The 114577-nt window shown below is 72.6% G+C and carries 101 protein-coding genes, 1 CRISPR repeat array and 1 riboswitch (1 of these 103 running past the window's edge); of the genes, 43 read left to right on the top strand and 58 right to left on the bottom strand.

What is annotated here, in order from left to right; translation table 11 throughout:
* Positions 1–64 precede the first annotated feature (64 nt).
* Positions 65–165, bottom strand: a riboswitch (glycine riboswitch).
* A 21-nt stretch (positions 166–186) separates the two neighbouring features.
* The 14 genes from LO763_RS03970 to LO763_RS04035 form a co-directional block, all read right to left on the bottom strand.
* Positions 187–732 (bottom strand): MerR family transcriptional regulator, encoded by a 546-nt coding sequence (locus LO763_RS03970; RefSeq protein ID WP_304608773.1) that lies wholly within the window; start codon positions 730–732, stop codon positions 187–189.
* A gap of 122 nt (positions 733–854) precedes the next feature.
* Complete coding sequence (locus tag LO763_RS03975; protein ID WP_369431907.1) at positions 855–1325, bottom strand: bifunctional nuclease family protein; 471 nt, start codon at positions 1323–1325, stop codon at positions 855–857.
* 129 nt (positions 1326–1454) lie between these two features.
* Entirely contained in the window at positions 1455–1892 is a 438-nt protein-coding gene (locus LO763_RS03980) for an FHA domain-containing protein (protein WP_230600648.1), read from the bottom strand.
* A 34-nt stretch (positions 1893–1926) separates the two neighbouring features.
* Positions 1927–2304, bottom strand: a complete 378-nt coding sequence (gene gcvH, locus LO763_RS03985) for a glycine cleavage system protein GcvH (protein WP_230600649.1) — start codon at positions 2302–2304, stop codon at positions 1927–1929.
* Between the two features lie 121 nt (positions 2305–2425).
* Complete coding sequence (locus tag LO763_RS03990) at positions 2426–3037, bottom strand: CDP-alcohol phosphatidyltransferase family protein (RefSeq protein WP_230600650.1); 612 nt, start codon at positions 3035–3037, stop codon at positions 2426–2428.
* Between the two features lie 331 nt (positions 3038–3368).
* Positions 3369–3998 carry a hypothetical protein gene (locus LO763_RS03995; protein WP_230600651.1) on the bottom strand — a complete coding sequence of 210 codons (630 nt, stop codon included), beginning with the start codon at positions 3996–3998 and terminating at the stop codon, positions 3369–3371.
* 157 nt (positions 3999–4155) lie between these two features.
* A complete protein-coding gene (locus tag LO763_RS04000; RefSeq protein ID WP_230600652.1) occupies positions 4156–4737 on the bottom strand; it encodes a DUF624 domain-containing protein in 582 nt (193 codons plus the stop codon).
* A gap of 10 nt (positions 4738–4747) precedes the next feature.
* Positions 4748–5632: a carbohydrate ABC transporter permease gene (locus LO763_RS04005; protein WP_230600653.1), complete on the bottom strand. Its 885-nt coding sequence runs from the start codon at positions 5630–5632 to the stop codon at positions 4748–4750.
* Positions 5629–6627, bottom strand: a complete 999-nt coding sequence (locus LO763_RS04010; protein ID WP_439650264.1) for a carbohydrate ABC transporter permease — start codon at positions 6625–6627, stop codon at positions 5629–5631. Before LO763_RS04010 ends, LO763_RS04005 begins: the two co-directional genes overlap by 4 nt.
* 14 nt (positions 6628–6641) lie before the next feature.
* The gene (locus tag LO763_RS04015; RefSeq protein WP_230600655.1) at positions 6642–7937 is read right to left on the bottom strand and encodes an ABC transporter substrate-binding protein; all 1296 of its coding nucleotides are present in this window, start codon (positions 7935–7937) and stop codon (positions 6642–6644) included.
* Positions 7938–7990: 53 nt separating this feature from the next.
* On the bottom strand, positions 7991–9457 hold the full coding sequence (locus tag LO763_RS04020; protein WP_230600656.1) for a rhamnulokinase: 1467 nt from the start codon (positions 9455–9457) through the stop codon (positions 7991–7993).
* Entirely contained in the window at positions 9454–11487 is a 2034-nt protein-coding gene (locus tag LO763_RS04025; RefSeq protein WP_230600657.1) for a bifunctional aldolase/short-chain dehydrogenase, read from the bottom strand. Before LO763_RS04025 ends, LO763_RS04020 begins: the two co-directional genes overlap by 4 nt.
* Entirely contained in the window at positions 11488–12657 is a 1170-nt protein-coding gene (gene rhaI / locus LO763_RS04030) for an L-rhamnose isomerase (RefSeq protein ID WP_230600658.1), read from the bottom strand.
* A complete protein-coding gene (locus LO763_RS04035) occupies positions 12654–13022 on the bottom strand; it encodes an L-rhamnose mutarotase (protein WP_230600659.1) in 369 nt (122 codons plus the stop codon). The genes rhaI and LO763_RS04035 overlap by 4 nt, the downstream gene beginning before the upstream one ends.
* A gap of 299 nt (positions 13023–13321) precedes the next feature.
* Between LO763_RS04035 and LO763_RS04040 the strand changes: the two genes are divergently transcribed.
* The 4 genes from LO763_RS04040 (at position 13322) to LO763_RS04055 (ending at position 17380) form a co-directional block, all read left to right on the top strand.
* Positions 13322–14341 (top strand): LacI family DNA-binding transcriptional regulator, encoded by a 1020-nt coding sequence (locus LO763_RS04040; RefSeq protein WP_230600911.1) that lies wholly within the window; start codon positions 13322–13324, stop codon positions 14339–14341.
* A gap of 86 nt (positions 14342–14427) precedes the next feature.
* On the top strand, positions 14428–15933 hold the full coding sequence (gene arfA, locus LO763_RS04045) for an arabinosylfuranosidase ArfA (RefSeq protein WP_230600660.1): 1506 nt from the start codon (positions 14428–14430) through the stop codon (positions 15931–15933).
* 164 nt (positions 15934–16097) lie between these two features.
* Positions 16098–16898 (top strand): CdiA C-terminal domain-containing protein, encoded by an 801-nt coding sequence (locus LO763_RS29565; RefSeq protein WP_230600661.1) that lies wholly within the window; start codon positions 16098–16100, stop codon positions 16896–16898.
* A gap of 5 nt (positions 16899–16903) precedes the next feature.
* Positions 16904–17380, top strand: coding sequence for a hypothetical protein (locus tag LO763_RS04055; protein WP_230600662.1), 477 nt, complete (start codon positions 16904–16906; stop codon positions 17378–17380).
* Positions 17381–17424: 44 nt separating this feature from the next.
* Here the strand turns inward: LO763_RS04055 and LO763_RS04060 are convergent, their stop codons facing one another.
* From LO763_RS04060 to LO763_RS04070, 3 genes are all read right to left on the bottom strand, one after another.
* Positions 17425–18498 (bottom strand): 3-deoxy-7-phosphoheptulonate synthase, encoded by a 1074-nt coding sequence (locus LO763_RS04060; protein WP_230600663.1) that lies wholly within the window; start codon positions 18496–18498, stop codon positions 17425–17427.
* A 245-nt stretch (positions 18499–18743) separates the two neighbouring features.
* Positions 18744–19433, bottom strand: a complete 690-nt coding sequence (locus tag LO763_RS04065; protein WP_230600664.1) for a response regulator transcription factor — start codon at positions 19431–19433, stop codon at positions 18744–18746.
* Positions 19426–20895, bottom strand: a complete 1470-nt coding sequence (locus tag LO763_RS04070; protein ID WP_230600665.1) for a sensor histidine kinase — start codon at positions 20893–20895, stop codon at positions 19426–19428. The genes LO763_RS04065 and LO763_RS04070 overlap by 8 nt, the downstream gene beginning before the upstream one ends.
* Before the next feature lie 108 nt (positions 20896–21003).
* Here LO763_RS04070 and LO763_RS04075 point away from each other — a divergent pair, with 108 nt between their 5' ends.
* From LO763_RS04075 to LO763_RS04085, 3 genes are read left to right on the top strand one after another with little or no spacing between them, the layout of a single operon-like run.
* A complete protein-coding gene (locus tag LO763_RS04075) occupies positions 21004–21621 on the top strand; it encodes a DedA family protein (RefSeq protein WP_230600666.1) in 618 nt (205 codons plus the stop codon).
* The gene (locus LO763_RS04080; RefSeq protein WP_230600667.1) at positions 21618–22187 is read left to right on the top strand and encodes a hypothetical protein; all 570 of its coding nucleotides are present in this window, start codon (positions 21618–21620) and stop codon (positions 22185–22187) included. The genes LO763_RS04075 and LO763_RS04080 overlap by 4 nt, the downstream gene beginning before the upstream one ends.
* Positions 22184–22711, top strand: coding sequence for a CDP-alcohol phosphatidyltransferase family protein (locus LO763_RS04085; RefSeq protein ID WP_230600668.1), 528 nt, complete (start codon positions 22184–22186; stop codon positions 22709–22711). The genes LO763_RS04080 and LO763_RS04085 overlap by 4 nt, the downstream gene beginning before the upstream one ends.
* A 21-nt stretch (positions 22712–22732) precedes the next feature.
* Here LO763_RS04085 and LO763_RS04090 read toward each other — a convergent pair whose 3' ends face one another.
* From LO763_RS04090 to LO763_RS04135, 10 genes are all read right to left on the bottom strand, one after another.
* Positions 22733–23485 (bottom strand): maleylpyruvate isomerase family mycothiol-dependent enzyme, encoded by a 753-nt coding sequence (locus tag LO763_RS04090; RefSeq protein WP_230600669.1) that lies wholly within the window; start codon positions 23483–23485, stop codon positions 22733–22735.
* Between the two features lie 171 nt (positions 23486–23656).
* Positions 23657–25390 (bottom strand): allophanate hydrolase, encoded by a 1734-nt coding sequence (atzF, locus tag LO763_RS04095; protein WP_255671770.1) that lies wholly within the window; start codon positions 25388–25390, stop codon positions 23657–23659.
* 65 nt (positions 25391–25455) lie between these two features.
* Positions 25456–29061, bottom strand: coding sequence for an urea carboxylase (uca, locus tag LO763_RS04100; protein WP_230600671.1), 3606 nt, complete (start codon positions 29059–29061; stop codon positions 25456–25458).
* Between the two features lie 26 nt (positions 29062–29087).
* Positions 29088–29801, bottom strand: coding sequence for a GntR family transcriptional regulator (locus LO763_RS04105; RefSeq protein WP_230600672.1), 714 nt, complete (start codon positions 29799–29801; stop codon positions 29088–29090).
* Positions 29802–29858: 57 nt separating this feature from the next.
* Entirely contained in the window at positions 29859–30551 is a 693-nt protein-coding gene (gene urtE / locus LO763_RS04110; RefSeq protein ID WP_230600673.1) for an urea ABC transporter ATP-binding subunit UrtE, read from the bottom strand.
* The gene (gene urtD / locus LO763_RS04115) at positions 30535–31290 is read right to left on the bottom strand and encodes an urea ABC transporter ATP-binding protein UrtD (RefSeq protein WP_230600674.1); all 756 of its coding nucleotides are present in this window, start codon (positions 31288–31290) and stop codon (positions 30535–30537) included. Before urtD ends, urtE begins: the two co-directional genes overlap by 17 nt.
* On the bottom strand, positions 31287–32363 hold the full coding sequence (gene urtC / locus LO763_RS04120; protein WP_369431916.1) for an urea ABC transporter permease subunit UrtC: 1077 nt from the start codon (positions 32361–32363) through the stop codon (positions 31287–31289). Before urtC ends, urtD begins: the two co-directional genes overlap by 4 nt.
* A 32-nt stretch (positions 32364–32395) precedes the next feature.
* On the bottom strand, positions 32396–33280 hold the full coding sequence (gene urtB, locus LO763_RS04125) for an urea ABC transporter permease subunit UrtB (protein ID WP_230600676.1): 885 nt from the start codon (positions 33278–33280) through the stop codon (positions 32396–32398).
* Positions 33281–33307: 27 nt separating this feature from the next.
* Positions 33308–34576, bottom strand: coding sequence for an urea ABC transporter substrate-binding protein (gene urtA, locus LO763_RS04130; protein WP_230600677.1), 1269 nt, complete (start codon positions 34574–34576; stop codon positions 33308–33310).
* 340 nt (positions 34577–34916) lie between these two features.
* Positions 34917–39146 carry an nSTAND1 domain-containing NTPase gene (locus LO763_RS04135; protein WP_230600678.1) on the bottom strand — a complete coding sequence of 1410 codons (4230 nt, stop codon included), beginning with the start codon at positions 39144–39146 and terminating at the stop codon, positions 34917–34919.
* Positions 39147–39464: 318 nt separating this feature from the next.
* Between LO763_RS04135 and LO763_RS04140 the strand changes: the two genes are divergently transcribed.
* Entirely contained in the window at positions 39465–39848 is a 384-nt protein-coding gene (locus LO763_RS04140) for a nuclear transport factor 2 family protein (protein WP_230600679.1), read from the top strand.
* A 106-nt stretch (positions 39849–39954) separates the two neighbouring features.
* On the opposite strand, the gene LO763_RS04145 is transcribed toward LO763_RS04140, so the two are convergent.
* Both LO763_RS04145 and LO763_RS04150 read right to left on the bottom strand, forming a co-directional pair.
* On the bottom strand, positions 39955–40122 hold the full coding sequence (locus LO763_RS04145) for a hypothetical protein (protein ID WP_230600680.1): 168 nt from the start codon (positions 40120–40122) through the stop codon (positions 39955–39957).
* Positions 40123–40387: 265 nt separating this feature from the next.
* Positions 40388–41848, bottom strand: coding sequence for a serine hydrolase domain-containing protein (locus tag LO763_RS04150; RefSeq protein ID WP_230600681.1), 1461 nt, complete (start codon positions 41846–41848; stop codon positions 40388–40390).
* Between the two features lie 85 nt (positions 41849–41933).
* Here LO763_RS04150 and LO763_RS04155 point away from each other — a divergent pair, with 85 nt between their 5' ends.
* Entirely contained in the window at positions 41934–42575 is a 642-nt protein-coding gene (locus LO763_RS04155; protein WP_230600682.1) for a TetR/AcrR family transcriptional regulator, read from the top strand.
* 348 nt (positions 42576–42923) lie between these two features.
* A complete protein-coding gene (locus LO763_RS04160) occupies positions 42924–44714 on the top strand; it encodes a rhamnogalacturonan lyase family protein (RefSeq protein WP_230600683.1) in 1791 nt (596 codons plus the stop codon).
* A 152-nt stretch (positions 44715–44866) separates the two neighbouring features.
* Here the strand turns inward: LO763_RS04160 and LO763_RS04165 are convergent, their stop codons facing one another.
* From LO763_RS04165 to LO763_RS04175, 3 genes are all read right to left on the bottom strand, one after another.
* The gene (locus LO763_RS04165) at positions 44867–45409 is read right to left on the bottom strand and encodes a DinB family protein (RefSeq protein WP_230600684.1); all 543 of its coding nucleotides are present in this window, start codon (positions 45407–45409) and stop codon (positions 44867–44869) included.
* Between the two features lie 224 nt (positions 45410–45633).
* A complete protein-coding gene (locus LO763_RS04170) occupies positions 45634–45939 on the bottom strand; it encodes a hypothetical protein (protein WP_230600685.1) in 306 nt (101 codons plus the stop codon).
* On the bottom strand, positions 45932–46303 hold the full coding sequence (locus tag LO763_RS04175) for a hypothetical protein (protein ID WP_230600686.1): 372 nt from the start codon (positions 46301–46303) through the stop codon (positions 45932–45934). Before LO763_RS04175 ends, LO763_RS04170 begins: the two co-directional genes overlap by 8 nt.
* 222 nt (positions 46304–46525) lie before the next feature.
* Here LO763_RS04175 and LO763_RS04180 point away from each other — a divergent pair, with 222 nt between their 5' ends.
* The 5 genes from LO763_RS04180 (at position 46526) to LO763_RS04200 (ending at position 51114) form a co-directional block, all read left to right on the top strand.
* A complete protein-coding gene (locus LO763_RS04180) occupies positions 46526–47356 on the top strand; it encodes a DUF5753 domain-containing protein (protein ID WP_230600687.1) in 831 nt (276 codons plus the stop codon).
* A complete protein-coding gene (locus LO763_RS04185; RefSeq protein WP_230600688.1) occupies positions 47343–47672 on the top strand; it encodes a DUF397 domain-containing protein in 330 nt (109 codons plus the stop codon). The genes LO763_RS04180 and LO763_RS04185 overlap by 14 nt, the downstream gene beginning before the upstream one ends.
* Positions 47673–47881: 209 nt before the next feature.
* Positions 47882–49750 (top strand): Hsp70 family protein, encoded by a 1869-nt coding sequence (locus LO763_RS04190; protein WP_230600689.1) that lies wholly within the window; start codon positions 47882–47884, stop codon positions 49748–49750.
* Between the two features lie 83 nt (positions 49751–49833).
* The gene (locus LO763_RS04195; protein ID WP_230600690.1) at positions 49834–50127 is read left to right on the top strand and encodes a hypothetical protein; all 294 of its coding nucleotides are present in this window, start codon (positions 49834–49836) and stop codon (positions 50125–50127) included.
* Positions 50128–50295: 168 nt separating this feature from the next.
* Positions 50296–51114, top strand: coding sequence for an SAM-dependent methyltransferase (locus LO763_RS04200; RefSeq protein ID WP_230600691.1), 819 nt, complete (start codon positions 50296–50298; stop codon positions 51112–51114).
* A 179-nt stretch (positions 51115–51293) separates the two neighbouring features.
* On the opposite strand, the gene LO763_RS04205 is transcribed toward LO763_RS04200, so the two are convergent.
* Entirely contained in the window at positions 51294–52118 is an 825-nt protein-coding gene (locus LO763_RS04205; protein WP_230600692.1) for an SAM-dependent methyltransferase, read from the bottom strand.
* A gap of 234 nt (positions 52119–52352) precedes the next feature.
* Between LO763_RS04205 and LO763_RS04210 the strand changes: the two genes are divergently transcribed.
* From LO763_RS04210 to LO763_RS04220, 3 genes are all read left to right on the top strand, one after another.
* Entirely contained in the window at positions 52353–53588 is a 1236-nt protein-coding gene (locus LO763_RS04210) for a DUF6236 family protein (protein WP_230600693.1), read from the top strand.
* Between the two features lie 85 nt (positions 53589–53673).
* On the top strand, positions 53674–54102 hold the full coding sequence (locus LO763_RS04215; protein WP_230600694.1) for a hypothetical protein: 429 nt from the start codon (positions 53674–53676) through the stop codon (positions 54100–54102).
* A gap of 162 nt (positions 54103–54264) precedes the next feature.
* Positions 54265–55119, top strand: a complete 855-nt coding sequence (locus tag LO763_RS04220; RefSeq protein ID WP_230600695.1) for an arylamine N-acetyltransferase family protein — start codon at positions 54265–54267, stop codon at positions 55117–55119.
* Here the strand turns inward: LO763_RS04220 and LO763_RS04225 are convergent.
* Positions 55055–55921, bottom strand: coding sequence for a hypothetical protein (locus LO763_RS04225; protein WP_230600696.1), 867 nt, complete (start codon positions 55919–55921; stop codon positions 55055–55057). The genes LO763_RS04220 and LO763_RS04225 overlap by 65 nt on opposite strands.
* Before the next feature lie 130 nt (positions 55922–56051).
* Here LO763_RS04225 and LO763_RS04230 point away from each other — a divergent pair, with 130 nt between their 5' ends.
* Entirely contained in the window at positions 56052–57227 is a 1176-nt protein-coding gene (locus tag LO763_RS04230; protein WP_230600697.1) for a sensor histidine kinase, read from the top strand.
* Positions 57224–57871, top strand: coding sequence for a response regulator (locus LO763_RS04235; protein ID WP_230600698.1), 648 nt, complete (start codon positions 57224–57226; stop codon positions 57869–57871). The genes LO763_RS04230 and LO763_RS04235 overlap by 4 nt, the downstream gene beginning before the upstream one ends.
* Positions 57872–57918: 47 nt before the next feature.
* Here LO763_RS04235 and LO763_RS04240 read toward each other — a convergent pair whose 3' ends face one another.
* Positions 57919–58671, bottom strand: a complete 753-nt coding sequence (locus LO763_RS04240) for an NADPH-dependent F420 reductase (protein WP_230600699.1) — start codon at positions 58669–58671, stop codon at positions 57919–57921.
* Between the two features lie 140 nt (positions 58672–58811).
* Here LO763_RS04240 and LO763_RS04245 point away from each other — a divergent pair, with 140 nt between their 5' ends.
* Positions 58812–59645, top strand: coding sequence for a helix-turn-helix domain-containing protein (locus LO763_RS04245; protein WP_230600700.1), 834 nt, complete (start codon positions 58812–58814; stop codon positions 59643–59645).
* Between the two features lie 114 nt (positions 59646–59759).
* On the opposite strand, the gene LO763_RS04250 is transcribed toward LO763_RS04245, so the two are convergent.
* The 7 genes from LO763_RS04250 to LO763_RS04280 form a co-directional block, all read right to left on the bottom strand.
* A complete protein-coding gene (locus LO763_RS04250; protein WP_230600701.1) occupies positions 59760–61454 on the bottom strand; it encodes a DUF2264 domain-containing protein in 1695 nt (564 codons plus the stop codon).
* 93 nt (positions 61455–61547) lie between these two features.
* Positions 61548–62917: direct repeats of the CRISPR family, unit length 28 nt; unit sequence GGTTCATCCCCGCGGGTGCGGGGCTTTC.
* Between the two features lie 21 nt (positions 62918–62938).
* Complete coding sequence (locus tag LO763_RS04255) at positions 62939–63715, bottom strand: type I-E CRISPR-associated protein Cas6/Cse3/CasE (protein WP_230600702.1); 777 nt, start codon at positions 63713–63715, stop codon at positions 62939–62941.
* Between the two features lie 4 nt (positions 63716–63719).
* Positions 63720–64529: a type I-E CRISPR-associated protein Cas5/CasD gene (gene cas5e, locus LO763_RS04260; RefSeq protein WP_230600703.1), complete on the bottom strand. Its 810-nt coding sequence runs from the start codon at positions 64527–64529 to the stop codon at positions 63720–63722.
* Positions 64526–65860, bottom strand: a complete 1335-nt coding sequence (locus LO763_RS04265; protein WP_230600704.1) for a type I-E CRISPR-associated protein Cas7/Cse4/CasC — start codon at positions 65858–65860, stop codon at positions 64526–64528. Before LO763_RS04265 ends, cas5e begins: the two co-directional genes overlap by 4 nt.
* An 11-nt stretch (positions 65861–65871) precedes the next feature.
* The gene (gene casB, locus LO763_RS04270; protein ID WP_230600705.1) at positions 65872–66414 is read right to left on the bottom strand and encodes a type I-E CRISPR-associated protein Cse2/CasB; all 543 of its coding nucleotides are present in this window, start codon (positions 66412–66414) and stop codon (positions 65872–65874) included.
* Positions 66411–68057, bottom strand: coding sequence for a type I-E CRISPR-associated protein Cse1/CasA (casA, locus tag LO763_RS04275; protein ID WP_230600706.1), 1647 nt, complete (start codon positions 68055–68057; stop codon positions 66411–66413). The genes casB and casA overlap by 4 nt, the downstream gene beginning before the upstream one ends.
* A gap of 81 nt (positions 68058–68138) precedes the next feature.
* Positions 68139–69950, bottom strand: coding sequence for an HD domain-containing protein (locus LO763_RS04280; RefSeq protein ID WP_230600707.1), 1812 nt, complete (start codon positions 69948–69950; stop codon positions 68139–68141).
* Between the two features lie 183 nt (positions 69951–70133).
* On the opposite strand from LO763_RS04280, the gene lanKC reads away from it, so the two are divergent.
* The 4 genes from lanKC (at position 70134) to LO763_RS04300 (ending at position 77268) form a co-directional block, all read left to right on the top strand.
* Entirely contained in the window at positions 70134–72719 is a 2586-nt protein-coding gene (gene lanKC / locus LO763_RS04285) for a class III lanthionine synthetase LanKC (protein ID WP_230600708.1), read from the top strand.
* A 22-nt stretch (positions 72720–72741) separates the two neighbouring features.
* Positions 72742–72888 (top strand): SapB/AmfS family lanthipeptide, encoded by a 147-nt coding sequence (locus LO763_RS04290; protein ID WP_230600709.1) that lies wholly within the window; start codon positions 72742–72744, stop codon positions 72886–72888.
* A 320-nt stretch (positions 72889–73208) separates the two neighbouring features.
* Positions 73209–74885 carry an ATP-binding cassette domain-containing protein gene (locus LO763_RS04295; protein ID WP_230600710.1) on the top strand — a complete coding sequence of 559 codons (1677 nt, stop codon included), beginning with the start codon at positions 73209–73211 and terminating at the stop codon, positions 74883–74885.
* Positions 74886–75228: 343 nt separating this feature from the next.
* Complete coding sequence (locus LO763_RS04300; RefSeq protein ID WP_230600711.1) at positions 75229–77268, top strand: ABC transporter ATP-binding protein; 2040 nt, start codon at positions 75229–75231, stop codon at positions 77266–77268.
* On the opposite strand, the gene LO763_RS04305 is transcribed toward LO763_RS04300, so the two are convergent.
* The 5 genes from LO763_RS04305 to LO763_RS04325 all read right to left on the bottom strand — a co-directional run bounded on the left by LO763_RS04305 (position 77247) and on the right by LO763_RS04325 (position 82985).
* On the bottom strand, positions 77247–77849 hold the full coding sequence (locus tag LO763_RS04305) for a response regulator transcription factor (RefSeq protein ID WP_230600712.1): 603 nt from the start codon (positions 77847–77849) through the stop codon (positions 77247–77249). The two genes, LO763_RS04300 and LO763_RS04305, sit on opposite strands and share 22 nt — an antisense overlap.
* Positions 77850–78083: 234 nt before the next feature.
* Positions 78084–78812, bottom strand: coding sequence for a DedA family protein (locus LO763_RS04310; protein WP_230600713.1), 729 nt, complete (start codon positions 78810–78812; stop codon positions 78084–78086).
* A 69-nt stretch (positions 78813–78881) separates the two neighbouring features.
* Positions 78882–81122, bottom strand: a complete 2241-nt coding sequence (locus LO763_RS04315) for an MMPL family transporter (RefSeq protein WP_230600714.1) — start codon at positions 81120–81122, stop codon at positions 78882–78884.
* A gap of 150 nt (positions 81123–81272) precedes the next feature.
* A complete protein-coding gene (locus LO763_RS04320; RefSeq protein WP_230600715.1) occupies positions 81273–81884 on the bottom strand; it encodes an acyl-CoA-like ligand-binding transcription factor in 612 nt (203 codons plus the stop codon).
* Positions 81885–81956: 72 nt separating this feature from the next.
* Entirely contained in the window at positions 81957–82985 is a 1029-nt protein-coding gene (locus LO763_RS04325) for a lactonase family protein (protein WP_230600716.1), read from the bottom strand.
* Between the two features lie 216 nt (positions 82986–83201).
* Here LO763_RS04325 and msrB point away from each other — a divergent pair, with 216 nt between their 5' ends.
* From msrB to hrpB, 3 genes are all read left to right on the top strand, one after another.
* Positions 83202–83615, top strand: a complete 414-nt coding sequence (gene msrB, locus LO763_RS04330; RefSeq protein ID WP_230600717.1) for a peptide-methionine (R)-S-oxide reductase MsrB — start codon at positions 83202–83204, stop codon at positions 83613–83615.
* A 138-nt stretch (positions 83616–83753) separates the two neighbouring features.
* Positions 83754–85379 carry a serine/threonine-protein kinase gene (locus LO763_RS04335; protein ID WP_230600718.1) on the top strand — a complete coding sequence of 542 codons (1626 nt, stop codon included), beginning with the start codon at positions 83754–83756 and terminating at the stop codon, positions 85377–85379.
* A 609-nt stretch (positions 85380–85988) separates the two neighbouring features.
* The gene (gene hrpB, locus LO763_RS04340; RefSeq protein WP_255671684.1) at positions 85989–88478 is read left to right on the top strand and encodes an ATP-dependent helicase HrpB; all 2490 of its coding nucleotides are present in this window, start codon (positions 85989–85991) and stop codon (positions 88476–88478) included.
* On the opposite strand, the gene LO763_RS04345 is transcribed toward hrpB, so the two are convergent.
* On the bottom strand, positions 88475–89206 hold the full coding sequence (locus tag LO763_RS04345) for a M50 family metallopeptidase (protein ID WP_369431908.1): 732 nt from the start codon (positions 89204–89206) through the stop codon (positions 88475–88477). The two genes, hrpB and LO763_RS04345, sit on opposite strands and share 4 nt — an antisense overlap.
* Positions 89207–89309: 103 nt before the next feature.
* Between LO763_RS04345 and LO763_RS04350 the strand changes: the two genes are divergently transcribed.
* The 6 genes from LO763_RS04350 to LO763_RS04375 all read left to right on the top strand — a co-directional run bounded on the left by LO763_RS04350 (position 89310) and on the right by LO763_RS04375 (position 95948).
* The gene (locus LO763_RS04350; RefSeq protein ID WP_230600720.1) at positions 89310–89765 is read left to right on the top strand and encodes a hypothetical protein; all 456 of its coding nucleotides are present in this window, start codon (positions 89310–89312) and stop codon (positions 89763–89765) included.
* 229 nt (positions 89766–89994) lie between these two features.
* Positions 89995–91443: a glycoside hydrolase family 16 protein gene (locus LO763_RS04355; RefSeq protein ID WP_230600721.1), complete on the top strand. Its 1449-nt coding sequence runs from the start codon at positions 89995–89997 to the stop codon at positions 91441–91443.
* A 184-nt stretch (positions 91444–91627) separates the two neighbouring features.
* Positions 91628–92896 (top strand): ABC transporter substrate-binding protein, encoded by a 1269-nt coding sequence (locus LO763_RS04360; protein ID WP_230600722.1) that lies wholly within the window; start codon positions 91628–91630, stop codon positions 92894–92896.
* A gap of 88 nt (positions 92897–92984) precedes the next feature.
* Positions 92985–93935 (top strand): carbohydrate ABC transporter permease, encoded by a 951-nt coding sequence (locus LO763_RS04365; protein ID WP_255671790.1) that lies wholly within the window; start codon positions 92985–92987, stop codon positions 93933–93935.
* Complete coding sequence (locus LO763_RS04370; protein WP_230600724.1) at positions 93932–94888, top strand: carbohydrate ABC transporter permease; 957 nt, start codon at positions 93932–93934, stop codon at positions 94886–94888. The genes LO763_RS04365 and LO763_RS04370 overlap by 4 nt, the downstream gene beginning before the upstream one ends.
* A gap of 19 nt (positions 94889–94907) precedes the next feature.
* Positions 94908–95948 carry a LacI family DNA-binding transcriptional regulator gene (locus tag LO763_RS04375; protein WP_230600725.1) on the top strand — a complete coding sequence of 347 codons (1041 nt, stop codon included), beginning with the start codon at positions 94908–94910 and terminating at the stop codon, positions 95946–95948.
* Positions 95949–96069: 121 nt separating this feature from the next.
* Here LO763_RS04375 and LO763_RS04380 read toward each other — a convergent pair whose 3' ends face one another.
* Positions 96070–96213, bottom strand: coding sequence for a GPGG-motif small membrane protein (locus LO763_RS04380; RefSeq protein WP_230600726.1), 144 nt, complete (start codon positions 96211–96213; stop codon positions 96070–96072).
* A gap of 254 nt (positions 96214–96467) precedes the next feature.
* Here LO763_RS04380 and LO763_RS04385 point away from each other — a divergent pair, with 254 nt between their 5' ends.
* Positions 96468–98045 carry a bifunctional 3'-5' exonuclease/DNA polymerase gene (locus LO763_RS04385; RefSeq protein WP_230600727.1) on the top strand — a complete coding sequence of 526 codons (1578 nt, stop codon included), beginning with the start codon at positions 96468–96470 and terminating at the stop codon, positions 98043–98045.
* Between the two features lie 31 nt (positions 98046–98076).
* On the opposite strand, the gene LO763_RS04390 is transcribed toward LO763_RS04385, so the two are convergent.
* Positions 98077–99999 carry an N-acetylmuramoyl-L-alanine amidase gene (locus LO763_RS04390; protein WP_230600728.1) on the bottom strand — a complete coding sequence of 641 codons (1923 nt, stop codon included), beginning with the start codon at positions 99997–99999 and terminating at the stop codon, positions 98077–98079.
* Between the two features lie 240 nt (positions 100000–100239).
* On the opposite strand from LO763_RS04390, the gene LO763_RS04395 reads away from it, so the two are divergent.
* Genes LO763_RS04395 through LO763_RS04410 form a run of 4 tightly spaced genes read left to right on the top strand, consistent with a single transcriptional unit; the run spans position 100240 to position 103871 of the window.
* The gene (locus LO763_RS04395) at positions 100240–101160 is read left to right on the top strand and encodes an ABC transporter ATP-binding protein (RefSeq protein ID WP_230600729.1); all 921 of its coding nucleotides are present in this window, start codon (positions 100240–100242) and stop codon (positions 101158–101160) included.
* Positions 101157–101978 (top strand): ABC transporter permease, encoded by an 822-nt coding sequence (locus LO763_RS04400; protein WP_230600730.1) that lies wholly within the window; start codon positions 101157–101159, stop codon positions 101976–101978. The genes LO763_RS04395 and LO763_RS04400 overlap by 4 nt, the downstream gene beginning before the upstream one ends.
* A 10-nt stretch (positions 101979–101988) precedes the next feature.
* Positions 101989–103200: a sensor histidine kinase gene (locus LO763_RS29570; protein ID WP_230600731.1), complete on the top strand. Its 1212-nt coding sequence runs from the start codon at positions 101989–101991 to the stop codon at positions 103198–103200.
* Complete coding sequence (locus LO763_RS04410; protein WP_230600732.1) at positions 103197–103871, top strand: response regulator; 675 nt, start codon at positions 103197–103199, stop codon at positions 103869–103871. Before LO763_RS29570 ends, LO763_RS04410 begins: the two co-directional genes overlap by 4 nt.
* 74 nt (positions 103872–103945) lie before the next feature.
* Here the strand turns inward: LO763_RS04410 and LO763_RS04415 are convergent, their stop codons facing one another.
* Positions 103946–104485 carry a GNAT family N-acetyltransferase gene (locus LO763_RS04415; RefSeq protein WP_230600733.1) on the bottom strand — a complete coding sequence of 180 codons (540 nt, stop codon included), beginning with the start codon at positions 104483–104485 and terminating at the stop codon, positions 103946–103948.
* Between the two features lie 149 nt (positions 104486–104634).
* Between LO763_RS04415 and LO763_RS04420 the strand changes: the two genes are divergently transcribed.
* Together LO763_RS04420 and LO763_RS04425 are read left to right on the top strand one after the other, a co-directional pair.
* Complete coding sequence (locus tag LO763_RS04420; protein WP_230600734.1) at positions 104635–105285, top strand: HAD-IA family hydrolase; 651 nt, start codon at positions 104635–104637, stop codon at positions 105283–105285.
* Positions 105286–105782: 497 nt separating this feature from the next.
* Positions 105783–106475 carry a glycoside hydrolase family 11 protein gene (locus tag LO763_RS04425; protein ID WP_230600735.1) on the top strand — a complete coding sequence of 231 codons (693 nt, stop codon included), beginning with the start codon at positions 105783–105785 and terminating at the stop codon, positions 106473–106475.
* Between the two features lie 79 nt (positions 106476–106554).
* On the opposite strand, the gene LO763_RS04430 is transcribed toward LO763_RS04425, so the two are convergent.
* The 3 genes from LO763_RS04430 to LO763_RS04440 form a co-directional block, all read right to left on the bottom strand.
* Positions 106555–107127, bottom strand: a complete 573-nt coding sequence (locus tag LO763_RS04430) for an SWIM zinc finger family protein (RefSeq protein ID WP_230600736.1) — start codon at positions 107125–107127, stop codon at positions 106555–106557.
* Positions 107124–109070, bottom strand: coding sequence for a DEAD/DEAH box helicase (locus LO763_RS04435; protein ID WP_230600737.1), 1947 nt, complete (start codon positions 109068–109070; stop codon positions 107124–107126). Before LO763_RS04435 ends, LO763_RS04430 begins: the two co-directional genes overlap by 4 nt.
* A 384-nt stretch (positions 109071–109454) precedes the next feature.
* Positions 109455–109856 (bottom strand): hypothetical protein, encoded by a 402-nt coding sequence (locus tag LO763_RS04440; RefSeq protein ID WP_230600738.1) that lies wholly within the window; start codon positions 109854–109856, stop codon positions 109455–109457.
* A gap of 191 nt (positions 109857–110047) precedes the next feature.
* Between LO763_RS04440 and LO763_RS04445 the strand changes: the two genes are divergently transcribed.
* A complete protein-coding gene (locus tag LO763_RS04445; protein ID WP_230600739.1) occupies positions 110048–110962 on the top strand; it encodes a sugar kinase in 915 nt (304 codons plus the stop codon).
* Entirely contained in the window at positions 110959–111558 is a 600-nt protein-coding gene (locus LO763_RS04450) for a bifunctional 4-hydroxy-2-oxoglutarate aldolase/2-dehydro-3-deoxy-phosphogluconate aldolase (RefSeq protein ID WP_230600740.1), read from the top strand. The genes LO763_RS04445 and LO763_RS04450 overlap by 4 nt, the downstream gene beginning before the upstream one ends.
* A gap of 186 nt (positions 111559–111744) precedes the next feature.
* Here LO763_RS04450 and LO763_RS04455 read toward each other — a convergent pair whose 3' ends face one another.
* The 4 genes from LO763_RS04455 to LO763_RS04470 form a co-directional block, all read right to left on the bottom strand.
* The gene (locus LO763_RS04455) at positions 111745–112260 is read right to left on the bottom strand and encodes an adenine phosphoribosyltransferase (protein WP_230600741.1); all 516 of its coding nucleotides are present in this window, start codon (positions 112258–112260) and stop codon (positions 111745–111747) included.
* A 92-nt stretch (positions 112261–112352) separates the two neighbouring features.
* Entirely contained in the window at positions 112353–113228 is an 876-nt protein-coding gene (locus tag LO763_RS04460; RefSeq protein ID WP_230600912.1) for a carbohydrate ABC transporter permease, read from the bottom strand.
* Positions 113229–113233: 5 nt separating this feature from the next.
* The gene (locus LO763_RS28710; protein WP_230600742.1) at positions 113234–114205 is read right to left on the bottom strand and encodes a carbohydrate ABC transporter permease; all 972 of its coding nucleotides are present in this window, start codon (positions 114203–114205) and stop codon (positions 113234–113236) included.
* 10 nt (positions 114206–114215) lie between these two features.
* Positions 114216–114577 carry the final stretch of an ABC transporter substrate-binding protein gene (locus LO763_RS04470; RefSeq protein WP_230600743.1) on the bottom strand. The gene runs 931 nt beyond the window's last position, so only the last 362 of its 1293 coding nucleotides appear in the window; the start codon falls outside the window, past its right edge; it ends in the stop codon at positions 114216–114218.

The raw sequence follows: 114577 nt of genomic DNA on the forward strand, positions 1-114577 counted from the left end.
GTGACAGTCGACGGCGGTTGCGGTCCCCTCGTCTGTCACCGGCTCGGGCCGGCTTCAGAGCGGCCAATTCCGGGCGGTCCTGGTACCTGAGAGTTTGAAGCGAGGGACTTGCCCCTTCGGTGCCGTGGAGCGCATGTGGCCCACGATCTCTCCCGCCCGGTTTTCCGGCTCTGCGGCCATGGTAGGTCAGGAGGGGGCCGGTCGGCGACCGGGCAGGTCCCCGGTGTGGCGCGCGCGGGGCTGCTCGGGCGCGTGCGCGCGCGCGGGGGCCTCGCCGGGGAGGGTCGCCAGGCGCCCCATGACCTCGGTGACGGTGGTGCGGACGGCGATGCCGAAGACGCCCTGGCCGCCGCGCAGGAGCTCGATGACCTCGCCGGCGGAGCGGCACTCGTAGACGGTGGTGCCGTCGGACATGAGGGTGATCTCGGCGAGGTCCTTGACGGCGCGGCAGCGGAGGGCCTCGACGGCGGTGCGGATGTTCTGGAGGGAGACCCCGGCGTCGAGGAGGCGTTTGATGACCTTGAGGACGATGATGTCGCGGAAGGAGTAGAGGCGGTTGGAGCCCGAGCCGGAGGCGGGGCGGACGCTCGGCTCGACCAGGCCGGTGCGGGCCCAGTAGTCGAGCTGGCGGTAGGTGATGCCGACGACGTGGCAGGCGGCGGTGCCCCTCCAGCCGCGGATCTGGCTGGGCGGGACGACCGGCCGTCCCGCGGCTTCACTGTGGGCGTCCATCGCGACCTCCGCGCACCGTCGGTTACGGAGGTGAGCGTAACCGCCCGACCCTCCACCATGGGCTGAACGAGAGAAATGCTCTATGGGGACGCGGATGCTCCCCCGGCAGGTCGCGAGGGGTGTTATCGGCCTTCTTCGAAGTCCTCGGGGGTGACCTCTTCGAGGAACTCGCGGAACTTCTCCACTTCGTCCTCCTGCGTGTCGGGCAGGACCACGCCGGCCTCGTCGAGGACGGCGTCGTCGCACCAGATGGGCGCCTCGGCGCGCAGGGCGAGGGCGATGGCGTCGGAGGAGCGCGAGGAGACGCGGGTGCGCCCGTCGAGGACGAGCTCGGCGAAGTAGACCGTGTCGCGCAGCTCCGTGATCTCCACGGCGGTGAGGGTGACGTCGAGGGCGTCGAGGACGTCCCGCATGAGGTCGTGGGTGAGCGGGCGGGACAGCTGCACGTCCTGCTGCTGGTAGGCGATCGCCGCGGCCTCGACGGTGCCGATCCAGATCGGGAGGTAGCGGTGGCCGTCGGCCTCTTTGAGCAGGACCACCGGTTGGTTGCTCGGAAGTTCCACGCGGACCCCGACTACGGTCATCATCCGCACCGGTTCGCCTCCAACGGGTTGCCGTCCTTGATGCCGGACCCGCCGCGGGTCGCCCCGGGGCGGGTCCGAGACTGTCAGCCTACTCGCCGGCGGCGCGCACCGGGCGCGCCAGGCGCTTCGGGCGCCCGCCTACGCGGCGGCCGGCTTGGGGCCGGAGACGAACACCAGGCGGAACTTGCCGATCTGGACCTCGTCGCCGTTGCCGAGGCCCGCGGTCTCCACCCGCTCGCGGTTGACGTACGTGCCGTTGAGGCTGCCCACGTCGCGGACGGTGAACCCGGCCGCGTCCCGGTGGAACTCGGCGTGGCGCCGCGAGACCGTCACATCGTCCAGGAAGATATCGGAGTCGGGATGCCGCCCCGAAGTGGTCACCTCGGTGTTGAGCAGGAAACGCGCGCCGGCGTTCGGGCCACGGCGGACGACCAGCAGCGCGGTGCCCGCCGGCAGCGAGTCGGCCAGGCGGGCGGAGTTGAGCTCCGCGTCGACCTCGCCGCCCTCCTGCAGGGCGGACAGGTTCATCGTGGCCGTCACATCCGGCGGAGGGAACTCGTCATTCGAACGCGTCATGGATTGCCACCTTCTACAAGTCTGGACCCTCTGGTCACTCCGTAAGCTTCGCATACGCACCGGCGTCGAGCAAAGCGGTGAGCGAGCCGGCATCCTCGACCTCGATGTCGAACATCCAGCCCGCCGCATAGGGGTCGCTGTTCACCAATTCCGGGGATGCAGACAATTCGTCATTGCGTGCAAGAATCTTACCGGTCAACGGAGCGTACACGTCGGAGACGCTCTTGGTCGACTCGACTTCGCCGACCACGTCACCTGCCCGAACCTCGGTGCCCGCCTCCGGAAGCTGGACGTATACGACGTCGCCGAGCGCGCTCTGCGCGAAGTCGGTGATGCCGATGCGCACGACGCTCCCGTCGCGCTCTTCGACCCACTCGTGCTCCGCGGTGTAACGCAGTTGCTCCGGAATCACCTGGCGCTCCCCTCTGAGAAACCCCGCCGGGCGGCGGGTCGGACGCCCATGAACCTATCGCCCGGCCCGGCGCGGTTCGCGCCGGGGCCGCGGCGGCGTGATCACCGCGCCCGGAGCGGGCTCAGGCCGTGACGGTCGGCCGGGCCCGCCCGGCCCGCATGAGCCCGGCCGCCTGGCGCAGGTAGACGGCCGCGGCCAGCCAGTACAGGCCCAGGCCCCACCAGGCCAGGGCCCAGCCCAGCGGCTGCGCCCACGCCTCGGCCGCCTCCACCGTGCCCAGGACGAGCGCCGGGAACGAGGTGAACACCACCGTGGTGGCGCATTTGCCGAGGAAGTGCACTTGGGGCGGGGCGTACCCGTGCCAGCGCAGCACGATCACGAGGGAGACCATCACCGCCTCGCGCAGCAGCACCGCGGCGGTGAACAGCCACGGCAGGAGGCCGATGAAGGTGAGCAGCAGCAGCGAGCTGAGGATGTAGAGCCGGTCGACGAACGGGTCGAGGAGGCGCCCGAGCTTGGAGACCTGGTTGAGGTGGCGGGCCAGCTGCCCGTCGACCCAGTCGGTGCCGCCGCCGACGGCCAGCACCACAGCGGCCTGCCAGTAGTACTGGGTGGCCAGCAGGAGGTAGCAGAACAGCGGGATGCCGAGCAGCCTGACGGCGGTGACCAGGTTGGGCCACGTCCATACGCCCCAGCCGGGAGGTGCGGGCGGCGCTGCTGCTGACTTGCTCAAGGCGGTCCTCTCGGCGGACCCGGTCTCGTGGGGAGGCCGGGCCCTGGGTAGGTCTCCTCTCGCCCGCCGGTGCGGCGAGCGGTCTCCGAGGTCAAGAAGATGGTCGATGCGGTGGGTGTACCCGCATTCTAACCGCAGACTCCGACATCCGTATCCCGGAAATTCGCGCGGCCGATCGGGCGGGCGGCGGGACCGCGCGCGGGAACGGCGAGCTGGGGCCCAAGGCGGTCGGTCCTCTCAGGAGGCCGCCCGGCGCGGGGGCCGCGGCGAAAAGTGACAGGAAACAACCCGGGCCGGTCCTGGACCGGCCCGGGCCGCTGCCGTGCCCTAGCTAGGCGGGCGGTGCGCCGGGGATGAACGTCTGCGGCTCCTCCTTGCGGAAGTACGCGTTCGCGGAGGGGACCGCGAGCAGGACGATGACCGCGACGGCGCCGAGCGTGCCCAGCACCAGGACGCCGTAGCTGGCGACGGCCGTCCAGGCCGGGTAGGCGCCGTTCACGGCGTCCATGAGCGCCTGCGCGTCGAGGCCCTCGGCGCCGCCGGCGGCCTCGATCCCGGCCTCCATGAACTGGGCGGCGAACAGCTGCGTGACGGTGATGAAGCCCCCGCAGACGAGCACCAGGGGCTGCACGACCCAGGTGACGACCCGGGAGGGCCGGTTCCCGGCGCCGTTGAGCAGCGCCAGGACGATGATGAGCGCGGCGGCGGCGATCGGCGCGTACGCCGCGATCCCGTTGCTCTCGAAGGTGGTGCCCTGGGGCAGGTCGGACATGGCGTGGCCCTGGGCGGCGAGCTCGTCCTCGGCCGCGGCCTGGGCGTCGGCGCCGTAGAGGAGGCCCGCGACGGACTGGGCGATCAGGAACACGGCGAGCAGGATCTGGATCCACACCGCGGTCGTGACCGTTCCGGGGCGGGTCCTGGCGGCGGCGGGGGGTTCGGATGCGGGGGGCGGCATGGACATGGGTTCCTCCGTGTGGGTTCACGTTCGGCGTCCGCGGCGGCCGGGCCGCCCGCGCACCGCGAGCGGCCGGACCGTCACCCACACGCTAGCAAGCATCGATGACCGTCGCTCGAAGGAACACCGGTCCTTCTCAAGGGCTACACGGGGAGTCCCCGCACTACTCCTCTCGGGCGAGGCGGCGCCGGTGCACGGCCACGGCCGCGCCCACCAGGCAGCCGCTCATCGGCACGACCAGGAGCCACAGCGCCCACGAGCCGACCGCCCAGATCGCGACGCCGCCCAGGAGGATGCCGGTCCCCGAGAGGTCGTCGCGGGTCCGCCCGAGCGCGGCGGCGAACAGGGCCCGCCACCGCTCCCCCGGCGCCCACGCGGCCGCGGCCCGCAGCAGGACGGTGGCGGCCAGGGCGGCGACCAGGAACGTGGCCGCCGCCAGGCCCGAGCGGCCCGGCACGCCCTCCTGGGCGAGCACGACGAGGTTCAGGAGCAGGACGAGCGCGGCGCCGATCATCGCCAGGCCGACCCGCCACGATTCGCGCAAGGCGGTGCGGAGGTCGGCCCAGAACGAGGCCAGCGTCGTCGACTCGCCGGAGGCGTACGCCGCGACGTGCCGCGAGGCCGCCGCGAGGGCGGCCGGGACCGTCACGACCGGCAGTGCGGCGAGGCAGACCCAGACGCCGGTCAGCAGGCATTCGGCGAAGAGCGCGAACCCCTCGCCGAACGCCTGCCGCCGTCTGGCCACGACCGCCACGCTAGCCCTTGACACCGGAGGTCGCGATGCCCTTGATGAGGAACTTCTGGAAGACCAGGAAGAACAGCACCACCGGGATCAGCGAGAGCAGCGTCATCGCCATCATGCCGCCGTAGTTCGAGACGCCCTCGGTGTTGTTGTACGACTGGAGGAGCCGCGGCAGCGGGAACTTCTCGATCTCGTGCAGGTAGATCAGCGGGCCCATGAAGTCGTTCCAGGACCAGATGAACGTGAAGATCGAGGAGGTCACGATCGCCGGTCGCAGCAGCGGCAGCATGATCGAGAAGAAGATCCGGAAGTGCCCGGCCCCGTCGATCGTCGCCGCCTGGTCCAGTTCGCGCGGGATGCCGCGCAGGAACTGCACGTACATGAACACGAAGAACGCGTCCAGGCCGAGGAACTTCCCGATGACGAGCGGGAAGATCGTGTTGACCACGTCCATCTCGGAGAAGATCAGGTACTGCGGGATGAGCATGACCTGGCCGGGCAGCAGCAGCGTCGCGATGACCACCGCGAACATCGCCTTGCGGCCGGGGAACTCCAGGCGGCCCAGGGCGTAGGCGGTGATCGAGCACGAGACCACGATGCCGACCACGGACAGGGCCGCGATCACGAACGAGTTCCAGAAGAACCGCCACAGCGGAACCCCGGCCATGCCGTCGAAGGCGGCGGTGAAGTTGTCCCAGGTGATCGAGGTGGGGATGGGCGAGATGTTGGTGAGGATGTCGGAGTTCTCTTTGACCGAGGCGGTCAGGACCCAGAAGGCCGGGTAGAGGACGACGACGAGGACGGCCAGGAGCGCCACGTGCCAGACGAGGGACTTGACGCGTTCGGCCGGGGTGCGCTTGCGCCGCGGGATGACGCGGGGGGCTGCAGTGGCGCTCATCGGTTGTCCTCCCCTGCGTAGTAGACGAGGTTCTTGGCGGCGCGGAACATGATCAGCGTGACCACGCCGACGGCGAGCACGAGCATCCAGGCCCAGGCCGAGGCGTAGCCCATGCGCAGGTCCACGAACGCCAGGGCGTAGATGCGCACGGTGTAGAACAGGGTCGACCAGGCCGGTCCGCCGGCGGTGCCGCCGATGATGAACGCGGGCCCGAACAGCTGGAAGGCGTGCACGGTCTCCATGAGCACGTTGAAGAAGATGACCGGCGAGAGCATCGGGATCGTGATGTGCACGAACCGGTGCCACTTGCTGGCGCCGTCGACCTCGGCCGCCTCGTGGAGCTCGTCGGGGACCTGGAGGAGCCCGGCCATGAAGATGACCATCGGCGCGCCGAAGGTCCAGATGCTCAGCAGGACGAGCATGAGGATGGAGACGTCGGGGTTGCCGATGAACCCGCCGCCGTCCCAGCCGAACCAGGACATGATCTGGTCCTGGGGCCCTCCTTGGGCGAACAGGACCTTCCAGACGATGGCGATGCCGACGCTCATGGCGATGAGCGAGGGCATGTAGAACGCGGCCCGGTAGAACCCGATGCCGCGCCGCGACTGGGTCAGCAGCATGGCCACCGCCAGGGAGGCGATGAGCTTGAGCGGCACGGCCAGCAGGACGTACAGCAGCGTGACCTTGACGGCGCGCCCGAACATGGGGTCGTCGAACATCGCCGTGTAGTTCGCCAGGCCGATCCACTCGCCGCCGAGGACGAGGTGGTAGTCGGTGAACGACAGGTACAGCGACCAGAGCATCGGACCCACGGTGAACACCAGCGAGCCGATGATCCAGGGCGTCATGAAGGTATAGCCGACAAGGCGCTCGCCGCGGCGAGCGGGCGGGGTGCGGCGCTTGGCCGCCCCCCGCTTCTCGCGTGCGGTCGGCGCTCCGGCCTCACCCGCCGCGGGCGGCGCGGTGGTGGAGGGAGAAGCTGACACGGTGACGATTCCTCGGTAGTCGGTTACTGCTCGGCGGCCAGGAGCGTCTCGGCCTCGGTGAAGAACAGGTCCGCGGCCTCCTGCGCGGACATCTCGCCGTACTGGACCTGCTGGTAGATCTCGCCGAACTTGACCTCGATGGCGCCGGTCGCCGACGGCGGGGCCGGCGGCGGCGTGGTCAGGTACTGGGCGACGGACTCCTCGTAGTCGAGCACGCCCTGGGTGTTGGCGTCGATCTCGACGTTCTCCAGGCCGGTGTTGGTGGCCGGCACGCCCCGGTTGGTGCCGAGGATCGCGATGGCCTCCGGGTCGCCCAGGAGGAAGTCGACGAGCTTGGCGGCGGCCTCGGCCTGCTCGGTGGCGCCCGAGATGACCAGCTGCATCGAGGGCTTGAGGTACAGGCCCAGGTTGCTCGGGTCCAGGCTCGGCGGCGCGGCGAGCGCGAGCGTCCCGCCGAGCTCCTCGACCGGCGGCGCGAAGCTGGGCATGAAGTTGTCCCAGCCGATCTCGGAGGCGAGCTTGTCCTGGACGAGCCCGCCCTCGACCCATTCGATGGTGGTCTCGACCGGCGGGACCATCCCGGCCTCGTACAGGCCGGCCGAGGTGCCCCACCACTCGACGAGCTGCGCGGCCTCGAAGTTGAGGGCCTTGCCGTCCTCGGTGTAGAAGCTGCCGCCCTGCTGGCGCAGCCACAGCTCCATGAAGTGGTACTGGCCGCACCAGTCGCCGCCGCCCCACTTGCCCTCGCCCATCTGGGGCGTGAGGGTGGTGATGTCGGCGCCGTACTCGTCCCAGCTGTAGCCGGGTGCGGGCGCGGCGACGCCGTGGGCGTCGAAGAGGTCGGCGCGGTAGATCAGGCCGAGCGTGTTGCCGGCGATCGGCACGGCGACGAGCTGGCCGTCGAGCTTGGCGGTGTCGAGGAAGCCCTCGCGGAAGTCGTCGGTCTTGACGACGCCCTCGAGGGGCAGCAGCATCCCGCTGGAGCCGAACTGGCGCAGCCGGGAGTAGTCCATCTGGAACACGTCCGGCAGGTCGCGCGAGGCCATGCGGCCGGTGAGGCCTTCCCAGTAGGTCGGGAAGTCCGCGAAGTTCGTCTGGACCTTGATGCCTTCGTTCTTCGACATGAAGAGGTCGACGGCCTCCTTGGTGATGCCGGCGCGGTTCTCGTCGCCCCACCACTCGAAGCTGATCTCGATCGGGTCGTCGGCGGTGCCGGCCGGTCCGTCGTCGCCGCACGCGGCCGCGGCCGCGAGGGTCGCCGCCGCGGCGGCGCCGGTGAGGAGGGAACGGCGCCGGAGGCGGTAAGGGTCGCGGATCATCGTTGATTGCTCCTTCTGATGTGAGGGGTCCCGCCGGAGCGGGCCTTCGGGATCTATTCAGTTGCTCCCACTGGGAGGGTCTGGAGCCGCCGGGCGGCGTGCTCCCAAGGGCCCGTGGACCCTCGGGGCGTGTGGCGGCGGGGCCGGGCCGAGGCGGCCGCGGCGGCGCGGCGGGCCTCGGGTCCGGGCGCGACGAGGCCGAGCGACTGGGCCTGGACGAGCGCGTTGCCCAGGGCGGTGGCCTCGTCGGGTCCGGCGAGCACGGTGCGGCCGGTCGCGTCGGCGGTCCACTGGCACAGCAGCGTGTTGTTGGCGCCGCCGCCGACGATGTGGATCACGGCGACGGCCTCGCCGGTGAGGTCCTCGAGGGCGTCGATCGCGCGGCGGTGGGCCAGGGCGAGCGAGTCGAGGACGCAGGCGGCGACCTCGGCGGGGCCGTCGGGCACCGGCTGGCCGGTCTGGGCGCAGTAGGCGCGGATGCGGGCGGGCATGTCGCCGGGTTCGGCGAAGCGCGGGTCGTCGGGGTCGACGACGGAGCGGAGGCGCTCGACGCGGGCGGCGTCGCCGAGCAGTGCGGCGAGGTCGACCTCCAGGCCTTCGCGCCGCCAGGCGGCGATCGACTCGTTGAGCAGCCAGAGTCCGGCGACGTTGCGCAGGAAGCGGATGGACCCGTCGGCGCCGCGTTCGTTGGTGAACCCGGCTTCGAGGGCGGCGGCGCTCGTGACGGGCGTGTCGCGTTCGACGCCGACGAGCGACCAGGTGCCGCAGGAGATGTAGGCGGCGCCCTCGCCCTCGTAGGGGACGGCGGCGACGGCGGCGGCGGTGTCGTGGCCGGCCGTGGCGACGACCCGGGTGTCGGTGGACAGGCCGGTCTCGGCGGCGATCTCGGGGAGGAGGGGGCCGAGGACCGTGCCGGTGGGCGTGATGGGCCCGAGCAGGTCGGGGTCGGCGCCCGCGGCCCGGCACAGGGCGGGGTCCCAGGTGCCGGTGGCGAGGTCGACCAGGCCGGTGGTGGAGGCGTTCGTGACCTCCCAGGCGGGCGTCCCGGAGAGCCAGTACCCGAGGAGGTCGGGAACGAGCAGGAGCCGCCGGGCGGCGGCGAGGCGGGTGGGGTCCTCGGCGGCCAGCTGGAACACGGTGTTGAACGGCTGGGGCTGGATGCCGGTGCGCGCGAACAGGTCCACGGTGTCGAGCTGCGACAGGAGCCGGTCGCGGGCGGGGGCGTTCCGGGCGTCGCGGTAGGAGACGGGGTTGGCGATGAGGTGGCCGGCGGCGTCGATGAGGCCGTAGTCGACCGCCCAGGAGTCGACGCCGATCGCGGCCGCGTCGCCGAGGGCGCGGAGCCCGTCGAGGACGCCGGACCAGAGGCCGAGCACGTCCCAGTACAGGCGCCCGTGCACGGCGACCGACCGGTTGGGGAACCGGGCGGCCTCGGTCAGGTCGATCCGGCCCTCGCGCACGCGGGCGGCGATGACGCGTCCGGAGGACGCGCCCAAGTCGACCGCTGCAAGGACCGTCACCTGAGGAATCCCTGCGGGTTGCCCGAGTCGACGGGGACGTGGACGCCGGTGGTCAGGCCGAGGTCGGGGCCGACCAGGGCGTACACCGCGTCGGCGACCGAGGAGGGCAGGACCTCCTTCTTGAGCAGGGTCCGGCCCGCGTAGTACTTGCCGAGCTCGGATTCGTCGACGCCGTAGACGGCGGCGCGTTCGGCGCCCCAGCCGGAGGCGAAGATCCCCGAGCCGCGCACGACCCCGTCGGGGTTGACGCCGTTGACGCGGATGCCGTGCTCGCCGAGTTCGGCGGCGAGGAGGCGCACCTGGTGGGCCTGGTCGGCCTTGGTCGCGGAGTAGGCGATGTTGTTGGGCCCGGCGAACACGGAGTTCTTCGAGGCGATGTAGACGATGTCCCCGCCCATGCCCTGGGCGATCATCGTCCGGGCCGCTTCGCGGGCGACGAGGAAGGAGCCCTTGGCCATGACGTCGTGCTGGAGGTCCCAGTCGGCGGCGGTGGTCTCCAGGAGCGGCTTCGACAGCGACAGCCCGGCGTTGTTGACGACCAGGTCGACGCCGCCGAAGGCGAGTGCGGCGGCCTGGAGCGCGGCGGTGACGGCGTTCTCGTCGGTGACGTCGCAGGCCACGCCCACGGCGGTGTCGGCGTTCCCGATCTCGGCGGCCGCGGCGGCGGCCTTGGCCTGGTCGAGGTCGGCGATGACGACGCAGGCGCCCTCGGCCGCGAGGCGTTCGGCGGTGGCCTTGCCGATGCCGCCCGCGGCGCCGGTCACGAGCGCGACGCGCCCGGCGAGGGGCTTGGGCTTCGGCATCCGCTGGAGCTTGGCCTCTTCGAGCGACCAGTACTCGATGCGGAACTTCTCCGACTCGGGGATCGGCTGGTACGTGGAGACGGCCTCGGCGCCGCGCATGACGTTGATCGCGTTGACGTAGAACTCCCCCGCGACGCGGGCGGTCTGCTTGTTCGCGCCGAAGGAGAACATGCCGACGCCGGGGACCAGGACGATCGCGGGGTCGGCCCCGCGCATGGCCGGGGAGTCCTCGGTCGCGTAGCGCTCGTAGTAGGCGGCGTAGTCCTCGCGGTAGGCGGCGTGGCGCTCCCGGAGGTGATCGATAACGTCCGGGAGGGGCGCGTCCGGCGCGGTCTGGAGGACCAGGGGCCGGACCTTGGTGCGCAGGAAGTGGTCCGGGCAGGAGGTGCCGAGCGCGGCGAGGTCGTACAGCCGCTCGGAGGCGAGGAAGTCGAGGACTTCGGGGTCGTCGTTGAAGTGGCCGACCTGGCGGCGGTCGGTGGAGGCCAGGCCGCGGACGACCGGGGCGAGGGCGGCGGCACGTGCCGCGCGCTCCTCCGCTCCCAGCGGCGCCCGCTCGGGCGCCGGAGCGCCGAACGGGTCGCTCTTCCCCCGCTCGGCGAGGTAGGCCTCGCAGCCGCGGATGATCTCCAGGGAGTTCGCCTCGCACTCCTCGGAGGTGTCGCCCCAGGCGGTGATGCCGTGGCCGCCGAGGATGCACCCGATGGCCCGCGGGTTCGCCTCTTTGATGCGGGCGATGTCGAGGCCGAGCTGGAAGCCGGGGCGGCGCCAGTCGACCCACGCGACGCGGTCGCCGAAGCACGCCTTCGTCAGCGCGGGGCCGTCGGCGGCCGTGGCGAAGGCGATGCCGGAGTCGGGGTGCAGGTGGTCGACGTGCGCGGCGTCGACCAGGCCGTGCATGGCGGTGTCGATCGAGGGGGCGGCGCCGCCGCGCCCGTGGAGGCAGTAGTCGAAGCGCCCGACCATCTCGTCCTCGGCGTCGACGCCGGGGTAGGCGCCGGCCATGGCGCGCAGCCGGTCCAGGCGCAGGACGGCGAGGCCGGCCTCCTTGAGGGTGCCGAGGTCCCCGCCGGAGCCCTTGACCCACAGCAGGTCGACGTCGCCGCCCGTGACCGGGTCGGTGCCGGCGCCCTTGGCGGAGGTGTTCCCCCCGGCGAAGTTCGTGTTGCGCTTGTCGGCCCCGAGCCGGTTCGACCGGGCGATGAGCGCGGCGACGGTGTCCCCCATTTACGCCCCCCATCCCGCGGCCTGGCCGCCCTTGCGGGCGGCGATGATCTCCGCGGCGTATCCCGAGGCAGCATAGGCGGCCATCGGGTCCTCGTCCAATCCTTGCTCATTCCGGAGCTCGGCGAGGAGGGGGCGGACGTCGGTGTTGTAGGCGTCCATGAGGACGGCGTTGGCGCCGAGGACGTCGCCGGCGGCCTGCGCGGCGGCGAGCGCCTCGCGGTCGATCAGGAGCGCCTTGGCGGTGGCCTCCTGGACGTTCATGACGCTGCGGATCTGGCCGGGGATCTTCGGCTCGATGTTGTGGCACTGGTCGAGCATGTAGGCGATGCCCGAGTCGGGGCCCACGACCTCGCGCAGGGCCAGCTCGTGCATGATGCGGAACAGCTGGAAGGGGTCGGCCGAGCCGACCATGAGGTCGTCGTCGGCGTAGAACCGGGAGTTGAAGTCGAAGCCGCCGAGCTTGCCCTCGCGCAGCAGCAGCGCGACGATGAACTCGATGTTGGTGCCGGGGGCGTGGTGGCCGGTGTCGATGACGACCTGGGCCCGGGGGCCGAGCTTGAGGCAGTGCGCGTACGCGGTGCCCCAGTCGGGGACGTCGGTGGTGTAGAACGAGGGCTCGAAGAGCTTGTACTCCAGGAGGAGGCGCTGGTGCTCGCCGAGGCGCTCGTAGACCTCGGCGAGGACGGCGGCGAGGCGGTCCTGGCGGTCGGCGATGGAGTCCTGGCCGGGGTAGTTGGTGCCGTCGGCGAACCAGAGCTTCAGCGAGTCCGAGCCGGTGGCGTCCATGATGTCGACGCATTCGAGCAGGTGGTCGGTGGCCTTGCGGCGCACGCCGGGGTCGGGGTGGCAGACCGAGCCGAGCATGTAGTCGTCGTCTTGGAAGGTGTTGGAGTTGATGGTACCGATCTTGACGCCGAGGTCGGCGGCGTGGGCGGCGAGGTGGGCGTAGTCCTCGACCTTGTCCCAGGGGATGTGGAGGGCGACGGACCCGGCGGCGCCGGTGTACTTGTGGACCTGGGCGGCGTCGGCGAGCTTCTCGTAGGGGTCGCGCGGGACGCCCTGCTGGGCGAAGACCTTGAACCGGGTGCCGGAGTTGCCGAACGCCCAGGAGGGCAGCTCGATGCTCTGGCTGGTCAGCACCTGCTTGGCGTGGGTGGTGCGGTCGCTCATTTGCCGGCTCCTTCGCCCTCGGCCGGGAGGGCGGCCAGCTGGGTCTCCAGGTTGAACACTTCGGGAATGACGTTGAACGAGTCGTCGGCCGCGGCGCCGCCGGTGTCCTCGAAGAAGGGGGCCATCTCGGCCTGCCAGCGCGCGTTGACCTCGGTGTCGGCCATGGCCGCGCGGGCGGCGTCGAAGTCCTCGGTCTCCAGGTAGCCCACGAGGAGGCCGTCGGGGGCGAGGAACAGCGAGTAGTTCGTCCAGCCGGTCCGGGCGAGGGCGCGGACCATGTCGGGCCAGACCGCCGCGTGGCGTTCGCGGTACTCGGCCATGCGCTCGGGCTTGACGCGGAGGGTGAAGCACACTCGTTGTGTCACAGGGGTTTCCTCCTGGGGACGGCGGTGTCGATGAACGCGGTCTTTTTGAATCGTTTCATCAAGGGATGCCGCTAAGCTAAAACGCGGAGACCCTTGATGTCAAGCGTTTGCCGGAGAAAAGTTTGAACACGGTTCGGTATATGCTCCTCACGCTCCCCCGTTCGTCGTTGAACCGTTTCAAAGCGACGCGGCGGTACGGTGGGCGGCGACGACCGCCGAGGCGGCCGGCGGGCGCGGCGCGCCCGCGGCGCCGCTCCGGCGCGCTCCCCTGACCTCCGATTAGACTCCTTGAGGTGACCATGGCCACTACCAGCATGAAGGACGTCGCGCGCGCCGCGGGCGTGTCGGTCGGGACGGTCTCCAATGTGCTCAACCGGCCCGAGGCCGTGGCCGAGGAGACCCGCGCGCGCGTGCTGGCCGCGATCGGCGAGCTGGGGTACGTCCGCAACGACTCGGCCCGTCAGCTGCGGGCCGGGCGCAGCCGCACGGTCGCGGTGGTGGTCCTGGACGTGGCGAACCCGTTCTTCACCGACGTGGTCCGCGGCGCCGAGCCGCTCATCGAGACCGCGGGGGGCGTGGTGACGGTGTGCGACTCCGGCGAGGACGTGCGCCGCGAGCGCCGCCACCTGGAGATCCTGGAGGAGCAGCGGGTCCTGGGCCTGCTCATCACGCCCGTGGACGACTCCTCGGCGTCGTGGATCGAGCGGCTGTCGGGCCACGACATCCCGGTGGTGCTGGTCGACCGGGGCGCGGGCCGTCACCCGCACTGCTCCGTGGCGGTCGACGACGTCCACGGCGGCCGCCTGGCCGCGCGGCACCTGGTGGACGCCGGGCACGAGCGGATCGCGTTCATCGGCGGCCCCGGCTCCATCCCGCAGGTGGCCGACCGCCTGGCCGGGTGCCGGGAGGTGTGCGAGGAGGCCGGGACGGCCTTGGACGTGTTCACCACGGCGGGGCTGAACTTCGCGGCCGGGCGCGAGGCGGTCGAGCAGATGCTGGGCCGCGCCGACCGGCCCACGGCGGTGTTCTGCGCCAACGACCTGGTCGCGCTGGGGGCGCTCCAGTCCCTGACGATGCACGGGGTGAAGGTCCCCCAGGAGTGCGCGATCATCGGCTACGACGACATCGACTTCGCCGCGGCGGCGGCCGTGCCGCTCTCCTCGGTGCGCCAGCCGCGCGCGCAGCTGGGCCGCACCGCCGCGCAGCTCTTGTTCGACGAGATCGCCGAAGAGGGCGGCCACACCCACCGCAACGTGGTCTTCCAGCCCGAACTCATCGCGCGGGCCTCGACGGCGATGGACCTCGAGCCGCCGCTGTAACGGTAAAGTTCGGTTCTGGTAGCGTCTCCGCCACCGACCCGCGAGGGTCTGGTGAGCGATAACAGCGAGCCCTTCCGGAGGCGATCATGGCCGATCAGCAACGCGCGCGCATCGAGTTCGATCCGCGCTTCACCGTCGCCGCAGTGCCCGAGCGGCTGTTCGGGTCGTTCGTGGAGCACCTGGGCCGGTGCGTCTACACGGGGATCTACGAGCCCGAGCACCCCGCCGCGAACGAGGACGGCCTGCGCCAGGACGTGCTGGACCTCGTCCGCGAGCTGGGCCCGACCATGATCCGCTACCCCGGCGGGAACTTCGTCTCCGGCTACCGCTGGGAGGACGGGGTGGGCCCCAAGGAGGACCGGCCGCGCCGCCTCGACCTGGCCTGGGGCGTCACCGAGACCAACCAGTTCGGGCTCGGCGAGTTCATGACGTTCTGCCGCACCGTCGGCGTGGAGCCGAACATGGCCGTCAACCTCGGCACCCGCGGCCTCCAGGAGGCCCTGGACCTGCTCGAGTACGCCAACCACCCCGGCGGCACCCACTGGTCGGACCTGCGCCGCTCCCACGGCCACGAGGAGCCGTACGGCATCAAGCTGTGGTGCCTGGGCAACGAGATGGACGGCCCCTGGCAGATCGGCCAGCGCACCGCCACCGAGTACGGCCGCGTCGCCGACCAGACCGCGCGCTCCATGCGCATGATCGACCCCGGGCTCGACCTGGTCGCCTGCGGGTCCTCCTCGCGCGGCATGGCGACCTTCGGCGCCTGGGAGGCCGAGGTGCTGGCCCAGTCGTACGAGTCGGTCGACTACATCTCGGCGCACGCCTACTACCACCCCGGTGACGGCGACGTCGTCAGCTTCATGGCCAGCGCCCAGGACATGGAGCTGTTCATCGACGGCGTCATCGCCACCGCCGACGCGGTCGGCGCGAAGCTCAAGTCCGACAAGAAGATCGACATCTCGTTCGACGAGTGGAACGTCTGGTACCAGACGGCGCCCGCGGGCGAGCGGCCCGAGCCGTGGTCGGTGGCCCCGCGCCAGCTCGAGGACGTCTACTCGGCGATGGACGCGGTCGTGTTCGGCTCGCTGCTGATCACGCTGCTGCGCCGCTGCGACCGGGTCACCGCCGCGTGCCTGGCGCAGCTGGTGAACGTGATCGCGCCGATCATGACCGAGCCGGGCGGGCCCGCCTGGCGCCAGACGACGTTCTTCCCGTTCGCGGAGGCCTCGAAGTTCGGGCGCGGCACGGTCTTGGAGGTCAACGCCGCCGCGCCGGTCATCGACACCGCGAAGTACGGCGAGGTGCCGGCGCTGCACTCGGTGGCGGTGGCGAACGAGGACGGCACGGTGACCGTGTTCGCGGTCAACCGCGACCTCGAGGCGCCCCTGACGGTGGAGATCGACGCGTCCTCGCTGCCGGCCCTGGGCGAGGTCACCTGCTCGACGCTCACCGACGAGGACCCGCACGCGAAGAACACCCTCCAGGACCAGACGCGGGTCGCCCCGGCGGCAAACGAGACCGTCGCGGTCAAGGACGGCGTCATCACGGTCGAACTGCCCGCGATGAGCTGGAACACCATCCGCATCGCGTAACGACGACAGGAAGGGCGGCACCGCGCGGTGCCGCCCTGTCGCGTCACGGCCGGTCCCGCGGGCTGCCGGACGAAAACCCTCGAAGTTCGCGGTCCTGACGATCTCGAGGAGATCGCATAGACTCAGCGTCACGCGCTCACTTCGATTTCGGCTGGTGAACCATCGTGTCGACGCTCAGCGAACTGATCTCCCGCCTTCGTGCGCTCGTCGAGCAGGTCCACGAGACGCGGACGCGGGTCCACCACGCCCAGGACCGGACCCGAAGCGCGCTGCACCTCGCTTCGGACGCCACCCAGGGCTCGAGCAGCGCGCTCGCCGAAAAAGGTCAGAGCCAATGGCGCCAGGCCCTCGAGAAGCTCGCGGAGACCGACGCGCTCCTGGCCGCCGGGAACCGCGCCTGGGAGCAGTACATCGCCGGGACGCTCCTCGGCGGCGCCGCCGGGGGCGGCTTACCCCGCCCCGGGAGCGGCTCCGGCGCGAACGCCCGCCCGTTCACACGCCCCTCGCTGCCGCCCGACCCGGCCCGCAGGCCGGGAGGCGTGCCGACCGCGGTGGACCGCCGATCGTCGGCGACGACCCAGACGGGCGTCGAGGGCGAGAACAGCGCTGCGATCGTCCTGTCCCGCAGTGGCTACCGCGTCAGGCAGAACCCGCCGCCCAAGCCCAACGGCAAGCGGCCGGACTACCTGATCGAGGGCGACTACTGGGACTGCTACACCGTGCTGCCCGGCACCGCCAACGTCGAGCGGGTCCGCAAGTCGATCAAGAGCAAGGTCAACCCCAAGGACGGGAGACCGCAGGCCCGCCGCATCGTCTTGAACCTCGACGCGGAGGGCGCCGGCGGACGGACCCCGATCGGTCCGGACGCGGTCGGACGGCTCATGCGCAGAAAACCCGTTTCGGGGCTCGAAGAACTTAAGATCATCAGAGACGGTCGCGTCCACGACGTCGATCTGGGAGGTTGAGCAGGATGTCGACCCCGTACACCTATTACCGTCCCGCCGCCGACGAGCAGGAGCTGTCCGCCTACTTCGCCGAGCGGCTGGGGCTGGTCCGGTCCTTCGCAGCGCAGCCGTTCCCCCTGCGAGGCGACCGATGGTGGGTCGACACGTTCGCGCCGGATGAGGACTGGGACGGGGAGGCCGCCCGGATCGGCACCGACGACCTGCTGATCATCACCTTCGAAATCGGGAGGCACCTGGTCGGCGACGCGTACTTCCAGGCGCACCTCGACCTCTTCGGCGCCGTCGTGGACCAGCTCAACGACACCCCGGGCCTCACCGGGATGCTGGTGCACGGCGACGAGAAGGTCCTGATCGAGCGCTCGCCGGGCGGGCCGACGCTGCTGGACCCCAGCCTCGCCGACCCCGGCGACTACAACTTCGGCGACCACCTCGCCCCGGTCCTGTCCCGTGCCGCCGTCGCGCCGCTCCGTGAGCTCGACTGAGACGGGGCCGAGGGCGGCACCGCGCGGTGCCGCCCTGTCGTGGTTCAGTGGCGTCCGGCGCGGACGGCCTCGGCGAGTTCGGTGAGGAGGCGCTCGGTCTCGTCCCAGCCGACGCACGCGTCGGTCACCGACTGCCCGTACGCGAGCGTCTCGAGCGGGCCCGGCTCCTGGCGGCCCGGTTCGATGAAGCTCTCGATCATGAGCCCGGCGATGCCCCGCTCCCCCGCCGCGATCCGCTCGGCGATCTCGCGCACGACCTCGGCCTGGCGCAGGTGGTCCTTCCCGGAGTTGGCGTGGCTGGCGTCGACCACGAGCCGCTCGGGCCGCCCGTGCTTGGCCAGCAGCGCGAGGCCGTCGCGCACGTCCTCGGCGCCGTAGTTGGGGCCGGAGCGGCCGCCGCGCAGGATGATGTGGCAGTCGGGGTTGCCGCTGGTCGAGACGATAGAGGCGCGCCCGTCGTCGTCGATGCCGAAGAAGACGTGGTCGCCGGCCGCGGCCCGGCACCCGTCGACCGCGGAGGCCAGGTCGCCGTCGGTGGTGTTCTTGAACCCGATGGGCATCGACAGGCCCGAGGCGAGCTGGCGGTGCACCTGGCTCTCGGTGGTGCGGGCGCCGATCGCGCCCCACGAGACGGCGTCGGCGATGTGGTGGGGGCTCAGGGGCTCCAGGAACTCGCAGCCGACCGGCAGGCCCTCGTCGAGCACGTCGAGGAGCACGCCGCGCGCGAGGCGCAGGCCCAGTTCGACGTCGTGGGTGCCGTTCAGGTGCGGGTCGTTGATCAGGCCCTTCCAGCCCAGGGTGGTGCGGGGCTTCTCGAAGTAGACGCGCATGACCACGCACAGGTCCTCGCGCAGGGGCGCGACGGCCGCGGCGAGGCGCTGCGCGTAGTCCTTCGCGGCGGCCGGGTCGTGCACGGAGCAGGGCCCGACGACGACCAGGAGCCGGTCGTCGTCGCCGGCGAGCACGTTCGTGACCTCCCGGCGGCTGCGCTCGACGAGCGCGGCCCGTTCGGGGCCCAGCGGGAGCTCGGCGCGCAGCACCGCGGGGGCGATGAGCGGTTGGAAGCCCGAGACGCGCAGGTCGGCGGTCTGCGGGGGGTGGTCGGCGGACATGGTCATCTCTCGGGATCCCATCTGGTGGAGAGGCGGGTCCGGGCCACTGGTGCCTCACCGGTGCCGGCCCGCCGCAATGACGAAAGCCAGAGACGATCGTCTCTGGCTTGCAGGCTCCGGGTGCTCGTTCAGTCAGCGCAGGCGACTACCGGCTCCACCCGGAGCCAGCGTAAAGCGCTGATAGGAACGAACGGCCATGGCTCGAACCGTAGCACAGGGCCGCGCCCGCGCCGGGGCGCGGGAGGCCCGGATCACCGGTCGGGGCCGAGCCCGGCCTCGTAGGCGATGAGGGCGGCCTGGACCCGGTTCTCGGTGCCCAGGGCGGTGAAGAGCGAACGGAGGTACTGCTTGACGGTGCCTTCGGCGAGGTGGAGCGAGGCGGCGATCTGGGCGTTCGAGAGGCCTTGGCCGACGCCGGCGAGGACGTCGCGCTGGCGGTCGGTGAGGCCCTGGACGAGCGCCTGGGCGCGCAGGGACCGGTCGACGCGGGCGGGGGCCTGGCGGCGGATGAGCCAGCGGGCCACGCGCGGGGAGAACGCGGCGCCGCCCCCGGCCAGGGCCCGCACGCCCGCGATGAGGTGGTGCGGGTCGTCGGACTTGAGGAAGAACCCGAGGGCGCCGAGGCGGACGGCCTCGGCGATGTAGTGCTCGTCGGAGAAGGTCGTCAGCATCGCGACCGGGACGGCCATCTCGGCCTGCTGGAGCCTCTCGAGGGTGCGGATGCCGTCGAGGCGGGGCATCTGGATGTCGAGGAGGACGACGTCGAGCAGGCGGGCGCGGGCGAGTTCGAGCGCGGCGGCGCCGTCGTCGGCCTGGGCGGTGACCTCGATGCCGTCGGCGGTGGCGAGGATCCCGGCGATGCCGGCGCGCACGAGCCGGTCGTCGTCGGCCAGGAGCACCCGGATCGGGCCCTCGGGGCGGGGTTCGGTCGGCTCACTCATCGGGCGGGATCGTATCAGCGGCGACGACCCGGTCGCCCTCGAAGCAGATGCGGTAGACGTCGACGCGTTCGAAGAAGCTGACGGACGCCTCGTAGTAGCGGCAGGTCGAGCCGGGCGGTTCGGGCAGCGCCGCGGTCGGGGCGTCGAGCATGTCCGTCGGGGGCAGCAGGCGCTCGGTCGAGCTCTGGGCGTCGCCGACCTCGATGGCCGCGAAGCGTTCGGGCGGCAGCACCGAGGCGATGGTGCTGTACACGAAGTACCCGGTCACGGCCAGGGCGAGCGAGGCGAGCACGGCGATCGGCGCCAGCCAGGCCTGCCGGGTGGTCCGGCGGCGCCCGCGTTCGGCGTCGGCGGCCTCCGCGGTGAGCACGCGCAGCCGCGAGGACCCGGGGTCGGCGGCGGTCGTCGAGGGCATCGCCTCGCGGGGGAGCCTGACGGCGAGGGTGAAGTCCTCGTCCGAGGTCGTCCGCAGCGTGCCGCCGAGGATCTCGATGCGGTGCCGCAGCGCGACGATGCCGTGCCCTCCCCGCTCGGACGGCGGGGCCGGGGACGTCGCGTTGCGCATCTCCAGCACCGCCTCGTCGCCGTCGAGGTCGATCGCGAGGTGCACGGCGGCGCCCGGCGCGTGCTTGGCGGCGTTGGTCAGTCCTTCCTGGAGCACCCGCATCAGCGCCGCGTGCGTGTAGTCGTTGGTGCGTTCCGCCACCTCCGGGGCGATGGCGCCGTGCACGGTGACGCCGGAGGCGCGCGCGCGTTCGATGACGTCGCCGATGCCGAGGCCGCTGAGCGAGGCGGTGTCACCGGGCCGCCGTTCGGCCAAGAGCGCGACGGTCTCGCCGAGCTCCTCGGAGGCGGCGGCGGCGTTCTCGCGGATGCGCTGCAGTTCGGCCCTGGCGTGGTCCGGCAGCGCCTCGTCGAGGGAGAGCCTGGAGGCCTGGACCGCGATGAGCGTCAGGCGGTGCCCCAGTCCGTCGTGGATCTCCCCGGCCATCGCCTCCCGTTCGCGCGTCACCGCCTGCTCGACGCGGGCCTCGTGCTCCCGGGCCTCGGCGAAGGCCAGGTCCCAGCCGCGGCGCACGTAGCGGCGCTGGGCGCGCGGCACGGCGACGGCCAGCATGGCCAGGAGCAGGCAGGAGGTGTAGGCGACGCCGATCAGGAAACCGAGGAGGGGGTCCGACCGCGTCCACTGCCCGAGCAGCGCCGAGGTGGGCAGCGCGGTCCCCACGCCCGCGGCGACGAGCGCCAGCGGCACCTTCGCCCAGCCGATCAGGAGGCCCGTCGCCGTCGCGGCCGCGATCACCGCGACCTCGCCCGCGTCGAACAGCACCCTCACCAAGTGGGTCATCTCCACGGTCCCCAGTTGCTCGAGCCAGTGCATGGCGAGCGCGAAGACCACGCCCGCGAGCGCGGCCGCCGCGGTGAGGGCCCGTCTGGTCGAGGGGGGCGAGTCGTTGTCGAACACCTCTCCAACATAGGGAGGGCGGGCGGGCGCGCCTACTCGCTTTCGTTAGTCGGGGTCCTCGCTTTCGGCACTGCACGGGGCGCCTTCGCGGTTCGTAGCGTCGTTGCCATGCTCGACCAGTTCACCCAGTTCCTCGACGCCGCCGCCGGATACGGCGCGGCGGTCCTGGCGTTCGTGTTCGTCGTCGCGGCGGTGGAGGCGGTCTTCGGCCTGGGCGCGCTCGTGCCCGCCGAGACGGCCCTCGTCCTCGCCGCGCTCGTGCTCGCCGGGAGCCCGCTGCTGTTCGCGGCCGTCCCGGCCGCCGCCGCGGGCGCCTTCATCGGCGACCACCTCGGGTTCGCGCTCGGCAGGCGGCTGGGGCCGCGGATCGCCCGGACCCGCGCGGTGCGCCGGATCGGGGTGCGGCGGTGGGAGGAGGCGACCGGTTTCGTCGAGCGCCGCGGGGTCGGCGTCATCGTCGTGGCGCGGCTCCTGCCGGGGGTGCGGACGCTGGTCGCCGCGGCGGCGGGGGCCTCGCGGATGCGCTACCGGCGCTTCGCGGCCGCCACCGGCACGGCGGCCCTGGTGTGGTCGCTGCTGTGGGTGCTCGGCGGGGCCGCGCTCGGCACGGCGTTCCTCGAGTTTGCCGACCGCGCGGCGCTCCCGGCCCTGGCCGCCGTAGCGGCGGTCGCGGCCGTGCTCGTCGCCCTGCGGCTGCGGCGGCGCGCGGACGGGTCGGCGCGATGAGCCTCGGACTGCCGGTCGCGGCCCTGCTCCTGGCCGCCATGGTCGTCGCCGACTTCTTCGTGCCGGTGCTGCCCAGCGCCACGCTGATCGCGGCGCTCGCGGGGTTCCTCGCCGGGGACGCGGTCCTGATCGCGGCGCTGATCGCCTGGGCGGCCCTGGCGTCGTGGCTCGGAGACCTGCTGGGCTACCGGGTCCTGCGCCGCACCCGTGCGAGGATGCGGCGGCCGATCGGACCGGGCGAGGCCGTCCGCCTCGAATTGAAGCTGCGGGCCGCGCTGCGGCGCCGCCCGCTCGGGACGACCGTGGCGGCCCGGTTCCTGCCGGCGGGCAGGACCGCGCTGGCCTGGACGGCCGTCGTCACCCCCGATTACCCGCACGCGCGGATGTCGGCGGTCGCGGCCGTGGCGTGGGCCTGCGGCATGGTCGGCGCGGGTCTGCTGGTCGGCGGGGTGCTCGGGTCGGGGCTGGTGTCGGCGGCGGTGACCGCGTGCGCGGTGGCCGCGGCGGGTGCGGTGCTCGGCCGCCGGTACAAGGGCGCGTGGCCCGGCGCTCGCGGACGCGCGTGAGCGGGTCGCAGTGGCGGACGGTCCCCAACCTCGTCACCGCGCTGCGGTTCGCGCTGGTCGTCCCGATCGCGGTGCTCCTGCTGACGGGGACGCATCCGCTGCTGGCAGCCGGGCTCGCGGTGGTCTTCGGCGCGTCGGACTGGGTCGACGGGTACCTGGCGCGCAGGCTCGGCCAGGCAGGCCGGGTCGGGGCGGTCCTGGACGCGGTCGCCGACCGCGTGGGCGTCGGGTGCCTCGCGATCGCGTTGGGGGCCGCGGGGGCGGTGCCGTGGTGGGCGATCGCGGTGTTCCCCGCGGTCGACCTGGCGGTCGGGGGCGTGTACCTGGCCCGGAGGCGGCCGCTGGCGGTGACCGCGCTGGGGAAGGTCCGGACCGGCGCGGCGATGGCCGGCGTCTTCCTCGTCTTCGCCGGTCTGGTGCCGGGGCTCGGCGGCCTCCTGCCGGTCGGGCAGGTCGTCCTGGGGATCGGTGCGGTGCTCCACATCGGCGCCGGGGCCCTCTACATGAGGCGGCTACTGCGGTGAGTCCGGTGCGGAGCACCGGGGCTACTGGGCGAAGGCTCCGAGCAGCTCGTAGAGCTCGGCGGCCTTGGCGGCGTCGCCCTTCACGGTGAGGGCCTCCGGGGGCAGGCGCCGCCACAGCCACATCAGCAGCTCCCCGGGGGTGCCGTGGACTTCGGCCTGCGCGTCGGCCTCGGTCCCGGCGGTGACGGCCGCCCCGGCGGGGCCCACCTGCACCGTCCACGACGCGTCCCCGGCGGCGAGGGCGACGGTGAGCCCGGCATGGGCCTCCAGCTCCGCGGCCAGGTGGCGGCGGTGCGCCCGGCTGCCCCAGTCGACCATGACCTGGAGCATCTCGTCGGCGCCGTCAAGGGCGAACGCCGGTTCGACGGGGCCGATCGCGCGCCCGGCCGCGAGTTCGGCGTCGGCGCGGTGGACGACGGTCTCGTGCGCCAGGCGGCGGATCCAGAACCCGACGGTCTGGTCGGGCCCGTACCAGGTGTAGGCGAGGCTGTCGGGTCCGCGGTCGTCGAACTCGGCGAGCAGGTCGGCGAGCGCGGCGTCGAACCGCTCCCCGGGTGCCCCGGCGCGCCGGGGCATGTCGGCGTCCTCGGGCGCGCGCATCAGGCGCATCGACTGGATCTTGTGGTCGTAGGTCTCGGTGACGTGGTCGAGCAGGTCGGTGGCCGTCCACTCAGGGCAGGTGGGGACTGGGGCGTCGGGGGCGGCGGCGAGCGCGGCGGCCTTGAAGCGGGCGGCCTCGTCGACCAGGCGGGTTCGCAGGGCGGGAAAGTCCATGCGCCGCATCCTGCCAGGACCCTCCGACACGCCGCGGGCGGCTCACGTTCTTCACCGGTCGCGTTCGCGTTGAGCCGCAACGTAAGCGCTCCCGGGCGGGACCGTTCCCCCGTCGGTGGCGGCCGTGTCGCGGCGCCCTTCGGTCGCGATGCGGTCCCGCCCGGCGACAGGTCAGGCGGTGCGGGCCCGCCAGCCGCCTGCGGCGGTGATGTCCTCGCCTGCGGGGCGGTTGGCGACGAAGCCGGTCGTCCAGGTGCCGTCGTCGAGTTCGACCTTGCCGAGGGTCATGGGGGCGGGCAGGGCGTCGAGGAAGCGGCCCAGTGCGGCCGGGGACAGCAGCCACCGCTCCCCCGGCAGGCTCGCGCCGTTCTCGGTGCGGACGACGAGGGGTTTCGGCGGTTCGGTGTCCAGTTCGTACATCCGGTAGGCCGGTGCGGTGCGGACCTCCCCCGCGAAGCGGGCGCCCAGGTCGGTGAGCTGGTGGTTGAGGGGCATCCCGGTGAGGTGGGCGCCGAAGACGACCAGTCCGGCCCCATTGGGCGCGAACAGGGGCGCCGGGACGCCCTGGGCGCGGGCGGCGAGGTCGACGGCGACCTGGTCGCGGAAGGCCGGGGCGATGACGCTGACGCCGAAGCCCTTCGTGCCGGCGCGTCCGGCGGGGATCGCGACGGCGGCCATGTCGAGCAGGTTCACGAAGTTCGTGTAGGTGCCCATGGCGGCGTTGACGCCGATCGGGTCGGCCTGGACGGCCGCGATCGTCGGGTGCAGCGGCGCGGTGGGCAGTATGAGCGCGTCGAAGCCGTCCAGGAGCGCTTCGGCGTCGCGGCAGGCGGCGCGCAGGCGCTGCTGGTCGGCCACGAAGTCGGCGGCGGTGAACTTGCCCGACCGCTCGACGATCTCGGCGACGGTGGGGTCGGCGTCGTCCGCCCGCAGGTGCCGTCCGAACGCGGCGTACCGCTCGGCCAGGAGCGCGCCCTCGTAGAGCAGGAGTGCGGCGTCCAGGAGCGGCTGCACGTCGATGGGCGTGCGTTCGGCGTCGAACGCGGCGAGCGCTTCCTTCCACAGGGGACGGAACTCGGGGTCGAGGGCGGTGAGGTTCGCGTCGGTCGGGACGGCGATCCGCGGCCTCGGCGGGGCGGCGAGGACGGTGTCGGCGGGCCAGTCGCGCCCGGCCGGGTCGGTCGGTGATGGCCCGGACATGACGCGGATCGCGGTCGTGGCGGTGGCGAGGTCGGGGGCGAAGACGGTCACGCAGTCGTAGGAGGGGCTGGCGGGGACGACGCCGTCGGCGGGGACGAGGCCGAGGCTCGCCTTGACGCCGACGATGCCGTTGAGGGCGGCCGGGACCCGGCCGGACCCGGCGGTGTCGGTGCCGAGGGCGAAGTCGGCGATGCCGAGGGCGACGGCGACGGCCGACCCAGAGGAGGAGCCGCCGGCGATCAGGTCGGGGTCGGCCGCGGCGCGGACGGGCCCGTAGGGGCTGCGGGTGCCGACCAGGCCGGTGGCGAACTGGTCGAGGTTGGTCTTGCCGAGGCAGACCGCCCCGGCCGCGCGCAGCCGCGCGACGGCGGTCGCGTCCCGTTCGGCCGTGTAGGCGAAGGAGGGGCGGGCGGCGGTGGTGGGCAGCCCTCGGACGTCGATGTTGTCCTTGACGGCGTAGAGCATCCCGGCCAGGGGGAGGTCCTCTCCGGCGGCGAGGCGGGTCTGCGCGCCGAGGGCCTCGGCCAGCACGCTGTCCTCGTCCCGCAGCGTGATCCAGACTTCGGGCCGGTCGGCCTCGGCGATGCGGCGGTAGGCGGCCTCGATCCGCGCCGCGGTGGCCGACCGGTGCGCGCCGCCTTCGGCGGGCGCGGGCGGGCGGGCGTCGCGGCGCCCCTCGGGTTCGCGGCCCGCCGCGGCGGGCATGGCCGCGGGCCGGTGCTCGTCGCGGCCCGGCTCAGGACCGCGGCCGGCGTCGATGGAGTCGTGGTTCACGGCTTCCCCTGTCTTGTCGTCCGCGGTGCCTGGTGCGAGTCGATCACGAGCAGCGGCGCGCCCGGGGCGACCTGGTCGCCGGGCCTGACCAGGACGCGCGCCACGGTGCCCGCGGTGGCGGCGGTGACGGGCATTTCGAGTTTCATCGCCTCCAGGACCACGACGGTGTCCCCGGCGGCGACGGCGTCGCCTTCGGCGGCGGTGACGCGCCAGACGCTCGCGGCCATGGGCGCCTCCACCAGGGTCTCGCCGGGGGCGAGGGCGACGTCGTCGGACCCGCCGGGGGCGGGTTCGGTGTGGTCGCGGTCGAACTCGCCCGCTGCGGCCCACCGGCGGCGTTCGGCTTCGAACGCGGCCGTCTGGCGGGTGCGGAACGCGTCGATGTCGGCGGCGTTGTCGGCCAGGAGGCGCCGGTAGTCGGCGTAGGCGAACGTGCCGGGGCGGATGTCGATCGCGGTGCGCCCGGCGGCGAGTTCGCGGCGGGTCAGGGCCAGTTCGTCCTCGGAGACGCGCTCGAAGACGACGCGGTCGAAGAAGCGCAGCAGCCACGGCAGGCCGTCGTGGAAGGAGGGGAGGTCCCGCAGGCCCGCCCAGATGGGGGCGGTGCGGCCGACGAGCTGGTAGCCGCCGGGCGAGTCCATGCCGTAGACGCACATGTAGGAGCCGCCGATGCCGACGGTGCCTTCGGCGGTCCAGGTGCGGGCGGGGTTGTACTTGGTGGTGACCAGGCGGTGCCTCGGGTCGACGGGGACGGCGGCGGGCGCGCCGAGGTAGACGTCCCCGAGGCCCAGGACGAGCCATTCGGCGGCGGTGGCGATCCGGGCGACGTCCTCGACCGAGGCGAGGCCGTTGACGCGGCGGATGAACTCGATGTTGGAGGGGTTGAACAGGGCGTCGTCGCGGACGTTGGTGGTGTAGCGGTCGATGGCCTCGTCGACGACGGCGTCGTTCCAGGAGATCGGGAGGCGCACTTCGCGGGAGGGCACGGTCATGTCGGCGATGTCGGGCAGGTCGGCCTCGAGTTCGACCAGGAGCCCGGTGAGGGTCCGGACGGGGAGGACGTCGGGGTCGACGTGCAGGTGGAGGGAGCGCACGCCGGGGGTGGTGTCGATGATGCCGGGCGGGGCGGCCGCGGCGAGGGCGTCCATGAGGGCGCCGACCCTCATGCGCAGGCCGAGGTCGAGGTGCATGGGCCCGTATTCGAGGAGGAGCGCGTCGTCGCCGGCCCTGCGGTAGGCCACGGCGGGGCGGTCCTCGGCGGCGTCGATCGCGGCGAGCGTGGCGGTGTCCTCGTTCGCGCCGATCAGCGGGACGGGCGCGGTCAGGGGTGCGGCGCGCAGGCGGTCGGCCTCGGCTTCGGCCACGGGCGTGAAGGCGACGGTGTCGCCGGGGCGCAGCTGCCCGAGCTTCCACCGGTCGGCGGTGGCGACGGTGAAGGGGCAGGCGAACCCGCCCAGGCTGGGCCCGTCGGGGCCCAGGAGCGCGGGGGTGTCGCCGGTGAAGTTGACGGTGCCGACCGAGTACGGGTTGTCGTGCAGGTTGGAGGGGTGGAGTCCGGCTTCGCCGCCGTCGGTGCGCGCCCATTGCGGGCGGGGCCCGTCCAGGCGCACGCCGGAGCGTCCGGCGTGGACCTGCACGGTCCAGGTCGCGTCGTAGAGGCGGGCCATGTCGGCGGTGGTGAAGTAGTGCGGCGCCGGCTGGGGTCCGGGTGTGACGGCGAGGTTCCAGTCGTGGCCGAAGGCGGGGCGCTCGGCGGGCGGGACCGGCGCGGTCGGGCCTTCGGCTCGGACGGGGACGAGGCGGTCGCCCACGCGCAGCCGGTCGCCGGTGTAGCCGCCGATGCGCCCGGGCGGGAACGTGGCGGCCGAGCCGAGGAACAGCGGGACGTCCAGGCCGCCTTGGAAGAGGAGGTAGGTGCGGGCGCCGGCGTCGGCGACCGGTCCGATGGCGAGTTCGCCCCCGGCCGGGACGGTGAGCGGGACCCACTGCTCGACCGGCGATCCGTCCAGTGTGACCGGTGCGGGGGCGCCGGTGACGCACACGGTCACCGGGACGCCGAACCGCAGCGTGGGCCCGGCGATCGTGCATTCGAGGCCGGGCGCGCCTTCGGGGTTGCCGAGGGCGCGGTTGCCGAGGCGGAAGGAGTAGTCGTCCATCGGCCCCGAGGGCGGCACGCCGACCTGCCAGTGCCCGGTCCGGCCGGGGTAGTCCTGCACCGTGGTCAGGACGCCGGGCGCGATGACGTCGATGCGCGGCGAGGCGTCCTCGATGGTGGCGACGGTGCCCGTGTCGTGGCGGACGGCGGCGACCCGCTCGTCGGCGCTCGCGGCCCGCAGCTGCCCCAGGTTGGTGTGGACGCCTTCGATCCTGGTCTCGCCCAGGGCGCTTGCGAGGGCGGCCCAGGCGGCGGCGCGGTCGGGCCCGGTGGTGACGATCTTGGCGAGCATCGGGTCGTAGACGGCCGGGACCTCGGCGCCCCGCTCGATCCACGTGTCGACCCGGGCCTCAGAGGGGAAGTCCACGCAGGTCAGCAGGCCCGCCGAGGGCAGGTGGCCGCGGGCGGGGTCCTCGGCGTAGACGCGGGCCTCCACGGCCGCGCCGGTCACCGGCGGGCCGGTCTCGGGCACGGCGTCGAGGAACGCGGTGTCGCCCGCGGCGGCCCGGATCATCCACTCGACGAGGTCGATCCCGAGGACCGCCTCGGTGACGGGGTGCTCGACTTGGAGCCGCGTGTTGAACTCCAGGAACGAGGCCTCTTCGCGTTCGGGGTCGTAGATGAACTCGACGGTCCCCGCCGACCGGTACTTCGCCGAGGCGGCGAGGTCGCGGGCCGCCGCGTGCATCCGCTCCCGGACGCGGTCGGGGAGCCCGGGCGCGGGGGCCTCCTCGATCACCTTCTGGTGGCGGCGCTGGAGCGTGCAGTCGCGGTCGGCCAGGCTGACGACGCGGCCGAGCCCGTCGCCGAAGACCTGCACTTCCACGTGCCGGGCCCGGCGCACGTACCGCTCCAGGTAGACCGCGTCGTCGCCGAAGTTGTCGGCGGCCAGACGCCGCACGGTGGTGAACGCCTCGGCGAGTTCGGCGGCCGAGTCGGCGACGCGCATGCCGATCCCGCCGCCGCCCGCGGAGGCCTTCACGATGACGGGGAACCCGACGGCCTCGGCCGCGGCGACCGCTTCGGCGGGCGAGGCGAGCGCGGCCGTCCCGGCGGCCAGCGGGACCCCGGCGAGGGTGGCGGCCTCGCGGGCGGTGACCTTGTCGCCGAACTGCTCCAGCTGGTCGGGGGTGGGGCCGATGAACACCAGGCCCGCTTCGGCGACGCGCCGCGCGAACGCGGCGTTCTCGGCCAGGAACCCGTACCCGGGGTGCACGGCCTGCGCGCCGGTGTCCTTGGCGGCGGACAGGATCGCGTCCGTGTTCAGGTAGGACTCGGCGGGCGCGGCCGGGCCCACGCACACCGCCTCGTCGGCGTCGCGCACGTGCAGGGAGGCCGCGTCGGCCTCGGAGTAGACGGCGACCGCGGCGATGCCGAGCCGGTGCGCGGTGCGGGTGATCCGGCGGGCGATCTCGCCGCGGTTGGCGATCAGGATGCGGTCGAACACGACAGGACTCGCTCTCACGGCAGAGGTCAGGGGCGGACGGCGTTGGCCAGGTGGGCCCAGGTCAGCGCCGCTTCGGCGCGGCCGACCACGATGGTGCGGGAGGTCTCGATGTGGCGGTCGAGGATCGCGGTGGCGTCCGCGTAGCGGCCTTCGAGGGCGCCTTCGGCGATGGCGATGTGCTCGCCGATGGTGGCGGCCATGCGCTCTTCGGTGAAGTAGTCGAACATCCGGGCGGGCCGGATCTTGTTGTTGACGACCTTCAGCGCCTCGGCGAGCTGCGGGTTCCCCGAGGAGGCGAGGAGGGTGAGGTGGTAGCGCTCGTCGGACTCCACGAACCCGGCGCTGGGGTCGGGCGGCGCGGCCCGCAGCCGGTACCAGCGGTCGAGTTCGGGCCCGAGGAGGTCGCGGTCGTGGCGGACGCCGGGGTCGGCCGCGGCGCGGGCCAGGCCGCGCAGCTCGAGGGTCAGGCGGACCTCGTAGAGGTCGTTGAGCTGGTCGATGCGCGGCCGGTAGGGGTAGAGGCCGTCGACGTCGCGCGAGACGAGGCCGTCGGCGGACAGGCGGCTGAGGGCCTCGCGCACGGGGGTGCGGGAGACGCCGTAGTTCCCGGCGAGGCGCTCTTCGCCCAGGCGCTTGCCCGGTTCGTACCGCCCGGTCATGAGGTCGGCGCGCAGCGCCACGTAGACGCGGGCGGCCAGCGGCTCATCGGTGTCGGGCAGCGGCGAGAATCCGAGGGTCATGCGTTTACTCCGGTCCGGGGAAGGCGAGCGCGGCGTGGGCGGGGCGACGGGCGCGGGTCATATGGACATCGCCTCCCGCACCCGCGCCTCGGCTGCTCCCCCGGTGTCGCCCGCGGAGGCGATCCGGCCCGAGCGCAGGACGCAGTACCGGCTCGCCGCCTGGAGCGCGAACCCGAGGTGCTGCTCGACCAGCAGGACCGACAGGCCCCCGCGCCGGGCGAGGTCGACCACGGTGGCCTCGATCTCGGCGACCACGTTCGGCTGGATGCCCTCGGTCGGCTCGTCGAGGATCAGCAGGCGCGGCTCGGTGATGAGCGCCCGCGCGATCGCCAGCTGCTGGCGCTGCCCGCCCGAGAGCAGCCCGGCCTGGCGGCCGAGCAGGCCCCGCAGGGCCGGGAACAGGTCGAGCTGCGCGTCGATGAGGGCCTTGCCGCGCTTGCGCCCGTCGGCGACCAGCCGCAGGTTCTCCCCCGCCGTCAAATGAGCGAAGCACTGCTGCCCCTGCGGCACGTAGGCCATGCCGGCCTTGACACGCTTGTTCGCGGGCCTGCCGGTGACGTCGGCGCCGTCGAAGGCGACGGTGCCGCCCATGGCGGGCAGGAGGCCGACGATCGCCCGCAGCAGGGTGGTCTTCCCGGCCCCGTTGTGGCCCATGACGGCGACGACCTCGTCGGCGCCGACGTCGAGGTCGATCCCGTGGACGACCGCCGAGCGGCCGTAGCCGCAGGTGAGGTCACGCACGCGCAGCATCGGCCGCCTCCTTCGCGGTGCCGAGGTAGACCTCCTGGACGCGGGGGTCGGCGGCGACCTCGTCGACCGAGCCGGAGGCGAGCACGGCCCCGGCGTGGAGGACGGTGACGCGGTCGGCGAAGGCGCGCATGAAGTCCATGTCGTGCTCGACCACGGCGACGGCGCGGTCGGCGGCGATGTCGTGGAGGAGGCGCCCGGTGGTGTCGCGCTCGTCGTGGCCCATGCCGGCGATGGGCTCGTCCAGCAGGAGGACGTCGGCGTCGCCGACCAGGAGCATGCCGATCTCCAGCCACTGCTTCTGGCCGTGGGCGAGGGTGCCTGCGGGGGTGTCGGCGGCGTCGCGGAGGCCGATGCGGTCCATGGTGTCGACCACGACGGCGGGCAGGCGCCTGCGGCGACGCAGGAGGGAGAGCGCCGATCGCCCGGCCCCGGCGGCGATGTCGAGGTTCTGGGCGACGGTGAGGTGCTCGAAGACCGCGGCGGTCTGGAAGGTGCGGCCGATGCCCTTGCGGGCGATGTGGTGGACCTTCTTGCCGCGCAGTTCCTCGCCGTCCTTGACGACCGAGCCGGCGTAGGGGGCGAGGCCGGTGACGGCGTCGACCAGGGTGGTCTTGCCGGCGCCGTTGGGGCCGATGAGGAAGTGGACCTCGCCGCGGGCGAGTTCGAGGTCGACGCCGTCGACGGCTTTGAACCCGTCGAACGAGACTTCGATGTTCTTGCAGGTCAATACGGCGCTCATGCGGCGGCCTCCACGGGTGTCGGCTTGGTTCGGAACCGTTTCGTCAGGGCGGCGGCCGAGGCGAGGCCGCCGGGGAGCAGGGCGATGACGAGGATGAACAGGAGCCCTTGGGCGTAGGTCCACGCCGAGGGGAACTGCTCGGAGAGGGCGGTCTGGGCCCAGGCGACGACGAGGGCGCCGACGACGGGGCCGACCAGGCTCGCGCGGCCGCCGATGGCGACGCCGAGGAGGAACATGATCGAGGGGACGATGCCGATGCTGGCCGGGGAGATGATGCCCACGATGGGCACGAAGACGGCTCCGGCGACGGCGGCGAACAGGGCGGCGGCGGCGTAGGCGACGACCTTGACGTTGGCGGCGTCGTAGCCGAGGAACCGGACGCGCTCCTCGGCGTCGCGGACGGCCACGAGGAGTTCGCCGTAGCGCGAGCGGCGCAGTTGGAGGCTGACGGCGACGACGGCCAGGAGCACGGCGGCGGCGATGAAGTAGAGCATCCGCTGGTTGGCGGGGTCGGCGAGAGTGAACCCGAAGAAGTATCGGAAGCGCGAGAGGCCGTTGAAGCCGCCGAGGGACTGCTGTCCGATGAGGAGGATCGCGAAGGCGCCGGCGAGGGCCTGGGACAGGATCGCGAAGTAGGCGCCCTTGACGCGGCGCTTGAAGACCGCGAGGCCGAGCAGGACCGCGAACGCGGTGGGCAGGACGAGGATCGCGGCGACGGTGAAGACCGGGGAGGCGAAGGGCGCCCAGTAGGCGGGCAGTTCGCGGATGCCGGCCAGTTCCATGAAGTCGGGGACGGCGCCGGGGCCGCCCTCGAACCGGGCGTCGGCCATCTTCAGGTGCATGGCCATGAGGTAGGCGCCCATGCCGAAGAAGACGCCCTGGCCGAGGGTGAGCATCCCGCCGCGGCCCCACGCGAGGCCGATGCCGACCGCGACGATCGCGTAGCACAGGAACTGGGCGAGCAGGCCGAGCCGGAAGCCCGAGAGGACCAGGGGGGCGAGTCCGAACAGGACGAGTGCGGCGGCGGCGAACCCGGTCCAGGTGCCGAGCCGGGTGTCGAGGAATCGGGTCATCGGCGTTCGCTCCGATCCGGGGAGGCGGGTGCTCATGCGAGGCTCCTGGTGCGCAGGGTGAACAGGCCTTGGGGGCGCAGTTGCAGGAAGACGACGATGACGACGAAGACGCCGACCTTGGCGAGCGAGGCGGTCGAGTAGGTCTCGAATACCGCTTGGAGCGCGCCGAGGGCGACGGCGGCGACCACCGCGCCCTTGATCCGGCCCAGGCCTCCGGCGACGACGACGAGGAACGCGTCGACCAGGTAGGACTGCCCGGTGGTGGGGCTGGTGGAGCCGATGAGGGTCAACGCGACCCCGGCGACGCCGGCCAGGCCCGATCCGATGAAGAACGTCCCCGCGTCGACCGCCCGCGAGGAGATCCCGGCGGTCTCGGCGAGGTCGCGGTTGCCGACCACGGCGCGGATGCGCCGCCCGGCGGGCGTGAACCGCAGGACCAGGGCCACGGCGGCGACCGACAGGACCGCCAGCGCCATGATGAACAGGCGGGTCCTGGGGACGGTCACGCCGAGCAGGTCGACGCCGCCGCGCAGGGCCTCGGGCACCGAGACGTTCACCGCGGGCGCCCCGAAGACGTCGCGGGCGGCCTGCTGGAGGATCAGGCCGACGCCGAAGGTGACCAGGAGCGTGTCGAGCGGCCGGTGGTAGAGGCGGCGGATGAGCAGGGCCTCCAGGACCAGGCCCATCGCGCCGCCCACCAGGAACCCGGCGGGGAGGGCGATCAGGAGGGACGCGCCGGCGTCCCCGACGACCTGCTGGACGACGTACGCGGTGTAGCAGCCGGCCATGATGAACTCGCCGTGCGCCATGTTGACCACGCCCATCTGCCCGAAGGTGAGCGAGAGTCCCAGGGCGGCCAGCAGCAGGATCGATCCGGTGCTCAGGCCGGTGAACAGCTGTCCTACGAGGAGGTCCACGGTGTCTCCTTCCCGATCGCCGGCCGGTTACTCGGTCACCGAGAGGTCGGCGGCCCAGTCGTAGCCTTCGAGGAACGGGTCGGGCTCGATGGGCGCCGGGGACTCCCAGACGGTGTAGAGCAGGCCGTCGGCGCTGATCTCGCCGATGCGGGCGGTCTTGGTGACGTGGTGGTTGTCCCCGTCGATGACGACGGTCCCTTCAGGGCCGTCGAACGAGACGCCGTCGGCGGCGGCCTGGACGTCGGCCACGGCGAAGGACCCGGCCTTCTCGACGGTGGCGGCCCACAGGTGGACCGAGGTGTAGGCGGCCTCCATGGGGTCGGAGGTGACCCGGTCGGCGCCGTAGGCGGCCTTGAACGCCTCCACGAACGCGCTGTTCGCCGGGGAGTCGAGGGTCTGGTAGTAGTTCCAGGCGGCGAGCTGGCCTTCGATGTTCTCGACGCCGATGCCGCCCACCTCCTCTTCGGCGATGGAGACGCTCATGACGGGCATGTCGGCGGCGGTGAGGCCGACGTTGGCGTACTCGCGGAAGAACGCGACGTTCGAGTCGCCGTTGAGGGTGTTGAAGACCGCGTCGGCCCCGGCGGACTTGACCTGGTTGACGATCGTGGAGAACTCGGTGGAGCCGAGGGTCACGTAGTCCTCGCCGAGGACCTCGATGCCGTGGGCCTCGGCGTAGGCGTTGATGATCGCGTTGGCGGTGCGCGGGAAGACGTAGTCGGAGCCGACGAGGTAGAGCGACTCGGCGCCGGTCTCGGCGAGGTAGTCGAGGGCGGGGATGATCTGCTGGTTGGTGGTCGCCCCGGTGTAGAAGATGTTCTCGCTCGCTTCGAGGCCCTCGTACTGGACGGGGTAGTACAGCAGGGAGTCGTTGTCCTCGAAGACCGGGAGCATGGCCTTGCGGGAGGCGGAGGTCCAGCCGCCGAAGACGGCGGCGACGCAGTCCTCGCGGATAAGCTTCTCGGCCTTCTCGGCGAAGACGGTGGGTTCGGAGGCGCCGTCCTCGGCGACGATCTCGATCTGCTTGCCCTGGACGCCGCCGGCGGCGTTGAGCTCGTCCACGGCGAGTCGGATGGCGTCGCGGACGGTGGTCTCGGAGATGGCCATGGTGCCCGAGAGGGAGTTGAGGGCGCCGACCTTGACCGTGTCGCCGGAGGTGTCGAGGCAGGATTCGGCGGCGACGGTCTCCTCTCCGGCGCGGGCGCCGCACGCGGCGGTGGCGAGGAGTCCGGTCAGGGCGGCGGAGGCGGCGAGGGCGCGGGCGAGCCGGGCGGGGAGGGGGAAGCGGTGTGGCATGTGCAGCGTCAGACCTTTCGCAGAGGAGCGTCCCGGCGACCGGAAGGCATCGACGGATGTCGAAGCCGACGCGGTGGGGGCGCCGGGTCTGCATGGGGGCACCGCCGCAGTTCACGGCGGTGTACGGGCGCGTATACAGCGGCGTATCCGCACTGGATTCAACCTAAGGTCGCGATGTTTCACCGCCGTGCGCGTCGAGCACGGCCGTGTGAAATACGGTTGCCGGGCCGTAAACAAGCGCGCACAACCGAAACGGCGCGATGGGAGCCCGGCCGGGCTCCCATCGCGCCGTGCTCCTCATCGGGATCGGCGGCGCGTCCTCAGCCGGTGGCGGCTCGGCTCACGAGCACGCCGGCGGCGCGTCGTCGAGGCCGGGCGCATGGGCCGCCCACTCCTCCTCGGTGATCTCGCGGTCGATCCGGTCGCACACCGCGGTGTACGGATCGTCGAGGAAGGAGAGGTCCCAGGTGTGCAGTTGGGCGCCGAAGCCGGTGAGGCTCCTGCCGTCCGCCGCGAAATGGAGGTGGTCGCCGGCGTTGAAGCCGGCCATCGAGTGCAGCAGCTGTCCCCGCTTCGCGTCCCAGACCGTCACCACCTCGCCGAAGTCACCGCCGTGACCGGTGTCGGCGAAGTAGCGTCCGTCCGGGCTCAGCGCGAAGCCTTGGGGAGTGTAGGCGCCGTGGTGTTCCACGAGCACCGCCAGCTCGTCGGAGCCGAGGTCCCACCGCCATATGCGCGCATAGGTCTGCACGAGCGCGAACGCCCCCGAGGCGTCCATCCGGATCGCCGGAACATATCCCAGGTCGTGGAAGCTCGTGCTGCTCCACGTGTCGGTGCTGAAGGCCTGCAGCCCGCCGTCACCGCCGAGGAGCATTTCGGATCCGTCGGGCGAGAAGGCGATGCTCGACACGGACCGCAGTTCGGTGCGGACGGTCCTCACCGGCTCCCCTGTCCAGTCGGCCGTGCTCCACAGCTCGACCTCGGCGTACTCGGTGGAGCCGCCCTGCTCGGACAGGGCGACCGCGAGCCGGGTGCCGCTCCCGTCGAAGGCGAGCGCGTCGACCGGACGGGGAGCCTCCAACGCGGCGATCTCCGTCATGGTCTCCACATCGATGACGCTGACCCCGGTTTCCCACTCGGCTGCCGAGGCCAGCGTCGAGCCGTCCCCCGAGAGCGCCATGAGTCCGCTCGGGGTCTGCGTGATCGTCTTCGCCCGAGGGTCGTCCAACAGCACGTCCCGCTCCTCGCCCATCGGCCAGTACTGGACTCCCGCAGGGTTTCCCGTGATGAACCCCCCGTCTTCGGGCAGCACGACGCCGGCGGTGAAGCCGTCCTGGCCGGTGGCCTGCCAGGCGTTGAACACCGGAGCGACGTCGGTCATCTCGTCGGGGTCGACGAGGAGGACTTGGGAGCCGAGCGCCATCGCGATGGCGCTCCCGTCCGGGGCGATGTCGACCGGGCAGTGCAGATCAGGGCACGGGGGCAGGGTCAGTGCGCCGGTCTGCATCCGCGAGTCCATGTCCCACAGGCCGATCGCCCGCGCACCGGCCGAGCCCATGAGGGTGTTTCCGTCGGGCATGAAGGTCAGCAGGCCGTCGAGCCCGACGAACACCTTCGTGTCGGGTCGCTCGACGCCGACCGGGTACACCACGGCCCCTTGCGGATGTGTCGCTCCCGCGAAGACCCCGTCGGGGCTGTACCCGAACGCGTTCGGCGACGGCAGGCCTCCGCCGAACATCTCGTGGCCGTCCTCGATGCCGACACTGTGCACCGACGCCTCCGCGTCCAGGCCGTCGAACCCGACAATCACCGCCGAGCCCGACAGGTTGAAGCCGACCGCGGTGATCGACTTGTCCTCGGTGAACGAGCGGACCTCCTCACCGGTGTCGGCGGCGAACACCGACACGGTGTCATGGGTGGCGACCGCGACCAGGCCGCCGTCGGCGCTCAGGGCCAGATGCTCAGGGGGCAGACCGTCGAACGCTATCTCCGTGGGGGCCTGCTCCGGCGTCTCGAGGCCCCAGAGGCGCACCGCGTCGTCGAACAGCACCGCAAGCGTCCGCGAATCCCGATCGAAGTCCATGATCGCGCCCTCACCGGACATGTCCATTGTCCAGAAGGAGCTGGGCCGTATCGTCCCGGACACGGTCCAGTCGGCGGTGTCCCACAACGTGATGACGCCGTCCCGGTCCACAGCGGCCAGCAGGTGCCCGTCGGGACTGAACGCGAGCGCGCCGGCGTCCGCACCGGTGAAATCGAGCGTGCCCGCGAGCGGGTTGCCGACCGATGCCCGGAGCGCCGTCTCGGCCTCGGCGGTGGGGCTCAGCTCCCAGGCTGTAGCGGCCAGCAGCCGCGCGAGGTCGCCGTCCGTCGCTCCCGCTTCGAGGCTCGCGTCGGCGAGCTCCCGCGAGACCGCCAGGTCGCGCTGGTCTGCCGCGCTCTGCTGGGCCAGGTAGGCGGCCGCGGCGGCGACCACGGCCACCACGAGCAGGCCGACCAGGCCGCCTGCGACGATCCGCCGACCCCGCCGGCGTCCCCGTTCGGCGGTTCGGGACTGCTCCAGGAACGCCGGTGCGGGCGGGCCCGGCGGCGGGAACCGGTCGGGGTCGGGTCGCCACACCTCCGCATGGGCCTGTTCGACCGCCTGCAATCGGGTGCCCCGGTAGAGGAACGAGGGGTCGCGGCCTTCGCGGTCCCATTCGGCGGCGTCGTCGGCGAGCTGTCCGAGCAGGGCCAGGCTCGCGAAGTCGTCCTCCAGCCAGCGCCGGAGGCGCTCCCAGTGGCCGAGCAGCGCGTCGTGGGCGATCTCGACCCGGGGCGTCTCGCCGTCGGCGGTGACGACCAGCAGCCGCTCGGCGGTGAACGCCTCGAGTACCGCCGCCCCGTCGTCGAGCCGCTCGCAGCGATCCCGGTCGGCCGGGACGCGGGCGAGCTCACCGGGCCCGGTGACCTTGACCAGCATCCGGAACATCGCCTGGGCGGTCTGCCGCCGGCGTTCGCCGAGGTCTGCGAAGACCTTCTCCGCGCTGGTCTGCACCGATTTCGCGACGCCGCCGACCTGCTCGGTGTAGGCGCGGCGGGTCAGCCGGTCGCCGTCGCGGAACCGCCACAGCTGCAGCATCGTCTGGGACAGCAGCGGCAGCGCGGCGACGCCGAACCCGGAGCCGGTCGCGGGGTCCCGGAGGTCGGCGAGGAGGTCGTCGGCGAGTCCGGGGTCGAGGCTGAGCCCGGCCGCGGCGGCCGGAGCGGTCAGCGCCTGCCGGAGCTCGGTCGCAGTCATCGGTCCGACGATGAACTGCTGCTCCTGGAGGACCGGGACCAGTTCGGGGTGGGCCGCGCAGCGGTCGGTGAAGTCGCTGCGCATCCCGATGACCACGAGCGCGCCCGCTCGGCTCGCGCCGTCCGCCATGGACAGCAGCGCCGTGATGAAGGACTGCCGTTCGGCGGCGTCGGTGAGGGTGAACAGCTCCTCGAACTGATCGACGACCAGCAGCAGCCGCGCGTCGTCGTCCATGGTCAATGCGCACTGCCGGGCCAGGAGCCCTGCCTGCTCGGGGTGGTCCAGGAGCGTTCGCCGCAGGCCCGCCGGGTCGCCGCCGGTCAGGTTGGCGAGGTGCGCGGCGAGTTCGTCCAACGGGGTCGATCCCGGTGTCATCAGGATGCGCGGCCACTGCTCGGAGTCCGCGGCGGGCAGGGCGCCTCCGGTCACGGCGGGCAGGAGTCCCGCCTGGATCAGCGAGGACTTGCCCGAGCCCGACGCGCCGGTGACCATCACGATCCCCGGGCCGGCGAGGCTCGCCGCCGCCCGGTCGACCAGCTCGGCTGTGAGGCGCTCGCGTCCGTGGAAGACCGCGGCCTCGTGTTCGCGGAACGGCCACAGTCCGCGGTACGGCGGTTCGTCGCCCCAGTCCGCCGGCGGGGTCCCCGGCGCTGCGCCGTCGGCCCGCAGTGCCGAGCGGATCGCCCTGAGTTGGCCTTGGATGAGCTGCAACTGGGTGCTCTGCCGTCGGCTGAGCGCCTGGCCGCTCCGCTGCCGGGTCTCCTGGCGGTAGGCGCTGCGCAGCAGGTCGACGACGGCGGCCCCGATGTCGGTGAGGAGTGCATCGAACTCGGCGAAGCGCCCGGAGAGCGCGCCGAACTCGGCCAGGAGCCGCTCTTGCAGTTCTGCGTCACCGGTCTCGACGGCCGCTGCAATGGACACTTGGGCCGCTTTGAGCTCGTCGAACAGGGTGGCCAATGCGGTTCGGATCTCGGCGGCGTCGTCGGAGTCGGCGTCGAGGAGTTCGTCGAGGTGTTCGGCCAGCGCCGACTCGATCTCGCTCCGGTCGGGGTCAGCCCCGTCGGATCGGTTCGATCGGAGGCGGTCCGTGACGCCGACGACCACACCGGTCAGGGCGCCGCTGCCCACACCGCCGAGGACCCCTGTCAGCGCCGCGGCCAGCGGGCCGGCGCCGATCGCGGCGAGCGGTGCGAGCGCACCGGCGCAGATCAGCGCCAGGACGGTCGGATGGGAGGCTTCGCGCAGGGTGCGGGCGGTGTTGGCGACGGCGGTCCGGATACCGTCGCGCATGAGGCGACGGGCGTGCTGAGGGGTGTTGTCTGGTGCCACGTTCCAACGCTGTCACGATGTCTCGCGTTCAGCTCGCTCTGAATCAGTCTTTTGACGGGAATCCGACACTTCGAGGGACACCGTCGCGCGTTGCCCGCCAAGGGATCGCGGGAGGTTTCGGGACTGGAACGCGGGTCCGGGCTCGTCGCGGTCGGCGAGCCGTTCGCTTGCAGCGCGGGTCGCTCGCGGCTCGATGTGAAACACGGTTGCCGGTCCCTGTTCGCACCGCGCGAGGAGCGTCCCGGCGGGATGTCATAGGGGACGGATACGGTCGGACCGATGAGCGATGAAGGGCCGATGGCCGTTGAAGACGAGGTCCGCGCTTTCGCCGCGGTGCGGGACGCGGCGCTGACCGGCAATGACGCGGCGCTGATCGCCGGTCATATGGCCGAGGAGTGGGTCTACGTCGACGCGCAGGGCGTCACGACGAAGGCCGAGTTGATCGACTGGATCGCCTCGGGCCGGTTGGTGCATCACACGATGGCGGTGGTCGGGGGCGAGCGCTTGGCGCGCATCGGCGACACCGTCGTCTTCACGGCCCGCGTGACGAGCACGGGGGCGTGGGACGGCGTGCCGTACGCGACCGATGAGTGGATCAGCGAGGTCTACGTCCGCGTGGAGGGGCAGTGGCGGGTGGCGTTCACGCAGAAGACCGACGCGTGACCGCCTGGTCGCCTCGTTGCCGGAAGGCGCGCGAAGCATATCGGTGAGGCCCCTTCGGGCCGGGCGCGAAGGCGCCCGGCCCGAAGGGGCCTCTTCAGTGGCAGGGTCAGCAGCAGCCCAGGTCGCTGTTGGTGCCGGCGCCGTCGATGTCGATGACGCCGTGCAGGTCCGCGCCGGGCCAGGTGTTCCCGGCGGCGGCTGGCGCGGCTGACGCCAACGTGAGTGCCGCCGCGGCGGCGAGTCCGACGAGGACGGTGGCGATTCGCTTGCGCATCGGGGGTCTCCTTCTTCATGAGGGCGCTGGGGTCAGCGCCGCTACAGCGAGCATGCCGCATCGCACGGGCGGCGATGCCCGAACGCGTGTCCCGGTTCGTCCGGGACGCAGGCCCGTCGAGACTCGGGCGTGAGGCGCCCGGAGCGGCGCCGGGGCACCAGGGCGCGTCGGCGAACCCCCGGTCGAGCCCGTCGATTCGCGCGGCGGGCGCTCGCCGGCCGCCGCGCGGGCCGGACGGCGCCCGGTGGCGGTCCGCCGACGCGCCTTAAGCGTCCGCGGCGCGGCGCAGGCGCACCACAGCGGACCAGATCCGCACCGCCGCCAGGAGCAGCCCGGCTACGCCGAGGGCGACCAGCAGCCAGGCCACGTCGGGCGCGATGCCGACGTACGCGGCCCAGCTCGGCGCCATGCCGGGCACGAAGAAGAAGGACACGTAAGCGACCGCGAGCGCCGCGACCGTCCAGCACGCGGCGCCGGTGATCGCCTTGGCCGGCGTCGCTTTGCGGGCCCTGCCCAGGCGTCGGAGCGTCCGCACGATCATGAACACCGCCGCCGCGGTCAAAAGGCACAGTCCGGTCAGGAGCGAGGGGTAGAGCGGGTCCGGCCCGTGCTCGGCCGGCTCGCCCCCGGCGAGCATCCGCGCCGCGCCGAGCATCGTGCCGATGAGCTCGCCGTCCTGGAGGTACCCGTACCGGTTCTGCGCGACCACGACGGCCCGGTCGAGCTCGGGCAGGAGGATCACCCCGGCCGAGAACCCGGGGGTGCCGCCGGTGTGCCAGACCGTGTTCGTCCCGAGGTCGTCGTTGCGCTCGTCGACGCGCCAGCCGAGCCCGTAGTCGACCGTGTCGCCGACCTCGGCCGCACCGGTGTGCATGAGCGCCACCGACTCCGGGGTCAGCACGCCGTTCAGGCGGTCCTCGTCCAGCATGGCCTCGGCGAAGCGCTGGAGGTCGGTGACCGTCCCGCCGAGGTAGCCGTAGCTGGGGCCGGTCGGGTCGAACCCGGTCGTGATCGGCCACGACCGCCCGAAGACGACCGCGTGGCCCCGGGGCACCTCGGCGGCCGCGTCCTCGGTCGCGACGACGCCGTCCATGCCGAGCGGGTCGAGCACGGCGGCGCGCAGGTACTCCTCGTAGGGCACGCCCGCGACGGCCTCGATCACGGCGCCCGCGACGACGTAGTTCGCGCTCGCGTACTCGAACGCCTCGCCCGGTTCGGCGAGCGGCTCGACGTCGGCGAGATCGGCCACGGCCTCGCCGTAGGGGTCCTCGCGGTGGCCGTAGTCGTCGGTGACGCCGGTGCCCTCGGGGATGCCGCTGGTCTGCTCGAGCAGGTGGCGCACGGTGATCCGGTCCGAGCGGTCCTCGTCGGCGAGCGTGAAGTCGGGGAGGTAGGTCGTCACGGGCTCGTCGAGGTCGAGCAGGCCGTCCTCGACGAGGGTCATCGCGGCGGTCGCGGTGACGGGCTTGGCGACCGAGCCCCACAGGAACGGGGTGTCGAGGCCGACCGGGTCGCCGTCGCCGGTCTCGCCCCACGCGGCGGCGTGGGTGTCGCCGTCGAGGTCGATGATCGCGTAGGCGGCGCCGGGCACGCCCGTGGCCTCGAAGCGCTCTTCGAGGTAGCGCTCGATGCGGTGGTGGGACCCGTCGTCCGGCGGTGCCTGCGGCAGCGGTCCGGCGAGGGGGGTGAGCGCGGCCAGTGCGGCCGCGATGGCGGTGGTGTTCATGGCTTCCAATGGGTGTTGAGGAAGAGGCGGAATAACCATACGGCGGTATGGCTACGAGATAACCATACATCGGTATGATTATCGGGTGCCGAGGACCGCAGACCACGAACTCCGCCGCGCCCAGATGGCCGAGGCGGTGCACCGACTCATCGCCCACGACGGTCTCGACGCCGCCACCATGGCCGCGGTCGCCCGCGAGGCCGGCTTCTCGGTGGGACTGGTGCAGCACTACTTCAAGTCGAAGGACGAGCTGCTGCTGTTCGCCTACCAGCGGATCACCGCGAGCCTGCTCGAACGCGTCGCGACCATCACCGCCCGGGGCGAGGCGGCGGGGCAGCCCATCCGCGACATCCTGCTGACGGGCCTGAAGGAGCTCCTCCCCCTCGACGCCGCCAGGCGCGGCGAGCACCGCGTCTCGCGGGCGTTCCAGGCCCGCGCCATGGACGTGCCCGCCGCGGCGGCCGTCGCCGAGGCGACCGCCGCGATGATCACCGGCAAGATCGCGCAGGGCGTCGAGAACGGCAAGGAGTGCGGCGAGGTCGAGCCGGGCACCGACGCGGCACTGGGCGCGGTCGAGCTGACGGCCCTGACGGACGGCCTGGCCGACCGCCTCTACCGCGAACCGGACCGGAGCGTCGCGGGACGGTCGGGAGCCGAAGCGGCCGAAGCGATCCTGGCCGACCGGCTCGCGGCGCTGTTCCCCGGCGAGTGCCGCCACTACGCCTGAGGCCGCCTCCGCTCACCGCCCTCGCGCCGCCGCGGGGCGGCAGAGGGCTGTCAGGCGCGGCCCGTCGCGGCCCTCGCGCCACCCGCAAGGCCGCGCGCCGACGGCGACCGCCGGGCGTCTCCCGGTCCGGCGGCGCCGGAGCCCGCAGCGCTCCACATCGGGGCCCGGCGGTCGCCGACAGGAGAAGCAAGCGCTTGACAAGCGCTGCGGCGGGGGCATAGCATCGCACTGACGCGCCGTATTGAAACGTTTCATTCCCTCGATGTCCAGGGTCCACCGAGACCCTTGTCCCCGAACGCATCCCGGACACCCTCTCCTCCCCCGACTACGCCGACGGAGATGATCCGCATGACACGACCGACGACCGCGACCCTGCGCCGCTGCCTGGCCGCCGCGGCAGCGGGCGCGACCGCCCTCGCACTCGCCTCACCCGCGCAAGCGCAAGACGAACCGCCGCCCGTGATCGAACCCGAAGTGGTCACCACCTTCGACACCAGCGCCGCCGGCGGCGGCGCCCGGCCCCTCATCGGCGACGTCTCCGGCGACGGCCGGCTCGACCTCGTCATGATGCAGCCCCACTACACCTCCGACGACCGCTACGAAGGCGCCCTCGTCGCCGCGCTCACCGCCTACGACATCGAGGGGAACCAGCTGTGGCAGGCGGGCCGGGTCGACCCGGCCGGGCGCAACCAGGGCTCGGACATCCCCGCCCAGATCTACGACATCGACGCCGACGGCCGCAACGAGGTCGTCGCGGTCATGCACCCCGACGGCGACACGACCGCCGAAGGCCGCTTCCACGTCTTCGACGGGCAGACCGGCGAACTCGAGTACGACTTCGCCCTCCCCGACCCGCAGGCCCACGACGCGATCATGTTCGTCAACCTCACCGGGAACGACACCGCGCAGGAGATCCTGCTCAAGGACCGCTACAACCGCGCCTGGGCGATCGACGCCCGCGGCGAGGTCCTGTGGACCCACGAGGGCAACACCGGCCACTACCCCTGGCCCTACGACTTCGACGCCGACGGCAGCCAGGAGATCATGCTCGGCTACGACATGGTCGACTCCGACGGCGAGGTCCTGTGGACCTACGACGCCGGCGGCCACGCCGACTCCATGTGGATGGCCGACATGACCGGCGACGGCCGCCCCGAGATCATGCTCGGCGGCGACGCCGCCATCGCCTTCGACGCCCTCACCGGCGAGCAGATCTGGCGCCAGGAGGACATCGTCGAGACCCAGAACATCATGACCGGCGACTTCATCCCCGAGGTCGAGGGCCTCGAATCCCTCGGCCTCGACCGCGTCGACCGCACCGCCCAGGGTTACGACGGCCTGTTCCTGCTCGACTCCGGCGGTGAGTTCGTCTGGAAGGAGGAGCGCGAGACGCGCGGCTGCTGGGGCTCGATCCCCGAGCCGATCCACAACTGGACCGGCGACTACAGCGACCTGATCATGGTCTGGAACCGCGGCTGCGACGAGCCCACCACCATCATGAACGGCAGCGGCGACACGATCACCACGCTGGACTCGGGCGCGCGGCTGTGGCACGCCGACTTCTGCGGCGACGACAAGGACGAGGTCCTGGAGTACCGCCAGGGCGTCTCGGCCACGATCAAGAGCAACGGCGAGTGCGACATCGACGCCAAGGTCACCGGCGTCCCGCTCCCGCAGGCCAAGCGCCTGCACAACAACACGCGGTACACCGCGGGCGACAGCCCCGTGGACCTCGCCGGCGACGGGCGGGTCACCACCTCCGGGGCCCTGCCCTGGCACCGCGGCGACCGCGCGATCGACGGCGACGACCGGACCGCGTGGAAGACCCTGTCGCGCAGCGAGGCGACCTGGCAGGTCGACCTGGGACGCTGGTACACCCTCTCGGGGGTCGAGCTGACCTTCCCGAGTTGGATGTGCGGGCGCGGCGCGAAGGAGATCGGCTACACCGTCGAGGTCTCCAAGGACGGCGAGCACTGGCTGACGGTCGTCGACCGCTCCGAGGGCGACCATGACGAGCAGACGCAGCAGGCCCGCTTCACCGGCCTGGGCCAGCACGTGCGCATCACGTTCACCGACCCGCAGCGCGTGGGCCTGCACCTGACGGGCCTGGCCGAAGTGGAGGTGCTCGGCCACCGGTAGGCGCCCTCAGCGGATGCGGCGGCCGCCGAGGACGCGGGCCCTGCTCGTCGGGTCCGGCACAGGCGCGACCGCGGCGCGGGCCGGTCGATCCTCTACTCGGGATCGACCGGCCCGCCCGCGTGAGGTGCGGCGGCCGCCGAGGCGGGGCTCCTTCACTGGCCGACCCGGCCGTCGAGGCGTTCGCGCAGGAGGTCGGCGTGGCCGTTGTGCCGGGCGTACTCCTCGATCATGTGGAAGGCGACCCAGCGCAGTGTCAGGCGGCCGGGCCGGTGCCGGTTGGGCATCGACACCGCCTCGAGACTCGGCGCCTCGGCGATGAGGCGGTCGGCGAACTCGGCCTCGGCCTCCCAGGACCGCCACGCTTCGGCGACGCAGTCCGGTTCGGCGACCGCCCCGTCGAAGTCGGCGTCGGGCGCGGCCTCGGTGCAGTACAGGCGGGGGGCGTCGCTGCCGGACAGCCCCCGCCGGAACCAGCCGCGCTCGACCTCGGCCAGGTGCCGCACCAGCCCGAGCAGTGACATCGTCGACGGTGGCACCGCGCGGGAGGCGAGCTGCTCGGGGTCGAGCCCCGCGCACTTGAGCCGCAGGGTCTCCCGGTGCCAGCGCAGGAATCCCAGGAGGGTGTCCCGCTCGTCGCCCTCGCCGGGCGCCACGGTGCGCGGGTCGAGTTCGGGTTTGACGAACTTGTCAGTCATACCGTGATCCTCCCGGCGCGGGTGCGCGCGGGCAAGGCCGTTTCGGTGCCGCAGGCCGACGCCCTCTGCGAGCTCTGGTGCGTTCCGACGCGGGGCCGTCCCACGGGACGGCCCCGCCGGGAGGGCGCGGCGGCCGGGAACGGGTCGCCGCCGACGCACGGCCTGGGGATCCGTTGCGGCGACCCGCCGCCGCGCCCGGTCTCTTCACGCGGGAGTCACGACGCTCAGGTGTTCTCGGGCTTCGCGATCAGGCGCTGGGCGTTCTCGAGGATCCACGGGCACCACTCGTCGCCGCGCCAGGCGCCGAACCATTCGAAGACGGCCTCGGGTTCGTCGCTGAAGCGGCAGATCACGCGCGGGGCCGCGCCGTCGCAGCATTCGATGCGGTACTCGGGCGGGATCAGCGGATGGCCGCCGTTGTTGGGGCCGGTCCGGTAGACGCTGAAGACCGCAGGGCCCCTGGTGAAGTCGCCGAGCCAGCCGTCATCGCGGGGGTCTGGGTCGGCCTCCGCGGCGGTGGGTTCACCCATTGCAGAACTTCACCGGGCCCAGGCCGCCGTCGCGGCGGTCATCGTTGCTGTTGCCGGTGCGGGCGGTCCGGTCGGCGGCGAGGTCGCCATTGTAGAAGACCTTGAAGGCGGCGTCTTCGACCCAGAGCTTCCAGTCGGGCGCGAAGCTGCGCCAGCCGTCGCCCCAGGTGGCGTGCAGGTGGCCGGAGTTCAGGCCCGAGACGATGAGGACGATGTCGGCCCAGTTGCCGTTCGCGATGACGTGGAACGAGTCCGGAGCGTTCGCGCTTGAGGCGCGGACGGTGAATCTGGTGTGGCCGTCGCTGAAGTCGCCGCGCACCAATGAGTCTCGCGGTTCGGGCTCCTGTCGGAGTGTGTCGGTCATGCTGTGCCTCCTGTTGGTCGGATCGGTCTCCGCCAGCTGAACACAACATAAGTGCAGGTCAGGCAAGGACACAATGTCCTCTATCGCGCTCCTGATCGCCTGCGCTCGAATTCCCGCATCAGGAAATCGGGGGTCGGGAATCGACATCAGGATTCCTGAGGCAGGAATGACGACGCCCCATTGAGGTTCCGTTCTGTCACACCCTCGTGTCACCATGTGACGATGGCAGGCGAAAACTTCCTCCAAAGAGAACTTGGCCGAATCATCATCAAGCATCGCAAGCTCAAAGGCTGGACCAAAGAGCAAGCGGTGTGGTTCCTCGGCACCTCGAAGACCATCTACGACAGCTACGAGAGCGGTAAGCTCCAATACCCCGAGCCCGCCGTGATCGGGGACTGGCTGCGCGACCTCGGCGCTACGCAGGCGGTCATTGACGACGCCAAGGCGAAGGCGAAGTGGATCCGGCAGGGCAACCCGGCCAACTGGCTCGAGCAGGCGCCCGAGGGGTTCGGCCAGTTCATCCAGATCGAACTCATCGCCCAAACCATCTACATGCACGAGGATGCTTACGTCCCTGGCCCGCTCCAAACGCTTGCCTACGCTGAAGCAGTGCTCGCGACCAATCCGAACCTGACCGCAGAGCGCCGCCGAGATGCGGTCGGTTTCCGAATACAGCGCGGCGAATCGTTGTTCTCCCGCCCGGGCGGGCCGCCGCGCGTCCAAGCCGTTATCGCCGAGCGCGCCCTGACCGTGTTCAGGAACACCGACATCTACGAGGAGCAGATCGAGCATCTTCAGGAGCGGAGCCGCATCGAGGGCGTCGAAATCTTCATCGTGCCTAGCGGCACCATCCACGCCTCTCACGGCAGGTCCTACACGATCATGTCGTTCACCGACAGAAAGGACCCTGACGTGGTTTACCAGGAGAACATCTTCGGTGGGCACTACGAGGCCGACAAGGCGAAAGTCGAGTTGTGTAATACGCTCTTCTCTGCCACACTCCCGGTGGTCTTGCGGCTAGAAGAGTGGAGAGAAATCGATGCTGACAGGTGAGTGGAAGAAGTCCTCCCGTAGCGGCAACGAGGGCGGCAACTGTGTCGAAGCCCGCTGGAAGAAGTCCTCCCGCAGCGGCAACACCGGCGGCAACTGCGTCGAGGTCCGTGGCCGTGCCGGTGTCGTCCAGGTTCGTGACACCAAGCTCGGCGAGACCTCGCCGATCCTCGACGCCTCCCCCGCCGACTGGCGCGGCTTCCTCACCGCCGTCGCCAAGTTAGAAGCAACCTCCCGACCCGCGGCGCCCCCGCGCTGCAACCCGGACTGCGTCCAATCGAACGCCCGGTGCCGACAGGCACCGGGCGTTCGCACTTGAGGCCCCCGCGCCACCCGGCGGAGCGGCCGGGCCGCTGTCCTATTTCGCGGAGACCGCCCCGGCCCCACCCGGCCGGGCGGCCGGACCACTCGGGACTGCCCGGTCGTCCCTGGGGCCTCCTCCATGGCCGATCGGGAGGTGCGCGTCCGTACCCGCCTTGCTTGCGATCGGTCGTCCCAGGGCGGGAAACGGGCACCTAAGATGATGCGATGCCTCCCACCACCCCACCCGGAGACGGCGTGTCCCTGGGCATCGACTTCGGGACGTCGAACACCGTCGTCGCCATCCGCTACGGGGACGGCCGGGTCCAGCACCAGCTCTTCGACGGCTCTCCGCAACTGCCCTCGGCGGTCTACCTCGAGGACCGGGGCGAGCTGGTCACCGGTCGGGAAGCCGTCCGGCTCGGCCACCGCGATCCGGCCCGGTACGAACCGAACCCGAAGCGGCGCATCGATGACGGCGCTGTCCTTCTCGGCACCGAGGAGGTCGCCGTCGCCGACCTCGTGGCCGCCGTGTTCGCCCGCGTCGCCGAGGAGTGCCGGCGCACGCTCGACGGGAGCCCGGACTCGTTCGCCGTCACCGTCCCCGCGGGGTGGGGGCCGACCCGCAGGCTCGTGATCACCGATGCCGCGGCCGCCGCGGGCCTGGGCGACGCCGTGCTCCTCCCTGAGCCGGTCGCCGCCGCGCAGCACTTCCTCGCCAAGACCGATCTGCCCGCCAACGCCGCGATTCTGGTCTACGACCTCGGCGGCGGCACCTTCGACGCCACCGTGGTCCGCCGCACCTCCGCCGGATTCACCGTGCTGTCCCAGGACTCGGCCGATATCGGCGGCGTCGACATCGACCAGGCGCTCTGCGAGCACCTCGCCGCCACCTGCGAACCCGGCGACCCGCGATGGCAGCGGATCCTGGCCCCCGCCACCGAGGCCGACCGGCGCCATCGCGTCGCGTTCCGTACCGCCGTCCGCGAGGTGAAGGAGACGCTCGCGCGCCGATCGGCGGTCGCCCTGACCGTCCCGTTGCTCGAATGCGACACCCACCTCACCCGCGACGAACTGGACGCGGTCGCCGGCCCGCTGCTCCAGCGCACCGTCACCACGGCGCGGAGCGTCCTGCGCGATTCGGGCCTGGGCGCCGCGCAGCTCGACGGGGTCTTCCTGGTCGGCGCCGCCAGCCGCATGCCGTTGGTCGCCACGCTGCTCCACCGGGAGCTCGGCGTCGCCCCGACCGCGGTCGAGCAGCCTGAGCTCGCCGTCGCCGAAGGCGCACTCGCCTCCTTTACCGCCGTACACGGTGCACACGCCGGTGCCCCCGGCCCCGGCGCGCCGCGGGAAGCGTCGCCCGGCGCGGACGGCCGTGCGACAGAACCGCTTGCGCCTCCCGCTCAGTCCCCGGATGCCGACCGGGCACGGTCCGGGGCGGCGCCCGGCGGCGCCCCGGCGGGCGCCGTGCTCCCCGCGCATGCACCGGGCCCGCGGCCGGGCCCGGACCGTCCGCCGCTACCGGTGTGGGCCGTCCTCGCCACTGTCCTTGTCCCGGCCTGGTTCTGGGGGCACTGGGCCTTCGACGGCCGGGAATCGCTCTACTTCCTCCTCGTGACGCTCGTGGCATTGCCGGCGGTGGGTGGTCTCGCGCTGGTCTTGCAGCGCTTCAGCGTGATCGGTGTCTACTTCGTCCTCGCGGCCGCGTCTTTCACGTACTGGGCGACGATCGTCGAGGAGGGGCCCAAGTTCCTGCTCGCCGTGCCGTTCGCGCTGGCGGCGGCCGGGCTCCTCGGGCTGCGGCGACCGGCGGTCGCGTGGATCTGCGCCGTTCTGGAGACGTTGTTCGTCATCGCCGTGGTCGTGCAGGTCGTCCCGATCGCCGAGACCGGGTTCAACAACGATGACAGGCCGGTCTTCGTCACCCTCATCATGGCCGCGGCGCTCCTCGTGTGGGCCCTGGCGATGTACTTGCTGTTCACGCCGCGCAGCCGCCGGTGGTTCGGCAGGGCCGCTCCAGGCCTGGAACCCGCCCCTTCGCGCGCGTTGTTACGACGCGGCCGGTCGAATCGCATGTGGACCAGCGGCGCTCCGTGACCTGTGTGGCTTCGGTGTGCGTACGGTGATCTGCGATGATGGGGGCCGCCTTGTCATCCCCTGCACGGAAGGGCCGGTTCGGTATGACTCCCGACGCGCCCCCCGAGGGGTATCCCGATGTCGCCGCCTCCGGCCTGGTCCGTGTCGCGGACATCGAGTTCCTGGAGTTCAAGCTCCAGATGACGACCGTCCTCGGTGAGCGGTTCGTGAAGGTGTGGGAGCTGGAGGAGGGCGTCCCCGCCCGCTGGTTCGGGAATGTCTTCCGCGTCGACGCCGAGCCTCCGGGCCTGTACCTCAACTACCGGTACGAACGGATGCTCGACCGGTTCCAGCGCGACCAGCTCGCCCGCCTCGGCGCGGAGTTCTGGTCCGGCTGACCGGCGCGATCCGGTGTGACCGGTGTCAACGAAGATGCTTCTGGCACTTCGTGTTTCATCTGCTGACGTATGCGCCTGCCGTGTCTGGAGTGATTGATCCCAAAGCGCGGCAGTGTGATCGAAGTCGTAGGATGTGCGCATCGTTCCTTCGGAGAAGAGGCAGGCCCGATGGCAGAGCACACGGCATTCGAACCCGACTTCGACATCTCCCGGCCCACCATCGCCCGCGTCTACGACGCGCTGCTGGGCGGGAAGGACAACTTCGCCCCCGACCGCGAGGGCGCCGCGGCGTACCTCAAGCACGTCCCCAACGCCGGCGACTGCGCCAAGGACAACCGCGCCGCCCTGGTCAAGGGCGTGCAGTACATGGCGAACAAGGGGATCGACCAGTTCCTCGACATCGGCGCGGGCCTGCCCACGATGGAGAACACCCACCAGGTCGCCCAGGCGGTCAACCCCGGCGCGAAGGTCGTCTACGTGGACAACGACCCGATCGTGCTCGCGCACGGCCGGGCCCTGCTGGCCACCAACGACTCCACGACCGTGGTGACGGCCGACCTGCGCGACCCGCAGGGCATCCTCGACCACCCCGAGGTCAAGGAGATGCTCGACTTCACCCGCCCCATCGGGCTGATGTTCGTGGGCCTGCACATGCACTTCCACGACAACGAGGGTGCCGACGAGTGGGTGCGCCTGATCATGGACGCCTGCCCCTCGGGCTCCTACCTGTTCATCACCGACTTCGTCGACACCGGCGAACCGCTCCAGAAGTCCATCGAGCAGGCCGGGCTGGAGAGCCTGGGCAACGGCTGGATCCGCACCCCCGAGCGGATCACCGAGCACTTCCTGGGCCTGCCCCTGGTGCCCCCGGGCCTGGACTTCCTGGCCCGCTGGTTCCCCGAGGAGCCCGACAAGGAGGTCCCCGCCCCCGAGGAGCTGGAGCCGCACCAGCGGATCCTCATGGGCGGCATCGGCTACAAGGCCTGACCTCGACCCGGCGATACGGACGGCGCGCAGGAGGCCCTGCGCGCCGTTCCCGTTCCCGGGGAAGCCGCCCCGCCTCACTCGATCGGGTGAAATCCGTCTGCGGCGGTGATCGGCGTCCGGTCACGGCGGCCGTCTCGGACACCGGCCCGCCCGCGCCTGCCGGTGCGGGCGGGCCGCGGTCACGCCTTCCTGGCGATCCCGGCCATCTGGGTGCGCTCGTACGGCTCCAGCGCCGCTGTGTCCGCGACGGGCCGGTCGGGGTCCTCGGGGAACCACCGCGGGATGTACTCCAGTCCCGGCGGGACCATCGCCATGCCCTGGAAGTGGCGTTCCAGGGCCGCGATCGGGCGGATCCAGCCGTTGCCGAGCGTCGCGAGGCACGCCGCCGACAGGGCCGCCTGCTCCGACTCGCCCGTGTCCGGCCAGGACGTCAGCAGCAGGTGGCTGCCCGAGGGCAGGGCGTCCATGAGGGTCGCGATGACGTCGTCGGGGCGCTGCTCGTCGCTGATCTGCATGATCATGCCGACGATCAGCAGCGCGATCGGCCGCTCGAAGTCCAGGAAGGACCGCAGTTCGGCGCGGGAGAGCAGGTCGACGGGATCGAGCAGGTCCGCCTCGATCACGATGGCGCGGTCGTCGTCCGCGAGCAGGGTCCGGGCGTGGGCGACCACCACCGGGTCGTGGTCGACGTACACGACCTTCGCCTCCGGGTTGAGCCCCGCGGCGACCTGGTGGGTGTTCTGCTCGGTCGGCAGGCCGCAGCCGATGTCGATGATCTGGTCGATCCCCGCGGCGCGCACCAGGTACTCCACGCCGCGGATGAGCGCCGAGCGGTTGAGCCGGGCGCACTCGCGCGCCTGCGGGATGTGCTGGGCGAACACGTCGGCGGCGGCCCGGTCGACCGCGAGGTTGGCGGTGCCGCCCAGCAGCGCGTCGTACACGCGCGCGGTGGCCGGGACGGTCGGGTCGGTGTCCGGCGGCAGCTCGATGTCGTGGTGGTGCATGGCCTGCCTTCCCGCCGCGAGCGGCGAACGTCGGATCGGAGGCGCGGGGCCCGGCCCCGCAGGGGTGTGGCCACCACGCTACCGACTTCCGGCCCCGCGCGCCGGACAGCGAGTACGACTCAGGACTCCGCCGCGCCGGACCCGCCGCGAACCCGCCCGAGCCGCGAACGCAACCCAGGCCACCGCCAGGCCCTCACCGCCGCAGGCGAAGGCACATCGGGAGACAATGGACGGGTGCTCCATCCCATCGCGCTCTACTACCCCTACACGCACTTCCACGACCGCAACTGGCTCAAGACCGCCGCCCTCTACTGGCCCCGCATGGCGCGCATCGCACCGCGCGGCTACACCGACCAGGGCAACCACGAGGCCCGGACGCTCCGAGACGAACTCGACTTCATACTCGACCTCGGACCCGGCGAGTCGGCGCTCCAGCGCGTGGGAACGAAGGCGCTCGAAGCGCTCGGCATGCACGGCGACCGCATCCGCGACCGGTACCGCATACCCGAACGAGTGGTCCGCACCATCGGCGGCGCCTCCAGCGCAGGCGAGGAGCGGATCGAGTACCGCTTCCCCGACCTCGGCGACGCCGTGCGGATCGAGGACCCCACCCGCCGCTGGCCGCAGCCCGTCGACGCCCCCGCCCCCGAGTCGTTCCACCGCCTCATCGGCCTGCACAGCACCAAGGTCCACCACATGCTGCGCCGGAGCCTCGTGGACAACCGGCTGGCCGCGCTCGACGACAGCGGCGCCTACGCGGCGGTCCACCCGAACTTCGCCTGGGCCTACATGTGCATGCTCGCCGACGAGATGGCCCACGACGACGGGCTCACCCCCGTCTCCGACGACGCCTCGGCCTACACCGCCTGCGGCGCATGGACCCCCACCCGCTTCGCCGCGGCACTGCTCGGCGAGGACCTCCACGATCCCCGGCAGGACGGCGATCCCCAGGCGCAGCTGGCCATGCTCGCCCTGAACGTCGCGATCCCCCGCGACCCGGAGGGCATCCCGATCGAGCGGATCATCGCGGTCCGCAAGCGCTACGGCGCCGAACTCGACGCGTTCCGCACCCTGATCACCGCGACCGGGCAGGAGCTCGCCGCCGAGCTGGAGAGCGTCCGCCGACCCGCGCTCATCGAGGCGTACCTCAAGGAGACCGTCGCGCAACGAATCGAGCGGCCGCTCGGAGAACTGCGCCGGGCGATGCGCGGCCTGGGCGTCGAGACGGCCCTGGGCGCGGCCTCGATCAAATTCGAAGTGCCCGCCGCCGCGACGCTGGCGGCCGGGTGGGCGGCCGGACAGCCCGTCGTCGCCGGAGCGGGAGCCGCGGTCGGCATCGCGACCTGGTACCGGAACTGGCGCGTGAACCGGGCCGAGCACCTCCGCAACGCCCCCGTCAGCTACCTGTGGAGGGTCGAGCGCGGACTCTCCGGCCCGGACCTGCTGCGCCGCCTCCTCGGCCCCCGCTGAACCGGCCCGGACCGATGAGTTCCGCCGCCCCGCCTCGTCTACCCGTGCACAAGGACCCGCACGAACGATGAGAGGACGCGGCGCCATGAGGAATGAGAAGCTCGAACTGCTCGACGGGCTCGTCGGCTCCTGGAAGCTGACCCTGTCGGACGCCTGGTTCCTCGAACCCGAGGGCGCCGAGGGCTACGGATCGGCCGAGATCGAATGGCTCGGCGACGCCTTCGTGGTGATGAAGTGCGACCTCGACGGCGACCTGACCGTCGTCTTCGGCCGCAGCGACGCCAACGACGCCTACACCGCCCTCTACCAGGACGACCGCGGCGTCTGCCGCGTCTTCGCGATGACCTTCGAGGACTCGCGCTGGACGCTGGTGCGCGAGGACCCCGACTTCCACCAGCGGTGGATCGCCGAAGTCGGACCCGACCTGATCCGCGGACGCTGGGAGGCCTCCGACGACCAGGGCGAGACCTGGCGGAAGGACTTCGACCTCACCTACGAGCGCGTCGAGTCCTGAACGGCACCGGCGGCGCGGCGCCGTCTCGCCCCCGCCCGGGCCGACGACGGCCCTACGACCTGCCGACGAGGGCCCCTACGCCGCCGGACCGATGGCGATCGCGCGCCCGCCCCATAGCCTTGGCCCCGTCAACCGGTCTGCGGACCCAGCGGAAGGAACGACATGGCCACGAACACCACCGGCACCGGATGGGACACCGGCGCGCTCGACCTGGACGCCTACGCCGAACGCATCGGCTACCGCGGCCCGCTCCGCCCCGACCTCGAGACCTTCACCGCCCTGCACCGCCACCACATCGCCAACGTGCCCTTCGAGAACCTCGACATCATGCTCGGCACGGGCCCCGGCGTCGCGCTCGCCGACATCGCGGCGAAGATCGTCCACCACCGGCGCGGCGGCTACTGCTACGAGATGAACCTGCTGTTCGCCGCCGCCCTCGACCGCATCGGCGTCCCCGTGCGCCGACAGCTCATCCGCATCGGCGACCCGCTCGAGCACGCCCGCCCGCGCTCGCACCTCGTCGCCCTCGTCGAACTCGACGGCCGGACCTGGCTGGGCGACGTCGGCTTCGGCTCCGGCGCCGCCGAGCCGCTCCCGGTCGACCGCGCCGCCGTCTCCGAACAGGGCGGATGGACCTACCGCGTCACCGAGCCGCTCGCCGACGGCGACCGGCGGGTCCAGGAGCTGCGGGCCGGGCAGTGGGAGACGATGTACACCCTCATCCCCGACGCCACGTACCCGGTGGACGTGGCACTGGCCAACGAGAGCACCTCGACCAGCCCGAGCTCGCCGTTCACCCGCCGGCCCGTCGTCGTCAAGCGCGGCCCGGAGACCGAGCTCAGGCTCCTCGGCCGCACCCTCGCCGAGACCGACCGGGACCGCCGCGACACCTCGCGGGAGATCGCTGACGACCAGTACGCGGCGACACTGGCCGAGCGGTTCGGCCTCGAACTCACCGAGCAGGAGGCGAAGCGGGTGACCGCCGCGATCCCGCCCGAACCGGAGACGACCGGCTGAGGCCGGGAGCGCCCGGCGGTAACCACCAGCGGACGGCACTGCGCCCGGCGTCCCCCACACCGTCGAGAGCGCGGCCGCGGAGCAGCCGGAGCCCGAGCGGGACGAGGACGGCGCAGGCCGCGGCCGCGGCGAGGACGTCGAGGAGGTGGCTCTCCTTGAGCGCGCCGACCCACATCGAGCCGGCCCACAGCAGGACCGCGCAGCGGGCGAGGCCGAAGACCCGGGCCCGGTAGGCCCCCACGACCAGGAGGAGGGTGCCGAGGTAGGACAGGGCCGCGCACCAGACCACGATCCTCCAGGGCCCGTAGGACAGCGTCGCGTAGGAGCCGAGGGCGAAGTCCGCGGCGGCCTCGGCGCCCGCCTGCTCGGCCATGACGAACGCGGCCTGCTCCACCCCGCCCCAGTACAGGCGCGAGAACAGGCCGAGGACCACCAGCGAAGCGCCCCACCAGCCCAGACGCGGCGAAGCGGCGGCGACCACCCGCGCCAGCGCCGGATAGGCCAAGGCGAGGACGAGCGCGCCGAGCATGAACACGGCGAACCCGGTCAGCACCCAGCCGGGGCTCGCCGCATACGTCGCCAGCGTCATCGGGGCGGCGAACGGGCGGTCGCGCAGGTCCGCCCAGCGTTCGGGCGTCAGCAGGTCGGAATGGGCCGGGAGGTAGCGCAAGAGCAGGCCCAGGAACCAGAGCGCGGGCCCGGCGACCAGCGCGGCGCCGCCGATGAGCGGCCCGGGGAACCAGGTGTCGGCGTCGTGGCGGGCGGGGGTCGACCAGGCTTGAAGGCGTTGCAGTCTCGTCATGCCTCCAGCATCGGGAGAACGGGCCGCCGCGGCATCTGCCGAACGATCCGGCCGGAGGTCGCTTTAGTAGGGGGTCGGGCTCATGCCCCGGAAGGAGGCCGACCGGTTCGGGCGCGGCTAGGCTCGGCGGATGATCACGGTCCCGGCCCGGATGCGACGGCCCGCGCTCGCGGCGGCCGCGGCGGCGCTGGTATGCGGCGCGGCGCTCCTGCCCGGCGACACCGGCCCCGCCGGGCATCTCGCCGACTCGACCGGCGCGGCCCCGAGCCCGTGGGCGGCGCTGCTCCTCGCGCTCGCCACGGCGGCGGCCCTGTGGCGGGCGCCCGCCGTCTGGCCGCTGGCGGCGGTCGTGGCCGCGGCGCCCTTCATCGACGCCACCGGCGCGAACGCGTGCCTGGCGATCGCCTCCTTCGCGGCGGCCGGGCGGCTGCGCCGCCCCGGAAGCCGAGCCGGGTACCTCCTCGCAGGCACCCTGTGGGCGGTGCTGCCGACGATCGCCGGTCTCGCACTGCGAGCCGCCGGACCCGGCGCCGCACTACAGGGCGCCCTCGGCACGGCGCTGCTCTTCGTCTGGCTGCCGTTCGCACTCGGGCTGTGGCTGCACGCCCGCCGGCAGGTCCTCGCCGAGGCCCGGGAGCGCGCCGAACGGCTCGAACGCGAACAGCAGGCCACGGCCGAGCGGGCCCGGGCCCAGGAGCGGGCGCGGGTCGCCCACGACATGCACGACGTCGTCGCCCACCGGGTCTCCTTGATGGTCCTGCACGCGGGCGGGCTCGAGGTCAACGCGACCGACAGGGAGACCGCCGAGACCGCCGAACTCATCCGCGCGACCGGAGTCGAGGCCCTGGAGCAGCTGCGCGACGTCCTCGGCGTCCTCCGCGCCGCCGAACCGGCGCTGACACCTTCGGCCGACCTGGAGCGGCTCGTGGCGGACTCGGCCCGAGCGGGCGTACCGGTCTCGCTGCACTGCACCGGCTCACTCGACGAGGTGCCGACGCCGCTGGCCCGGACCGTGTACCGGACGGCGCGCGAGGCGCTGACGAACGTGCACAAGCACGCGGGCGCCGCACCCACGGTGGTCGAGGTGGACTGCGCGCCCCATCTCGTCGCGCTGCGCGTCCGCAACGCACCGCCCCCGCGGCCGGTCGAGGCCCTGCCCGGCACCGGCACCGGCCTCGTGGCGGCCCGCGAGGCGGCGACGCTGCTCGGCGGGACCATGACGGCCGGGCCCCGACCCGGCGGCGGCTACGAACTGGCCGTCGAACTCCCGCGCGCGACAGCGGCGGCCGACCGGAGGGCGCCATGACGATCCGCATCGCCATCGCCGACGACGAGCCGCTGGTCCGCGCCGGCCTGCGCATGGTGCTGCGGCCCGCCGCCGACATCGAGGTGGTGGCGGAGGCCGGCGACGGGCGCGAAGCCCTCGCGGCGATCACCGCCACCCGCCCCGACGTCGCGCTGGTCGACATCCGCATGCCCGGCATGGACGGCCTCAGCGTGCTCGGCGAACTCGCGCACCGCAACGTCGCCACCGCCGTGATCGTGCTGACGACGTTCGACCTCGACGACTACGTCCACACCGCGCTCACCCTCGGCGCGGCCGGGTTCCTGCTCAAGGACACGCCGCCGCACGCCCTCGCCGAGGCCGTCCGCACGGTCGCCTCCGGCGACGCGATGCTCAGCCCCTCGGTCACCCGCCGCCTCATCGACGCCTACGCGCAGCGCGCTCCCGCGGCCGCCCGCGCCGCGAGGGACCGGCTGTCGGCCCTGACGCCGCGCGAGCGGGCCGTGGTCGCCCAAGTCGCCCGAGGCCGCTCCAACACGCAGGCGGCCCGCGAGCTCGGCATGACCGAGACCACCGTGAAAGCCCACGTCAGCCGCGTCCTGACCAAACTGGGCCTCGAGAACCGGGTCCAGATCGCACTCCTGGCCCGAGACGCCGAGCACTGACACGGCCGGCGGACAGGAGCCCCTTGCCGACTGGGCCCGAGCGCCCGTCAGGGGCGGCTCGGGAGCCTGGTCTCGCCCGCGGGCAGGCGCACCGCCTTCTCGACCAGCCCGGCGACCTCCCCCGCCGGGACCGGCGAACCGGAGGTCCGCGCCACCCACGCCAGGAAGTCGGCGACCCCCTCGGCGGGCAGCTCCTCCAGATAGGGCCGGACGTACACCGGCGTCTCCGGCGCGCTGCGCCAGCTCTCGGCGAGCGCGCCCGCGTCCACCGCGTCCCAGCCGAGGGCGTCGAGGAACCGCACCGCCTCGGCCTTCGCCGCGGCGTCGTCGCCGAAGACCGGCAGGGCGCTCCGGTCGCCCGCCCCCGCGGGCCGGGCCAGGCCCACGATGTGGCTGAACGCGATGTTGTTGAAGGCCTTGACGACCCGCGCCCCCGGCAGGCGGCGCTGCAACAGCTCGCTGGAGGTCAGCCCGCCATCGTCCAGCACCGGGAGGTGGCCGTCGCGCTGCGGGTAGTAGTTCGCCGTGTCCAGCACGGTCCTGCCCGCCAGCGCCTCGGCGGGGAGCCGGTCGAAGGCCGTCAAGGGAACAGCAGCCACGACCAGGTCCGCCGCCGCGGCCTCGGCGGCAGTGGCCGCCCGGGCCCGGGGGCCCAGGTCGGCGGCCAGGCCCGCCAGCGTCTCGGGGCCGCGGGAGTTGCTGAGGACGACCGTGAAGCCCGCCGCGACGGCGAGGCGCGCGACGGCGCCGCCGATCATGCCGCTGCCGATGAGTCCGACGGTTCCGGTGGTTCCGGGCATTGCCTTGCTCCATTCGCTCGAAGATCGGTTTCCCCGACGAAGCCTGGCGCGGCCCGCCCGCCCCCGCCAGAGCCGAGCGCTGCCTACTCACGGCGTGATCACCCACGGCCCGCGGGAATCCGCCGGAGTACGGTTGCCGCATGGACCACCGGACCGAGCTGCGCGAGTTCCTCAAATCGCGGCGGGCCCGCCTGCGGCCCGGGGACGTCGGACTCCGCGACTACGGCCGGACGCGCCGGGTCGCGGGACTGCGCCGCGAGGAGCTGGCCCGGCTGGCAAGCGTCAGCATCGCCCACTACACGCGGCTGGAGCAGGGCCGGGGCGAGCAGGTCTCGGACGAGGTCCTCGACGCGATCGGCGCCGCGCTGCGGCTGGACCCCGACGAACTGGCCTACCTCCACTCGATCGCGCGCCGCCCGAGGCCGTGCGCGGTCGCCGAGAAGCACGCCGAGGACGTCCCGGCGGGGCTGCGGTTCCTGATGGAGTCCCTCCCGCTCACCCCTGCGCTGCTCCTCGGACCGCAGACCCAGATCGTGGGCTGGAACGACCTCGCCCTCGCCGTCTTCGGGGACTTCACCGCCCTGCCGCCCCAGCGGCGCACGTTCTCGCACCTGCTGTTCACCCGAGCGCACTCGCGCGACCTGCACGGCGAGGGCTGGGAGGACGCCGCCCGCGACCACGTGGCGCACCTGCGGTTCCTGTACGGGCGGTACACCGGGAGCCTCGCGATCGCGGCGCACATCGAGGACATGCGCGCGCTCAGCGCCGACTTCGCGCGGATGTGGGCGGAGCACCCGGTCGCGCGGCTGCGGACCCGGTCCTATGTGCTCCGCCATCCGGTCGTCGGGGAGCTGACCCTCCACGGCGAGCGCATCTCCCTGCCCGACAGGCCCTCCTGCTACGGCATGGACCTGTTCGCCGCCGAACCGGGCTCGGCCTCGGACGAGGCGCTGCGCCGGCTCGGCGGCCGGTAGAACCGCACGGCGCCGGGCCCTGCCGCGTGCGGATCGCCGTTCGCCTCGGTGAGGGCGCGGCGCCGCCGCGCTCCTTCTTCGACATGTGAGCGGACCCGGGCCGAGAACGAGGTGCTAAACCTCGGACCCGATATATATCAGAGACTTCAGGACGTATCGGCCCGGTTCGAGGACGCCCCTGAGCACCGGCAGCATCGTGGCCGGCCAGTACAGGTGCGTGCCCTGGATCGGCTCGATGACCGCGGCCTCCCGCTCCCCCGTGCCGTCGATGATCTCCGAGCGCAGGCCCCCGCCGGTCGCGACGGCCTTCGACCCGTCGGCGTCGGCGGTGCTCCCCGGTTTCGGCACGCACCAGCCGCCCTCGCCGGTGTAGAGGGTCCGGCCGGTCTCGATGACGTGGATGCGGGCGTGCCAGCCGTCCACGGCCGCCTCCAGGGAGGTCGTGATCGTGACGTCCTCCCACGGCTGCCAGTTGACCGTCAGGACGCCGCTCTCGTCGATCTCGCCCTCGTCGGAGTCCTCGCGGCCCCTCCAGTGGCGGCCGTCCTCGGAGAGCATGAGCGCCCCGTCCGGGACCGCGAACTCCAGGCCGGGACCGGGGGCGGCGTGCGAGAACGCGGCGGCCGAGGAGTAGGCGAGCTTGCCGTAGGAGGCCTGCCCGCCGCGGGCCCACGGGTGCCAGGCCTGGCCGTTGAGGCGGGTCACGTGGCCCGCGCGGTCGCGGACGTGCACCGCCCGGGCGGCCTTGTGCGGCTGGACGACCGGGCCGGGCGCGGCGGCCTCGGCGGTCCAGAAGGGATGTGCAGCGGAGGCGAGGAGGCCGGTGAAGATCTTCATGGCCCACCAAGGGGAGCCGGCGGTGAGGTACTGCTCGACAACGGCGTCGTTGGGGTAGCGGTAGCCGACGGTGAGGCGCCCGGCCGGGTCGAGGATGGGCTGGTCCCACCACCAGGCGAGGTGGCGGCGGGCGTGCCCGGCGGCCTCGGCCCACGGTACCGCCTCGACGTCGGCGGCGGCGAGGGCGGCCCACAGGGAGCCCTGGGCGAAGCGGTAGCCGAGGCTGCGGCCGTAGGGGACGGCGGCGCCGTCGGCGCCGAACCAGGACCCGAACCGGCGCGCGAACGCGGCGGCGTGCTCGACGTACCGGTCGTCGCCCGAGAACTTGAAATTGAGCAGCGCATAGGTGTGGAACGCGAAGGGGTTGTAGTAGTCGACGCGGCCGCCGGGGCCGTCCTCGTAGACCGAGCCGCCCAGGAGCATCTCCCCCATGCGCTCCAGGTGCGAGGCCGCCACCGCGGGGTCGTGCGCGACGCCGAGCCGCTTGAGGCCGTGCCCGGCGAAGACCGGGAAGTAGTGCCAGTTGGTGTCGGCGACCGGGCCGAGGTAGGCCGCCGAGAGCCAGGCGGCGGTCTTGTCCTTCGCCTTGGGGCCCAAGGGCTCCCAGAGCTTCTCCGGGGCGAGGGCGAGGGCCTGGCCGACCGAGGCGGCCTCGACCATGCGCTGGCCGCCGCCGGCGGGGTCGCCGACGTACCAGGGGTCGTCGGGGTCGAGGGCGCGGGCGAGGGACGCGGCGAGGGACGCCCACACCTCGTCGGGGACGGCGTCCTTGGCGGCGGCGAGGCCCCACAGGGGACGGGTGAGCAGCTCGAACCAGTCCTCGGTATGGGAGTGGTTCGACATGGTGACCGGCATGGCGTCGGGCCCCTGGGCGGCCAGATCGGCGGCGGGCCGCCCGATCTGGAGCGCGGCCGAGGCCCAACCGGTGTAGCTCTGTTCCAGCGGTCCGAACGTGCGAAGCGGAGAAGTCACGCTGGCAGACGCTATCAACGCGAGCCAACCGCTGCAAGCCCCCGCCCCTGCGGGGCCGAACATGACCGCTCCATCGTCAACACCTACGCGGGCGGTACATCCCCGCGGGCGCAGGGCTCTCACCAAGGCCGGCCGCCTAGCCGAGGCCTTCACCGGCTCATCCCCGCGGATGCGGGGCTTTCAACATCGAAGCACTGATCCCCACGCAGGACCGAGGCTCACCCCCGCCAGTGCGGGGCTCTCTCGATGACCGCCATCCATCCGCACCCGCTCATCGGCTCATCCCCGCGAATGCAGGGCTCTCGGCGTCGCACTGTGCGTCCTCGCCTGGGTCCGGAGTTCATCCCCGCGGATGCGGGGCTCTCTTGAGCTTCATGAGCATGTCGGCGGTGAGCTTGGGTTCATCCCCGCGAGTGCGGGGCTCTCGGCGAGGGCGTCGAGCGGGCGTTCGAGGTCAAGGGTTCATCCCCGCGGGTGCGGGGCTTTCTTCGGGAAGATCGTCGCCTGGGACCCCGACACGGGTTCATCCCCGCGGGTGCGGGGCTTTCCTCTGGAGCCGGAGCCACCGGGTCCTCGCCGCGGGTTCATCCCCGCGGGTGCGGGGCTTTCGCGGTGTCGGGTCTCTGCTGCGCGGGGCGCGAGGGTTCATCCCCGCGGGTGCGGGGCTTTCGCCGAGGAGATGACCGACGACCAGCGCGAGCGGGGTTCATCCCCGCGGGTGCGGGGCTTTCAACGACTACGTGCGGGCGTGCTCCCGGACGTGCGGTTCATCCCCGCGGGTGCGGGGCTTTCATGGTTCTCCTCCTCGTTCCAGATGCGGTGCCAGGTTCATCCCCGCGGGTGCGGGGCTTTCAACGACTACGTGCGGGCGTGCTCCCGGACGTGCGGTTCATCCCCGCGGGTGCGGGGCTTTCCGCCCGAGCTCGAGTGCTTCGCGGGCGGGCATCGGTTCATCCCCGCGGGTGCGGGGCTTTCACCACAACCGCCCCAAAAGGGTATCGCCCTCAAGGTTCATCCCCGCGGGTGCGGGGCTTTCCTGCACCACGGCACTCCCTACACGGTCAACGAGGGTTCATCCCCGCGGGTGCGGGGCTTTCAGTCGCTCGGAGGGAGCCCTGCCGGGTGGTCGTGGTTCATCCCCGCGGGTGCGGGGCTTTCCGCGGCAACCGACGCACCTCCGGCGGCAACGTCGGTTCATCCCCGCGGGTGCGGGGCTTTCCTGGGCGACCGCGTCGCGGAGGTTGTTGAGTGCGGTTCATCCCCGCGGGTGCGGGGCTTTCCCGCATCGTCCGCCAGCCGGTCGAGTGGTTCGGGGTTCATCCCCGCGGGTGCGGGGCTTTCGCCTGGACCCAGCGGGCCGGCAACGGCGAATGGGGTTCATCCCCGCGGGTGCGGGGCTTTCGTGCTCGACTCCCTCCACGGGTCCGCAATGGAGGGTTCATCCCCGCGGGTGCGGGGCTTTCACTTCTTGACCTGCATGTCTGTCACCTCGAAACCCTATTCTCTTTTTCTATCCACTTGAGACTGGCGAGTGTCAGGAGCCCCGCTCCGTAGGCCTTCGCGGAGCCCAAGCCGTGGATCAAGGCACGTCTTATGGACTTCTCGTCCTCCACCACCAGCCTGCCCGTGTAGGTCACCTTCCGAATCGTCACCATCGACTTGGCGCCGGGCTTGACCGAATCCCCCTTCTTGAAGCTCTTCACCTCCGTGTCCGACAACAACACATCAGGGACCGCTTGCGGCTCCTCATCCAGGAAGCCGCTGGGCAGCTCGATCTCGGCAACCCGGAAGCCTGCGCCCGGAGCCCGCCTGAGCAGCCAGTTCAGCTGCTCGCTTCGGCTCTTGATCGGTCGGCGAGTGCCCCTGGGCCGTTTTTCCTCGGCGCCCCCCGATTCCGAAGTCGGCCCCGCCGGGTGCGGCTCGCTGTAGGTCGGGCTCGCGGTCAGCTTGAACGCATATTCTTGCCAGGTCTCCAACATGCCCAGCATCGGCTCGTAGTCGCGGACCGCGAACCGCGCAAGCTCCTCCTCGCTGCCGCAGGCCTCCCACAAGGCACCCCATTCCGGCCGGGTCCGTTCCGTTACCGCGAAGAGCGCCAACCGGTTCCCCGGTTCGACATCGAGCCTCCACAGGAACCGTTCCGATCCGTCACCCTCCTTGATCGCCTCGAGGACCTCGTTCTTCATCTGCTGAGGGTTTCGCAGCAGCGCACGGGTTCTGGGCCGGGCCACGTCGAGCGGCAGTCTAGAAATAAACGGCATGAGGTCACTCCGTCCACCAAAGGGGGTCGTGCTCGGCGTCCACAGGGCTCGGACTCGCAAGCGGCGCCGTGGCCGGACTGCCCGCCACTTTGACCGGCAGCGAATCGCGCGTCACCACCCGCTCCCTCCAAGCCCGTTCAGTCGACGCGAAGCTCACCGGTACGTCTCGCACCACTTCCCCGCCCTCCTCGTCCTCCCACACGAACTCCAGCTCGATCTCGTCGCCTGCGGCTCGCTCGCTCCTCGTCCTCGGGGCCCAGGGTTCTTCTCGGAGGACCGCGACCAGCGATTCGCCCTCCCGGACGCCGAGCGAGATCCGCCCGGCGGGCGGGCACGAGCGTCGGCCCAGCGACAGCGGGAACCAGGGCCGCCGTACCGCCTCGTCCAGGCGGCCCAGGAATTCCCGCCCGCCTTCCAGCCCCACCAGGAACGAGGCGTCCTGGAGGTAGTAACGCCATGTCCGCACGGTCGTCATCGGAGCCTTCCCCGTCCGCAGCTGCTGGATCCCGGAGGCGTTGACCTCCGACTTCGGGAGGTTCTTGGGTTGCAGTCTCTTCGGCCCCGTCCACTCGTAGTTGGAAGCGGTGTGGAAGTCGCGCAGCAGCTTGCCGCGCCGGTCCACGCGCACACCCATCCTCAACTCGCGCAACGGTTCGAGGTCGGCTCCTCGCTCCAGACCGAGGGCCGCTCCCAGCAGGCCGATCACGCCGGACTTGGTCGGTGCCCGCCCGGTCATGCGGGTGTCGATGGCGGGACGATCGCCCCAGGATTGAAGCGGACCGGCGAGGCGCAGCAACAGGACACTGACGCTCATGCCGCCTCGCGCAACGCCGCAGCCGTGTACGCCTCGATCTCGTCCAGCAGCTCTGGAAGCGGAACGGAGTCGCCGAACGCCTCGGCCAACCGGCCACGGGTCTTGTCCCCCCTCGCGATGTAGGTCGCGAGGACTTTCGCGGCGGGACTACCCCAGCTGGCCTCGACGTCGTCGTGCTCGTCGGCGAGACGGACCATGGAAGCCGCCGCCCTGCCGTCGGTCTCCCAGACCGGTCGTTCGAAGGCGGTCACGAGGTTGACGGGGGCGTCGGTTCGGGCCGAGACCACGAGGAGGTGCGGGCGTGTGGTGTGGCCGAACGTGTTCTGATGGCCCGAGGGGATCGACAGGGCGAACGACCTGATGAAGTCCTTCGTGACCTTCGCGGTCGGATCCACAGAGGCCTCGGCTGCGCCGAGGTTGTCGAACAGCTGGTGGACCGCGATCGTGGCGAACCGGTAGTAGGTGGCGGCGTTGAACTCGACGGTGCCGAGCATCGTCGCGGGCCCGCCCTTGGAAAGACCTGAATCGAGTACGTCTCCGCTGCCGCCGGACCGGAAGTCGTCGACAGTGGTGAAGTAGTCGAACTCGACCTTCGTGTCATGGGTCGACAACGCATGCGCGACCTGCACCGACCCGTCCACGTTGAACTCGGTCCGATCGGCCACCATGCGCCCGAACAGCGCGATCTCGGGCGGGTAGGGGCGGCCGACGAGGAAGTCCCACAGTCCTTCGGTCTTCAAGGCCTCCGCCAGGGCCGCGGTCGCCGCGTCGGCGGCGTTGAGGAGTTCGGCGGAGGTGAGCTTCGCGTCAGCGCCGGCCTTGGGGTCCTTCGCCTCCTTCTTCAGCTTCTTGCGCTTGGTCTGGAGAAGCTCGCGCTCTTTCGCGTCACGGACGTCTCGCGCCGTCTCCGCCAGCACCGCCCATTGCGCCTGCAACACGGCCGCGACCTGCTCGACGCCGCTGCGTTGGAGGAAGAACGTGTAGGCGGTGCGTTCGCGGTTGGACGACTTCCACTTGTCGGTCAGGGTCGCGACCGCTCCTCGGGCCAGGACCGCAGCGGTCGCCGCGTGCTGTTCGTCCCCTTCGCGACCGGCGCACAGACGCTCGGTGATCGCCTCCTGGAGCCGTTCGGTCCGCATCGATCGGTCTTCGGGGGGCACTTCGGCGAGAAGGTGGCGGCGGGTCGCCCGCTTCCACGACTGCGAGGAGACCCGGGCCCGCCGCACCCCGCCGTAGAAGGCGTCCTTGGGGCTGCCGGAGTCGTCACGGTTGAGGTTGGAGGGCGGCATGGTCTGAAGTATGTGGAGGTCGAGGAAGAGTCGGTTCGTCACATCACGGCCTTTCAATGTTCGCGTGCGGGAGTCTCAGGGGGCCGCTTGTACTGGCGGCCCCAGTCGCGGCAGAGTCGGTCGCGGCGCGAGGGGTCGTCCCAGGCCCGTACCGCCGTGAAGACGCGGTCGTAGTCGAGGCCGATGCGGTGGTTCTTGAGCATCGCCACGAGGCGGCGGAGGTGGCCGACGAGTTCGGCCTGACTGGTGGAGCCCCCGATCCGGTTCATCAGTGCGTCCAGCCCCGGTTTGCCGACCGAGTCCTGCGCCGCGAGCCGGGCGGCGGCCCGGCCGATGTCCATCTCCGGCTGATGCATCCTCGCGCCAGTGGACTGCTGGTGGGTGCCGAAGAGCACCAAGGTCTCGTGTTCGGCGCGGAAGCGGCCGGTCGCATTGCCGCCCCTCGTCAGGTCCCAGGTGGTGTAGAAGTCCCACATCGCCGGGATGCCGCCGGGCTCGTGGCCGGCGCCGCGGCGGAGCGCGGCGGTCTTCGCCGGGGCCTCGAAGTCGTCGGGATCAAAGCGGTTCCAGAACCTGCGGGTGTCGTCGTCGCTCACGTGCTGATCCCTTCAGGGTGCTCCCATTGGAGGGGCAGATGTCTCTTGGCCGCGGCCCAGATCGCGATCTCGGCGCCGGCGGCGCTGTATTCGCGAGTGCCGCCCTCGTAGTCCACGGTTCGCCCGGCGACGGCACGGGGCCCTACCATCGCGAGCAGTTCTTCGAACACTTCCAGGGTGTGGTCCCGTAGGTCGCGTTCCCATTGCCAGAGTGCGCTGCGCACGGCTTGGTGGTCGCCGAGGCACGTTTGGAGCGCGCGGAGGAACCGGCGGGCGAGCGGATCGATCCGGTCGAGGAGGAGGTCGATCGGGTCGAGGCCCGTGGCATCGCGGCCGTTGTCACCGCGCCCGGCCGCCATGCGCAGATGACTCCAAGCCCGGCCGAGCGCTTCCGCCATGTCGTGGATCTGCGCGGCCGAGACGGCGATCGCGTTCCGCTCAGGCCAGTCGCGCTCGGTCATGAGCGCCGCTACCGGGACGGGGATGCGGTCATGGATGATGCCTTCGCATCGACCCGGCGGCGAGGTGTACTTCGCGCCGTACACGCTCACTTGCAGGGGGAAGTCATTGGGCAGATGTAGTTTCGCCAGTTCAGCCACAGTCTGGAGCTGCCTGGCGAGGCGTTCGATCCGGTCGTGGTCTTGGTTCTGGTTGCCCGGGACGGCAAGTCGGCGCGGGAGCGCGAGCAAAGATTGCAGCCCCCACCAGGTGCCGTGTTCGTAGGGGTGCCGTTTCGGTACGAACTTGACCTGCTCGTTCTCGCCTTTCCGGGCCCATACCGTGTGCGGCTCGTATTCGGGCACTGCCGTGTACTCGATGCCGGGGAACACGAGTGCCCCCACGACGCTTCGAGGCTCGTGCGCGTCATCGGGAACCAGGCGGATGCTGCGGGACAGCTGCGTGAACAGCCGCACGCGATGGCCTGGTTCCAGATCGGTCGTGACGCGCCGTTCATAGATGCGCGGTGGGAGCTCCCAGTGAGGCAGGTCGTCGGGTTCCAGTCCGCCGCCGAGGATCGGCAGGTTGAGCATGATCGTCTCGAAGAGGTTGCGGCCCTCGGGGATCACGACGCCGAGAGTGCCGAGGGGGCCGGCACCGACGCCGTCCTTCGGACTCGGTTTGGGGCCGCCGGTGTCCCAGCACAGGGTGTGCACCAGCCACAGTGCCGCCTCGCCGGGCGGCATGGTGTGGCCCTGGCCTTCGACCGTGGCGGTGAAGAGCGGAACGTTGTTGCCGGTGGCCGAGGTGGTCACGAGTTTCGCGAGGCCTTCGGCCCGGTCCTCGGCGGGCAGGCGGCCGACGCCGATCTGGGCGAACGGCCGCTCAGGGTCGAACAGGTCGAACCGGTCATGCCAGTCGTCGAGGTAGCGCTCGACATGTGCGGCGAGGCCGCTGCGCACCGGTCCGTCCTCGAAGCGGGAAGCCCAGTCGGATTCGTCGCCGGGCACGCCCGCCGCGCGCATGACCACGGGCAGGAACAGGTGCCGCAGGAGCGCCGGCACCATGGTCTCCAAGGGCAGGTCGAACCTGAGGACCCGGTCGGATCGGACCAGCGCCTCCCGCAGGGAGAGCTCGGTCCGGCCCCGGTGCCCCCCATCCTTGAGGACGACGGGAATCCATTTGGAATCGGACAGATTGAACAATCAGAACAGTCCTTAGGGGTTGAGGGGAGGAATCATCATATGCCTTCGGAAGCCGCTCCGCAGCCCGGGCGTCACGTTGCGTTACGGCCCGAACAGGCCTTTCAGTGTTCGAACCGGCCAGGCGCCGTGACCGCGGCCAGGCCTGCTCAGGAGGCGCGATTCGAGCTCATCGTCCAAACACCGGCCCGCGCAAGGTCGGGGAGTCCGCCGGGGGCCAGGGGCAGCCGTACCCACAGCGTCCATCCGGGTATCGCCGTCCACGGCGTAGACGGCGATGACCGCGGCCGGATCGTCGATGTCCAAGGGCGGCTCGGTAGGGCGGGCCCCGGTTCGGCCACGCGCATAGGCCGCCGCGAAGCGGCGGCGGTGCTCCTGCGGCAGGCCGGCGGCCCCCAGGATCACCGGCGCTCCCGCCGAGGCGAGCCACGTTAGCGCCTCCTCGAGACAGCGCAGCTCGCAGCCGCAGTGCTCGGCAGCATCGGTGATGACGACGGCTTTGGAGGCGAACCCTGCGAACTGGATCGTCACTACCGAACGCTGGGCCTCCTTGTCGCGCTTGTCGCGGTGGCCCTCCTGCCATTTCGCGAGAGGAAATCGCACCGACTCCCACAACTGCCTGTTGACGTCGACCGTCACGGGCAGCAGCGTCCGCCGATCGGCGGTCTCGTAGAACCAGGCGCCGTCGAGCGCGGCCTGCACCCGGTAGGAAGCCAACGGTGCCATCGAACCGTCGAGCCCTGAAGCGGCCGTCTCCCCGTCGATCGCGGTCGACCAGCGCAACCGAGACGGCTCGTTGGGGACGCCGACGTGGAACCCGCTGAGCCCCAGACGGTCGATCAGGAACCGCATCGCATCCCACAGGGAACCGGCGGTGAGCTCGGCGTCCACCAAGAACAAGGCGGGCTCGTCCCGCGCTCCCACCGCAACGGCCAAGGCGTCCGGTTCGGCGGCCGACCCAGGTCGCGGCTTCAGACTCCTCCCCCACAGGGCCGAGAAGCGGTCGGTGCCGTTGAGGTGCCAGATCCGCTCGACGGCGTCGGCATTCGCTTCGAGCGTCAGGTCGTCGATACGAAGCGAGAGTTCGAGATTGCGGTCGCGAAGCCGCGGATCCCTACCGATGAGATTCGGCACGAGCAGGCTGCTGGAGATCTTGTCGGCCACGGTCATGTATCCGGCCAGTGCGTACTGTTCCCCTATCGAGGGCCGCCCCCGCGGCATGGCGTCGAGTGCCGAGTCGAACCCGGTCAGCCGGGCCATGATCTCCGGGACGGCGCGCTGGTAGGCGCCCCAATCATCGGGCGTGCCGATGCTTCCGGGACTGAGAGCGATGTCGCGGGCGGGCGAGGAGAACACGCCGTGATGGCCTTCGAGCAGGTAGATCAGCCAGTCGGCGTCACGCAGCGACGGATCGCCCGAACCGCGGATGTACTGACTGAACAGGAACCTGGTGAGCACCTCATGCGGGACGTCCTTCCTGCCGCGTGGGGCTGCCGGATCGTCATGAAGGCCTTGGGCGTCGAGGCTGGAGGCGGCCATGCGGCCGACCTCGCCACGGTTGAACGCCACGGTGGCCTTGCCCCAGTCGTGCATGCCGCAGATCCACATGAAGCACTGCCTCCCACGGCCGGCGCTGACGCGATCGAGGGCGTCGCGGAGGCCGCGAGGCAGATACTGGTCCCACAGCAGCGCCCCGGCCTGGGCGGTGTCGATGAGGTGGACGATCAGCGGGTACGGGTGCTGCTCACCGCTCCGTTCGACCTGGAACGTCTTGCCCAGTACCGCCTGCAGACGCGCGAGGAGCAGTCCGCGCTCGGCTTCGTCGGTGATCGCCTCCACGACCTCCATGAGGCTCATGTCGCCGGGGAATGAGGGGCTCGTCGCGGTATCGCTCATCTGCACATTGGACCCTGCGGGCGACGGCCGCGCAACCGCCCCGAAGGCCCCAGGCACGCCGGGATACCCAGCGGTAACAGTGGGTTATTCACGGGTGGATCGGTGACGAAGCGGGGTGGTTGGGAGCGCTCGATTCCTAGAGCATGAGTGGCGTCAGTGGCGACGAGGCGACAGGGAGTGCCGGTGGGAGATCGATACGAGGCGTTCTGCATGGCCGATCCGTCGTTCTACGACGCCATGCACTCCGAGGCCACCGCCGGGGCCTCGTTCGCCGTCGCCGGGCGGGCGCTGCCCGAGGGGTGGCGGTGCACGGAGAAGGACGACTGGCTGACCGTCCGGCGCGACGGCGCCGCGCTGCCGGCGCAGGGCTGGAAGATCCACGCCTCGGCCACGATGGACGGCGCCGAGGCGGTGCTGGCGGCGGTGTGGGAGTACTGCGTGCCGCGCGGGATCCAGTTCAAGTTCCTGCGCTCGCCCTCGGCGCTGCGGGCGCGGGTGTCGAAGTACGCGCCGCGCGGGTTCTCGGGCAAGCTCGTCACGGTCTACCCCGGCGACGACGCCGAATGCGAGAAGATCCTCACCGAGCTGGGCGCCGAGCTGGAGGGCGTGCCGGGCCCGTACATCCTCTCCGACCTGCGCTGGGGCGAGGGCCCGCTCCATGTGCGCTACGGGGCCTTCGCGAACCGCTTCACGACCGACGCGAGCGGCACGGTCGTGCCGGCGCTCGAGGACGGGGACGGCAGGCTCGTGGCCGACCGGCGCGACCCGGTGTTCCGCGTCCCCGACTGGGTCGAACTCCCCGAGTTCCTCGCCCCGCACCTCAAGGCGCGCAACGCGGTCACGGTCGCCGACATCCCCTACGAGATCGAACGGGTCCTGCACTTCTCCAACGGCGGCGGGATCTACCTGGCCCGCCACCGGGACGGGCGGCGGGTCGTGCTGAAGGAGGGCCGCCCGCACGCCGGGCTCGACGCCTGGGGCGAGGACGCGGTGCGGCGGGTCGAGCGCGAGCACGAGGTGCTGTCGCAGCTGGCCGGGATCGCGGGGATTCCTGAGGTGTACGACCTGTTCTGGCTGGGCGAGCACCGGTTCCTGGCGATGGAGTACATCGAGGGCGAGGTGCTGTCCAAGGCCGTCGTCACCCGCTACCCGCTCATCGACGCGACCGCCGGGCCCGAGGCGTACGCGGCGTTCACCGACTGGGCCACGGGCGTCTACGAGCGCCTGGCCGCGATCGTGGCGGCCGTGCACGAGCGCGGCGTCGCCTACGGGGACCTGCACCTGTTCAACGTGATCGTCGGGCCCGACGGGTCGCCGTGCCTGCTCGACTTCGAGGTGGCCGGGCCGCTCGGGGCCGAGCGGCGGGCGGGCCTGGGGAACCAGGGCTTCGCCGCGCCCCGGTCGGTGGCCGGCGCCGAGGCCGACCGGTACTCGCTGGCGTGCATGAAGCTCGCCCTGTTCCTGCCGATGACGAACCTGCTCGGCCTGCACCGCCTCAAGGCCCGGCACTTCGCGCAGATCATCACCGCGCGCTTCCCGGTGCCCGAGGGGTGGCTGGACGACGCGCTGGAGCGGATCGCGCCCGCCGCGTTCGACTACGAGGCGCCGGTGACCGCACCGGAGGCCGAGGCGTGGCCGCCGCTGCGGAGCGCGATCGCCGCCGCGATCCTCGCGAGCGCGACCCCCGAACGCGAGGACCGGCTCTTCCCCGGGGACGTCCAGCAGTTCGAGTCGGGCGCGCTGGGGCTGGCCTACGGCGCGGCCGGAGTGCTCCACGCGCTGGAGGCGACCGGGGCCGGGCGGTTCGAGGCCGGCGAGGAGTGGCTGCTGGCGCGGTCGCTCGCCCCGGCGGCCGGTTCGCGGCTGGGGCTCTACGACGGCCTGCACGGTGCGGCGTTCGCGCTGGACCGGCTCGGGTACGGGCAGGCGGCGCTGGACGTGGCGGGCATGGTGCTCGGCGAGGACTGGGAGTCGCTGGGCGGGGACCTGTTCGGCGGACTCGCCGGGATCGGCCTGCACCTGCTCCACTTGGGGCGCTCGCACGGGGAGTCGGCGCTGACCGAGTCCGGATTGCGGTGCGCCGAGCTCGTGGCCGAGCGGCTCGGCGCCGAGACCGGCGCTGCGAAGACCAGCGGGGGGCGCGAGCCCCTCGCCGGGCTGATGCGCGGCGGCGCGGGCCGGGCGCTGCTGCTGACGGCGGCCTTCGACGCGACCCACGAGACCGGTTTCCTGGACGCGGCGGCCGCGGCGCTGCGGGCCGACCTGCGGCGGACCGTGGTGCGCGACAACGGTTCGGTCGAGGTCGACGAGGGCTGGCGGACCATGCCCTACCTGGACGCCGGGAGCGTCGGCGTCGGCCTGGCCCTCGACCGGTTCCTGGCCTACCGGTCCGATGAGGACCTGGCCGCCGCGGCCGAGGGCCTCGCCCTGGCGGCGCATTCGCCGATGTACATCCTGCCGGGCCTGTTCACCGGCCGCGCGGGCATCCTCCTCTACCTGGCGCAGCGCTCGGCCGAACCGCTCGCCGACCCGCTGGTGCGCCGCCAGGTCGAGGCCCTGTCCTGGCACGCCCTGCCGTACGGGGAGGGCATGGCCTTCCCCGGGACCGGGCTGCTGCGCCTGTCGATGGATCTCGCCACGGGCGGCGCGGGCGTCCTGCTGGCGCTCGGCGCGGCCATGCACGAGACGCCCGCCGGGCTGCCGCTCATGCCCGAACGGGCCCCGAAGACCCCCGCGCATCCGGTGCGGGTGAACGAAATTCCCCAGTGAACCACGACGAAAGGAAGACGACATGGCTCTCCTCGACCTCCAGGGCATGGAAGGCAAGGACGAAGTCGCGACCGCCGGGAGCAGCGCCAGCGGGCACTCCTGCCCCAGCAACCTGAGCGCGACCCTCTGCGGCGGCACCAGCGGCCTGAGCATCCTGCTCTGCCACTAGGGAGACCGGCGGGTCGGCCCGCCGCCTGAACCAGGCGCCGCTGCGCGGCGGCGGGCCCGGGGCCCGTCGCCGCCGGCCGGACCGGTCGCCGCCGTGCGGGGCCGGTCGGGGGGACGCTCGCGGCGTTGGAGGCCTCCTCGATGCCGGACACGGTGTCGGGGAGGCCTCATGCGGTCTCGGCCCTGTTGGCGAAATTCATGGGTCGGTATCCGGTCCGCCCTCGCGTCGGCCCGCCGCCTGGAGTTCGCCGGCACCCCGGCCGCCCACTCGCGCCTCGGGACCCACCGGTGTCCGGGGCCCGTCCGTGAAGGGAGCCGCCGATGGCGACCACCGAAACCGCACCGGTCGAAGCGGGCCTGACGTTCGGCGCCGTCGTGCGCCGCTCGCGCGGGCGCCTGCCGCTCATCGGGGCGTCGGCGCTGCTCGGGTCCGCGAGCATGCTCGCGCTGCCCCTGGCCATGGCGGGGGCGGTGGACGCGATCGTCGCCGGGCGCGGGGCCGCCCTCCCGGTCGCGGTCGCGGCGGGGCTGATCCTGCTGGGCGTGGCCTGCGACCTGGTCGACGCGTTCGCCGGGGCCGCGTGCGCGGCCGATGCGGCCGCGTGGCTGCGCACCGGTCTGGTGCGCCGCGTCCTGGGCGCGCCGCACCGGGCGGGCCGCTTCGATGCCGGGGACCTGGTCGCGCGGCTCTCGGCGGGGGCGGCGGACGCCGCGCACGCGGGACCGGCCGCCGTCGCGCTCGTGGCCGCGGCCTTGCCGCCGTTGGGGAGCCTGGCGCTCCTGGCGTGGCTGGACTGGCCGCTGGCCCTGGCGTTCCTGGCGGGCCTGGCGCTGGTCGGGGCCGTGCTGCGGCTGTTCGCGAAGGAGACGGCGGCGGCCGCGCTGGACTACCAGGCGGCGCAGGGGCGCATGGCGGCCCGGCTGTCCGAGGCCCTCGCGGGCGGGCGCACGATCGCGGCGGCCGGCACGAAGGGCGCGGAGGCCCGCCGGATCCTGCGGGAGCTGCCGGTGCTGGCCGAGCACGGGCGCGCCGCCTGGCGGGCGCTGTCGGCGGCCGGCGCCCGCGCGGCGGTCGCGGGCCCGCTCGCGACGATCGGGGTGCTGGCGGCCGCCGGGTTCGCGTTGAGCCTGGGCCGCATCAGCACCGGTGAGCTGCTCGCGGCGGGCCAGTACGCGATGATGGGCGCCGGGCTCGGCTCGCTGACCGGCGTGGTCGCCGGGGCGGCGCGGGCGCGCGCCGCCGTCGCGCGGCTCGCGGAGGTGCACGCCATGGCGCCCGTGGCCTTCGGCGAGCGGCGGCTGCCCGAAGGGGGCGGCCGGTTGGAGCTGCGGTCGGTCACCGTGGAGGGGGACGCGGGCCCGCTGCTGGAGGAGGTGTCGTTCGCGGTGCCGGGCGGGGCGCTCGCGGCCGTCGTCGGCGCCTCGGGGTCGGGCAAGTCGGTGCTGGCGCAGGTCGCGGCGAGGCTGCGGGACCCCGATGAGGGGGCGGTCCTGCTCGACGGGGTGCCGCTGCCCGAGCTGTCGCGGGGGGCGCTGCGGCGGGCGGTGGGGCATGCGAGCGGCCGTCCGGCACTGGCGGGGGCGACGCTGACCGAGGCGATGGGCCCGGGCCGGAGCCGGGCCGAGGTGGCGGCGGCGGCCGAGGCGGTGGGCGCGCACGCGTTCGCGGTGCGGCTCCCGGAGGGGTACGACACGCCGCTGGGGGCGGTGCCGATGTCGGGCGGGGAGGCGCAGCGGATCGGGCTCGCGAGGGCCTGGCCGGCCGAGCGGCTGCTGGTGCTCGACGACGCGACGGGGAGTCTGGACGCGGTCAGCGAGCAGCTGATCGAGGAGGCCCTGGCGGCGAGGGGGCGGACGAGGCTGGTGGTGACCCACCAGGTGTCGGCGGCGGGCCGGGCCGACCTGGTGGTGTGGCTGGACGGGGGCAGGGTGCGGAGCGTCGGCGCGCACGAGGTGCTGTGGACCGATCCGGACTACCGGGCGGTGTTCGCCTCATGAGCACCGTGGGCGGTGTCGGGGACGGTGGCGAGCGCGGTGAGGCGGACCTCCCACCCTGGGTGGGTAAGCAAGGATGCCGCACCACCGTTCCACCCGCGACCGACAAGAACCCGCTTGCCTCGCGGCCGGGGTGGCGGGAAACACGCGGTCACGGCGAGGCCCGGCCCGGTTCATCTCTTCACCAACGCCACCGCAGCGCACACGGCACCGCTCGACAACAGCCGTTCACGCGGCGGCTCGACCGCTCATTCGCGGCGCGGCTTGACTGTGCGTCCGCAACGCCGCTCAACCACCCAGTGGCGCACCATCGGCCGCTGCGGCCCGAAAGCGAGGTGCTCCCCCGTTGAGACGTGAACTCCGCTATGCCGCATCGGGACTGCGGCCCCGGGCCGTGGCCCGGCTGCTGGCCTGGTCGGTTCCCGAGACACTGCCCACCGCCGTCTTCGGGCTCCTGGTGGCCCGGGCCGTCGACGACGGCTTCCTGGCCGGACGGCCCTGGACCGGCGCCGCGTGGCTCGCCGGGCTGCTCCTGGCCGCCGTGGTCGGCGCGCTCGGGTCCCGCCAGGTCTACGCCGGGCTCGGCGCGGTGGTCGAGCCGTTCCGCGACCGCCTCGTGCGGCGCGTCATCGGCCGCGCCCTCACCGGCGCGGTCGCCGGGCGGCCCGAGTCCGGGGCGCTGTCGCTGCTGACCCGCCAGGTCGAGATCGCCCGCGACGCCTACGCGGGCGCGGTCCTGTCGATCCGGGGCTGCCTGGTCGCCTCCATCGGCGTCACGATCGGCCTCCTCACCCTCGACTGGCGCCTCGCCCTCCTCGTCCTGCCCCTGTTCGCCTTGGGGCTCTTGGCGTTCGCGTCGACGCTCGGCTACGCGGCCGACCGCCAGCGCCAAGCCGCCGCGGCCGACGCCGCGCTCACCGACCGGGCCGGGGAGGTCGTCCGGGCCGCCGGGGACCTCGCCGCCTGCGGCGGCGAAGCGCACGGCGCGGCGCTCGTGGCGGCCCCGATCAGCGCGCAGGCCGCAGCGGAGCGGGCGCTGGCGCGGGCCGCGGCGCTGCGGTCGCTGTGCTTCGCGGTCGGCGGCTGGCTGCCGCTGCTCGCGATCCTGGCCGCCGCGCCCGCGCTGGTCGACGGCGGCGTGACCGCCGGTGCGATCACCGGCGCGCTGTTCTACGTCCTCACCGGACTCCAGCCGGCGCTCACCGCGCTGGTCTCCGGGCTCGGCGGCAGCGGCCTGCGCCTGTACGTCGCGCTGAGCCGCATCCTGGACCAGGACGAAGCGGCGCCTCAGACAGGACGTTCCGGGCCCGGTCCGACGGCACCGGCGCGGCCGAGGCGTTCACCGAAGCCCTCGCAGGGGCCGGCGCCCGCAGTGCGCCCACCTGCCGCACCTCAAGCGGCGGCCCCGGGGCCTGCGATGGCGCATCCCGAGTCCGGACCGGCAGCGGTACCAGCGCCCCCGGAGCGATCGCCGAAGCCCCCGCAGGGTCCCGCGCTCGCAGTGCGTCCACCTGCCGCTTCGCAGACAGCGAACCCGAGACCGGCTCCCGCCGCCGAGACCGCGGCGCCGGGGCTCACGGCGGTTCCCGGACCGGGGCTCCCGGACCGACCGGCCTTCGCAGCCGGTCCGGCACTGCCACCCGCCGTTCCGCCGGCGCCGCTGCTGTCGGCGCGCGGCCTGACCTTCGCCTACGGTCCCCACGCCGCGCCCGCGGTCCAGGATCTGGACATGGCCGTCGAGCCCGGCGACCACCTGGCCGTCATCGGCCCCAGCGGGGTCGGCAAGTCCACGCTGGCCGCACTGCTGTGCGGGACCCTGCGCCCCGACGCGGGAACGGTCGCCTACGGCGGGGCCGACGCCGCCCGCCTCTCGGCCCGGGACCTCGCGCGGCGGCGGGTGCTCATCCCTCAGGAGTCCTATGTGTTCACCGGCAGTGTCCGCGCGAACCTCGCGTACCTGCGCCCCGGGGCCGACGACGCGGCGGTCCTCGCGTCGGCGGCGGCGGTCGGCGCCGCCGGGCTCGTCGAGCGGCTCGGCGGGCTCGACGCCGAGGCGGCGCCCGGGCGGCTCTCGGCCGGGGAGCGCCAGCTCCTGGCGCTCGCCCGCGCGCACCTGTCCCCCGCGCCGATCGCGATCCTCGACGAGGCCGCCTCGCATCTCGACCCGGCCGCCGAGCGGTGCGCCGAGGCCGCGTTCCGCGCCCGCGGCACGCTCGTCGTGATCGCGCACCGGCCCGGCTCGGCCCTGCGCGCCGATCGGATCATGGTCCTGGACGGGCACGGCGCGGTCGTCGGCGACCGCGACCGCCTGCGGGAGGAGTCGGCGCTGTTCCGGGAGTTCCTCGCTCGCTGGGGGGACGCCGCTCAGATCCAGCCGGCCTCCTGAGCGATGCGGATCGCGTCGATGCGGCTGCGCGCCCCGGCCTTGTGGATCGCGTTCGACAGGTAGTTGCGCACCGTCCCGACCCCGAGGTAGAGCTTGTCGGCGATCTCGCGGGTGGTCGCGCCGGTGACGACGAGGCCGAGGACCTCCTGCTCGCGCGGGGTCAGCGGGTTGGCCTTGGCCTTGAGGGCGGCGAGCCCGACCCGGGCGTCGAGGACGGCCTCGCCGCGGGCGAGGCGGTGGATCGCCTCCACGAGGCCCTCGAAGGTCGTGTCGGTGGTCGTGACGCCGACGCGCGGCGCCAGCCGGGCCAGCTCGGAAAGCGGGCAGGCCGGGCGGGCCGGGTCGACGAGCAGCAGCACCCCCGTCTCCGGCAGCGCGGCGCACAGCGCCGCCATGCTCTCGGGGGGCAGTAAGGCGCCCTCGTGGACGAGGAGGTCCGGCCGCGTCCGGTGGACGGCGGCGATCACGTCCTCGTCGCGGTCGAGGTCGGCGACCACCGTGATGCCATGGGCCCTGTCGAGGCCGCACGCGAGCGCGGTCCGCCAGAGGCACTGGTCGTGTTTGAGGAGAACCCGGATCATCGGTACCCATCCGCTTGCGGTGCACGGTCATCCGGCGAAGCCCCCACCGCTTCGCCCCGTATTCGGTTCGTCCCCCCTACCGCATCGAGGGTACCGGTCCCAAAGGAGACTAAACACTGAGGAATGAGTCTGATCACCGACAAATCGACACCCGGTGATCTTTCGGTTCAAAGTCCTTGGCGCGCAAGGCGATAGCGGTCGGCGGGGCTCGACCGGCGGGCCGGGCCCCGCCGTTCACACCGCACGGGTCTCGTCCGGGCCGTCTCCGGCGCCGGTCTCGGCGGCGGCCGGGGCCGCCTCAGGAGCCGCCTCAGCGGTCGCGGCGGACTCGAGGAGCCCGGAGGCGGGCGCCTCGGCCGCCGCCGCGGCGTCCTCCGCGACGCGGTTGCGCTGCCAGCGCTTGGCGAACCAGCCGAGGACGACGCCGACGGCCAGGACCGTGACGACCGAGCCGATCATCGACTCCCAGCCCGGGCCCGCGATCCACACGATGAGCAGCCCGAGCCCGACCGTGTACACCGCCCACAGCGCCCCGCCGAGGGCGGCCATGCGCGCGTAGGGGGCGCGGGTCGCCCCGGCGGCGATCCACGCGAGCGTGGTGCGCCCGGCGGGCAGGAACCGCGCCACCATGGTCGTCCGGTAGGGGTGGTCGACGATGGTGCGCTGGAGCAGGCCCTCGAGTTTGACCACGGTGCGCCGCACCACGCGGTCGGCGGGCCCGGCGACCGCGCGCGGGGCCCGGCGGCGCAGTCCGGCGCGGATCGCGCGGAAGACCCGGTAGCCGAGGAACTCGCCGAGCCACGAGGAGCCGGCCGCGCCGACGAGCAGCACGCCGACCAGGAGGGGGTTGCCGAACACGAGCCCGACCATCGCGGTCACCAGCGTCGCGCTCGGCAGCATCGGGAGGTAGAAGTCGGCCAACACCATGCCGATGAGGATGAGCATCGCCCAGAAGAAGACCATGGGGTCCCCCGTTCGCCGAACCCTCGGGGACCCGGGCCGGGGGTGGGCCCGGGTCCCTGGGGGCTTCGGCTACTTGGACGCTCCGACGAGCTCGCGCTCGTCCTCGGGGGCGTCCTGGGCGAGGTGCTTCTGGAGCTTCTCCCCCTCGACGTCGACGTTCGGCAGGATCCGGTCGAGCCACTTGGGGAGCCACCAGGCGGCGCGGCCCAGGAGGGCCATGACCGCCGGGATGATCGCCATGCGCACGACGAAGGCGTCGAAGATGACGGCCGCGGCCAGCGCGAAGCCCATCGAGGCGATGAGCGACTCGGAGCTGAAGATGAACGCGGCGAACACGCTGATCATGATGAGCGCGGCGGCGACCACGACGCGGGAGGAGTGGCCGTAGCCCTCGGCGATCGCGGTCTTCGGGTCGGCGCCGTGCACGTAGGCCTCGCGGACGCGGGTGACCAGGAAGATCTGGTAGTCCATCGCGAGGCCGAACACGAGCCCGATCATGAGGATCGGCATCATCGACATGATCGGCCCGGGCTGGTCGACGTTGAACAGCTCGGAGGCCCAGCCCCACTGGAAGACCGCCACGAGCGCGCCGAGCGCGGCGAACACGCTGAGCATGAACCCGAGGGTCGCCGTCAGCGGCACCAGGATCGAGCGGAACACCAGCAGCAGGATCAGCGCGGCGAGGCCGACGACGATGAGCATGTACGGCAGCAGCGCGTCGTTGAGGTTGTCGGAGATGTCGATGTTCAGCGCGGTCGCGCCGGTGACGGCCCAGTCGGCGCCGGTGTCGTCGGCGAGGACGTCGCGGATGTCGTGGACGAGCTGGTTGGTGGCCTCGTCGGCGGGCGCGGTCTCGGGGATCACCGTGACCATGAGCGTGTCGCCGGCCTCGTTCGGGAGGGCCTGGCCGACCACGGCGATGCCGTCGAGCGCGTTGAGGTCGTCGGTGACCTGCTGGGCGGCGGCGACCGGGTCGGCGCCCTCGTCGAGGTCGCCGACGATCATGAGCTGGCCGTTGAAGCCCGCGCCGAAGCCCTCGGAGATGAGGTCGTAGGCCTGGCGCTGGCTCGACTCCTCGGACATGGACCCGCCGTCGGGCAGGCCCAGTTCGAGGTCGGTGGCCGGGTAGGCGAGCACGCCCAGGCCCACGACGCCGACCAGGGCGACCAGGATCGGGTGGCGGGAGACGAACGCGCCCCAGCGCTTGCCGCCGTTGGGCTTGGAGTCGTGGCCGCCCGCGGCGATGCGGCGGCGCTGGCGGCCGGTGAAGATCCGCTTCCCGGCGAAGCCGGCGAACGCCGGGAGCAGGGTCACGGCGATGAGGACCGCGATGAGGACGGTGACGGCGGCGGCCGCGGCCATCTCGGTGAGGAACGGGATGTTGACGACCGCCAGGCCCAGGAGGGCGACGATGACGGTGAGGCCGGCGAAGAACACGGCGGAGCCGGCGGTGCCGACGGCGCGGCCCATGGCCTCGGCGCGGGCCTGCCGGTCCTCGACGCGGCCGTCGGCGGCGAGCTCGTTGCGGTAGCGCGAGAGGATGAACAGCGCGTAGTCGATGCCGACGGCGAGGCCGATCATCGAGGCGAGGATGCCGGTGGAGTCGCTGACGTTCATGAACGAGGTGGCGGCGGTGATGCCGAGGGTCGTGAGCATGACGCCCAGGACCGCGGTGATGATCGGCAGTCCGGCGGCCAGGAGCGCGCCGAAGGTGATGATGAGGACGACGAGGGCGACGCCGATGCCGATGAGCTCGGTGGCGCCGGTGTGCGGGATCTCCTGGAGCACGTCGCCGCTGACCTCGACGCGGACGCCCTGGTCCTCGGTGTCGGCGATGGCGTCCTCGAGGTAGGCGACCGTGTCGTCGTCGAGCTCCATGCCGGGCTCGGTGTAGGTCACCTGCATGACGCCGATGGTCTGGTCCTCGGCGGAGAGCATCCCGATGGGGTTGCCCGCCTCGTCGGTCGCGAGGGGGCTGGTGACGCCCGCGATCTGCGGGGAGTCGGCCATGACGGCGGTGAGGCCGTCGATCACGGCGGCGTTGGCCTCGCTGGTGAGCGGTTCGCCGTTGGTCGACTCGAAGACGATCTGGGCGGTGCCGCCGTCGGCGTTCATCTGCGGGAAGCGGTCCTCGAGGAGGTCGAAGGCCTCCTGCGATTCGGTGCCGGGGAGGACGAATTCGGGGTTCGTCTCCTGCTGGAGGGCGGTGGCTGCGGCGCCGACGCCGCCGATGACGAGGATCCACACGGCGAGGACGAGCCATCGCAGGCGGTAGGACCCTCTGCCGAGACGGTAGAGGAAGGTGGCCAAGGTCGGGTGCTCCAATCGGATGATTGGCCGGTCCCGCCCGCCTGCGCAGGGGCGCAGTGGGTGTGCGGCGGGACCGGTCGGGTGGTGTTCGCCGTCGGCGTTGACGGCGCTGGGTTTCCTGGTGCGTCTGTTCAGTTGTGCGCTAGGGGGTCAGGCGCCGGGCGCGGGCGGCCGGGTGACGCCGCGTTCGAAGACGGCGAAGCCCTCGGTGATGACCTCGGCGAGAGTCCGGCCTTCGGGGTCGGCGAGCCAGTGCTCGGTGCAGGTCTTGATGGTGACCAGCGCGCCGCCGAGGAGCAGGCGCGGGTACAGGTCGTCGGGGCCGCAGCCGGTGGCTTCGGCGACGATGTCGATCGCCTCGGCGAACAGCTCCAGGAACTGGCCCGACTGCTCCTTGATGAGCGCGGGCGAGGTGTGGACGAGCTCTTCGCGGCAGCGCATGAGGTCGATGTCGAGGCGGTCGAGGTTCATGCCGATGGCGCCGTCGCGGAGGGCGTCCCAGATCGGCTGGTGCCGGGCGCGCTCGCGGAGGTCGGCGACCAGGACGGCGGTGGTCTGGTGGAAGTCGTAGAGGAGCGCGGCTTCCTTGGAGGGGAAGTAGTTGTGGAAGGTGCGGGTCGAGACGCCGGCCCGGGCGGCGATCTCGTCGGCGGTGACCGCCTCGATCCCGCCCTTCTCGACCGCCAGGCGCAGCGCGGCCTCGCCGAGGGCCGCCTTGGTGGCGGCCTTCTTGCGTTCGCGGAGCCCGGTCGGTTCGGCCATACCGGCAACCCTAGACGGGGTTGCCGGTGTTCACAACATGCCGGGAAAGAAATTTTGCAGACTGTGCAGTTTTCAGGAGAGGGGTGCCACGCAAGTGACGCCGGGCACGGACCACTCCGTCACCGGTTCGGCCTCCCCGGTCGGGTCGACGCGGGTGACCGCCCCGGTGTGCTGGCAGGCCACGAGCAGGGTGCCGTCGCCGGTGAGCACCGCGTCGCGCGGCCAGGCGGCGCCGACCGGGACCGAGCGCACGAGCGAGCCGTCGACCGGGTCGACCGCGACGAGCTGGTCGCTGCCGCGGACGGTGATGTACACCAGGCCCCGCTCGGGGTCGGGGACGACGGCGGCCGGGGCCGGACGCGGCGCGTCCTCCTCCAGGCCGATGTCGGGCATCTCGGCGTAGTCGGCGACCCCGTCGCCGGGCAGGGGCACGGCGGGCCCGAACGAGAACGTCGCCGAGCGCTCGTCGAAGGAGCCCACGGCCACGGCGTTCGCCAGCTCCCCCGCGACGGTCGCGCGGTCCCCCACGAAGGCGAGGTGGCGCGGGCCGAAGCCGGGCTCGAGCGCGGTGGTCGCGGCCGGGGTGAGCGCGCCGTCCTCGCCGAGGTCGAAGGCGTGGATGCGGTCGCTGCCGAGGTCGACGACCAGGACGCGCCCCTGGCGGCACACCACCTGGTGCGCGTGCGGACCGGACTGGCGGTCGGGGTCGGGGCCGGAGCCTGAGAGTTCGAACACATGGGCGGCGGGGCCGAGCCGGCCGTCCTCGCCGATCGGCAGCACCGCGACGGACGCGCCGGCGCCGTCGGGGGCGCCGTAGTTGGCGACCAGCAGCCAGCGCCCGCTCGGGTCGACCGTGGCGTGGCAGGGGTTGTTCCCGCCGGTGGACTGGCCCTGGCCGACGCGCTCGAGCGCGAAGTCCTCGCCCAGGCGCCAGGCCCCGGCGAAGCCCGGCTCGGTCTCGGTGAGGGTGTAGACCGCTTCGGGCCCGACGTGGACCCACGAGGGGTTGACCACGGCCGCCGCGTCGCCGAGCCCGTCGGGGCCGGCCACGACCAGACCGGGGCCGCCTTCAGTCGTGTAGTCGCCAAGGAGGTACCGCATGGGCTGAATCCTAGATGAGCGGTCGCCGGTTGCGGAGGTCCGCAGTGCCGGAGGATGTTTTTCCGCTCCCGCGGCGGCCGGACGCCCGCCCGCCGAGAGCGGTGAGCGGAGGCCCGGCGGCGAAGGGGGCGGGAGAAGGACCGGGCGATGCTCCGGCGCGACCGGCGGCCGCCCGCGAGGCGGACGATGCGCCGTCGGGCTCCTACACTGGAGCGCATGGGTGCGAATGGCATGAGCGAGGAACAGTGGCGCGAGAAGCTCACCCGCGACGAGTACCGGGTGCTGCGCGAGGGCGGCACGGAGGCGCCGTGGACGGGCGAGTACGTCGATGAGAAGCGCCGGGGCGTGTACCGGTGCCGGGCCTGCGGGTCCGAGCTGTTCGCCTCGGACGCCAAGTTCGACTCGCGCTGCGGATGGCCCTCGTTCTGGACGCCGATGGCCGGCGACCGGGTGCGGCTGCTGGAGGACGACAGCCTCGGCATGCGCCGCACCGAGGTGCGCTGCGCGAACTGCGACTCCCACCTGGGGCACGTGTTCTACGGCGAGGGCTGGGACAACCCCGAGGACGCCCGCTTCTGCATCAACTCGATCAGCATGACCCTGGAGCCCGCGAGCGGCGACGCCGGATAGCGGAGGGCAGGGCGGTGCACCGCCGCGACGCATGCACACGCCCGGACGCGCGCGCCGCCCGGACGCGCGCGGGTCGGTTCGCGGTTCCCTACTAAGCTCGTCCTCGACCCTTCCCCCGAGAACGAAGAGAGGCCGAGGGTGGAACCCGGGAACCTGATCGCTGGCCGATACCGCCTTGAGCAGCGACTCGCCGCCGGCGGCATGGGCGAGGTGTGGCGCGGCACCGACACCCGGCTCAACCGCGTCGTCGCCGTGAAACTCCTCCACTCCGGACTGTCCGGGAACGACCGGTTCCGGGCGCGGTTCCACCAGGAGGCCCAGGCGGTGGCCCAGCTCCAGTCGCCGGGGATCGTCGGCCTCTACGACTACGGCGAGGAGCACGCCCCCGAGGGGCTCGTCTCCTACCTGATCATGGAGCTCGTGCGCGGGCAGGCGCTCGACAACCTGCTGCGCCAGCGCGGCCGCCTGTCCCCCACCGAGACGCTGAAGATCATGGCGGCCTCCGCCGAGGCGCTCGAGGTCGCCCACCAGGCCCACATCATCCACCGCGACATCAAGCCCGGGAACCTGCTCGTCGACCCCGAGGGCAACGTCAAGATCGTCGACTTCGGCATCGCCGCGGCCAAGGGCGGCGCCGGGCTGACCGAGACCGGCACCGTCATGGGCACGCTCGCCTACGCCTCGCCCGAGCAGCTCCAGGGCTCGCAGCTGACCGGCGCGACCGACCTGTACTCGCTGGGCATCGTGGGCTACGAGTGCCTCGCGGGCAGGCCCCCGTACGCCGGGAACGAGCCGACCGCGGCGATCGCCGGGCACCTCACCGGGCAGCCCGCGCCGCTCCCGCCCGACGTCCCGGCGCCGGTCGCGCAGATCATCATGCGCTGCCTGGCGAAGGACCCGCGGCAGCGGTTCGCGTCGGCGGCCGAGCTGGCGCGGGTGTGCCGCGCGGGCGGCATGGGCGGCGGGACGACGGCGATCCTCTCGCCCACGTCGCCGCCGCAGTCGCCCCAGTCGACACGGGTGATGGCGCCGGGCGCGGGCGCGGCGATGGCCGCCGGGAGCGTGGCCGCGCACACCTCGCCGATGCAGCAGCAGGACGGGTACGGGGCCGCGACGGGCCAGTACGGCGCCGGCGCGGGCACCGGCCAGTACGGCGCGACCGCGGGCGCGGGCACCGGGCAGTACCGGACGGGCGGGGCCGCGGAGCGGCCGCTGCCGCCCCCGCGCGAGGCCGAGGAGCCCAGGCGGAACCCGACCGGCCCGATCCTGGTGGTCCTGGCGGGCATGGCCGTGCTGCTCGTCGTGCTGTTCATGCTGCAGCCGTGGAAGGACGACGACAAGGACAAGGAGGTCGCCGGAGACGGCGGCACGTCGGCCGACCAGGTGGTGGAGGAGAACACCACCGAGGACACGGGCGGCGAGGAGGAGAACACCGATGACGGGGGCGAGGAAGAGGACTCCGACGGCGGCGACGAGGGCGGCTCGAACGGGAACAACGGCGAGGACAGCGAGGAGACCACCCACGAGGAGGTCCTGAACATCCCCGACGTGACCGGCGACTCGGTCTTCGACGCCATGGAAGAGCTCGAAGACGAGGGCTTCACCAATGTGAGCACCGAGGTCGCGGCCGAGGAAGCGCCCGAAGGGGAGGACCCCTGCACGGTCGGATCCCAGACCCCGCAAGGCGACACGGGCGCGCCCTACTACGCGGACGAGTCGATCACCCTGTCCTTCTGGGACGACGGCTCGGGCTGCGGCCTCTAGCAGGCGCTCAGCCCCTAGCGGCCGTTGTCCGGCCCCCATCGGCGCCCGGACCGGACGCCGCCGCGCGGCGAGCCGGCCGCCGGACCGCTCGCCGCGTTGCCGGCGCTCCGGATACGGCACCGGCATCCAACGCCTCGCGACCGGGCCGGCGAGCCGGACACCGGCTCGCCGGGGGCACCGCAACCCACTAGGCCGCACCGAGCGCGATACGGCCCGCAGGCCGCGGCCGCACCGGCGATGACGTAGACGCGGGGCGTACCGGCATGCATATGCCGGTACGCCCCGCGCCGTGCAAGCGCGGCGAAGCAGGCCGCCGCGCGACCGCAGGCGAGCAGCACCGCCGACTCGCGCCCCGGCGCCACCGGGTTGTCGCACCCTTCGGGCATCGTTGATTCGGGGGACCCTGCGAATGTCCATTTCGCCAGGAACCTCCGTTCACGTTTCACCACGCCGCGTCCGGCCCGCGCCGCTGTCACACCCGCCGGGCACTGTTGATCCGGGGGACGCTCCGCACGCCCGATTTGTCGCGAACCGCCGTTCATCTTTTCCACCCCGCCCCCACTCCCCCGCGCCCGCCCGCGCCCTTCCGGCTCGGCGAGAATGGTCCCCATGCCGCAACCGCCCGCGCTGCCCGCACTGCCCATCCGCACCGCCCTCCCCGAGCTGCTCGACGCCGTCGACCGCACCGGGACCGCCGTGCTCGCCGCGCCGCCGGGCACCGGCAAGACCACCCTCGCCCCGCTCGCCCTCGCCGGACTCATCGACACCGGCGCCGCCGCGGCCCCGCCGCGCCGGGTCCTCGTGGCCGAGCCCCGCCGCCTCGCCACCCGCGCCGCCGCCGCCCGCATGGCCGCGATCCTGGGCGAAAAGCCCGGCGAGCGCGTCGGCTACCAGATCCGCGGCGAGTCCCGCCGCTCCGCCGCCACCCGCGTCGAGGTCGTGACCACCGGCGTCCTCCTCAACCGGCTCCTCGCCGACCCCGAGCTCCCCGGCGTCGACCTGGTGGTCCTCGACGAGTGCCACGAACGCCACCTCGAGACCGACACCGCCCTCGCCTTCCTCGCCGAGACCCGCCAGGTCCTGCGCCCCGACCTCGCGATCGTCGCCGCCTCCGCCACCGCCGACATCGGCCTGTGGACCGCGCTCCTGGGCACCGACCGGCCCGCGCCCGCCGTCACCTCCGAGCCCATGCGCCATCCCGTCGCGATGCACTGGGCCCCACCGCGAGAGCGCATCGCCGCACCCGACGGCATGAGGGTCGACCACCGGTTCCTGGCGCACGTGGCGCACGTCGTCGAACGGGCCCTCGCCGAGGACGAGGGCGACGTCCTGGTCTTCCTCCCCGGCGCGGGCGAGATCCGCCGCGTCGCCGAGCGGCTGGCCCACCTCAAGACCGAGAACATCGGTGTCGATATATATCAGTTGCACGGATCGGTGTCGTCGGCCGAGCAGGACCGCGCCCTCGCCGTCGGCGGGCGGCGCCGGATCGTCCTGACCACCGACATCGCCGAGTCGAGCCTCACCGTGCCCGGCGTGCGGATCGTGGTCGACGCCGGGCTCGCCCGCCGCCCCCTCGTCGACCACGCCCGCGGACTCCCCGGCCTGACCACGACGCCCGCCTCCCGCGCCGCCGCCGACCAGCGCGCCGGACGCGCCGGGCGCGAGGGCCCCGGCGCGGTCTGGCGCTGCTGGGGCGAGGCCGAGCACGCCCGCCGCCCCGCCCAGCCCGCGCCCGACATCGCCTGCTCCGACCTGACCGCCTTCCGGCTCCAGGCCGCCTGCTGGGGCACCCCCGTCGAGGACCTGGTGCTCCCGGGCCGCCCGCCCGCGGGCGCGGTCGAGGCCGCCGAGGCGACCCTCCGCTCGCTCGGCGCGATCGACGCGGAGGGCGCCGCGACGCCCCGCGGCCGGACCCTGGCAACCGTGGGGCTCCACCCGCGGCTGGCGCGGGCGCTCCTGGACGGGGCCGAGCGCGTCGGCTCGGCCAAGGCCGCCGAGGTCGCCGCGCTCCTGGGCCTGGACGGGCGCGGCCGCGGGGACGACCTCCTCGCCGAGTGGCGCCGCCTGCGCCAGACCCGCGACCGCCAGTGGGAGCGCGAGGTCAAGCGGCTCGGACGCAGTGTGCCGCAGCGGGACCGGCAGGTGGGCGACGACGAGGCCGCCGCGGTGGTCGTCGCCCTGGCCTTCCCTGAGCGGGTCGCCCGGCGCAGCGGGGCACAGTGGCTCACGGTCGCCGGGACCGGCGCCGTCGCCGCCGAGGGCTCCGCGCTCGGCGGCAGCGAGTGGATCGCGATCGCCGACGCCGACCGCTCCCCCGGGCGGGCCGCCGCCGTCGTCCGCGCGGGCGTGCCCATCGACGGCGAGCTGGCCTGCGAGCTCGTGGGCGACGCGCGCGCCGAGCGCGTCGAGTGGGACGCCGAGCGGCGGGACGTGAGCGCGCGGGAGGTGCGCTCGCTGGGCGCGATCGAGGTGTCGTCCAAGCCGCTGCGCGACAAGGCCGACCCCGCGCTCGTGGCGGCGGCGCTCGCCGAGGGGCTGCGGCGCGAGGGCCTGGGCCTGCTGTCGTGGTCCCCGGAGTCGCGGCGGCTGCGCGAGCGCATGGCGTTCTGCCGCAGGAGCATCGGCGAACCGTGGGCCGACGTGTCCGACGCGGCGCTGACGGCGGGCACCGACTGGCTGGAGCCGTGGTGGTCCCGGGCCCGGAGGCGGTCCGATGTGGAGCGGATTCCGGTGGGGCAGGCGCTGCGGAACCTCCTGCCGTGGCAGGCGGGGATCGACGAGACCGCGCCGGAGGCGCTGGCCGTGCCGAGCGGCCGGTCGGTCCGCGTGGACTACTCCGGCGAGGTCCCGGTCCTGGCCGTCAAGCTCCAGGAGATGTTCGGGGCCGCGGGCGGCCCGCGGATCGCCGGCGAGCCGGTCCTGCTGCACCTGCTCAGCCCCGCCGGGCGCCCGCTGGCCGTGACCGCGGACCTGCGCTCGTTCTGGGAGGGCCCGTACCGGCAGGTGCGCGGGGAGATGCGGGGGCGCTACCCGCGGCACCCGTGGCCGGAGGACCCGTACACGGCCCTGCCGACGGCCCGGGCCAAGCGGCGGTCCTAGAGGCCGTCGAGCCATTCGGCGAGGGGCAGGAGCATGAAGGTGCCCCAGACGGCGGCGCCGATGGTGGCGAGGGTGAACAGGAAGATCCAGCCGCCGGCCGGCAGCGGCGTGATCCCGGCGAGCTGGTCGGCGTCCGACTGGCCCGAGCCCCTGCCGCCGCGGCGCCGCGAGCCGAGCTCCATCACCGGTTTGACGGCGCCGAGCAGGAGCAGCCAGGCGCCGAGGTAGCCGGCGACGGTCTGGACGATCGCGTTGCCGTACCAGGTGGCGGCGAAGACGCCCGCGCCGACCACGAGCAGGGCCAGGGCGCCGTACCAGTTGCGGATGAACACGAGCATGACGGCCAGGAGCACGAGGGTGATCCACAGCAGCAGGACGATCCGGCCCGCCCCGGTGAGGGCGGCGGCGACGAGGCCGAGCGCGGCCGGGGCGGTGTAGCCGGCGACGAGGGTCATGGCCGCGCCGAACCCGGTGGGCCTGCCGCGCGAGAAGGTCAGGCCGGAGGTGTCGGCGTGGAGGCGGATACCGGTGAGGCGGCGGCGCATGAGGACCGCCATGAGCGCGTGGCCGCCCTCGTGCGCGATGGTGACCAGGCCGCGGGTCCAGCGCCACGCCGGGGCGTACAGGACGGCGGCGGCCGCGGCGGCCAGGCAGGCGAGCACGACCCATACCGGCGGGGCGGCCTGCGTCTGGGCGAGGGTGTCGACGAGGGTCTCGATGGATTCCACTGGGCCTCTGCTATCGGGGTGAAACGGACGCGCGGTGAAGGATGATCGTAGCCGCGGCCGTATGGTAGAGGGGAAGAGGCACCTCCTCGTGGAAGGACCGCCCATGGGCACCGACGACCGCCACGATCCGCATCTGAGCTTCCTCGAGACGACCGACAGGCTCGTGGAGGAGCTGGCGATGCACAACCTCAAGGCGCGCGAGCGGCTGCGTGAGGGGATCGCGTGGCTGGAGGCGCGCCGGGACGGGGCGGACGCGACCGAGAACGCCGACATCGAGATCCTGCTGGCGCAGTGCCACGACGCGCTCAAGCGGATGGAGTCGCTGCGGGGCGCCTACCAGGACGTGCGGGCGATCAACGCGGCCGCGCACGCCGAGCACGTGGAGTGGCTGGAGAAGCGGATGCTCGGCGGCACCGAGTCGCCCGAGGAGCGGCGGGCCCGCCAGGTGCGGCTCGATCGGCTCCGCCAGGAGCGCCAGGCGCGCATGGGCGAGCTCCAGCGGCGCTCGCGGGAGGCGCAGCAGCCGCCGCAGGCCGAGGGCGAAGACGGCACGCGCTGATATTTCGCGCATACCGGGATGAGTGAGCGTTCACCTTGGGCCGCAAGGGCTCACAGGTCGCGGTCGGCGCTCCGGGCGATAACGGTTCGGCCACGGGGCATTGACATGTACTGATTCGTTCGGTAGGAATGGGTCTTGAGACAAATGAGAGAGCGCTCTCTCGTTACTGATCTGAGCGCAGATCAGCCGTGAGAGAGCGGTCTCTTGCCCACCCGGCAAAGGAGTCGTCATGACTGACGTTCAGACCTCCGACCGCACCCGACACCGATTCCGGCCCCCGCGCCGCCTCGTCCGCCTCGCCGCCGCCGCGACCGCGGGCATCGCGCTCATCGCCTCGGCCGGCCTCGCCATCACCAACGCCGCCGCCGCACCCGAGGACGTCTCGGCCGCCCAGGACTGGGACCTGGTCTGGTCCGACGAGTTCAACGGCTCGGCGGGCCAGCTCCCCTCGACGTCGAACTGGCAGTTCGACATCGGGCACGGCTACCCCGGCGGGCCCTCGAACTGGGGCACCGGCGAGATCGCCTACCACACCAACGACCCCGCGAACGTCTCCATGGACGGCTCGGGGAACCTCGAGATCACCGCCCTGCGCGACGGCAGCGGGAACTGGACCTCCGCGCGCATCGAGACCGTCCGGTCCGACTTCAAGGCCCCGACCGACGGCACGCTGCGCATCGAGGGCCGCCTCCAGCTCCCCCAGGTCACCGGGGACGCCGCGCTCGGCTACTGGCCCGCGTTCTGGGCCCTCGGCTCGCCGTTCCGCGGCGACTACTGGAACTGGCCGGGCATCGGCGAGTACGACGTCATGGAGAACGTGAACGGGCAGGGCACCGTGCACGGCGTGCTGCACTGCGGCGTCGCCCCCGGCGGCCCCTGCAACGAGTTCAACGGCCTCGGCGGCACCACCCAGTGCGGCGGCTCCTGCCACAACGGCTTCCACACCTACTCCTTCGAGTGGGACGAGTCGGGGTCCTCGGGCCAGCTGCGCTGGTACGCCGACGGGCAGCTGTTCCACACCGTGAACGAGAGCGCCCTGCCCGCCGACACGTGGACGCAGATGACCGAGCACGCCGGGTACTTCATCCTGCTGAACCTGGCGATGGGCGGGGCCTTCCCCGACGGGGTCGCCGGCCACGCGACGCCGACCTCGGCGACGCAGCCGGGCCACTCGATGCTCGTGGACTACGTGCGGGTGTACACCTCCGGCGGCTCGGGCGACCCGGACCCGGACCCGACCGACCCCACCGACCCGCCCGGTGACGGCTTCGACGCCTACGGCCCCATCCAGGTCGAGTCGTACACCGACCAGAGCGGCACCGGCACGGAGGCCACCTCGGACAGCGGCGGCGGCCAGAACGTCGCCTGGGTCGGCAACGGCGACTGGCTGCGCTTCGACGACGTCGACTTCGGCTCGCAGTCGCCGCTCGACTTCGTGGCCCGCGTGGCCTCGGGCGCGGGCGGCGGCGTCAGCGGCCTGGTCGAGGTGCGCATCGACAGCCGCACCTCCAGTCCGATCGGCAGCTTCGCGATCGCGAACACCGGCGGCTGGCAGAGCTGGAGGACCGTCCCCGCGAACGTCTCCCCGGTCACCGGCGTCCACGACGTCTACCTGACCTTCACCAGCGGGCAGCCGAACGACTTCGTCAACGTCAACTGGTTCCACTTCCGGCACTGATCCCGGCGCGGGCGGCATCCGCGCCGCCCGCGTCCACCCCTTTTTCCTCGGTCGAGAGAGCGCTCTCTCGACCGAGGTTCCCGGGCCGGCCGCGACCGGCGGCGGCCGGCCCGGGGCAGCGCCGCCGCACCGCCTCCCGGCGGCGCGGCGGATCCCTCATCCATCGCACTAGGAGCACACACTGATGACACGCAGACCGACCCGCGCCGCCATGGCGGTCGCCGCCGCCGCGGCCCTGGTCGCCGCCGGGACCGCCGCCTGCTCGGGCGGGGACGACGACGGGAAGATCACCCTGAGCGTCGGCCTGTTCGGCGACTTCGGCTTCGGCCCGCTCTACGAGGAGTACTCCGAACTCCACCCCGAGATCGAGTTCGAGGAGCGCATCGCCGAGTTCGCCGACCACCACACGAACCTGACCACGCACCTGGCGACCGGGTCGGGCGCGGCCGACATCGAGGCGGTCGAGGTCGGCTACATCTCGCAGTACACCGCGCAGCCCGACCGCTTCCACGACCTCCTGGACCTGGGCGCGGGCGACCTCGAGGGCCAGTGGCTGGACTGGAAGTGGCAGCAGGCGCTGTCGGCGGACGGGGAGTCGCTCATCGGCCTCGGCACCGACGTCGGCGGCATGGCCATGTGCTACCGCCGCGACCTGTTCGAGGCCGCCGGGCTGCCCGTGGAGCGCGACGAGGTCTCGGCGCTGTGGGCCGGGTCCTGGGACGACTACGTGGCCGTGGGCCACCAGTACTCGGAGGCCACCGGCGGCGACTACTTCTTCGAGTCCTCGGGGAACATGTTCCGCGCCATGGTCGAGCAGGCCGAGCAGGGCGTGTACGACCGGGAGGACAACCTCGTCGTCGAGTCCAACCCCGCGATCGGCGAGGCCTGGGACCTGACGGTGGAGGCGATCGAGGCGGGCATGTCGAACCGGCTCCAGGCCTGGACGCCGGAGTGGAACGCCGGGTTCAGCGAGGGCACGTTCGCGACCATCATCTGCCCCGCGTGGATGACCTCCTACATCGAGACGAACGCGCCCGACGCGGCCGGCCTGTGGGACATCGCGACGGTGCCCGGCGGGGCCGGGAACATGGGCGGCTCGCACCTGGTGCTGCCCGCGCAGGGCGAGCACGCCGAGGAGGCGTACGAGTTCCTGGAGTGGCTGACCGCGCCCGAGCAGCAGCTGAAGGTGTTCGAGTCGACCGGGAACTTCCCGTCCACGCCGGAGCTGTACGAGGACCCGGCGCTGACGGACATGAGCAAGGCGTACTTCAACGACGCGCCGGTGGGCCAGATCTTCACCGACGCCGCGCAGGCGGTCGAGCCGCAGTACCAGGGCCCCCTCCAGGGCGACGTCCTCGCCACGATCGGCCAGGGCCTGGGCCGGATCGAGGACGGCAGCCAGTCCGCCGAGGAGGCCTGGAGCCAGGTCGTCGGCGACCTCGAGTCGTTCTGACCCCTCCGGGGGCGGCCGGGGCCCGCTGCCCGGGCCCGGCCGCCCCGCCCGCGTCCCGCCCCTGCGAACCGTGAAAGCGATCCGACCGATGACCGTCACCGCCAAGGGGGCCGCCCGGCCCTCCCCCGCCGGTCTATGGCGCTACCGCCTCGACCTCAAAGCCTCCCCGTACCTGTACATCGCCCCGTTCTTCGCGCTGTTCGCCGTGTTCGGGCTCTTCCCCCTCGCGTTCACCGCGTGGGTGTCCACGCACGAGTGGAGCCTGCTGTCCGACGAGCACGTGTTCGTCGGCCTCGGGAACTACCAGGCGCTCCTGACCGACCCGTACTTCTGGAACGCGCTGGCCAACACGATCTCGATCCTGCTGCTGGCGACCGTGCCGCAGCTGTTCGCGGCGCTGCTGCTGGCGCACCTGCTGACGATGCGGCTGCGCGGCCAGACGTTCTGGCGCATGGGGATGCTCCTGCCGAACGTGGCCTCCGTGGTGGCCGTGGCGGTCATCTTCAGCCAGCTGTTCGGCCGCGACTTCGGGCTCGTCAACTGGGTCCTGGAGTCGCTGGGGGCCGGCCGGATCGACTGGCAGGCCGGGACCGCCAGCTCGCACATCGCCATCGCGGTCATGGTGGCGTGGAAGTGGACCGGGTACAACGCGCTGATCTACCTGGCGGCCATGCAGGCGGTGCCGAAGGAGGTGTACGAGGCCGCGCACCTGGACGGGGCCTCGCGGCTCCAGCAGCTGTTCCAGGTGACGGTGCCGATGATCCGGCCGACGGTCGTGTTCACCGTGATCGTCTCGACCATCTACGGCCTCCAGATCTTCGCCGAGCCGCAGCTGTTCGCCGGCGGCGGGGCGAACGGCGTCACCGGCGGGGCGTCCCGGCAGTTCCAGACCCTGACGCTCTACCTGTACGAGCACGGCTTCAACCGCGGCTTCCAGTTCGGGTACGCCTCGGCGGTGGCCTGGACGATGTTCGCCGTGATCGTCCTCGTCGCCCTCCTCAACTACGTGTTCATCCGCCGCATCAGGAGCGCCTCATGACCAGCCCCGACCTCGACCTCGATCCCGCCCCCGCCGGCGCCGGGCCCGGCGCGGCCGCGGACTCCCGCCGGCCGGACCGCAGTGCCTTGCCGGGCCGGTCCGGCCGGCGGGCCCGGGCCCGGATGCGGCTGCTGCGCGAGCGGCCCGGGCGCCTGGCCTACCTGACGCTCGTCGCCGTCCTGTTCTTCTCGGGGTTCCCGCTGTACTACAGCGTGGTGGTCGCCTCGCGGGACAACTCGGCGCTCGCGTCGGTCCCGCCGCCGGTCCTGCCGGGCGCGAACCTGGTGGAGAACGTGGAGCGGGTCTTCGCGACGGTGCCGTTCGGGACGGCCCTGGTGAACTCGGTCCTGGTGTCGGCCGCGGTGACCGCCTCGGTGGTGTTCTTCTCGACGCTGGCGGGCTTCGCGTTCGCGAAGCTCAGCTTCAAGGGCGCCAAGGGGCTCCTGGTGGCGGTCGTGGCGACCATGATGGTGCCGGTGCAGCTGGGGGTGATCCCGCTGTACATGCTCATGATCGAGCTGGAGTGGACGGACACGCTGTGGGCGGTGATCGCGCCGGGCCTGGTGAACGCGTTCGGGGTGTTCTTCATGACCCAGTACCTGCGCGGGTCGCTGCCGGGCTCGCTCATCGAGTCGGCCCGGGTCGACGGCGCCTCGACGTTCCGGATCTTCTGGCAGATCGTCATGCCCGCCGCGCGGCCCGCGGCCGTGGTGCTGGGGGTGCTGACGTTCCTGACCGCGTGGAACGACTACTTCTGGCCGCTCATCGTCCTCTCCAGCCCCGACCGGTACACGGTGCAGGTGGCGCTGTCCTCGCTCAGCGGCGGGTACGTCACCGACCAGTCGTTGGTGCTGACCGGGACGATGCTGGCTACGCTTCCTCTGCTGGCGGTGTTCGCGCTCTTGGGCAAGTACATGATCAGCGGGATCATGCAGGGCGCGGTCAAGGGCTGAGAAGACGGAGGCGGACGAGATGCGTCGAGCGGTTGCGGGACCGGGCGGGACGGTGCGGGGGCCCCGCCAGGGCCGGCCGACCCTGGAGGAGGTCGCCGAGCGGGCCGGCGTGTCCCGGGCGACGGTGTCGCGCGTGGTGAACGGCCAGACCACGGTGGCCGAGGAGCTGCGGGAGGCGGTCGAGGCGGCGGCGGCCGAGCTGGGCTACGTGCCGCACGCCGCGGCCCGGTCGCTGGTGACGCACCGGACCGACTCGGTGGCGCTCATCCTGCCCGAGTCGCCCAACCGGGTCTTCTCGGACGACCAGTTCTTCCCCAGCGTCATCCGCGGGGTCGCGGGCGAGCTCGACGCGGCCGGGAAGCTCCTGGTGCTGCTGACGACCGGCTCGGCCGAGGCGCGGTCGCGGGCCGAGCGGTACGCCGTGGGCGGGCACGTCGACGGGGTCATGTTCGCCTCGCTCCACGACGCGGACCTGCTGCCGGAGCTGATGCTGCGGCGCGGGGTGCCGGTGGTGTGCAACGGGCTGCCGCAGTTGAACGCGCCGTGCATCGACGTCGACCACCTCGGCGGGGTGCGGGCCGCGGTCGACCATCTGATCATGCGGGGCCGCAGGCGGATCGCCACGATCGCGGGCCCGCAGGACATGGTGGCGGGGCGGGAGCGCCTGGACGGGTACCGGGAGGCGCTGGCGGCGGTCGACCGGCGCGCGATCGTCGCCGTCGGGGACTTCACCGCCGAGTCGGGGCAGGCGGCGATGCGCCAGCTCCTGGCCGACGAGCCGGACCTGGACGCGGTGTTCGTGGCCTCGGACCTCATGGCGCACGGGGCGCTCCAGGCGCTGCGGGAGGCCGGGCGGCGCGTCCCCGAGGACGTGGCCGTGGTCGGGTTCGACGACATCGCCCTGGCCCTGTTCTGCGACCCGCCGCTGACGACGGTGCGCCAGCCGATCGCGGAGATAGGCCGCAGCATGGCCCGCGCCATGCTGCGGCTGCTGGAGGGCCATGAGGTGGAACCGCTGACGATCCTCCCCACGGAGCTGGTGGTGCGCGAGTCCGCGTAGGCGGCGAACCGGCCCTCTCGCGAGGACCGGTTCGCCGGATGCCGGGCGGACCCGTGCCTGGTGGAGGCCGCTCTCCGGGCCGTGCCGCCGCCGTGGCGGCGGGGCCTCGGGAGCGGCCGGGCTAGGTGAACAGGCTCACCCCGCCGGGGCCGACCAGGAGGCCGACGATGATGACGACGATGCCGAGCAGCACGTTCCCTCGGAAGATCATCCAGATGCCGTAGACGACGAGGATGACCGCGAGGATCCAAAGTATCAATGCCATGCGGAGCGTATACCCCTGGCGCGGAAAAGTATGTCTACTGTCCTCACGGATGTCCTCGACTGCGGACCCCGCGCCGCAGGGATGCGGGTCCCATAAGTGCACGGTCCGTGACGAAGCGGTCGTTTCGGCACCTCGGGCGGGGCTTCCCGGCCGCCCGGGGACGCCCCTGCGGCACCCGCGCCGGAACGCGCAGCAGCGCGGTCGGCGCCCGCGACCGGGACCGGGATGTCGCACCCGCGTGTTCCACTTGGGGCGTGGAGGTAGCGCTGGTGCCCGGTCGGGGCGGTGAGGGGTGGACGATGCCGCTGCCCGGCGGCGCGGTCGCCTACCACGAGGACCTCGCGGCGGCCGTGGCCGCGCGCGAGGACGAGTCCCCGCGGTGGGTGGTGGCCGAGGCGGCGCGCGACTACCCGGTGCTGCTGGAGGCCGGGGCCCGGCTCGACCGCTGCCGGGACCTGCGGCTCGCCGAGCGCATCCTCTCGCGGGTCGAGGGCCGCGAGCCGCCCGCGCACGCCGTCGAGGCCGACCCGGACGCGGGCACGCTCTTCGAGCGCGAACCGGCGCCGGTCGACGGCCCCGCCGCCCTCACCCGGCTCCAGGCCGACTGGCTCGACCAGCGCCGCCGCACCGGCGCGGCCGCCCTGCCGGGGCTGGGGGCCCTGATCGCGGCCGAGTCGGCCGGGGCGCTGGTCGCGGCCGAGATGAGCCGCGTCGGCGTCCCGTTCGACCGCGGCGTCCACGACCGGCTGCTGCGCGACCTGCTGGGCCCGCGCCCGTCCAAGGGGATGCGGCCCCGGAAGCTCCAGGCGCTGGCCGACAAGGTGGTAGCGGCGTTCGGGCACCAGCTCAACCCCGACTCGACCAAGCAGGTCCTGGCGGCCTTCCACGCCGCGGGCCTGGAGGTGAAGACCACGCACGCCTGGGAGCTGGCCTCGGTCGACCACCCGGCCGTGGAGGCGCTGAAGACCTACCGGGAGCACGCGCGGGTGTGGACCGCGTTCGGCTGGAACTGGGCCGACGCGTGGGTGGGCGGCGCGGAGGACGGCTTCGGGCGGTTCCGGCCGGTGTACATCGTCGGCGGCGCCGACACGGGCCGGTGGGGCACCGACGGCGGCGGGGCGCTCCAGCTCCCCCACGCGGTGCGGGAGCCGATCCGGGCCGCCCCGGGGTGGAAGCTGGTGGCGGCCGACGCGGCCCAGCTGGAGCCGCGGCTGCTCGCGGCCATCAGCGGCGACGAGGCGATGATCGCGGCGACGGCCGCCGACGACCTGTACACGGAGCTGGCCCCGCGCCTGGGCGGCGAGCGGTCCAAGGCGAAGATCGCGCTGATCTCGGCGATGTACGGGGGCACCTCGGGGGACGCGGCCCAGCTGGTGCAGCTCATGCGCGACCGGTTCCCGGCCGCGTTCGACCGGGTCGAGGCGGCCGCGCGCACCGGCGAGAAGGGCGGCCTGGTGCGCACCTGGCTGGGGCGGACCGTGCCCGCGCCCTCGGAGCGGTGGTGGCGCTCGCTCAACTCCGACGAGGGCACGAAGGTCGCCGCGTCGCGGGGGCGGTTCACGCGGAACTTCATCGTCCAGGGCACCGCCGCGGAGTGGGCGCTGGTGCTGCTGGCGCGGCTGCGGCGCGAGCTCCACGAGGCCGGGCTCGGCGAGCTGGTGTTCTTCCTGCACGACGAGGTGATGGTGCACTGCCCTGCCGAGCGCGCCGAGGCGGCGGCGGCCGCGGTCGAGCGCGCCGCCGCGGACGCCACGGCCGTGCTGTTCGGGGACATGCCGGTGCGCATACCGCTGCGGCCCAAGGTGGTCGACAGCTACGCGGAGGCGAAGTGAGGGCCGGGCCCGGGGCCCGGCCCTCATGCCGTCAGGCGTCGGAGAGCGCGACGTCGGCGGCGTTCACGTAGCCGATCCGGTGGCCGATCTGGATCTGGTAGAACACCGTCTCGCCGTCGACGACGAAGTTCGGGCCCTCGTAGGTCTTCGCCCACAGCACCTGCGACCGGAGCTCCTGGGCGAACACGTAGGACTGCCCGGTGTCGATGGTGTACTGCACCACGTTCTCCCGGTAGACCGCGTCGGTGCCCTCGTAGGCCTCCTCCTCGGGGTAGGTGTCGCGGTAGACCGGCACGTCGTCGCGCAGCGGCGTGACGGTGCGGCCCTCGGCGGGGGCCAGCACCGGGTTGTCGGCCGGGTTGTGGATCCAGCCGGTCTGGCCGAGGTACCAGACGGCGGTCCAGTCGCCCTGGTGGCCGGCGACGACGTACTGCTGGCCGTACCCGGCGCGGCTGCCGGTGTCGTCGACGCGGGTGGTGGCCGGTCCCAGGTCCGGGTCGATGACGCGGTCGACCAGGAGCGGGGCGTCGAAGCTCGGCTCGGAGTACAGGAACACCGTGGAGGCGTTCCGCTCGGGGCACTCGGCCTCGGGCCGCTCGGTGTCGCAGCGGGTCATGACCGGGTGGTTGCGCTCGAAGTCGGGCGCGATCGTGACGACGCCGGAGTCGACGCCGCCCTCGGGGCGGTCGATGTCGGCGCCGAGCAGGTGGAAGTAGTGCTCCCAGTCCCAGTAGGGGCCCGGGTCCCAGTGGTCGGACTGGGGCACGTTGTCGTGGCCGAGGATGTGGGCGCGGTCGAGCGGCACGTCGTAGCGGTCGGCGAGGAAGCCGACGAGTTCGGCCGAGTTGCGGTACAGGATCTCGGTGAACCAGGAGCCGTCGGCGGCGTAGCCCTCGTGCTCGATGCCGAGGGAGCGCATGTTGACCGCCCAGTTCCCGGCCTGCCAGCCCACGTTCTCGTGGTCGAGGTGTTCGGCGATGTGCCCGTCGGCGGAGCGGACGGTGTAGTTCCAGGAGATCTGGGCCGGGTCCCGGACGACGTCGAGGGTGCCCTCGTAGGAGCCCTCGGTGTTGTGGATGACGATCGCGTTGACGTCGATCTCCTCCTCGCGGTTCGCGAGGTCGTGGTTGCCGTACTGGCCCGGCAGGTCGCCGGTCCTCTCGTACGGCGCGGGGATCCACTCGCAGCCGAGGTGGCGGGGGCACACGGTCCGGTGGCGGCCTTCGGGCGCGGGCAGGTCGAGCAGCGCGATCTGGGCCCGGTCGTGGTCGACCGGGGTGGCGGGCAGGGTGACGGGGCCGTCGTCGGTGTCCTCGGCGGCGCCGGTGGCGACGACCTCGAAGACCTCGTCGGCGAAGCGGGCCGCGGTGGCCTCGTCCTCGGCGCCGGAGTAGCGGGCGACGGCCGCGTACCAGTCGGCGGGGTCGTCGGAGTCGACGCCGAGGCCGGCCTGGTGGTCGGCGAGGAGGGCCGCGCCGCCGGCGATGTTGGCGGCCGGGTCGGTGCGCAGGGCGTCCTCGGTCTCGCCGGTGAGGTCGGCCGCGTCGTCGACGGTGGTCGGCCCGGAGGCGGTCTCGGGCGCCGGGTCCTCCTCGGGGAGGAGTTCCATGGGCCGGGTGTCGTCGCCGCGGGGGTCGCCGTCGTGGTGGGGGCCGGCGCCGGACGGGGCGGCGACCTCGTCGGTGAGGTGCATGGGGCCGAAGCCGCCCGCGGTGCTGGGTTCGCCGCCGTGGTCGGTCCAGCGGGACTGCAGGTAGGAGACGCCGAGGAGGATCGCCTCGGGCACGTCGTACGCGGCGGCGGCCGCCGCGTACTCGGCCTGGCGGGGCGAGGCCGCGGGCGTCTCGGCGCCCGCGTGCCCGGCGGTGGCGCCGAGGGCGGCCGCCGCGGCGAGCGCGGCGGCGCCGGCCGCGACGGCGCGGTACCGGCGCCGACGGTGCGGATGGTCCGTCATGGGTCTCTCAATCACTCGATCGGTATGGGTTGCAACGAGTATCGATGCCGCACCGAGGGTGCCTGGACGGTTCGCGGCATCGCGCCCGAAATCCCACAACGGACATATGTCACATCGGGCAACCGCGCCGGTGCCCGGCGGCGGTGGCCGGAAGGAGTAGTACCGGGGTACCACTCGCGTCCCGAAAGTTCGCTCTCGAAACGGATGAACGGCCGCCCGGCGGACCGTACCGTCGTGTGCATGATCGAGATCGAGCATCTGACGAAGCGCTACGGCAAGAAGACCGCCGTGGACGATCTGACGTTCAACGTCAAGCCCGGCGTCGTGACCGGGTTCCTCGGGCCGAACGGGGCCGGGAAGTCCACCACGATGCGCGCCGTCGTGGGCCTGGACGCCCCCACGAGCGGGCTCGCCCGCGTCAACGGGAAGCACTACTCGGAGTTCCGCTCGCCGCTGACCGAGGTCGGCGCGCTCCTGGAGGCCAAGTCGGTCCACGCCGGCCGCAGCGCGTACAACCACCTGCTGGCGCTGGCGCGCACCCACGGCATCCCCAAGCGTCGGGTCCAGGAGGTCATCGACCTGGTGGGCCTGCACGAGGTCGCCGGCAAGCGCGTCGGCGGGTTCAGCCTCGGCATGGGCCAGCGCCTGGGCATCGCGGTGGCGCTGCTGGGCGACCCGGCGGTGCTGATCCTGGACGAGCCGGTCAACGGCCTCGACCCGGACGGCGTCAAGTGGATCCGCGTGCTCCTCAAGGGCCTGGCCGCCGAGGGGCGGACGGTGTTCCTGTCCTCGCACCTCATGAGCGAGCTGGCGCAGACCGCCGAGCACCTGATCGTGATCGGGCAGGGCCGGCTGCTCGCCGACACCACGGTGGACGACTTCGTGTCCGGCAACGGGCAGGCGCGCGTGCGGGTGGTCTCGCCCGACGCGGCGCGGCTGGCCGAGCACCTGGCCGGACCGGGCGTCTCCATCGCGAGCCCCGAGAAGGGCGTCCTGGAGGTCTCGGGCACCGAGGCCGCCGTCGTGGGGCAGACCGCCGCCGCGCACGGCCTGGTCCTGCACGAGCTGCGGACCGACCGCGGCTCCCTCGAGGACGCGTTCATGCAGCTGACCGCCGACGCGGTCGAGTACCGCCAGACCACGGAAGGGGCGAGCCGATGACCGCCGCCGCGATGACCGAACGCCCGGCGCCCTACGTGCAGCCGACGCAGTACAAGCTGAGCGCGGCGGGCCTGCTGGGCTCGGAGTGGACGAAGCTGTGGTCGCTGCGCTCGACGTGGATCGTGCTGCTGTGCGCGGTGGTGTTCAGCGCCGGGCTGGGCGCGCTCATCTCCGGGACCGTGCCGACCGACCTGGAGATCGGCGGCGCCGAGACCGCGGTCGGCTTCGCGATGTCGGGCGTGGGCCTGAGCTCGGTGTTCGTCTCCGTGCTCGGCATCCTCGTGATCACCGGCGAGTACTCGACCGGTTCGATCCGGTCGACGATGTCGGCCGCCCCGAAGCGCCTGGGCGTGCTGTGGGCGAAGGCCGCCGTGTTCGGCGCGGTGGTGACGGTCCTGTTCACCGTCATGGTGTTCGCGACGTTCTTCCTGTCGCAGGCGCTGCTGGACGGCACGGACCTGGGCGGGATCTCGCTCGGCGACGAGGGGGTCACGCGGGCCCTGGTCGGGTACGTCGCGATGATCGTCTACCTGACGCTGCTGGCGATCGCCATCGGCGCGATCCTGCGGAACTCGGCCGGCTCGATCGGGTTCTACATCGGCGTCATCATGATCCTGCCGCAGCTGGCGACCCTGCTGCCGTGGGACTGGGTGTCCGACGTGACGCCGTACGCGCCGGGCAACGCGGCGAACACGATCACGTACGTCGACGCGTCCGGCCAGGCGCTGGGCGTCGGCGAGTCGTGGCTGTGGATGGGCGTCTGGCTCGTGGTCGCCTACGGCGTGGCCGGACTGCTGCTCAAGCGCCGCGACATGTGAGGATGTCCCCGTGGCGCAGACCGTGACCGTCTCTCGCAAGCGCGGGCTGTGGCAGCGGATGTCGGAGTTCGACTCCCGGCGTCCGCTGCTGTGGGACGCGTTCCCCCTCATCCTGTTCGCCTGCTTCACGTGCCTGGGCGTGCTCGCGGCGGCGATCGGCGACGTCCCGCTGAACCACCCGGTGGCGCAGTGGACGGCGACGGTGCTGTTCATGGTGCCGACGATCTGGCGGCGCCGCTACCCGTTCGCGGTGCTGCTGAGCCAGGGCGCGCCGATGGCGATCACGATCGGGCTGGGCGTGAACATCGAGGGCGCCGTGCTGGTGGGCATGGCGGGGTCCGTGGCGTTCACGGTGGTCCTGTACAACCTGGTGCTGCGGCGCCCGCTCAAACTGCTGTGGTGGGCCGCCGCCGCGTCGCTGGTGCCGACGCTGGCCGACTGGCTGGTGAACTACCGCCTGTCCCCGGGGAGCTTCCTGGAGTACTTCCTGCCGGCGGCGTTCTACTTCGGGTTCGTCGTGATGATCGCGATGGTGGTGCGCACCCGCCGCGAGTTCCTGGCCTCGGCGCGCGACCAGGCGGCGCAGACGGCCGTGACCGAGGAGCGGACCCGGATCGCCCGGGAGATGCACGACATCATCGGGCACAACCTGGCGGTCATCAACGCGCTCGCCGACGGCGGCGCGTACGCCGCCGCGACCGCGCCGGAGAAGGCCAAGGAGGCCCTGGAGGCGATCGGGCGGACCAGCCGCGAGGCGCTGGGCGAGCTGCGGCGGGTGCTGTCGGTGCTCAAGGCCGAGGACGGCGGCGAGGTCGTCGAGCTGGCACCGCAGCCGGGTCTGGCCGAGCTGGACGCGCTCATCGAGCGGGTCCGCGAGGCGGGGCTCCAGGTGACGGTGCGGACCTCCGGCGAGCACTGGGACCTGTCGGAGAACCAGCAGCTGGCGGTGTTCCGGACGGTCCAGGAGTCCCTGACGAACGTGTTCAAGCACGCGAGGGGCATCAAGCGCGCCGAGGTGTCGCTCGAGTACCGCGACGGGGGCCTGGCGGTCGCGGTGGCCAACACCGGGGACCGGGTCGACGACGCCGGGACGGCGCGGGGACTGGCGGGCCTGGCGGAGCGGGCGGCGGCGTTCGGCGGCACAATGGTGGCCGGGCCGGAGGTGCTCGGCGGCTGGCGCGTCGCGTTGTGGCTGCCGCGGAACGGAGGGGAGCGCACGTGACCACGTTGCTCATCGTCGACGACCATCCCTTGCAGCGCATGGGGTTTCGGATGCTGGTGGAGAGCCAGCCGGACCTGGTGGTGCTCGGGGAGGCCGACAACGGGGCGGACGCGGTGCGGCGGGCGACCGAGCTGGGCCCGGACGTGGTCCTCATGGACGTGCGCATGCCCGGGGTGGACGGGATCGAGGCGACGCGGCGGATCATCGCGGCGGGCGGGCGCAGCCGGGTGCTGGTGCTGACCACGTTCGACCTGGACGAGTACGCGTACGCGGCGCTGCGGGCCGGGGCGAGCGGGTTCCTGGTCAAGGACGCGCAGCCCGAGGACCTGCTGACGGGCATCCGGGTGGTGGCGGCCGGGGACGCGGTGGTGGCGCCGAAGCTGACGCGCCGGCTGCTGGACCGGTTCGCCGACCAGTTCCCGGTCGAGGGCGAACCGGACGCCTCCGCGACGGCCGAGCAGCTGGGGGTGCTGACCGAGCGGGAGCGGGAGGTGCTCACCGCGATCGGGCGGGGCTGGAACAACGCCGAGATCGCCGAGCGGTTCCACCTGGCCGAGTCGACGGTGAAGACGCACGTGGGCCGCATCCTCGCGAAGATCGGCGCCCGGGACCGGGTGCAGGCGGTCATCTTCGCGTACAACACGGGCCTGGTCGCCCCCGACGGCGGCTGACCGGCAGGAGCCCGCGGCCCCGGCGCGCCGGGCCTCGTCGCAGGCGGCGCGTTCGAGCGCCGTCGCGCCCTCCTTCAGTGCGCGGGCGCGGTGGGCACCCAGTAGCGCAGCTTGCGGCCGCGCCGGTCCTCGAGCACGCCGCCGTTGTGTTCGATCACCTTGCGGGAGGCGGTGTTGTCGGTGTCGCAGGTGACGAGGGCCTTCTCGATGCCGAGGGCGGCCGCGCGGGGCAGGGCGGCGGCGAGCATGGCGGTGGCGTGGCCGCGGCGGCGCGCGGAGGGGCGCACGTCGTAGCCGATGTGGCCGCCGACCTCGCGGAGGTGGTCGTTGAGGCGGTGGCGGATGTTGATGCGCCCCAGGTACGCGTCGCCCTCGGCCCACCAGTGGGTGGTGGAGGGGACGAAGCCGGGGGGCGGGTCGTCGGTGAGCGCCCGCTCGAAGGCGAGGACGCGGGCGAACCACGGGCCGGGGTGGGCGGGCGGACCGGCGGTGCGCATCAGCTCGCCGAGGAGGGTGCGGTCGTCGCGGCCGCCGCGGCCTTCGGCCAGGAATTCGCGGACGGCCTCGGTGAAGGAGGCGGCGAGGCGCTCGGTGGGGAGGACGAGTTCGGGCACGGCCTCGACGCTAGGCGACCTCCGGCTGCGGCGCAACCGGTATCGGGGCGGGGACCGCGCCCGCGGTGCGTTCGCCCCAAGGCCTGGGAAATGTAGCGCGGCGGACATCTGCCGTTGGTAGCGTTGCGGATCGATTCGAGGAGGAACACATGGGCGATTCGGTGCTGACCGCTGCGGTGCTGCTGTTCGACATGGACGGGACGCTGGTGGACTCGACGGCGTCGGTGGAGCGGGCGTGGGGTCGGTTCGCCGGCCGGCACGGCCTGGACGCGGCCGCGATCCTGGCGGTGGCGCACGGGCGGCCGACGATCGAGGTGGTGTCGGAGTTCGCGCCGCCGGGCGTGGACGCGGTGGCGGAGACGGACCGGATCGAGGCCGAGGAGATCGACCGCACGGACGGGATCAGCGAGATCCCGGGGGCGGCGGCGCTGCTGGGGTCGCTGGACCCGGCCCGGTGGGCGGTGGTGACCTCGGCGACGCGGGCGCTGACGCTGCGGCGGCTGGCGGCGGTGGGGGTGCCGCTGCCGAAGGTGCTGGTGGCGGCCGACGACGTGACGAGCGGGAAGCCGCACCCGCAGCCGTACCTGATGGCGGCGAAGGCGCTGGGGTACGAGGCGGCGGAGGCGGTCGTGTTCGAGGACGCCCCGGCGGGCCTGGTGTCGGCGAAGGCCGCGGGCGCCGCGCCGGTGGTGGTCGGCGGCTACGCGGGGCACGAGGCCGAGGGCCTGCCGCGCGTCGCGGACCTGCGGGCGGTGCGCGTCGACCAGGCCGGGCCGCTCCTGTCGGTCGCGGTCGGCTAGCCGCAGGCGCCGAGAAGACTCGACGGCGGCCGGACCGGGGACGCGCAGGCGTCCGGGGACCGGCCGCCTCGCTGCGCGCGGGAGCCGCACCGCGCCCGGATACCGACCGGAAGTCGACCGGAAGTTTCGGTCGTCCCAGTCCGGTCCGAGGCCTTGAACCCCCTCCCCTGCGTCCCCTGCTCCACCAACCGCCTCCTGTGCATCGCCCGTACGCAGGCATAATATTCTCATTCTGTCTAATCTGGACATATTAGATTATCGAGAAATTTCCGGTAATTCTTGACAAATTACCGCGCTTCGGCAATACTTTGGCTGTCGAAAGCATCGACGGCCGTCGATCGAAGCCGCTTCGCGCGGCCCGGTCCTGCGGTCGTCGACGGCACGGCGAACGGCAATGACTCACCACGCCGCGCGACACCGGCGGGCGACCCCGCCCGCCGGGCCCTCGGGTCGCGCCGCGCCGGCCGGCCACCCGCCGGCCCTCTCAAGGAGGAAGCATGTCCAACGACAAACCCGTCCCCTCGCTCGGGCGCAGGAGCCTCCTGCTCGGCGGCGCGAGCGTCCTGGCGATGGGCGGCTCCGCGCTGCTGGCGCCCGGCACCGCCAACGCCCAGCAGACCATCACCACGAACCAGGAGGGCACCCACAACGGGTACTACTACTCGTTCTGGACCGACTCCCAGGGCTCGGTGTCGATGACGCTCGGCTCGGGCGGGAACTACAGCTCCCAGTGGAACGGCACCAACAACTGGGTCGGCGGCAAGGGCTGGAGCAACGGCGGGCGCCGGACCGTGAACTACAACGGCTGGGTCAACCACGGCAGCAACGGCTACCTCGCCCTCTACGGCTGGACCTCCAACCCGCTGGTGGAGTACTACATCGTCGAATCCCACGGCCCGTACAACCCCAGCAGCGGCGCCGAGCAGCGCGGCACGCTCAACACCAGCAGCGGGACGTACACCCTCCTGCACTCCATGCGATACAACGCCCCCTCGGTGGAGGGCACGAAGACGTTCCCGCAGTACTGGAGCGTCAGGCAGAACCTCCGCAGCTCCGGCAGCATCAACACCGGGGAGCACTTCGACGCGTGGGCCCGGGCCGGCATGAACCTCGGCAGCTTCAGCTACTACATGATCATGGCGACCGAGGGCTACCAGTCCAGCGGCAGCTCCAACATCACCGTGAGCTGACGGCCGCCTCCGGCACCGTGGGCCCCGACCGCGCGGTCGGGGCCCACGCACGTCCGCACGGCGGCGACGGGGGCCGCGCTCAGACGGGTTGGGCCGCGTCCATGCTCGCGACCCGCGCCGCGCGCAGGCGCCCGGCGAGGTCCCGGGTGGGGCCGCCGCGCAGGAGCAGCACCAGCCACGGGTCGTCGTCCATCTTCGCGGCGCTCACCAGGGCGAGCGCCATGATGTGGGCGCACACCTCGCGGTTGTCGGCGCAACCGCAGGAGGTGGTGATGCGGTTGTGGTCCTCGGTCACGAACTTCTTGGGCAGCAGGCGCATCCCGGTGCCCGCGAGCACGTCGTCGATGCGCTTGGGCAGGCGCCCGGCCAGGAGCCCGGCCACGCACGAGGGCGAGAGCGACAGCGCGGTCATCCCCGCGGCCCACGCCGAGGCGTTGTAGACCGGGATGCGGATCTCGGCGTCGAAGACGCGGCCGTTGTCGCCGACGCTGCCCGACACCGAGCCCGGCTCGATCGCCAGGCCGGAGACGGCGCCGTGCCCGGCGAGGGCGCGGCCCTTGACGATGCGCTGGTCGGGGTAGTTGAGGCCGATGGTCTCCAGGGCCCGCCACCACTTGCGGCCCCACCAGGTCCGGCCGTACGGGTCGCTCACAGGTGGCCTCCGTCGTCGTCGAGTTCGATGAGCTTGCGCAGCTGGGAGTCGTCGAGCTCCCCGAGCCAGTCCTCGCCGGAGCCGACCACGGCCTCGGCGATCGCCCGCTTCCGGGCGAGCAGCTCGTCCACGCGCTCCTCGAGGGACCCGGCGGTGACGAGCTTGTGGACGTGGACGGTGCGGGTCTGGCCGATGCGGTGGGCCCGGTCGGTGGCCTGGTCCTCGACCGCCGGGTTCCACCAGCGGTCGTAGTGGACGACGTGGGAGGCGCCGGTGAGGTTGAGGCCGGTGCCGCCGGCGCGCAGGGAGACCAGGAGGATGTCCGGGCCCTCGCTGGTCTGGAAGTCCTCGACGAGCCTGTCGCGGGCGGGCTGGTCGAGCCCGCCGTGGAGGAACGGCGCGGGGACGCCCAGTTCGGCGTGGAGGTGGCGCGAGAGCAGCTCCCCCATCTGGCGGTACTGGGTGAAGATGAGGACCTTGTCGCCCTCGTCGACCACTTCGGCGAGCATCTCGGTGACGCGGTCGAGCTTCCCGGAGCGCTCGGCCAGCCCGCCGTCGCCTTCGCCGACGTACTGGGCGGGGTGGTTGCAGATCTGCTTGAGCCGGGTCAGGAGCTTCAGGACGCGGCCGCGGCGGGTGATGCCGTCGCCCAGGCCCTCGTCGAAGGCCTCGCGGATGGCCTCCTTGTAGAGCCCGGCCTGCTCGTCGGTCATGGTGCAGGCCACGACCGCCTCGATCTTGGGCGGCAGGTCGGCGGCGACGTCCTCCTTCATGCGGCGCAGCACGACCGGGTCGATGCGGGCCCGGAGGGTGGCGGCCGAGACCGGGTCGCGGCCGATCTCGATCGGGTCGGCGAAGCGGCGCTTGAAGTCGGCCTGGCCGCCCAGGAGGCCGGGGTTGACGAACTCGGAGATCGACCACAGCTCGGAGAGGTGGTTCTCCACCGGGGTGCCGGTGAGGGCGACGCGGACGCGGCCGGTGAGGTCGCGGACGGCCCCGGCGGTGCGCGAGCGGTGGTTCTTGATCGCCTGGGCCTCGTCGATGACGATGGTGTCGAAGGCGACCGCGCGCAGCAGCTTGACGTCGCGCAGCGCGATCGAGTAGGAGGTCACGACCACGTCGGCGTCGAGGAACGGCCCGGCGTGCCTGGTACGGGCGGGCCCGTGGTGGAGGTGCACGGCGAGCTGGGGCGCGAAGCGGGCGATCTCGCGCTGCCAGTTGCCGACCAGGGAGGTCGGGCAGACCACCAGGTGCGGCGCGGACCGCCGGGGCGCGGCCCCGTCCGGTCCGGGGTCCGGGCGGGCCCCCGCGCGGCGCACGAGGAGCCCGATGGACTGGAGGGTCTTGCCCAGGCCCATGTCGTCGGCGAGGATGACGCCCGCGCCGCCTTCGGCGGCCGCCTCCAGCCAGGCGATGCCGTGGGCCTGGTAGCGGCGCAGTTCGGCGTTGACGCGGATCTCGCCGGGGTCGGCGTGCTGGGCGGTGATGAGCCGCAGGTTGAGCCCCGAGTCGGAGCGCAGCAGCTCGGTGAAGGACTCGACGAACGCGCCGACGAGGGCCTTCGCGGTCCACACGTGGCCTTCGGAGTGGGGCGCCGAGTGGCCCTCGGGGGGGAGCTCGCCGGCGATGCGGTCGAGGTCGTCGAACTTGTCGTCGTCCACGGCGTTGGCGATCCGGGCCCAGACCGCGACCGACTCGGTGATGTCGGGCCGCGAGGCGATGCGGGTGAGCGCGGGCAGGACCGGGCGGACCGGGACGGCGACGCCCTCGACCTCGCGCAGCTCGCCGCCGAGGTAGAGCTCGGCGTCGACCGGGTCGCCGGGCGGCAGGCCGAGTTCGGCCGCCGCGGCCCCGGGGTGCGCGCCGCCGAAGAACAGGAGCCGGCCGTCAGCGGGTGAGGCGTGGTCGGGCAGGAAGGTGGCGTGCAGTTCGCTGGGTGGCAACGAGGCTCCTACGGGTCAACGGCAGACGTGCCATTTTGCCACAAGCGCGGCCCCGATCCCAAACGCGCGCGTTCCGGCGAGCGCTTGCGCGGGGGCGCCGTGAGCACCCGTTCGGGCGGTTCGACCCGAAACGGGGCGGGCCCGACCGGGCGCCGCACCGCGTTCCCACGCGGCGCCGCACTTCCGGTCGGTCCCGCCCCGTCAACCCCAGAGCAAGGTCCGAGTGGAGCGGTGACCGGCCCGGACGCCGCGGCGGCGCGCTGCCGGGTCCCTCCACATTGAGGTCGACTAGGCATCCTTCGGACAGAAGGATGTTCGAACGTGTAGAAGTTAGCGGTAATTGTGAACACTGTCAATACCCGAGTCCACGTCGCGGACGGGCGCTCAGCGGAGGGGGCAGCGCATGCCGAGGTCGAGCGCGGCGGTGTCGCGGAACTCCGCGCGGGCCTGTTCGAGGGCCTCGCCGCCGGGCTCGGCGGCGACGAGGGTCTGGACCTCCTGGGCGTAGGAGGCGGCCAGGGCCTTGAGGTTCGGGTCGGTGATCTCGGTGCCGAGGGCGTCGATCTGGTCGACCACGGCGTCGAGGTTCTGGCCGTCCGCCTGCCCGACCAGGTCGAGGGCCTCCCAGGCGCGCTCGCAGTCGGCGGCGTACTGCTCGGTGTCGCGGTCGAGGTCGGGGCCGCCGTCGGTCTCGTCGGGGCCGCCGGCGCACTCGGCGAGCATCCACAGCAGGATGAGGACGCCGATGGTCCAGGCGAAGAGCTTGAGCAGACGGGTGTCGATCATGTCCGCCCCCAGGGTGTCGGCCTGGACTCCGAGTCTACGCGCGGCAGGGCCGCGGTGGCGGTTCCGGCGGCGGGGTTTCGGAGGATGCGCAACGTGGTGCACGCGTTGTTGTGTATGCGTTTTCCAATCGGTAGGCTGGGGCGTCCCCACCCCGCCGCCGGCGACACGCGCCGCGGACACCAAGGAGCTGCATGGACGTCCTGTGCCTCGGCGAGTCGATGATCGTCCTCGCCCCCGCGGCCGCCGGCCCCCTCCGCACCGCCGTCGACCTCCAGGCCGGGGTCGCCGGAGCCGAGTCGAACGTCGCGGCCGCCCTCGCCGGGCTCGGCGCGGACGCCGCCTGGTGGGGCAGGGTCGGCGACGACCCGTTCGGGCGGCGCGTCCTCGACGTCCTGACCGCAGCGGGCGTCGACTGCTCGGGCGTGCGGACCGACCCCGAGCGGCCCACCGGCGTCTACTTCAAGGACCCCGGCCCCGAGGGCACCACCGTCCACTACTACCGGCGCGGCTCGGCCGCCTCGACCATGGGCCCCGGCCACCTCGCCGGGGTCGCGGCCCCGCGCGTGCTGCACCTGTCGGGCATCACCCCGGTCCTGTCGGCGAGCTGCGCGGCGCTCGTCGAGGAGCTGCTGGTCGAGCGCGCGCTCGCCCCGGCGCTGGTGAGCTTCGACGTCAACTACCGGCCCGCGCTGTGGCCGGTCGCCGAGGCCGGCCCGGCCCTGGCGCGCCTGGCCGACCGGGCCGACATCGCCTTCGTGGGCCTGGACGAGGCCCAGGTCCTGTGGGGCGCCGAGACCCCCGACGACGTGCGGGGGCTCCTGCCGAACGCGGGCGTGCTCGTCGTCAAGGACGGCGGCGAGGGCGTCACCGCGTTCGAGGGCGCCGAGCGCCGCTACTGCCCCGCCGAGCCCGTCGAGGTCGTCGAACCGGTCGGCGCCGGGGACGCGTTCGCGGCCGGGTTCCTGTACGGCCGCCTGCAGGGCGCCTCCCTCGAGGCGTCGATGCGCCTGGGCCACCGGCTCGCCGCCGGGGCCCTCCAGACCGTCGGGGACCTCGCGCCCCCGCCGCCGTCCGAGACCGTCCGAGCCATCCTGGAGGACCAGTGACCCTAGACCAAGGCGACTACTTCGACCGGCTCTTCGAGGGCCGGCGCGTCATGGCGATCTGGCGGGGGCTGCCCGCCGACGAGACCGTGGCCCTGTCGGAGCGGCTCTGGGACGCCGGGGTGGACCTGGTCGAGGTGCCGATCGGGCAGCCGGGCCAGGAGGCGGCGCTGGCCGCCGCCGTCGAGGCGGCCGGGCCGCGCGGGCACGCCGTGGGCGCGGGCACCGTGGTGTCGCTCGGGCACGTCGAGCGCGCGGCCGCGGCGGGCGCGGCGTACACGATCGCGCCGGGCCTGAACCCCGCGGTCCTGGAGGCCTCGCACGCCGCCGGGATGCCGCACCTGCCGGGCGTGGCGACGGCCAGCGAGGTGGGGCTGGCGCGGGAGCTGGGCTGCCGGTGGGTGAAGGTCTTCCCGGCCTCGGCGCTGGGCCCGGACTGGTTCAAGGCGATGCGCGGGCCGTTCCCGGACGTGCGGTTCGTGGCCACCGGCGGCGTCGACCCCGACTCGGTCGGGGTCTACCTGAACGCGGGGGCCTCGGTCATCGGCATGGGGTCGGCGCTGGCCGACCCGGCGAACATCGAGAAGCTGCTGGGCTGAGGTCGCGGGCCGGGACCGCTGGGGCGGTGCGCCGGCCCGTAGACCGACACGTTCGGGTGAATTCGGGCCTCCGGGCCCGGATCGGCCCCGATTCCTGTCGTACCCCCGCGGGAGGATCGAGCGGCGCGGCAGTGTCTTCCCCTCCAGTGGCGGGTGGGGGTTGTGGACGGCCGGTGCGGTCCGGGCTCAGAGCTTGCCGAGGAGCGAGACGAGCGGGTAGCCGTCGAGGCGGTCGCGGCCCGAGAGCGCGGCGATCTCGAGGAGGGCGGCGCAGGCGGCGACGGTGCCGCCGAGTCCTTCGACGAGGCGCACTCCGGCGGCCATCGACTCGCCGGTGGCGATGACGTCGTCGACCAGGAGCACCCGGTCGCCCTCGCCGACCGCGTCGGCGTGCATCTCGACGCGCACGTCGGCGTACTCGCCGCGGTAGGACTCGACCGCGGCCTCGCGCGGGAGCTTCCCGGCCTTGCGGATCGGGACGAGCGGCTTGCCGGTGCGGTCGGCCAGCGGCGCGGCCCACAGGAACCCGCGGGCGTCGAACGCGGCGATCGCGTCGTACGGGTGGGCCTCGCAGGCCTCCTGGAGGCGGTCGATCGAGGCCTTGAAGGCCTCGGGGGCGGCCAGCAGCGGGGTGATGTCGCGGAAGCCGACCCCCGGCTCGGGGAAGTCGGGGACGACGGGCACGTATTCGGTCAGGTCCACAGCGGCAAGCGTAGCGGCCGCCCCCGGGGCGGGGGCGGCCGTCGCGGCGGGTTGTGGCGCCCCCTGCCGACCGCGGCGGGAGCGCCCGGCGGTCAGCCCTTGAGGCCGGTCTGGGCCACGCCCTGGACGAGGAACCGCTGGAGGAACAGGAACACGAACACCAGCGGCAGGATCGCCACGCAGGCGGCCAGGAACAGCTGCGAGAGGCTCACCGTCTGCGCGGTCAGGAACGTCGACAGCGCGACCTGCACGGTCCACGAGTCCGGGGAGCGGCCGATCACCAGCGGCCACAGGAACGCGTTCCAGGCGCCCACGAAGGTGATGACGGCGATCGCGGCCAGGAAGTTCCCGGAGTTGGGGACCACGATGCGCCAGAAGGCGCCCCAGTAGCCGAGCCCGTCGACGCGCGCGGCCTCCTCCAGCTCCCGGGGGAAGCCCAGGAAGTACTGGCGGCACAGGAACGCCACGAAGCCGTTGAAGAGCGTCGGGATGATCAGGCCCCGGAAGTCGGAGATCCACCCGAGGCTGGAGACCATCACGAAGCTCGGCACGAACGTGACCGCGCCGGGGATCATGAGCGTCGCCAGGACCAGGTAGAAGACCTTGTTCGCGTGCCGGTAGGGGATGCGGGCGAGCCCGTACCCGGCGGTGGTGCACAGCAGCAGGGTGCCGACGGTGGTCGCGACCGCCACCACCGCGGAGTTCAGCAGGCTGCGCGCCATGGGCACCGCCGGGTCGTTGAACAGGTTGGGGATGTTCTCCCAGCTCGGCGAGGAGGGGAACCACATCCAGCCGGGGGCGGTGATCTCGGCGTCGGTCGCGAGGGCGTTGCGCAAGATGAGATAGAACGGGATGAGGAAGAGCACCGCCAGGACGGACAGGACGACGAGGTTCGCCGCCCGGGCGCTCTTGGTGCCGGCGCCGGGCCGGTACCCGGCGGGGCGCTTGACGCGGGTCGCGGTCGCCATGGCGCTCACCGACCTTCCTTGTTGCCGAAGCCGAGGAACCTGCCCTGGAGGAGGGTCACGATCGCGATGATCAGGGCCAGGATGAGGGCCCCGGCGGAGCCGCGGCCGAGGTCCTGCTGCGTGCCCAGGGCCGTGTAGTAGAGGTAGACCAGCGGCGGCCTGGCGTAGGCCTGGTTCCCGATGAGGTTGATGAACTCGTCGAAGGCCTGGTAGGCCGCGATGAGGATGAGCATGAGCACCGCCACGGAGGTGGCGCGCAGCTGGGGCAGCGTGATGTGCCAGAACGTCTGCCGCCCGGGCTTCGCGCCGTCCACGTAGGCGGCCTCGTAGAGGTGCTCGGGGATCTGCTGGAGCGCGGCGATGAACAGGATCATGTAGAAGCCGCACTGGATCCACAGGCGCAGGGACACGATGACCAGCCAGTACCAGGGCGGGTCGGGGTTGAACAGCCACGCGACGTCCTCGACGCCGAACAGGTCGAGGACCGAGTTCGCCAGCCCGTAGCGCACGCCGTTGAAGATCGACATCTTCCACACCAGCGAGGCGACCACGTAGGAGCAGGCGAAGGGCAGGAAGAACACCGAGCGGAAGAAGGCGCGCATGAAGCGGACCTTGTTCAGCATGAGCGCCAGGCCGAGCGAGCACGCGAAGGTGAGCGGGACGATGAGCGCGGCGAACACCGAGAAGGTGATCAGGCTGTCCTGGAAGGCCCGGTCGGTGAGCATGTCGGCGTAGTTGCCGAAGCCCACGAAGTCCTCGGGCAGCGGCGTGACGGTGTTGGTCGCGTCGAAGAACGAGAGGTACGCGCTCCAGAGGACCGGGACGAGGGTGAAGACCGCGAGTCCGGCCAGGAACGGGCCGACGAAGCCCCAGAAGGCGAGGGAGGTGCGCAGGCGGCCCGGGCGGCGGGACCGGGGACGTCGGTCCCCGGTGCCCGCGCTGCCGGGGTCCGCGGCGGGTGGTGCCGAGACTGCCACGGTGCCGCGCCTAGCCGAAGATGCCGTCGAGTTCGCCCTGGATGGTCGCCACGGCGTTGTCGAACTCGGCGGAGGGGTCGTTGCCCTCGAGCACGATGTTGGTCATCATGTCGTCGACGGCGGTCTCCATGGTGGGCGTCCAGTTGGGGTTCTCGGCCCAGCCGTACTCCTCGGAGATGCGCACGGCCTCGGCGGCGGGACCGGTCTGGAGCTGCTCGGCGCCGCCGCGCATGGACAGGCGCGGGGGGATGTGGAAGCCGTAGGAGAGGTTCCAGTCGAGGATGAACTCCTCGTGGTCGACCCACAGCCACTTGACGAACGCCTTGGCCTCGTCCACGTTGGCCGAGGCGGCGTTGACGAAGGTGTCCCAGC

It is taken from the genome of Glycomyces amatae (assembly GCF_020991375.1).
In the GTDB taxonomy this organism is placed as follows: domain Bacteria; phylum Actinomycetota; class Actinomycetes; order Mycobacteriales; family Micromonosporaceae; genus Glycomyces; species Glycomyces amatae.

What these genes read in the sequence shown, in the direction of transcription:
- LO763_RS04325 (WP_230600716.1), bottom strand. Translation starts at nt 82,985, where the DNA reads ATGCGGTACCTCCTTGGCGACTACACGACTGAAGGCGGCCCCGGTCTG.
- LO763_RS04225 (WP_230600696.1), bottom strand. Translation starts at nt 55,921, where the DNA reads ATGACGAGACTGCAACGCCTTCAAGCCTGGTCGACCCCCGCCCGCCAC.
- LO763_RS04165 (WP_230600684.1), bottom strand. Translation starts at nt 45,409, where the DNA reads ATGACTGACAAGTTCGTCAAACCCGAACTCGACCCGCGCACCGTGGCG.
- LO763_RS04160 (WP_230600683.1), top strand. Translation starts at nt 42,924, where the DNA reads ATGACACGACCGACGACCGCGACCCTGCGCCGCTGCCTGGCCGCCGCG.
- LO763_RS04145 (WP_230600680.1), bottom strand. Translation starts at nt 40,122, where the DNA reads ATGCGCAAGCGAATCGCCACCGTCCTCGTCGGACTCGCCGCCGCGGCG.
- LO763_RS04205 (WP_230600692.1), bottom strand. Translation starts at nt 52,118, where the DNA reads ATGCACCACCACGACATCGAGCTGCCGCCGGACACCGACCCGACCGTC.
- urtC (WP_369431916.1), bottom strand. Translation starts at nt 32,363, where the DNA reads ATGACCCGATTCCTCGACACCCGGCTCGGCACCTGGACCGGGTTCGCC.
- LO763_RS04400 (WP_230600730.1), top strand. Translation starts at nt 101,157, where the DNA reads ATGACCGCCGCCGCGATGACCGAACGCCCGGCGCCCTACGTGCAGCCG.
- LO763_RS04295 (WP_230600710.1), top strand. Translation starts at nt 73,209, where the DNA reads ATGGCGACCACCGAAACCGCACCGGTCGAAGCGGGCCTGACGTTCGGC.
- LO763_RS04080 (WP_230600667.1), top strand. Translation starts at nt 21,618, where the DNA reads ATGAGCCTCGGACTGCCGGTCGCGGCCCTGCTCCTGGCCGCCATGGTC.
- LO763_RS03970 (WP_304608773.1), bottom strand. Translation starts at nt 732, where the DNA reads ATGGACGCCCACAGTGAAGCCGCGGGACGGCCGGTCGTCCCGCCCAGC.
- LO763_RS04355 (WP_230600721.1), top strand. Translation starts at nt 89,995, where the DNA reads ATGACTGACGTTCAGACCTCCGACCGCACCCGACACCGATTCCGGCCC.
- LO763_RS04370 (WP_230600724.1), top strand. Translation starts at nt 93,932, where the DNA reads ATGACCAGCCCCGACCTCGACCTCGATCCCGCCCCCGCCGGCGCCGGG.
- LO763_RS04190 (WP_230600689.1), top strand. Translation starts at nt 47,882, where the DNA reads ATGCCTCCCACCACCCCACCCGGAGACGGCGTGTCCCTGGGCATCGAC.
- LO763_RS04175 (WP_230600686.1), bottom strand. Translation starts at nt 46,303, where the DNA reads ATGACCGACACACTCCGACAGGAGCCCGAACCGCGAGACTCATTGGTG.
- LO763_RS04195 (WP_230600690.1), top strand. Translation starts at nt 49,834, where the DNA reads ATGACTCCCGACGCGCCCCCCGAGGGGTATCCCGATGTCGCCGCCTCC.
- LO763_RS04075 (WP_230600666.1), top strand. Translation starts at nt 21,004, where the DNA reads ATGCTCGACCAGTTCACCCAGTTCCTCGACGCCGCCGCCGGATACGGC.
- atzF (WP_255671770.1), bottom strand. Translation starts at nt 25,390, where the DNA reads ATGCCCGCCGCGGCGGGCCGCGAACCCGAGGGGCGCCGCGACGCCCGC.
- LO763_RS04440 (WP_230600738.1), bottom strand. Translation starts at nt 109,856, where the DNA reads ATGATCGACACCCGTCTGCTCAAGCTCTTCGCCTGGACCATCGGCGTC.
- LO763_RS03980 (WP_230600648.1), bottom strand. Translation starts at nt 1,892, where the DNA reads ATGACGCGTTCGAATGACGAGTTCCCTCCGCCGGATGTGACGGCCACG.
- LO763_RS04320 (WP_230600715.1), bottom strand. Translation starts at nt 81,884, where the DNA reads ATGGCCGAACCGACCGGGCTCCGCGAACGCAAGAAGGCCGCCACCAAG.
- LO763_RS04395 (WP_230600729.1), top strand. Translation starts at nt 100,240, where the DNA reads ATGATCGAGATCGAGCATCTGACGAAGCGCTACGGCAAGAAGACCGCC.
- LO763_RS04305 (WP_230600712.1), bottom strand. Translation starts at nt 77,849, where the DNA reads ATGATCCGGGTTCTCCTCAAACACGACCAGTGCCTCTGGCGGACCGCG.
- LO763_RS04185 (WP_230600688.1), top strand. Translation starts at nt 47,343, where the DNA reads ATGCTGACAGGTGAGTGGAAGAAGTCCTCCCGTAGCGGCAACGAGGGC.
- LO763_RS04200 (WP_230600691.1), top strand. Translation starts at nt 50,296, where the DNA reads ATGGCAGAGCACACGGCATTCGAACCCGACTTCGACATCTCCCGGCCC.
- urtD (WP_230600674.1), bottom strand. Translation starts at nt 31,290, where the DNA reads ATGAGCGCCGTATTGACCTGCAAGAACATCGAAGTCTCGTTCGACGGG.
- urtE (WP_230600673.1), bottom strand. Translation starts at nt 30,551, where the DNA reads ATGCTGCGCGTGCGTGACCTCACCTGCGGCTACGGCCGCTCGGCGGTC.
- cas5e (WP_230600703.1), bottom strand. Translation starts at nt 64,529, where the DNA reads ATGAGCGTCAGTGTCCTGTTGCTGCGCCTCGCCGGTCCGCTTCAATCC.
- LO763_RS04280 (WP_230600707.1), bottom strand. Translation starts at nt 69,950, where the DNA reads ATGAGCGATACCGCGACGAGCCCCTCATTCCCCGGCGACATGAGCCTC.
- LO763_RS04105 (WP_230600672.1), bottom strand. Translation starts at nt 29,801, where the DNA reads ATGACCCTCGGATTCTCGCCGCTGCCCGACACCGATGAGCCGCTGGCC.
- LO763_RS03995 (WP_230600651.1), bottom strand. Translation starts at nt 3,998, where the DNA reads ATGTCCATGCCGCCCCCCGCATCCGAACCCCCCGCCGCCGCCAGGACC.
- LO763_RS04065 (WP_230600664.1), bottom strand. Translation starts at nt 19,433, where the DNA reads ATGAGTGAGCCGACCGAACCCCGCCCCGAGGGCCCGATCCGGGTGCTC.
- LO763_RS04090 (WP_230600669.1), bottom strand. Translation starts at nt 23,485, where the DNA reads ATGGACTTTCCCGCCCTGCGAACCCGCCTGGTCGACGAGGCCGCCCGC.
- LO763_RS04375 (WP_230600725.1), top strand. Translation starts at nt 94,908, where the DNA reads ATGCGTCGAGCGGTTGCGGGACCGGGCGGGACGGTGCGGGGGCCCCGC.
- LO763_RS04245 (WP_230600700.1), top strand. Translation starts at nt 58,812, where the DNA reads ATGGACCACCGGACCGAGCTGCGCGAGTTCCTCAAATCGCGGCGGGCC.
- LO763_RS04005 (WP_230600653.1), bottom strand. Translation starts at nt 5,632, where the DNA reads ATGAGCGCCACTGCAGCCCCCCGCGTCATCCCGCGGCGCAAGCGCACC.
- LO763_RS04365 (WP_255671790.1), top strand. Translation starts at nt 92,985, where the DNA reads ATGACCGTCACCGCCAAGGGGGCCGCCCGGCCCTCCCCCGCCGGTCTA.
- urtA (WP_230600677.1), bottom strand. Translation starts at nt 34,576, where the DNA reads ATGCCACACCGCTTCCCCCTCCCCGCCCGGCTCGCCCGCGCCCTCGCC.
- LO763_RS04060 (WP_230600663.1), bottom strand. Translation starts at nt 18,498, where the DNA reads ATGACCATGTCCGCCGACCACCCCCCGCAGACCGCCGACCTGCGCGTC.
- LO763_RS04380 (WP_230600726.1), bottom strand. Translation starts at nt 96,213, where the DNA reads ATGGCATTGATACTTTGGATCCTCGCGGTCATCCTCGTCGTCTACGGC.
- rhaI (WP_230600658.1), bottom strand. Translation starts at nt 12,657, where the DNA reads ATGAGCGACCGCACCACCCACGCCAAGCAGGTGCTGACCAGCCAGAGC.
- LO763_RS04025 (WP_230600657.1), bottom strand. Translation starts at nt 11,487, where the DNA reads ATGGGGGACACCGTCGCCGCGCTCATCGCCCGGTCGAACCGGCTCGGG.
- LO763_RS04310 (WP_230600713.1), bottom strand. Translation starts at nt 78,812, where the DNA reads ATGGTCTTCTTCTGGGCGATGCTCATCCTCATCGGCATGGTGTTGGCC.
- LO763_RS04360 (WP_230600722.1), top strand. Translation starts at nt 91,628, where the DNA reads ATGACACGCAGACCGACCCGCGCCGCCATGGCGGTCGCCGCCGCCGCG.
- LO763_RS04420 (WP_230600734.1), top strand. Translation starts at nt 104,635, where the DNA reads ATGGGCGATTCGGTGCTGACCGCTGCGGTGCTGCTGTTCGACATGGAC.
- LO763_RS04235 (WP_230600698.1), top strand. Translation starts at nt 57,224, where the DNA reads ATGACGATCCGCATCGCCATCGCCGACGACGAGCCGCTGGTCCGCGCC.
- LO763_RS04215 (WP_230600694.1), top strand. Translation starts at nt 53,674, where the DNA reads ATGAGGAATGAGAAGCTCGAACTGCTCGACGGGCTCGTCGGCTCCTGG.
- LO763_RS04015 (WP_230600655.1), bottom strand. Translation starts at nt 7,937, where the DNA reads ATGATCCGCGACCCTTACCGCCTCCGGCGCCGTTCCCTCCTCACCGGC.
- LO763_RS04140 (WP_230600679.1), top strand. Translation starts at nt 39,465, where the DNA reads ATGAGCGATGAAGGGCCGATGGCCGTTGAAGACGAGGTCCGCGCTTTC.
- LO763_RS04425 (WP_230600735.1), top strand. Translation starts at nt 105,783, where the DNA reads ATGTCCAACGACAAACCCGTCCCCTCGCTCGGGCGCAGGAGCCTCCTG.
- LO763_RS04460 (WP_230600912.1), bottom strand. Translation starts at nt 113,228, where the DNA reads ATGGCGACCGCGACCCGCGTCAAGCGCCCCGCCGGGTACCGGCCCGGC.
- arfA (WP_230600660.1), top strand. Translation starts at nt 14,428, where the DNA reads ATGGCCGATCAGCAACGCGCGCGCATCGAGTTCGATCCGCGCTTCACC.
- LO763_RS04055 (WP_230600662.1), top strand. Translation starts at nt 16,904, where the DNA reads ATGTCGACCCCGTACACCTATTACCGTCCCGCCGCCGACGAGCAGGAG.
- LO763_RS04255 (WP_230600702.1), bottom strand. Translation starts at nt 63,715, where the DNA reads ATGCCGTTTATTTCTAGACTGCCGCTCGACGTGGCCCGGCCCAGAACC.
- LO763_RS04220 (WP_230600695.1), top strand. Translation starts at nt 54,265, where the DNA reads ATGGCCACGAACACCACCGGCACCGGATGGGACACCGGCGCGCTCGAC.
- LO763_RS04135 (WP_230600678.1), bottom strand. Translation starts at nt 39,146, where the DNA reads ATGCGCGACGGTATCCGGACCGCCGTCGCCAACACCGCCCGCACCCTG.
- LO763_RS04290 (WP_230600709.1), top strand. Translation starts at nt 72,742, where the DNA reads ATGGCTCTCCTCGACCTCCAGGGCATGGAAGGCAAGGACGAAGTCGCG.
- LO763_RS04230 (WP_230600697.1), top strand. Translation starts at nt 56,052, where the DNA reads ATGATCACGGTCCCGGCCCGGATGCGACGGCCCGCGCTCGCGGCGGCC.
- LO763_RS04040 (WP_230600911.1), top strand. Translation starts at nt 13,322, where the DNA reads ATGGCCACTACCAGCATGAAGGACGTCGCGCGCGCCGCGGGCGTGTCG.
- msrB (WP_230600717.1), top strand. Translation starts at nt 83,202, where the DNA reads ATGGGTGCGAATGGCATGAGCGAGGAACAGTGGCGCGAGAAGCTCACC.
- LO763_RS04240 (WP_230600699.1), bottom strand. Translation starts at nt 58,671, where the DNA reads ATGCCCGGAACCACCGGAACCGTCGGACTCATCGGCAGCGGCATGATC.
- LO763_RS04150 (WP_230600681.1), bottom strand. Translation starts at nt 41,848, where the DNA reads ATGAACACCACCGCCATCGCGGCCGCACTGGCCGCGCTCACCCCCCTC.
- LO763_RS04350 (WP_230600720.1), top strand. Translation starts at nt 89,310, where the DNA reads ATGGGCACCGACGACCGCCACGATCCGCATCTGAGCTTCCTCGAGACG.
- LO763_RS04180 (WP_230600687.1), top strand. Translation starts at nt 46,526, where the DNA reads ATGGCAGGCGAAAACTTCCTCCAAAGAGAACTTGGCCGAATCATCATC.
- LO763_RS04445 (WP_230600739.1), top strand. Translation starts at nt 110,048, where the DNA reads ATGGACGTCCTGTGCCTCGGCGAGTCGATGATCGTCCTCGCCCCCGCG.
- LO763_RS04170 (WP_230600685.1), bottom strand. Translation starts at nt 45,939, where the DNA reads ATGGGTGAACCCACCGCCGCGGAGGCCGACCCAGACCCCCGCGATGAC.
- hrpB (WP_255671684.1), top strand. Translation starts at nt 85,989, where the DNA reads ATGCCGCAACCGCCCGCGCTGCCCGCACTGCCCATCCGCACCGCCCTC.
- LO763_RS04390 (WP_230600728.1), bottom strand. Translation starts at nt 99,999, where the DNA reads ATGACGGACCATCCGCACCGTCGGCGCCGGTACCGCGCCGTCGCGGCC.